This window comes from Prevotella fusca JCM 17724 (assembly GCF_001262015.1).
Lineage (GTDB): Bacteria > Bacteroidota > Bacteroidia > Bacteroidales > Bacteroidaceae > Prevotella > Prevotella fusca.
Window position 1 is genome coordinate 1503358 of sequence record NZ_CP012074.1, and the last position, 115343, is coordinate 1618700.

At 44.7% G+C, this 115343-nt stretch carries 83 protein-coding genes (1 of these 83 running past the window's edge); 38 read left to right on the forward strand and 45 right to left on the reverse strand.

Going from position 1 to position 115343, the window contains the following annotated elements:
- Positions 1-176 precede the first annotated feature (176 nt).
- From ADJ77_RS06195 to ADJ77_RS06210, 4 genes are all read right to left on the reverse strand, one after another.
- Positions 177-1706: an endonuclease I family protein gene (locus ADJ77_RS06195; protein ID WP_025077678.1), complete on the reverse strand. Its 1530-nt coding sequence runs from the start codon at positions 1704-1706 to the stop codon at positions 177-179.
- A 221-nt stretch (positions 1707-1927) separates the two neighbouring features.
- Positions 1928-3319 (reverse strand): class I SAM-dependent methyltransferase, encoded by a 1392-nt coding sequence (locus tag ADJ77_RS06200; RefSeq protein WP_025077677.1) that lies wholly within the window; start codon positions 3317-3319, stop codon positions 1928-1930.
- A gap of 127 nt (positions 3320-3446) precedes the next feature.
- A complete protein-coding gene (locus tag ADJ77_RS06205; RefSeq protein WP_025077676.1) occupies positions 3447-4178 on the reverse strand; it encodes a M15 family metallopeptidase in 732 nt (243 codons plus the stop codon).
- Between the two features lie 275 nt (positions 4179-4453).
- A complete protein-coding gene (locus tag ADJ77_RS06210) occupies positions 4454-5653 on the reverse strand; it encodes a serine/threonine-protein kinase (protein ID WP_025077675.1) in 1200 nt (399 codons plus the stop codon).
- 688 nt (positions 5654-6341) lie between these two features.
- Between ADJ77_RS06210 and ADJ77_RS06215 the strand changes: the two genes are divergently transcribed.
- Genes ADJ77_RS06215 through ADJ77_RS06220 form a run of 3 tightly spaced genes read left to right on the forward strand, consistent with a single transcriptional unit; the run spans position 6342 to position 8401 of the window.
- Positions 6342-7202 carry a GLPGLI family protein gene (locus ADJ77_RS06215; RefSeq protein ID WP_025077674.1) on the forward strand — a complete coding sequence of 287 codons (861 nt, stop codon included), beginning with the start codon at positions 6342-6344 and terminating at the stop codon, positions 7200-7202.
- A 4-nt stretch (positions 7203-7206) separates the two neighbouring features.
- Positions 7207-7527 (forward strand): hypothetical protein, encoded by a 321-nt coding sequence (locus tag ADJ77_RS13765; RefSeq protein ID WP_148301573.1) that lies wholly within the window; start codon positions 7207-7209, stop codon positions 7525-7527.
- 22 nt (positions 7528-7549) lie between these two features.
- On the forward strand, positions 7550-8401 hold the full coding sequence (locus ADJ77_RS06220; protein ID WP_244148538.1) for a hypothetical protein: 852 nt from the start codon (positions 7550-7552) through the stop codon (positions 8399-8401).
- Between the two features lie 1043 nt (positions 8402-9444).
- Here ADJ77_RS06220 and ADJ77_RS06230 read toward each other — a convergent pair.
- The 3 genes from ADJ77_RS06230 to ADJ77_RS06240 are packed head-to-tail and all read right to left on the reverse strand — an operon-like array spanning position 9445 to position 12915.
- Positions 9445-10203, reverse strand: coding sequence for a succinate dehydrogenase/fumarate reductase iron-sulfur subunit (locus ADJ77_RS06230; RefSeq protein ID WP_025077670.1), 759 nt, complete (start codon positions 10201-10203; stop codon positions 9445-9447).
- A gap of 5 nt (positions 10204-10208) precedes the next feature.
- On the reverse strand, positions 10209-12191 hold the full coding sequence (locus tag ADJ77_RS06235) for a fumarate reductase/succinate dehydrogenase flavoprotein subunit (RefSeq protein WP_050696148.1): 1983 nt from the start codon (positions 12189-12191) through the stop codon (positions 10209-10211).
- Positions 12192-12228: 37 nt separating this feature from the next.
- The gene (locus tag ADJ77_RS06240) at positions 12229-12915 is read right to left on the reverse strand and encodes a fumarate reductase (RefSeq protein WP_025077669.1); all 687 of its coding nucleotides are present in this window, start codon (positions 12913-12915) and stop codon (positions 12229-12231) included.
- 775 nt (positions 12916-13690) lie between these two features.
- Between ADJ77_RS06240 and ADJ77_RS06245 the strand changes: the two genes are divergently transcribed.
- Positions 13691-14236, forward strand: a complete 546-nt coding sequence (locus ADJ77_RS06245; RefSeq protein ID WP_234398040.1) for a hypothetical protein — start codon at positions 13691-13693, stop codon at positions 14234-14236.
- 158 nt (positions 14237-14394) lie between these two features.
- Here ADJ77_RS06245 and ADJ77_RS06250 read toward each other — a convergent pair whose 3' ends face one another.
- The 4 genes from ADJ77_RS06250 to ADJ77_RS06265 all read right to left on the reverse strand — a co-directional run bounded on the left by ADJ77_RS06250 (position 14395) and on the right by ADJ77_RS06265 (position 20401).
- On the reverse strand, positions 14395-16980 hold the full coding sequence (locus tag ADJ77_RS06250) for a beta-N-acetylglucosaminidase domain-containing protein (protein ID WP_050696227.1): 2586 nt from the start codon (positions 16978-16980) through the stop codon (positions 14395-14397).
- 414 nt (positions 16981-17394) lie between these two features.
- Positions 17395-18171, reverse strand: a complete 777-nt coding sequence (locus ADJ77_RS06255) for an ankyrin repeat domain-containing protein (protein WP_042740805.1) — start codon at positions 18169-18171, stop codon at positions 17395-17397.
- Between the two features lie 2 nt (positions 18172-18173).
- Entirely contained in the window at positions 18174-19622 is a 1449-nt protein-coding gene (locus ADJ77_RS06260; protein ID WP_025077666.1) for a DUF4280 domain-containing protein, read from the reverse strand.
- Positions 19619-20401 (reverse strand): hypothetical protein, encoded by a 783-nt coding sequence (locus tag ADJ77_RS06265; protein WP_025077665.1) that lies wholly within the window; start codon positions 20399-20401, stop codon positions 19619-19621. The genes ADJ77_RS06260 and ADJ77_RS06265 overlap by 4 nt, the downstream gene beginning before the upstream one ends.
- 574 nt (positions 20402-20975) lie before the next feature.
- Between ADJ77_RS06265 and ADJ77_RS06270 the strand changes: the two genes are divergently transcribed.
- The 10 genes from ADJ77_RS06270 (at position 20976) to deoC (ending at position 30373) form a co-directional block, all read left to right on the forward strand.
- Positions 20976-21311, forward strand: a complete 336-nt coding sequence (locus tag ADJ77_RS06270) for an MmcQ/YjbR family DNA-binding protein (RefSeq protein ID WP_050696150.1) — start codon at positions 20976-20978, stop codon at positions 21309-21311.
- The gene (locus ADJ77_RS06275; protein ID WP_025077664.1) at positions 21308-22018 is read left to right on the forward strand and encodes a DUF5131 family protein; all 711 of its coding nucleotides are present in this window, start codon (positions 21308-21310) and stop codon (positions 22016-22018) included. The genes ADJ77_RS06270 and ADJ77_RS06275 overlap by 4 nt, the downstream gene beginning before the upstream one ends.
- Positions 22015-22395, forward strand: a complete 381-nt coding sequence (locus ADJ77_RS06280) for an MmcQ/YjbR family DNA-binding protein (RefSeq protein ID WP_025077663.1) — start codon at positions 22015-22017, stop codon at positions 22393-22395. Before ADJ77_RS06275 ends, ADJ77_RS06280 begins: the two co-directional genes overlap by 4 nt.
- A gap of 323 nt (positions 22396-22718) precedes the next feature.
- Positions 22719-23459 (forward strand): transporter, encoded by a 741-nt coding sequence (locus ADJ77_RS06285; RefSeq protein WP_081784408.1) that lies wholly within the window; start codon positions 22719-22721, stop codon positions 23457-23459.
- 124 nt (positions 23460-23583) lie between these two features.
- The gene (gene mnmG, locus ADJ77_RS06290; RefSeq protein WP_050696151.1) at positions 23584-25455 is read left to right on the forward strand and encodes a tRNA uridine-5-carboxymethylaminomethyl(34) synthesis enzyme MnmG; all 1872 of its coding nucleotides are present in this window, start codon (positions 23584-23586) and stop codon (positions 25453-25455) included.
- A gap of 118 nt (positions 25456-25573) precedes the next feature.
- On the forward strand, positions 25574-26104 hold the full coding sequence (locus ADJ77_RS06295) for an adenine phosphoribosyltransferase (RefSeq protein WP_025077661.1): 531 nt from the start codon (positions 25574-25576) through the stop codon (positions 26102-26104).
- A 281-nt stretch (positions 26105-26385) separates the two neighbouring features.
- On the forward strand, positions 26386-28221 hold the full coding sequence (gene uvrC / locus ADJ77_RS06300) for an excinuclease ABC subunit UvrC (protein ID WP_025077660.1): 1836 nt from the start codon (positions 26386-26388) through the stop codon (positions 28219-28221).
- Between the two features lie 30 nt (positions 28222-28251).
- Positions 28252-28704, forward strand: a complete 453-nt coding sequence (gene dtd / locus ADJ77_RS06305; RefSeq protein WP_025077659.1) for a D-aminoacyl-tRNA deacylase — start codon at positions 28252-28254, stop codon at positions 28702-28704.
- Positions 28705-28900: 196 nt separating this feature from the next.
- The gene (locus ADJ77_RS06310; protein WP_025077658.1) at positions 28901-29224 is read left to right on the forward strand and encodes a nucleotide pyrophosphohydrolase; all 324 of its coding nucleotides are present in this window, start codon (positions 28901-28903) and stop codon (positions 29222-29224) included.
- A gap of 201 nt (positions 29225-29425) precedes the next feature.
- Positions 29426-30373: a deoxyribose-phosphate aldolase gene (gene deoC / locus ADJ77_RS06315; protein WP_025077657.1), complete on the forward strand. Its 948-nt coding sequence runs from the start codon at positions 29426-29428 to the stop codon at positions 30371-30373.
- A 961-nt stretch (positions 30374-31334) separates the two neighbouring features.
- Here deoC and ADJ77_RS06320 read toward each other — a convergent pair.
- A complete protein-coding gene (locus ADJ77_RS06320) occupies positions 31335-32315 on the reverse strand; it encodes a polyprenyl synthetase family protein (protein ID WP_025077656.1) in 981 nt (326 codons plus the stop codon).
- A 93-nt stretch (positions 32316-32408) separates the two neighbouring features.
- Between ADJ77_RS06320 and polA the strand changes: the two genes are divergently transcribed.
- From polA to ADJ77_RS06335, 3 genes are all read left to right on the forward strand, one after another.
- The gene (gene polA, locus ADJ77_RS06325) at positions 32409-35171 is read left to right on the forward strand and encodes a DNA polymerase I (RefSeq protein ID WP_025077655.1); all 2763 of its coding nucleotides are present in this window, start codon (positions 32409-32411) and stop codon (positions 35169-35171) included.
- Between the two features lie 571 nt (positions 35172-35742).
- Positions 35743-37254, forward strand: coding sequence for a GH3 auxin-responsive promoter family protein (locus ADJ77_RS06330; protein WP_025077654.1), 1512 nt, complete (start codon positions 35743-35745; stop codon positions 37252-37254).
- 75 nt (positions 37255-37329) lie between these two features.
- Positions 37330-39375, forward strand: coding sequence for an Ig-like domain-containing domain (locus tag ADJ77_RS06335; protein ID WP_050696152.1), 2046 nt, complete (start codon positions 37330-37332; stop codon positions 39373-39375).
- A 434-nt stretch (positions 39376-39809) separates the two neighbouring features.
- On the opposite strand, the gene ADJ77_RS06340 is transcribed toward ADJ77_RS06335, so the two are convergent.
- From ADJ77_RS06340 to ADJ77_RS06370, 7 genes are all read right to left on the reverse strand, one after another.
- Positions 39810-40817: an acyltransferase family protein gene (locus ADJ77_RS06340; protein ID WP_050696153.1), complete on the reverse strand. Its 1008-nt coding sequence runs from the start codon at positions 40815-40817 to the stop codon at positions 39810-39812.
- Positions 40814-42208, reverse strand: coding sequence for a hypothetical protein (locus ADJ77_RS06345; RefSeq protein ID WP_025077653.1), 1395 nt, complete (start codon positions 42206-42208; stop codon positions 40814-40816). The genes ADJ77_RS06340 and ADJ77_RS06345 overlap by 4 nt, the downstream gene beginning before the upstream one ends.
- An 8-nt stretch (positions 42209-42216) precedes the next feature.
- Entirely contained in the window at positions 42217-44241 is a 2025-nt protein-coding gene (gene porZ / locus ADJ77_RS06350; RefSeq protein ID WP_025077652.1) for a type IX secretion system anionic LPS delivery protein PorZ, read from the reverse strand.
- Positions 44238-45146 (reverse strand): glycosyltransferase family 2 protein, encoded by a 909-nt coding sequence (locus ADJ77_RS06355; protein ID WP_025077651.1) that lies wholly within the window; start codon positions 45144-45146, stop codon positions 44238-44240. Before ADJ77_RS06355 ends, porZ begins: the two co-directional genes overlap by 4 nt.
- Positions 45147-45462: 316 nt before the next feature.
- Positions 45463-46062, reverse strand: a complete 600-nt coding sequence (locus ADJ77_RS06360; RefSeq protein WP_050696228.1) for a non-canonical purine NTP diphosphatase — start codon at positions 46060-46062, stop codon at positions 45463-45465.
- Positions 46063-46230: 168 nt separating this feature from the next.
- Positions 46231-47217, reverse strand: a complete 987-nt coding sequence (locus tag ADJ77_RS06365; protein WP_025077650.1) for a YitT family protein — start codon at positions 47215-47217, stop codon at positions 46231-46233.
- A gap of 158 nt (positions 47218-47375) precedes the next feature.
- On the reverse strand, positions 47376-50279 hold the full coding sequence (locus tag ADJ77_RS06370) for a leucine--tRNA ligase (RefSeq protein WP_025077649.1): 2904 nt from the start codon (positions 50277-50279) through the stop codon (positions 47376-47378).
- A 591-nt stretch (positions 50280-50870) separates the two neighbouring features.
- On the opposite strand from ADJ77_RS06370, the gene ADJ77_RS06375 reads away from it, so the two are divergent.
- The 9 genes from ADJ77_RS06375 to ADJ77_RS06415 all read left to right on the forward strand — a co-directional run bounded on the left by ADJ77_RS06375 (position 50871) and on the right by ADJ77_RS06415 (position 62515).
- Positions 50871-53048, forward strand: coding sequence for an outer membrane beta-barrel family protein (locus ADJ77_RS06375; RefSeq protein WP_244148539.1), 2178 nt, complete (start codon positions 50871-50873; stop codon positions 53046-53048).
- A 547-nt stretch (positions 53049-53595) separates the two neighbouring features.
- The gene (locus ADJ77_RS06380; protein WP_050696155.1) at positions 53596-54243 is read left to right on the forward strand and encodes a hypothetical protein; all 648 of its coding nucleotides are present in this window, start codon (positions 53596-53598) and stop codon (positions 54241-54243) included.
- A gap of 45 nt (positions 54244-54288) precedes the next feature.
- Entirely contained in the window at positions 54289-55803 is a 1515-nt protein-coding gene (gene rpoN, locus ADJ77_RS06385; protein WP_025077648.1) for an RNA polymerase factor sigma-54, read from the forward strand.
- A 125-nt stretch (positions 55804-55928) separates the two neighbouring features.
- Positions 55929-56546 carry a membrane protein gene (locus ADJ77_RS06390; RefSeq protein ID WP_025077647.1) on the forward strand — a complete coding sequence of 206 codons (618 nt, stop codon included), beginning with the start codon at positions 55929-55931 and terminating at the stop codon, positions 56544-56546.
- Positions 56547-56673: 127 nt separating this feature from the next.
- The gene (gene purE, locus ADJ77_RS06395) at positions 56674-57180 is read left to right on the forward strand and encodes a 5-(carboxyamino)imidazole ribonucleotide mutase (RefSeq protein WP_025077646.1); all 507 of its coding nucleotides are present in this window, start codon (positions 56674-56676) and stop codon (positions 57178-57180) included.
- A 169-nt stretch (positions 57181-57349) separates the two neighbouring features.
- The gene (locus ADJ77_RS06400) at positions 57350-59278 is read left to right on the forward strand and encodes a 4-hydroxy-3-methylbut-2-en-1-yl diphosphate synthase (protein ID WP_050696156.1); all 1929 of its coding nucleotides are present in this window, start codon (positions 57350-57352) and stop codon (positions 59276-59278) included.
- 528 nt (positions 59279-59806) lie between these two features.
- Positions 59807-60874 carry a sensor histidine kinase gene (locus ADJ77_RS06405; RefSeq protein WP_025077645.1) on the forward strand — a complete coding sequence of 356 codons (1068 nt, stop codon included), beginning with the start codon at positions 59807-59809 and terminating at the stop codon, positions 60872-60874.
- A gap of 74 nt (positions 60875-60948) precedes the next feature.
- Positions 60949-61938 (forward strand): aminodeoxychorismate synthase component I, encoded by a 990-nt coding sequence (locus ADJ77_RS06410; RefSeq protein ID WP_025077644.1) that lies wholly within the window; start codon positions 60949-60951, stop codon positions 61936-61938.
- Positions 61922-62515 (forward strand): aminotransferase class IV, encoded by a 594-nt coding sequence (locus ADJ77_RS06415; RefSeq protein WP_025077643.1) that lies wholly within the window; start codon positions 61922-61924, stop codon positions 62513-62515. The genes ADJ77_RS06410 and ADJ77_RS06415 overlap by 17 nt, the downstream gene beginning before the upstream one ends.
- A gap of 162 nt (positions 62516-62677) precedes the next feature.
- On the opposite strand, the gene ADJ77_RS06420 is transcribed toward ADJ77_RS06415, so the two are convergent.
- A complete protein-coding gene (locus ADJ77_RS06420; RefSeq protein WP_050696157.1) occupies positions 62678-64003 on the reverse strand; it encodes a reverse transcriptase family protein in 1326 nt (441 codons plus the stop codon).
- A gap of 441 nt (positions 64004-64444) precedes the next feature.
- Between ADJ77_RS06420 and ADJ77_RS06425 the strand changes: the two genes are divergently transcribed.
- Positions 64445-64939 (forward strand): RNA polymerase sigma factor, encoded by a 495-nt coding sequence (locus tag ADJ77_RS06425; protein WP_025077642.1) that lies wholly within the window; start codon positions 64445-64447, stop codon positions 64937-64939.
- Between the two features lie 120 nt (positions 64940-65059).
- On the forward strand, positions 65060-65668 hold the full coding sequence (locus ADJ77_RS06430; protein WP_025077641.1) for a hypothetical protein: 609 nt from the start codon (positions 65060-65062) through the stop codon (positions 65666-65668).
- A gap of 191 nt (positions 65669-65859) precedes the next feature.
- Here ADJ77_RS06430 and mutS read toward each other — a convergent pair whose 3' ends face one another.
- The 7 genes from mutS to ADJ77_RS06465 form a co-directional block, all read right to left on the reverse strand.
- A complete protein-coding gene (gene mutS, locus ADJ77_RS06435) occupies positions 65860-68520 on the reverse strand; it encodes a DNA mismatch repair protein MutS (RefSeq protein WP_050696158.1) in 2661 nt (886 codons plus the stop codon).
- A gap of 196 nt (positions 68521-68716) precedes the next feature.
- On the reverse strand, positions 68717-69103 hold the full coding sequence (locus tag ADJ77_RS06440; RefSeq protein ID WP_025077640.1) for a hypothetical protein: 387 nt from the start codon (positions 69101-69103) through the stop codon (positions 68717-68719).
- Between the two features lie 410 nt (positions 69104-69513).
- Positions 69514-70356 (reverse strand): prolipoprotein diacylglyceryl transferase, encoded by an 843-nt coding sequence (gene lgt / locus ADJ77_RS06445; protein ID WP_025077639.1) that lies wholly within the window; start codon positions 70354-70356, stop codon positions 69514-69516.
- Positions 70357-70428: 72 nt separating this feature from the next.
- Entirely contained in the window at positions 70429-71532 is a 1104-nt protein-coding gene (gene ychF, locus ADJ77_RS06450; RefSeq protein WP_025077638.1) for a redox-regulated ATPase YchF, read from the reverse strand.
- 205 nt (positions 71533-71737) lie between these two features.
- Positions 71738-72805: a ribonuclease III gene (rnc, locus tag ADJ77_RS06455; RefSeq protein WP_025077637.1), complete on the reverse strand. Its 1068-nt coding sequence runs from the start codon at positions 72803-72805 to the stop codon at positions 71738-71740.
- Positions 72795-74057, reverse strand: coding sequence for a beta-ketoacyl-ACP synthase II (fabF, locus tag ADJ77_RS06460; RefSeq protein ID WP_050696159.1), 1263 nt, complete (start codon positions 74055-74057; stop codon positions 72795-72797). The genes rnc and fabF overlap by 11 nt, the downstream gene beginning before the upstream one ends.
- Before the next feature lie 88 nt (positions 74058-74145).
- Positions 74146-74382 carry an acyl carrier protein gene (locus ADJ77_RS06465; RefSeq protein WP_025077636.1) on the reverse strand — a complete coding sequence of 79 codons (237 nt, stop codon included), beginning with the start codon at positions 74380-74382 and terminating at the stop codon, positions 74146-74148.
- A gap of 708 nt (positions 74383-75090) precedes the next feature.
- Here ADJ77_RS06465 and ADJ77_RS06475 point away from each other — a divergent pair.
- From ADJ77_RS06475 to ADJ77_RS06485, 3 genes are all read left to right on the forward strand, one after another.
- Positions 75091-75696 carry a DUF4254 domain-containing protein gene (locus ADJ77_RS06475; RefSeq protein ID WP_025077634.1) on the forward strand — a complete coding sequence of 202 codons (606 nt, stop codon included), beginning with the start codon at positions 75091-75093 and terminating at the stop codon, positions 75694-75696.
- 177 nt (positions 75697-75873) lie between these two features.
- Positions 75874-76929 (forward strand): glycosyltransferase family 9 protein, encoded by a 1056-nt coding sequence (locus ADJ77_RS06480; RefSeq protein WP_050696160.1) that lies wholly within the window; start codon positions 75874-75876, stop codon positions 76927-76929.
- A gap of 43 nt (positions 76930-76972) precedes the next feature.
- Positions 76973-77593, forward strand: coding sequence for a hypothetical protein (locus ADJ77_RS06485; protein ID WP_025077633.1), 621 nt, complete (start codon positions 76973-76975; stop codon positions 77591-77593).
- A gap of 366 nt (positions 77594-77959) precedes the next feature.
- Here ADJ77_RS06485 and ADJ77_RS06490 read toward each other — a convergent pair whose 3' ends face one another.
- From ADJ77_RS06490 to ADJ77_RS06520, 7 genes are all read right to left on the reverse strand, one after another.
- Positions 77960-79093 (reverse strand): AAA family ATPase, encoded by a 1134-nt coding sequence (locus ADJ77_RS06490; protein ID WP_025077632.1) that lies wholly within the window; start codon positions 79091-79093, stop codon positions 77960-77962.
- 369 nt (positions 79094-79462) lie between these two features.
- Positions 79463-81940, reverse strand: a complete 2478-nt coding sequence (locus ADJ77_RS06495) for an outer membrane beta-barrel family protein (protein WP_050696161.1) — start codon at positions 81938-81940, stop codon at positions 79463-79465.
- A gap of 482 nt (positions 81941-82422) precedes the next feature.
- Complete coding sequence (locus tag ADJ77_RS06500) at positions 82423-83232, reverse strand: DUF3108 domain-containing protein (RefSeq protein WP_025077631.1); 810 nt, start codon at positions 83230-83232, stop codon at positions 82423-82425.
- 738 nt (positions 83233-83970) lie between these two features.
- A complete protein-coding gene (locus ADJ77_RS06505; protein WP_025077630.1) occupies positions 83971-85017 on the reverse strand; it encodes a ribonucleotide-diphosphate reductase subunit beta in 1047 nt (348 codons plus the stop codon).
- 90 nt (positions 85018-85107) lie between these two features.
- The gene (locus tag ADJ77_RS06510) at positions 85108-87630 is read right to left on the reverse strand and encodes a ribonucleoside-diphosphate reductase subunit alpha (RefSeq protein WP_025077629.1); all 2523 of its coding nucleotides are present in this window, start codon (positions 87628-87630) and stop codon (positions 85108-85110) included.
- Between the two features lie 417 nt (positions 87631-88047).
- Positions 88048-89019 carry a phosphatase PAP2 family protein gene (locus ADJ77_RS06515; RefSeq protein ID WP_025077628.1) on the reverse strand — a complete coding sequence of 324 codons (972 nt, stop codon included), beginning with the start codon at positions 89017-89019 and terminating at the stop codon, positions 88048-88050.
- A gap of 82 nt (positions 89020-89101) precedes the next feature.
- Positions 89102-90091 carry an NAD-dependent epimerase/dehydratase family protein gene (locus tag ADJ77_RS06520; protein WP_025077627.1) on the reverse strand — a complete coding sequence of 330 codons (990 nt, stop codon included), beginning with the start codon at positions 90089-90091 and terminating at the stop codon, positions 89102-89104.
- Between the two features lie 266 nt (positions 90092-90357).
- Between ADJ77_RS06520 and rnr the strand changes: the two genes are divergently transcribed.
- The 4 genes from rnr to ADJ77_RS06540 all read left to right on the forward strand — a co-directional run bounded on the left by rnr (position 90358) and on the right by ADJ77_RS06540 (position 95460).
- Positions 90358-92655 carry a ribonuclease R gene (gene rnr, locus ADJ77_RS06525; RefSeq protein WP_050696162.1) on the forward strand — a complete coding sequence of 766 codons (2298 nt, stop codon included), beginning with the start codon at positions 90358-90360 and terminating at the stop codon, positions 92653-92655.
- Between the two features lie 7 nt (positions 92656-92662).
- The gene (gene trhA, locus ADJ77_RS06530; RefSeq protein WP_025077626.1) at positions 92663-93319 is read left to right on the forward strand and encodes a PAQR family membrane homeostasis protein TrhA; all 657 of its coding nucleotides are present in this window, start codon (positions 92663-92665) and stop codon (positions 93317-93319) included.
- 137 nt (positions 93320-93456) lie between these two features.
- The gene (locus ADJ77_RS06535) at positions 93457-94272 is read left to right on the forward strand and encodes a hypothetical protein (RefSeq protein WP_025077625.1); all 816 of its coding nucleotides are present in this window, start codon (positions 93457-93459) and stop codon (positions 94270-94272) included.
- A 162-nt stretch (positions 94273-94434) separates the two neighbouring features.
- Complete coding sequence (locus ADJ77_RS06540; RefSeq protein ID WP_025077624.1) at positions 94435-95460, forward strand: C1 family peptidase; 1026 nt, start codon at positions 94435-94437, stop codon at positions 95458-95460.
- 358 nt (positions 95461-95818) lie between these two features.
- Here the strand turns inward: ADJ77_RS06540 and ADJ77_RS06545 are convergent, their stop codons facing one another.
- Positions 95819-97525 (reverse strand): Na/Pi cotransporter family protein, encoded by a 1707-nt coding sequence (locus tag ADJ77_RS06545; RefSeq protein WP_025077623.1) that lies wholly within the window; start codon positions 97523-97525, stop codon positions 95819-95821.
- Positions 97526-97855: 330 nt separating this feature from the next.
- Complete coding sequence (locus ADJ77_RS06550) at positions 97856-99565, reverse strand: Na/Pi cotransporter family protein (protein WP_025077622.1); 1710 nt, start codon at positions 99563-99565, stop codon at positions 97856-97858.
- A 120-nt stretch (positions 99566-99685) separates the two neighbouring features.
- Between ADJ77_RS06550 and ADJ77_RS06555 the strand changes: the two genes are divergently transcribed.
- From ADJ77_RS06555 to ADJ77_RS06565, 3 genes are all read left to right on the forward strand, one after another.
- On the forward strand, positions 99686-101347 hold the full coding sequence (locus tag ADJ77_RS06555; RefSeq protein ID WP_025077621.1) for a nucleoside kinase: 1662 nt from the start codon (positions 99686-99688) through the stop codon (positions 101345-101347).
- 554 nt (positions 101348-101901) lie between these two features.
- Positions 101902-104385, forward strand: coding sequence for a DUF4982 domain-containing protein (locus ADJ77_RS06560; RefSeq protein WP_025077620.1), 2484 nt, complete (start codon positions 101902-101904; stop codon positions 104383-104385).
- 52 nt (positions 104386-104437) lie between these two features.
- On the forward strand, positions 104438-106087 hold the full coding sequence (locus ADJ77_RS06565; RefSeq protein WP_050696163.1) for a hypothetical protein: 1650 nt from the start codon (positions 104438-104440) through the stop codon (positions 106085-106087).
- A 557-nt stretch (positions 106088-106644) separates the two neighbouring features.
- On the opposite strand, the gene cysS is transcribed toward ADJ77_RS06565, so the two are convergent.
- The 9 genes from cysS to ADJ77_RS06610 all read right to left on the reverse strand — a co-directional run.
- The gene (cysS, locus tag ADJ77_RS06570) at positions 106645-108132 is read right to left on the reverse strand and encodes a cysteine--tRNA ligase (protein WP_025077619.1); all 1488 of its coding nucleotides are present in this window, start codon (positions 108130-108132) and stop codon (positions 106645-106647) included.
- Positions 108133-108283: 151 nt separating this feature from the next.
- Complete coding sequence (locus ADJ77_RS06575; protein WP_025077618.1) at positions 108284-108493, reverse strand: DUF4250 domain-containing protein; 210 nt, start codon at positions 108491-108493, stop codon at positions 108284-108286.
- Between the two features lie 27 nt (positions 108494-108520).
- Entirely contained in the window at positions 108521-109000 is a 480-nt protein-coding gene (gene cdd, locus ADJ77_RS06580) for a cytidine deaminase (protein ID WP_025077617.1), read from the reverse strand.
- Positions 109001-109090: 90 nt separating this feature from the next.
- On the reverse strand, positions 109091-110557 hold the full coding sequence (locus ADJ77_RS06585; protein ID WP_025077616.1) for a hypothetical protein: 1467 nt from the start codon (positions 110555-110557) through the stop codon (positions 109091-109093).
- A gap of 61 nt (positions 110558-110618) precedes the next feature.
- A complete protein-coding gene (gene murI / locus ADJ77_RS06590; protein ID WP_025077615.1) occupies positions 110619-111458 on the reverse strand; it encodes a glutamate racemase in 840 nt (279 codons plus the stop codon).
- Between the two features lie 12 nt (positions 111459-111470).
- Entirely contained in the window at positions 111471-111989 is a 519-nt protein-coding gene (locus tag ADJ77_RS06595) for an OmpH family outer membrane protein (RefSeq protein WP_025077614.1), read from the reverse strand.
- Positions 111990-112357: 368 nt separating this feature from the next.
- On the reverse strand, positions 112358-112861 hold the full coding sequence (locus tag ADJ77_RS06600) for an OmpH family outer membrane protein (RefSeq protein ID WP_025077613.1): 504 nt from the start codon (positions 112859-112861) through the stop codon (positions 112358-112360).
- A 92-nt stretch (positions 112862-112953) separates the two neighbouring features.
- Positions 112954-113499 carry an OmpH family outer membrane protein gene (locus tag ADJ77_RS06605; protein WP_042740811.1) on the reverse strand — a complete coding sequence of 182 codons (546 nt, stop codon included), beginning with the start codon at positions 113497-113499 and terminating at the stop codon, positions 112954-112956.
- A 198-nt stretch (positions 113500-113697) separates the two neighbouring features.
- Positions 113698-115343, reverse strand: the 3' portion of a protein-coding gene (locus tag ADJ77_RS06610) for a BamA/OMP85 family outer membrane protein (RefSeq protein WP_025077611.1). It continues 970 nt past the right edge of the window; the window shows 1646 of its 2616 coding nt (coding positions 971-2616); its start codon lies beyond the right edge, outside the window; it ends in the stop codon at positions 113698-113700.

Consider the following 115343-nt stretch of genomic DNA (forward strand, 5'->3'; position numbering starts at 1 on the left):
AAAGGACAGACGCATGCGCCTGTCCTTTACTATAGGATGTTATCACGAGGATATACCAAGAGTATCTGTTGTTAAAACCGTAGAGATAAACGGCATCTACGTCCGCAAAAACTCTCAATGACAGACGCAAGAACCATGCACCCCTACACCAACATGACCTTCTGTAAACCTGCCGGTTATCTTACCACAAACTTCTTTCCGCCACGGACATAGATACCCGGAGCAAGCTGTGCATCAGCAGGCATGCGTACACCTTGCAGATTATAGACCGCATCGTCACTGCTTGTGACAGTCCAAACCTTGACGATTTCCGTTGTCTTATCCTCCACATAGAGCATTGGGTAAGGTTTATTGGCATCTTCCGTCTTGTAGGCTCCGAATGATTTATGAGACTTAGAATACTGGATGATGTTGTTCGTAGAAGTGGTAATCCTGAATGTTCCGTCGCCCTTCGGTGAAACCATCCACTCTACAGCCTTACTCTTGTCATCAAGGAACTGGACAGTCTGATAATTCCCGTCCTGTCCATAATACTTGTCATTGCCATCCTTAATGTAGAAGCCAGTTGTTCCCTGCTCGAAAGTAAGAATCATCTTTGCATCGGAGGCAACTATCCTACCGTCAGAATCCGTCATCTTCGTACCTGTAGGATAACCATACTTACGGTTCAGACTTGTACAAACATAGCACTGACCGTCAGCATCTGCCACCATAAGATAGCGCTTGCCCGACTCTGGCATTTCCGTTGTCTTCACGAAGGTAATCCCTTGTGGAGTATCCGGGGTGTCAGGATTATCCGGGGTGTCAGGGTCGTCAGGCACGATTACGCCTGTATAACGGTCATCGTCAGAAGCGGTTGTAATGGCAGTATAAGGATTAAACTCAACGTCCATACTGTCGCCCCAAACATATTCAGCAAGGTTAGGATAATCAATGAAAAGGTTGCGGTTGTGCTGAATCTTGTACACAGCTTCGTTGCGCTTGATTTCCTGTTCGTCAACACGGTCTTTCTTACTCCACTTTCGGAACAGGTCGGACGACCACTTCCGCAGCGTCGGATAATCACCCGTCTTCAGCTGATGCGCACCTTCCGAACCAAAGGTAAGATGCTGATAGGTTGTTGCCATATACATATAGCTGCGTGAGAACTCGCCCTTGAAACGGTCGCCCGGCTCCCACATATTCACAAGCCTGCCGTCAGCATAGCCCGTACCCACCTTGTCATAGCCTTCGCCAGCCTGTTCCTTTACATTGACAACGACGCCCATAACATAATTGCTCTTTGAGCTGTTAGCCTTTGCATCAGAGGGATAGAGATTATAAAGGTCGCACCAGGCATCGTTCTTCGTCTTTCCCCACCAGCTTTTCGGGAACGAGTGTTCGATGTTCATGCCGTCAATGGCATGACCGTTATTCGTGCTTTCAAAGTAGAATTTCTTGTCGCTGTAACGGTTGTAGCATTCACTGGTCTGCGGGTCACGGTCGGTATACCAGAAGCCATACCATGTATAACCAGGACCTCTGCCGCCATACTTCAGCACACTCTTCTTATCCATCAGTGTGTGCAAAGCATTCTTCAACTGTTCCTTCTTCAGTCCCTTCAGTGATGACGCATACTGCGCAAGAGCATTGCGATCAATCGCATTAGCAGACGTTGACACTCCAATCAACGCAGCAGCGATGACCATCTTTAAATACCTGTTCATAGTTTTAATAGCTTTTATCGGTAAATATTTATCATGTAATTCCGTTTTATAGGTCGGTGGATGTCTTGCCGAAGACTATCAGACATGCCCGACAAAGACGTATATTGTAATAACTGAAAGACAAATAGCAGTATAATTGCAAAGGTAAAAAAACATCTTGATACCGCCAAGTTTAAACAAAGGATTATCCGCCTTTCAGCCTGATAATCCCACTTGAAACGTCAAATCTTACGGCAAATCAGGAGTAAATGGTTTCCACCAGCATCGGTGGTGGCAAAAAGATAGACGTCACCTCCTTCTTTTATCTTCAGCCGTTTGCGAAGGTCGGCAACACTCATAGGGAAGTTGCGCACGGCAAGATTGGCTTTACTAATCCCCGACAAGCTGCGGCGCAGCTCCTTCTTATTGAACGATGAAACCGATGTTATCATGAACTTTCGCCCCGGGAAATCGTCGATTGACTCATCAGAGACAAAAAGATGAGAGTTCAGACTGAGTGCCGAGAGGGGATAACGGGCAGTGAGCAGGGCAAAGCAACCTGCTTTCATCAGCGAGGCATTAGGTTCATAGAGGCATTGACCGTCCACAGGGGCAGCTGGAAGAATACGCTGTGACATGGCGGAAGCCTCATCAAGGGTGTAGGAAATGACGCTATCATCGTTCACACAGAACACCTGCAAGACATTTCCCACAGCCGTTTTATTCTCAGTCTTGCTTTTAGCTTGCTGCAACACAAGCAGGAGTTCCTTGCATTCATTGCGTACAGAGACGATATGAACCTCACGGACAACGTCTCTCGAACGGTTGAGTTCGTCCACAGCACGGTGCCAGTCAAGCATCGGCGACAGCTTTACAACGACCGTATCAGCCTTCTCCAACAGTTCTTCTTCCAATGTCAGGACATCGGGTGTACAGTCACTTATAAGCACTGTTTTGCCTCCTTGCTCGTTGCGACGGGCTGGGTCGAGGAAGATAACAGACGCATGGTCGAGCTGATGGAGGTATGCTGTGCCGTCACCATGGACTACTTCGGCTTGTTTTAAGCCTAAAGCACGGAAGTTATGACGTGCCAGTTCGCACAGTTTCTCCTGCTGTTCTACATAAACGGCACGTTCGAAGCCACGTGACATAAAGGAAAAATCAACGCCAAAGCCGCCTGTCAGGTCGCAGAAAGAGCCTTTTAAGCCTTTCCGACCATGCACCAGTTGTGGCGTTGGTGTAGTTTCTTCCGCTACAGAAAGACTACTACAATCGTCATGGAGGGCAGAAGAAGCAGAAGCATTTACCCCTGTAAGGCGTGCAACAAGCCGTGCCTTATACTCTGCTGTCTGCTCACTTGAACACTGTTCCATCGACAGATGTGGTGGATAGATGACATCCTCATTCGCTGCCCAAGACGGCAGTTTCGTGTGCGCCGTCTGCCATCCTGCCAGCTGATTGAGCAGAAAAGGCATATCAATATCGGGATAGCGGTGGGATTGGAGGGCAAGAAGCCTCACCCCCAACCCCTCTCCGAGTGGAGAGGGGAGTGAAATGTTATACTTACTCAGAACGTCCCGTACATATCTTGGCAGTGGTAGTTCAGAATGACCTATATTGCTTTTTTGCTTCATCTTATCCTATTGTTATATTGCGATAACTACTCATCTACAATACTATTCTTTTCGTCTAATGCCACAGCAAAGTCGGTAATCACGCCCCTCTCCACTCGGAGAGGGGTTGGGGGTGAGGCTTTTTTTCTCACCTCACCACCCTCAAATTCTTCTTCGCCCAAGCCCTTGTACAAAGGTTGAAGTGCCACCACTCCGTGCGCAGAGGCATGAAACCGGCGGCACTCATCACCTCTCGAAGAAGGCGGCGGTTAGCTAATGCCTCACGGGATATAAGTCCACGGGACACGAGTTCATGCTCCTTGTCGATATGACTGGCTATTCCCATGTGGTCAACCTTCACACCCATTGGAATCGTATCAATAGAACAGTGTGTGGCACCATCACGCCATGTAGCATCGTTCCAGGACGACTTGCAGATACTGATGTCTACTGCCATTCCGTAGTTGTGCATACCACCTCCGTGGGCAGGATTGGACACATAGAAGTATTTTGGCGTATCTTTCACGGCGTCCCACATCGTTTGCTGCACGCTCATCGGTCGTGTTGCATCGAAGATACAGAGGCTCAAATCGGGACGACGACGCTTCAACTCTGCCTGCGCCCTACGCAAAGCCTCAGCACAAGCGGGTAACACGTAGGCATCACGCAAGTCATGATAAAGCACCCGATTACAGAAGTTATCCGTGCGGGCATACATCAATGCCACCTTGACAGACGGTACTACACGCTTGACATTCACCAGCCCTTGCTGTTCCATCGACCGGCAAGCAGCCTGCCGACGGTTCATCGTTGGTGTCTGTGCCTGCATACTACCAGCAAACAGTAAGGCTGCAAACAATAGATAAAAGATTTGTTTCATTCCTTTTGCTTATTATATTCTCTACAGCCATCCGTGAAAAACTGGCTCAGTAGTTATCAGTCATCAATTGCTCAGAATGTCCTGACATTCCATAGATACACCCCTTCTATGCTCTGACAAAAGCAGACAGGGGCAGACACTGTCTTCCTCTCACACCCTCCAAAGGTTCTGAAAGAAAGCACAGACTCTGCCCCAGCCTTCCATAAACACTACTTCCGAGTAGAGCAAATATCACGTCAACGTGACTTAGCTCTTACCTCTGCCGTGTCTGTATCTTATTGATTTAATGCAGCCTTCTTCTGCTTCACATAATCGCCGAATACACGGTCAAGCTCGGCACGCTGTTCATAGTCGAGCGTGTCGTTAGCCTGAATCAGTCCACGATAGTAAGCCTTGATAGCCTTGTTCAGCTTCGTCCTGTCGGCAGCATTCTGCTCGAAGATACCGTCAAGTTCCTTATAAAGGGCTGGTTTCATCGTATTCATAAAGGCAAGTTTGCCTGTTGCAGGAGCCTCAAAGCCCGCAGCAACGCTGTCTGTCTGCTCAACAGGAGAGACTTTTACAGTATCTTCCAGGGCTGTTTCTGCATCAGACTTGAATACGGATGACACATCTATCTTGCCCACCTGCTCAACCAATGCACTACCATAATTATATATCAATGCTCCGATAACAATAGCCACAACAGCTATCAAGCCCAACATTACCGTGCCTTTTCCTATCTTCGGCATCTTGAAAGACGAGCCTTCATGATTGAAATCGGCAAGGAACTCATCGATGTTGCTGTAACGGTCGCTGCGCTTGAAGGCACAGCAACGCTTGATAACTTCGCTGTAAGCAAGTGTCAGACCCATCACTTTCATGATGGTTCCGAGCGAATAGATGTCAGCAGTACCGTCTGCCGTCATCGTTTCATCCTTCAGCTCTGGTGCCATAAAGCGAGTTGCATCGGCCGTAGGCTTCATATCCTCGGGCGAAAGAACGCTGAAATCAATGATTTTCACATAGTCACCCTGCTTTGTTACAAGCACATTGGAGGGTTTCAGATTGCGATGGTTAACGCCCTGCTGATGGGCATAACGCAACGCATCCGCTATCTGATTGATAACGGCAACTTTCTCGTCATCGGTATGCTGCTCCTTGAGATAAGCCTGCAAGGTGCGTCCTTCCACATACTCTTCCTCGATACAAAGACCGTAGCCATCCACCTCTACCAGTCCTTGATAACGCACAATACCCGAATGATTGAGCCGCTGACACTGCTTGAACTCACGTTTCAGAGCATTACGAAGCAGCAGACGCTCACGATATTCGTCCTTCAGTGCCTTCAAGACAACTGTCTGGTCGCCCTTGCGACACTTCACAATCATACAATATCCCTGCGATGGGATGACTTTATATTCAGTATAACTTGCCTTTACAGGAGCATCCGCCGTCTGTGCCGGTTCGTTAGTGGAAAGGTTATTCTCACTCATTAATATCCGTAGGTTTAAATTAACTTGTATCTTTGCGCACAAAAGTAGTAAAAAAAAACGAGAAAGGACAGAAAAGAAGGGCTTAAAATGCCGTATTATAATTCTTATCATTTCAAGGCATAAAGAAACTCAACCGTAATTAATAAATTACTCCTGCTGGTAAACACCTACCATATACAGGTTATTCATTTGTGTCTTGCATGTTTCTTATAAATACTATCTGGATTCTCTTTTGCCTTCTTATGCCTATGTGCTGTTGCCCAGCACCTGTGGTGTTGACGGTAAACACCAATGGTGCTGAGGGCTAACACCAATGGTGTTGATGCCTAACATGGCTTGTAATAAACTACTGGTGTGCGAGCAATTTATTGTTTTTAGAGAGCGTATTACCAAAGTCTAACAATTCTTATTTGGTTGGAAGGCTTACTTTTACAAAGACAACACAATACTATCTATTGAAAAGAGATTCAGTATAAGGAATATGTTATTTAAGTTTTAGCAAACGGCAATATAAATCATTAAAGTATGAAAAAATAGAAATAGACTTGGCATTTGTCCGCTTATTTTATATATTTGCAGCGATAAGAATTAGAAGAAGAGACGCTTTGTAGACAAACAATAAAACAATCTTATAAAATAACAGGCTTTGAATCATTCTTGAAATGTTCAAACTTAAAAACCAATCAAAATGAAGAAAAACATAATCTTACTTATTCTCCTCGTCAGCACGACTTGTCTATCTGCCCAAACGCTGAACTTCTCTCAATTAGAAGGGCGATGGGATTCGACAAAGACTGTGCAATATGAACCTGCACAATACCAGATAGTCTATGAATACAAGTTTGCTAAAGACGCAAAGTATCCAAATGCTAAACGCACGGCAAACACAATTCTAAGGATAGGTAAGCTGTACAATATGTTCATCGACTATGGACAACTTACTTTCGACTCCATCTCCGCATCTATATCAAAAGGAGAATCCCAAGTAACTTCATCGGGTCCTAAACTTATCGGAGCATTGAAGAGCATAGGCTTTCGCGAACTCATCCTGCTGAATAGAGAGACTAAAAACGAGTTTATTCAATGCAAGGCAGGAGGACTCCAAAGATATCAATATGAGGAGAACGCTCCTCAACTGAAATGGGAATTACTGCAAGGAGACAGTACCATTGCTGGATATCAGTGTCAGAAGGCAAAGACAAGACTCTTCGGGCGTGATTACATAGCTTGGTATGCACCTGAGGTAGAACTTCCATACGGACCTTATAAGTTCTGTGGACTACCTGGACTCATCTTTAAAGTGCAGGATACAGAGGATAACTTTACTTTCACCCTGACTGGATTACAGCAAGTAAAGGGATATGTTCCCATTTATATGTACGATAAAAGTGCTGTAATAAAGAGCACCCGAAAAACCGTCAGACAAATGTATAAGAACTATTGTGCTGACCCCGTAAAAGCCTTGACGGGCGATGGAAGCATTACTGTATCGGCTGATGTTGCAGCAACAGTGAACGCAAAGCCTTACAATCCGATAGAATTAGAATAACATCTTGCGACGGATATTTCTTTTACTCTACCTCTTTACCACTTGCCTTACCCTCTTTGCACAGCAGGATGAAGCTCCGGTAAAACTGACGATTGAGGTTAGGGACTCTGCTAGCCTCCAACCGTTAGCTGATGTGATGTGCCGTATCGTAAACTCAAAGGGCAAGATGCTGAGTTATAAGATTGCTGACGGAAAGGGCTGCCTTAACCTCACAGCACACCAAGAGGATGTACTGACATTCACACTCATAGGTTACGGTAAACGGAAAATAGGCGTTGCTGACATTAGTCAACAGGCTGTCTGTGCGCAACTTCATTGCATTTAAGCCCTATCTGACAATACAGCAGATGCTGACAAGTACACTTACCCTGAACCTCTCATCATCATTCTCAGCAGACGAAAACTCTCTTGACTTCTATACCTTGAGCCCTTTAAGAGAGGGATATAGGAATATACAGGTAACAGGAAATGACATCTACAAGTCCACCCACCTGCACACATCCTTCCATATCCGCTATCGTAACCTCGCAACAATGCTCTTTGCAAACCTTTCGCTTGCCTACTCTGATACAAGAAGCGAGGCTTACAGCCACTATGAACACAACGACTCAATGACTATTATGTCGTGGGTAAGAGGCAATAACCACCGGCATAATACGACTATAAGTGCTATGATGGACAAGACTTTCATCCCCATAGGCTTGTCCTTAAAGGTTGATGCAACATATAACAGAGGTAGCTGTCTTGTTTCGCAATCGGGTGTTATGGTCAATAACCATTCTCACCACGCTTCAGGAACGCTCAGTACAAGTTTCCAGAAACTGTCATGGATGCGCCTGTCAGCAGCTTTTACAGCTCAATATTACTGGGAACAGAGTAGTCTTATGAAGTTGGATGTCCTTTCATCCTATACAACCAATCTCTCTATTTATCTCTTTCCGACAAAGAACATGGAACTGAAAATGAAGTTCTATAATCTTACAAACGAAATTACAGATGGACATTATCATACCTGTGGACTACTGGACGGTGACTTCAACTACAAGATAAATAATGTATGGGAGCTGAAGCTATCGGGGACAAACCTGCTAAACAGCAAATCCTACAGCGTTACGCAGAACGCTGGAATCAATACATTCAACACTTTCCTGCCCTTACGAGGGCGTGAAATACTCCTCTGCTTACAGCTAAGGTTATAATAACTCGTTAATATCCATTTCCCTCTTTCTATTCCATAGAGAGAATTAAAAACACACTTGTATAGTGTTCCGGACTATGCTTATTCTTTATGCTTTTATGCTTATATGCCTCGATTAGCAGCCTCAACCCTTGTCACTCTCCGCAACTTGTTCGTGTATTACTGTGTCTAAGGCTATTCTGTCATTTTCTAAACGCTATCCCGGCGCACTTAGATACTCCGTCTTTAAAGGCTGAAAAGCATATCAATTTCCATCCGTTCTCTATATCCTGCCTGCGACGAGACAAGTACTTTTGCGAATTATTTTCATGAAGAAAAATATTTATTTTCACGAGTGGAAATATTTATTTTCATGAAAAAAAATATTTTTCTTCATGAAAATAATTCGTAATAGGGCTATTCTACCAAGCTGACAAATGGATATATTCAAGTATTTCAGGTCATGAATCATGACCGTTCCGGAGCTATATTCTTATCGTTCTAATACGTTATATCCCATTGAAAAGCTAATCAATACAACGCCTACAATATCTCATTTTCACACTGTCAGAAGGTTCAGAACTACTCCCCTTCTTCATGTCTTCTAAGAATGCTTTTACGTCATTATAGTTCATTTTCTCGATCAACCGATTCCTCTCTGCCTCATTGATGGTTGTATCCAACTTCCAACCATAGCTCTTAAACAAATCTATAATTTGATTTATCTTATATGATGCATCAGAAGCAACGGCATTATGCTCAACAAACGAAGTATTTGAGCAAGCCACTATGCAAAGTAATAATACGATAGAAAATGCCCCTAATATTAAGTTCCGTCTCATAAGAATCCTTTCTTTCATCCTAATAGTTAAGATAACAATGCAAATATAGGCAATTTTTTCTTTTGAAGCAAACAGTAGGCGTGACAAACATTACCTATAACTCATACAAACTCAACCGAGCATATAAACAAAAAATCCCACAACTCATATACAGAGCCATGGGATTTTCTATTTAAGAATAAGTTTGGCAGCGGTCTTAATAACCACTGCCAGTTGCTTATGATTAATCAGCAAACTTTGCCTTGATGAACTCACGGTTCAGACGAGCGATGTTAGCAATCTTCTCGTTCTTAGGACAAACAGCCTCGCAAGCACGTGTGTTGGTACAGTTACCGAAGCCAACCTCATCCATCTTGGCAACCATTGCCTTGGCACGCTTAGCAGCCTCAGGACGACCCTGTGGCAAGAGAGCCAGCTGGCTAACCTTAGATGAAACGAAGAGCATAGCAGAACCATTCTTACATGCAGCTACACAAGCACCACAACCGATACATGTTGCGCAGTCCATCGCCTCATCAGCATTGTCCTTAGAGATAAGAATAGCATTCGCATCCTGTGCCTGACCGGTACGGATCGTTGTGTAACCACCAGCCTGGATAATCTTATCGAAGGCCGTACGGTCAATCATACAGTCCTTGATAACTGGGAAACCAGCTGAACGCCATGGCTCAACAGTGATAACATCACCATCGTTGAAACGGCGCATATAAAGCTGACAGGTTGTTGCACCACGCTCAGTCTTACCGTGTGGAGTACCGTTGATATAGAGTGAGCACATACCGCAGATACCCTCGCGGCAGTCGTGGTCGAAGACGAAAGGCTCATCACCAGCCTCGATAAGTTCCTCGTTGAGGATATCAAGCATCTCAAGGAATGAGGTGTCGTCTGGGATGTTCTTCATCTCATGTGTATCGAAATGACCCTGGTCCTGTGGACCGTTCTGCTTCCAATACTTAATTGTGAATGATATATTTCTTGCCATCTTAATTAGTTCTTATAGTTACGTGTTTGTACCTTGATTGCCTCATACTCGAGAGGTTCCTTGATAAGCTCTGGAGTCTTGGTGTCATCACCCTGATACTCCCAGCAGCCAACATAAAAGAAGTTCTCATCGTCACGCTTAGCCTCACCTTCCTCAGTCTGGTGCTCCTCACGGAAGTGACCACCGCAGCTTTCCTCACGATGCAAAGCATCACGAGCAACGAGCTCACCCATAAGGATGAAGTCACGGAGGTGGATAGCCTTGTCAAGCTCGACGTTCAAGCCTTCCTTCTTACCAGGAATGAAGAGGTTAGTGTTGAACTCCTCACGAAGAGCCTTCAACTGCTTGAGACCTTCCTCAAGACCTTCCTTAGTACGACCCATACCTACATACTCCCACATGATATGACCGAGCTCCTTGTGGAGTGAGTCAACAGAACGCTTACCCTGGATACCCATCAGGCGATCTGTCTCAGCCATAACAGCCTTCTCAGCCTCAACAAACTCAGGACGGTCAGTTGAAACCTTGCCCCAGAGTGCCTGATCAGCGAGATAGTTCTGGATAGTATATGGCAATACGAAGTAACCATCAGCAAGACCCTGCATCAAAGCAGAAGCACCAAGACGGTTAGCACCGTGGTCAGAGAAGTTACACTCACCGATTGAGAACAGACCAGGAACGGTTGTCATCAGCTCGTAGTCAACCCAGATACCACCCATTGTGTAGTGGATAGCAGGGAAAATCATCATTGGATTGTAGTACTTCACGCCGTTAATCTCATTAGCAAGCTCGCCTGGGTTAACGTCTGTAATCTCCTCATACATATCGAAGAGGTTACCATAACGCTGGAGAATTGTATCAATACCGAGGCGGTTGATTGACTCAGAGAAGTCGAGGAACACAGCAAGACCAGTGTTATTAACACCAAAGCCGTGGTCGCAACGCTCCTTAGCAGCACGTGAAGCAACGTCACGAGGTACGAGGTTACCGAATGCCGGGTAACGACGCTCCAAGTAGTAGTCACGGTCTTCCTCCGGAATATCGGATCCCTTCTTCGTACCAGCCTGCAATGCCTTTGCATCTTCCTCTTTCTTTGGAACCCAGATACGTCCGTCATTACGCAGAGACTCTGACATAAGGGTCAGCTTTGACTGCTTGTCGCCGTGTACAGGAATACAAGTTGGGTGAATCTGAACGTAAGATGGGTTAGCCATATAAGCACCCTTACGGTAACACTGGATAGCAGCTGTACAGTTACAACCCATAGCATTGGTTGAAAGGAAGTATGCGTTACCGTAACCACCAGTAGCGATAACAACAGCATTAGCTGTGAAACGCTCTAATTCACCAGTCACGAGGTTCTTTGCAATGATACCACGAGCGTGACCGTCAACGATAACTACGTCCTCCATCTCATAACGAGTATAGAGCTTCACCTTACCAGTCTCAACCTGTGCACTCAATGAAGAGTAAGCACCGAGCAACAGCTGCTGACCGGTCTGACCCTTTGCATAGAAAGTACGGCTTACCTGTGCACCACCGAAAGAACGGTTGGCAAGCATACCACCATACTCACGAGCGAATGGAACTCCCTGTGCAACGCACTGGTCGATGATGTCGTTTGACACCTCAGCCAGACGATATACGTTAGCCTCACGAGCACGGTAGTCACCACCCTTTACTGTATCGTAGAACAGACGGTAAACAGAGTCACCATCATTCTGATAGTTCTTTGCAGCATTGATACCACCCTGTGCAGCGATAGAGTGCGCACGACGTGGTGAATCCTGGATGCAGAAGTTATATACGTTGAAGCCCATCTCACCGAGAGAAGCGGCAGCACTGGCACCAGCCAGACCTGTACCGACAACGATAACATCCAGTTTCAGTTTATTCTTTGGGTTAACCAAACGCTGATGAGCCTTATAGTTGGTCCATTTCTCAGCTACTGGTCCTTCTGGTATTCTGGAATTTAATGTCTTAGTCATGATTGTTTTGAATTAAATTTTCAATTTAGATACTTAATTATGCAGCACAGCAAAGGCTTGGTGCACAATGGAAAGCAAATGCAAGCACTACAAGGAGATAACCGAGCATCAACAGTGTAACATAAACGTTACCGATGGTCTTCCAACGGTTGAACCATACCTTACCATTGATACCTACTGTCTGCATAGCACTCCAGAAACCGTGAGAGAGATGGAACCACAATGCTGCAAGCCAGATAACATAGAGAACTACATACACTGGTTTAGAGAAAGTGTACTGAATGTAAGCAAAACCATCAGCTGGTTCATACATAAATTTGACATGAGTAAGCTCTGCAAACATCATATTGTACCAGAAGTTGAAAAAGTGAAGTCCAAGACCGAGCAGCACGATGATACCGAGAACGAGCATGTTCTGGCTTGCCCACTCTACTGTTGCAGGCTTCTCTGTAACTGCATAACGGTTATCACCACGTGCACGGCGGTTCTGTGCTGTAAGAATGAACGCATAAACGATGTGACAAACTGTCAATGCGCCAAGGGCTGCAGTAGCTGCTACAGCATACCAGTTAGCACCCAACAGCGCACAAATCATGTTGTAACCCTTTTCAGAAAAGAGCGCAACAAGATTCATACAGCAGTGGAACGTCATGAATAGGATCAGGGACATACCCGTAACGGACATAATCACCTTTCTACCAATAGATGAATTAAATAACCACATAAATGTTTTGTTTTTAAATATTTAAACTGTTAGAATTATTATTCAAATAGGTCAATACGGCGGAAAAACAGCGGTCAGTCTCCCCATCGAAATCATGTTTTGTCAATCGCAATACCAAAAAGTCGGTATAACCACATACGTAATATGGTGCAAAAATACTATATTTTAATGATTTATCAAAGTATTTTAAACAAAATGTCCAGTATTTAGACTTAAAATAAAGGAGGCTTAGCCTATCCTAACAAATGAGGATATATTTAGAAGTTACATGGACCTCGAAAGTTAGACAAAAACTTTCAGACCTGTATAGTAATTTTTATTCATCTGTGAAGTAGAATAAAAAGATTAGTACTGTCTGGTAAACCCTTCCCATATCAGTTAGCTATTAGCGTATTACTATTTGTCATAAAGACCCTTTCTTCCCGTCTTGAGCCGATGTGTTTTTACCCAGCACATGCCGTGCGATTGGTAAGCACCAATGGTGCGGAGCGTTAACACCAATGGTGCGGAGGGCTAAATACCTTACAGAATGTTACCGAAGTGGAGGCAACTTGTTGTTAGAAAATACCGAAAACAAAGTCATCCTATTTTAAATCTATCCAACGCTTGTTTATTTAAAAACTATTATCTACATTTGCAGCGGTACCAAGTTTACTTAACATAAACTACAACAAAACAACTACAATTCATAAACAAAGATAACGAAAAACATACCTTGAATTCAAACATTCACAGAACTCAAACGAATTAATATATCAACATTAAAAAATAAGCAATGAAAAAGATTATTTTAAGTTTATTACTTACATTGTCCTGCATGGTTGCCAATGCTCAAGATAACAATCTGGACTACAAGAGCAGACCAGCTTTTTTGAAGTCAATATTCAACAACAGTAAAAGCGAGATAGAGCTATCTATGGATGCTTATGCTGACCTCCATATTGTTGTGGGCAAGACAATCGCCGTCAAGGGTAAAGCTCCAAAAGCATACTTCACTGTTATACCTGACGAAGATGACGTATGCGACAAATTCTTTAAGATTTATAACGCTCATTTTAACGGCGTAAGCGTACAATACAGTACCTATGCTTATGCAGACGTATTATGTCTGACTATCAATAAAGAAGATTATCATATAAACGATTATGATGGTGCGTGTGATATACATATCAAAAACTTGAAGCATCAATATAAGAAGACTAAGACTGGAGAAATCCTAACTTTGACTTGCACCAAGGACATTCCTATGTTTAGTGACAATTCCAATCGCACAGTTACCTTGAAGAAAGGTTCTGTATTAACCTTTAACGTAAAGAAATGAATTCAGTCTTAATCGTCTTATTTCTCAGTTTATCATTCACTCAACCATATCACAAACAATAGGGACAGACACCATCGTTTGTCCCTATTTCTATTTATTGTTGTCTTTTAACAAGCAACTTGTCTACTTGTAGACTCGTCAACTCGTCAACCAACAACTTACTTCTTCGGAATAATCTCAAACACTTCAGCCTTGCCGATCAGCGCAATACGTGTTACTTTCTTTGCGACATCAATGGTAAAGAAAGGCTCACTTGAAGTCATTTCAGCCTTCAGCTTGTTACGCTTGTCATACTGGCAGACACGGACTGAGCCGCCTTCTGGCAACGAAAGCAGGAAAATGTAAGAAGTCATACCGCTTGGTACTTCAAATGAAACCTCACCAGTATTTTTGAAAGATGTAACTGGCTGATGGTCGAATGCACGGAGAACATCATTTGCTTCAGCCTTAGAATTAGCAAACTCAAGCGATGCTACACCAGCAGGAGTCACTACAAACGAGCGGATAGCAGCCCAGTTCGTGCGCTCTGAGTCAAGACGACGCAAACGGATGTAACGTGCCTGCACCGGTTCGCCCTGCCAGAGGATGTCATACCGGTTCTTCATATCAGCCAGCATAGGCTGCCATGTCTTACCATCAACAGAGTATTCGAGTGTTGCATGGTCATAGAAGTCGCAGTCGTCCTTAGAGTTACGACCCTGAAGAACATGCACCTCACGAACAGACATTGGTTCAGGAAGGGCTACACCCATCCAGTCACCAGCCTTCTGAGCCACACCAGAGGTATAGTGTGTAGTGCTATCGCCATCAAGCATCAATCCTGCCTGTGTGGTCTTGAGGCTCTTGTAAGAACCAATACCACGCAGTGTGAATGCCTTTTCACCTGAAAGTTTCTCATAGAAAGCATCACCAAGGTCCTCCATAGCGAAATCGTAAAAAGGCTGCAGCTTCATAGTACCCGACTTGTGAGCCTCATAAGCATTCTTGTCTTCCAAGGACATACGGCTCTTGACATAGCTGCTCCAGAACTTCAGATTGTCACCACTACGATAGAGGTCCATCAGTTCGATAGCCTTCTTGCCACGCTCTCCGAGCTTGGCAAACTCCGTAAGCCACGGCCTCAGCTCTTTTATCAGCAGCTCGTCTGTGCAACCAGCCTCAATCTCAGCAGGTGCCTTTGCCACACGCTCGAACTCCTTATAGAGGTTGTCACGCTTTGCCAGTGTGTAATCAGTCAGACGGAAGGTCTCAGTCTCCCAAGACTCGTCACGGCGATAGCCTGTTTCCGTATCAGCAGAGTGGATGGCGAAGGTGCGGTAAGCATCCTTTGCACGAGGCATCATCACCTCCAAGCCACGCTCCCAGCTGTCAATCGGATTATAAACAGATGGATTCCATGTGTAATCAGCCACACTGTAAAGCGACAGCTTTGACGCTTCTCCGTGCTCCATCGGGTTACTGACAAGTCCGCACATATCGTTGTTCGTCAGCGAAGTTTCCAATCCATAGACAGGACCTTGCAGGATAAGATTGCGCACATAGTCGGTAACGGCGTAGTTCCACCAGAAGAATGCAGGACGCTTGATGCGGCTGTCCACCCAGTCGAGCGTGCTCTTTGTCACGTCACTGCAGACAACATCACCCGTCCAGAACACACGTACAGAAGGGTCGAGAGTCTTGCCATAGATGCTCAACGGACCGTCCTCGCCAGCCTTTGCCCACAGCTTGGAATAGTCAGTAGGACAGATAATGAGCGGAGCCACATCCCTCTTGGTCTTCACAAACTCCTTTGTCAAACGGTTCAACAGCTCAACCTGTCGGTTAGGGTTGGTTCCCTCGCCTGAAATATCATCGAAGAAGATGGCAAATGACTGCACACCATTCTGATACATAAGCTCGAGCTTATGCAGAAGGTTCTGGTAGTCCTCCTCATTCCACTTGATATCCTTGCCCGGATGGATAGCCCAGACAAAGTCAACACGGTTCTTCTTGCAGGCTGCAACAAGTTCCTTGATGTCCTTCATTTCATTCTCCGGATAAGGCAGACGCCAGTTAGGAGAACTGTGATATGGGTCGTCCTTCGGTCCGTAGATATAAGTATTCATCTTATACTTACCATAGAAGTCAATCAATGACAGGCGTACTGCGTGTGACCACGGTGTACCGTAGAAACCCTCAACAACGCCACGATAAGGGAATACCGGTGCATCATTGATTTCCAGACAAGGCAGTTTCTTTCCGCCTTCTACTGACGGATTCTCCATAATCTGTCGCAAAGTCTGGATACCATAGAATACTCCCAAGTCATCAAAAGCCTGAAGGGTGATGCCCTTCTTGGTGATTCTTAGCGTATAGCCACCATCTGCAGTCCCGCTGTTCTGGTCGCCCTTGTCCATAATCACTGGTATCTTTGCCAGCTGTATCTTCATCGGGAATCCCTTATCAGCACGGGAAAGGAAGTCAATATCCCTCCAATAGTCCCAAAAGAGCTTACGAGCTGGCATTGGCTGTTCAAGTTTAATACCGCCACTGATGTCTACCGTGCCCTCACCTGTCAGTTTCACGTAACGTGGTGTAGGATTAATAACGAGTCCCTGATGGTCAATCTTCTTGCCGGGAACAGGATTTACCAACTGTACTTCCGAACGCTGACTGCCTAAGTCGAACTCATTATCCTGCGCATGAGCAGCCGTAAGGGCACATAAGCCCAAAGCGAAAGTAACTAAAAGTTTCTTTTGTTTCATGTAGGTTCTTAATATTTTGCTTCCGACTGCCATATACTTCCGCACAAGGTCAAGTCGATTAAAAAATGGTAACACGATTGCTTCCCTTTCTAAAAACAAGGGATTCTACCTGCAAAGATAAGTAATTAAAATGAATTTCGCCCATCAACTGATGCCAAAAAACAATGAACAGGAATTTCTTTTCATGAAAAGAAATAATTATTTTCGTGAAAAGAAATATTTATTTTCATGAAGAAAAATATTTTTTTCACGAAAAGAATTTGATTCCAACGCTTTTCAGACACTTAAGAATGACCTTATCCTTGCTGTGTATCGTGTTTATAAGGGGGTATTATACCAAACTGCAGTATTCCACATGTCGTACTTTATTCTTGAACATACTGCAAGAACTTAGTGTGATCAAGCTCAAGTGTTTTATTTCTCAGCCTCAGTATCTTTCTTTTGCGCAGGCTGGTATGGAAATGTGACACCAATACTTTCAAGGCGTCTTTTAACACGTTCGCCCTCATTGGTCAGTCCAGTGCCATCTATGGCGACCTGTACCCAATATGCAACGTTGCTCTTTCCACCAGTATTCCGCCCAGTTCCTCCAGCTTTCATGGGGTCGGCACCTTTGTCCCATAACCACAAAACCATTTCCCATTTGTACACAACAGCCTGGTCGGTAATTACAGTTTCCTTATTGTGATTGAACTTATTGATATCTGCCCCGTGTTCCAAAAGATACTCAATCTTCTGCTTGTCATTGCTTGATGCCGCTTCACAAATAGGCAGGATTGCACGGTCATCATTGACATTGGCACCATGGTCAATAAGTAACTTAATAAACTTCGTATTGTACTTACCGTTGCAGACTGTCGAAAGAGGCAGATACGCTTCTCCATCATTCGGAGTCTCATCCCATATATTAGACAGGAAGTTAGGATCGGCACCGTTCTCTAAAAGGAACTCCGTCATCGGATAATTCTTTTCCCACACTGCATATAGCAGATATGACATACCGTACTTACCCGTAGAATTAACATTCCAACCTTGCTTCATCATTGTCTTCAAGGTTTCCTTATCCTTGTTGTGTATCGCTTCTATAACAGGAAACTCTGCATTACTGAAATACCCAGCGTATGGGGGATTGCTTTTGAACATACTACAAGAGCTTAATGTGATTAATAATATTGTCAGAATATTCTTCATTCTTACATTGCTTTATATTCTTTGGCGATAATTTCACGGCTTTGTTCTGCCTTTTTCTTCTCTATAGCCTGAAGCAATAACGGCAAATCATGACCATCGGAAAAATCAAACTCATCAGCGGTATGAAGTCGTATTCTTTCACCTGCTGAGTCTGGCATAAGTTCAAGCAGATTATTACCCATATTCAGGAAATCCTGATTAGAATAATAGGTGTGTACCTTTGATGTATCAGGATTCTTGATACCATACATCTCATAGGTATTAGGGTGTACACCTGCAGGGTTAAAAGCATAAGTCTCACTTCCTGTAGCAGCACCAGCAGCAGTAGCCAAGCCGCCACCCAGAGAATGACCCGTGATAATTAATTCTTTACCTTCCGGCTTATTCGCATTTATCTTTTGCGCTAAGCGTATGGCATCTTCATACTGCTCACTTCCCAGTCCTAAGCCTTGCGAGGCGTTGTCATCTATCCAATCCCAGCTCCAGTTAGGCATAAACGGCAGGTCTCGTTTTCCCATGTCACGTGGGTCGCTTGTTGTTCCTCGAAATGCAAGAATACAATTGCCTTCCGAATCCGTATAAACCTCTGCCTTGAATCCGTGGTTGCGATTTTGCAAATCACTCGTACTTATACCCAAGTAATCTAAATCTTTACCCTCGACCCTCTTGTATCCAGCAAGTTCCTTGTTTTTCAGTTTATTCGTCAGTTCTTCCTTATAATCATCATCAAACTTACTGACAGCCTCTTCAAAATCGTAACGTTCATAGGGTCTTATGGCTTCGTCTACCAATTTCTTTTCCTCTGCTGTCTTACGATCATAAGTAAAGTAACTTAGGCACAGCATATCAGACGCTTTGCTATAATTAGGCCTGATAACAGAGACAACCCCGCCAAGCGTACAACCGAGTTTTGCACCTTCCAACAAAGCACGATGCCCACCAATCCTTACCTTGGGATGTACTTTCGTCCAAAAGAAAGAACGGGTAAAGAAGGCACATATATTGACTACTTTCATTGCCATCTGTGCAAGTAACGCATCTTTTATACCTCCCCACACTCCATAACCCAAAAGTCCCAGCCGAGCTCCCCCAGCTGCTCCCTTGACAGCTCCCTTGATAGCTCCCCATACACTGCCACCACTCTTGTCATAGCCTCTATAGCCACCGACGACAGCACCTACTATGGCTCCTACAACTGCACCTGCAAAAGTTAAGCCACGACACATTAAACCGGAAATAGCTCCTACCACCGTTGCAGCAGTAGTCGCCTTAAGGCAAATGTGACATGGGTGCATACGGTCTTTCTCCGTTGCTATTAAATGTCCATTTTCACGCTTTACGTACATCTGGCTTTTCACCTCGATAAGTGACTGATGTGCACCACAGGTACAAACGGTGAAGTCGCCATGCTCAATATACAGCACATCATCAGCGCCTTTGTCTGAACTCATACCTTATCCTCCACAAGTTTAAATTCAATACGATTTGTATAAACATAGTCCTCGCTTGCCTGCTCCTTGGCAAACGTTACAGCCTTGTCAAAGAAAGGCTGATAATCCTCTGCACAGAAATACTCTGTATCGACAGAATATGAGTAACAGAATGGTGCGCCACTGGTCAAAGGAAGAATCTCTTTAGCAAATACTTGCTGGAAACCAGACACATCATCAAGTTCTCCTGTACCACTTTCCATGAGATGGATTGTCCCATCCTCCAACTTCTCTTTCTTCTTCCTCACAATCATAGCATCCAGATAATGGTTGGCATGAAGAATAGACAAGGGTGTTAAGTGGAAAAACTTTCCACCGCCAAACCATGACCAAAGCGTATAATAAACCAATGAACTGCGCATCTCTTGACCAAAATCATTCACAGATTTCCCGACAATATCAAGCAACTGCATGATAGACTGGTCACTGCCATAACGTTCTTTGAGTTTCTCACGACAGGCCAGATACCTTTCTGCTATCTCATGACTGTTATAAACCGTCAACTTATCCGACATATCAAAACCAAACTCGACCCTGTCAATTACCTTGTTTACCTCATCCAGCAGCCCATACAGCTCTGCCTCGGCATGCTGCTGAGGCTTCGGACGTTCCAACACATCTACAACAATGTGCCCATTCTCTGTGGTCGACACCTTCCATTGCTGTGAAGTCTCATTGCTCATCCCCACATGACCGTTCAAACTGAGTTGACTTATTTCCGTGATATTATATATTCTCATCTTACAACTATTTTACTCCTACACAAGCTATAAGTTATGAAAAACAAACAGCCAACATAAACATAATCTGTTATAAGCCAGATAAATATCCCACTAAAATGATATACACATCGTGAGCTATGAACTTTCTACGTCATTATCTGATGTAGTTTCTTCATCATTTCACAAATATAAGCATTAATCCTCATTAAACAAGCTGATTAAGTTTTTTTAAAGACCACGTTCAACTCATTTCATTATTACAAATCGGTCATTGAAATTCCACCTACTCCAAGATACTACGAAATCCTACAGATTAATTGGATACAAAACAGCCTTTTCGTAATGACAAAGTCAAGCAAAGAATGTTACAGATGATTAATAGCGTTGCAACTTGAAAACACAGAACTGCAAATTTTCTTCATGAAAAAAAACAATTATTTTCACGAAAAGAAATATTTTTCTTCATGAAAAGAAACATTTTTCTTCGTGAAAAGAATTTGTGATTTAACAACATTTCGCATCAAAAGAAACTGACTATCAAGCAGAAAATATGTATCTTTGTCATCATACATAACCAAGTAAAGAAAGCGGAATGGATATTGAGGAATTAAGGCGTTACTGCCTGTCACTATCAGAAGAGACCGAAGAGAAGTTCCCTTTTCAGCAGTTCAAGGCTGCAAAAGACGTGCTTGCTTTCTACATCGGCGGACATATCTTCTGCTACTTTGACATCAACGACCTGACGCACGTAACGGTGAAATGCCAGCCGGAAAAGGTGACAGAACTCATAGAACGGTATGACTTCATCGACCATCCCTATAACGGCAATGCCAAATACTGGATTGGCATAGACGTGATGCGGGCAGACAGCAACCTGATAAAGGAACTGATTAAGGACTCGTTCGACATCGTAAAGAAAAAGAAATGACGCTCTGGAATCTCATACACGGCTGTCACCGCAAGAGTGAAGGCTGCAAGCATTGCTACGTCTTCACTCGCGATGGGCAGTACGGCATAGACACGAATATCGTGCGCAAGACCACTACATTCAACCTTCCGATGAAAAAGAACAGGAAAGGAGAGTGGAAGATTCCTGCCGGAACGATGGTGATGACGTGCTTCTCGTCAGACTTCTTCATCGAAGAAATGGACGAATGGAGGGAGGAAGCATGGCTGATGATGCTGAAACGACAGGACTTGCAGTTCTTTATGGTGACGAAACGCCCTGAACGTATCACAGAATGCCTACCTGCGTATTGGGAAGAGCTGGAAGAGCGTGTCTATATCTGCTGTACGATGGAGAACCAGCGACGAACGGACGAACGGCTCCCCATCTTTCAAGCGGCTCCACTCATACATCGTGAAATCATTGTAGAACCGATGCTTGAAAGCATTGACTTCCGAGGTTCACTGAATGGTATTGAGCGCATCACCGTTGGAGGTGAATCGGGAACATACGCCCGTCCCTGTCATTATGAATGGATATTGGATGTGCGCAGACAATGCGAACAAGCGGGCATAGGCTTTCATTTTATGCAGACTGGTGCCAACTTCTATAAAGACGGTAAATATTATAAACTTACGCACAGGCTGCAAATGTCGCAGGCCGCACGTGCAAATATCAATATAGAATGAACATTGAGGAATTCCGCCAACACTGCCTTCCACTGAACGGTGTCACAGAAAAGATGCCGTTTGACAAGGCTAACAATGATTACGACCGCAACCTGCTGGTATTCTCCATCGGCGACAAGTGGTTCTGCTTTGTGAATATTGAGGTCTTCGACTTCTGCGACCTGAAGTCTGCCCCAGATGTCTCTGCCGACTTACAGGCTGAATACGAAGCTGTAAAGCCCGGCTATCACATGAACCACAAGCATTGGATATCCGTCTACTTCAATCAGGATATACCCGACAAGCGTATCTTTGAGCTTATTGATGATGCTTACCAACGAGTGCTGGGCTCACTGCCTAAGGGGGAACGGGAAAAGTACAAGGTGTCAAATATTTAATGGACAATACACGGCAAACTGATAACTTAAAATGCAGATAATACGGAGAAACAATCCAACATCAGGTCCTGTTTCTCCGTTCTCCATTTACTTTAACTATAAAAAAGCTGTTTTCATCCAATTAATACGTATCTTTGTCGCAGGAACAACACTATCCGCATGAAGATTAGTATAGAGGTATAGTATTATAAAACAGGGGGTGTAGTCTTTATCAAAACAAACAGAAACATTATCAACAGGAAAGAAAACAATGATGACCTATCAAAAAAGGGTTAAGGATAGCTTTGTGTCTGTCTCTCCTCACACTCGTTCCAGTGCGCTCAATGGCACAGGACAACGACGACTTCTCGCCAGACGCACCCGGTGCAACAACCGGCGTCAGCATAATGCCCCAAGGAAAGATTGACTGGGAAACTGGTTTCTCGCACGAATGGAACAGGAGAAACGGTGCGCATGAACGTACATGGACTGTCAACACATCAATGTTCCGTCTCGGAATGACTCCACAGGCTGAGTTGAGACTGCAGATAGACGAATGTCTTACCCACACATCGGAAGGAAACTACGGAGGCATCGCCAATGCTGCTATTGGAACGAAAATCAAGGTTTATGAGGGTGGAAAGAGCTTGCCGAAAGTTGCTTTTATGGGTACATTGCTCATTCCCGGAGGCAGTCATGCACGCTACCTGCCCGGTCATGTCGGCTTTCAGGCGCATCTGCTATTTGAGAACGAGCTGAGCAGTAAGTTCACACTGGGCTATGAAGTGGGGAGTGATTGGAGCGGCGACACGAACAATCCCGACCTTTTCTTCGGTATCAACCTAACCTATCAGCCTTCTGACAAGTGGAGCTTCTTCGTCGAAAGCTATAACCGCTACAACTCTCAGCGACAGGACGACTGGGCAAAAGCGAGACGCAGCAGCCATTTCAACTGTATGAGTGAGTTCGGACTGACTTATATGCTTACGCCACGACTGCAATTAAACGCATACAGTGACATCTGTTTTAACGAGTTTTCCCGATACAATAACATCGGCTTTGGCATTGCGTGGCTGCTGAATTAACCAAGGGAGCTTATTCATCAAGGAACTTTTCTACCTATAATCTATTCATAATTCGATTTTATTTCTTAATTTTGTGACGTTTTAAATTAGGGGTGTTGTGCCCCTATACTTTTGTAAAAAGACGATGAAATTCAAGTATGATGTACTTGTTATCGGCGGTGGACACGCAGGTTGCGAGGCTGCAACAGCAGCAGCCAACATGGGTGCAAACACCTGTTTGGTAACAATGGATATGAATAAAATCGGTCAGATGAGCTGTAATCCAGCTGTCGGAGGAATTGCTAAAGGACAGATAGTCAGAGAGATAGATGCTCTTGGGGGCTATATGGGACTGGTAACCGACGCAACAGCGATACAGTTCCGTATGCTGAACCGGTCGAAAGGACCTGCCGTATGGAGTCCACGAGCGCAGTGTGACCGTGGCAAGTTCATCTGGGAATGGCGGACAATACTCGACCATACTGACAACCTTGACATCTTTCAGGACCAAGCCGACGAATTACTGGTAGAGAATGATAAAGTGTTGGGAGTCAGAACAATATGGGGTATTGACATCTATGCACGTACGGTGGTTATCACTGCTGGCACATTCCTCAACGGACTGATGCACATCGGCAAGCGAAAGGTGGAAGGTGGACGATGCGCAGAGCCTGCTGTTCACAACTTTACAGAGAGTATCACGCGTCACGGTATTCGTGCCAAACGTATGAAAACCGGTACTCCCGTGCGTATTGACCGCCGTTCGGTTCACTTCGACGAGATGGAACCACAGCCGGGAGAGACGGATTATCACCAGTTCTCTTTCTATGGCCCGCACCGCCAGCTGCCACAGCTGCCCTGCTGGACCTGCAACACGAATGAGGAAGCGCACGAGGTGCTGCGCCGTGGAGTGGCTGACTCTCCCCTCTTCAACGGGCAGATTCAGAGTACAGGTCCACGCTATTGTCCTTCGATAGAGACGAAACTCGTCACCTTTCCCGACAAGAACAGCCATCCGCTCTTCCTTGAACCAGAGGGCGTGGATACGAACGAAATGTATCTGAACGGCTTTTCTTCAAGTATGCCTTGGGAGGTTCAGTTAGAGGCTATACACAAGATTCCCGCCCTGCGTGACGCAAAAATCTATCGCCCGGGCTATGCCATCGAATATGATTACTTTGACCCTACACAGCTGAAGCAGTCGTTGGAGTCGAAAGTCATCGAAGGATTGTTCTTTGCCGGACAGGTGAATGGTACCACTGGATACGAGGAAGCGGGCGGACAAGGCTTGGTGGCGGGTATCAATGCCGCCCTGTTCTGCGCTGGCAAGGAGCCTTTCGTTATGAACAGGGACGAGAGTTACATCGGTGTGCTGATTGATGACCTCACGACAAAGGGCGTTGACGAGCCTTACCGCATGTTTACTTCGCGTGCAGAATACCGTATTCTTCTACGTCAGGATGATGCTGATGCACGTCTGACGGAGCGGGCTTATAATATAGGTACAGCTAAGCAGGACCGCTACGACTGGTGGATGCAGAAGAAGGAGAATATCAACCGTATTCTTGACTTCTGTAACAACACTTCGGTCAAGCCGGATTTAGTAAACGGTTTCTTGGAACAATTGGGAACGTCTCCTATCAAGGGAGCAACTAAGATTACAGAACTTGTGGCACGACCACAGATCAACTTCGAGAATCTCTCAGCTGTTGTTCCGAGCCTGAAGGAGGCTATTGAGGCTTCGCCTAACCGCAAGGAAGAGATTGCCGAGGCTGCGGAAATCAAATTGAAGTACAAGGGCTATATTGACCGTGAACGTGTATTTGCTGAAAAGATGCACCGCCTTGAAGATATAAAAATCAAAGGACACTTCAGGTATAGTGAGCTGCATGACCTTTCAACAGAGTGCCGACAGAAGTTAGAGCAGATTCAACCGGAAACGCTCGCACAGGCAAGTCGCATCCCTGGAGTTAGTCCAAGTGACATCAATGTACTGCTTGTCCTGATGGGAAGATAAGTGTAATGGAACTGAAAAGGTCCAACACGTGAACGGAACAGCAGTCTGACAAGCTCGGAAAAGCATACTGTTTCACGTGAAACAAATGCATAAAACAAAACTATATAACAATCTGAAAATGAACAAAGAACTATTATTAGACAACCTGAGATGTATCCCGGATTGGCCTATTAAGGGTGTTAACTTCCGAGATGTTACCACCCTGTTCAAGTCACCTGAAGCTCTTCAGGAGATTACTGACGAAATGGTTGAACTCTACGAAGACAAGGGTGTAACTAAAATTGTGGGTATCGAGAGCCGTGGCTTCGTTATGTCGTCTGCCGTTGCAACCCGTTTAGGTGCAGGTATCGTGCTTTGCCGCAAGCCAGGAAAGCTCCCTTGTGAGACCGTACAGGAGAGTTATCAGAAGGAATACGGCATGGACACAATCGAAATTCACAAGGATGCTATCAACGAGAATGACATTGTTCTCCTCCACGACGACCTCCTTGCAACAGGCGGAACGATGAAGGCTGCCTGCGACCTCGTCAAGAAGTTCAAGCCAAAGAAAGTGTATTGTAACTTCATTATCGAACTTCACACGGAGTTTCCTAATAGCCGTGACCAGTTCGACAAGGACGTTGAAATTAGTTCTTTGCTCCAATTCTAATCAGCAAGACTGTGACAAGTATCTTTCCTCCCTACCCTTTTAAATAACAAAGAGGAAATGAAATGAAAATAAAAGAACGAGGAGCATCCCGCAGATCGGGCCGCTCCTCGTCTCTTTTAAAATACATCTCTGCTACTTGCCCACATACTCTTAGATTACAACATCCTTCCCCCTCCCTTCTCTTCGAAGCCCGTCGACACCAGCAAACACGTGAAACAGCCTTCACGTTCCACGTGAAACAAAACGTTTTAAAACACCTTTAAACAAAGGAGTTACGCAAAATGAATAAAGAAGAAAACTTGAAGCGAACAGCTTATCTAAAGAACATTGTGCTCAACATGCCCGAGAAACCGGGCACGTATCAGTTCTATGATAATGAGAAAACTATCATCTATGTCGGCAAAGCAAAGAATCTGAAGAGGCGTGTTTCATCATACTTTCATAAAGAGGTTGACCGCTTCAAGACAAAAGTACTGGTTTCTAAGATTCACGATATTTCCTACTCTGTGGTCAAGACAGAGGAAGATGCGCTTTTGATAGAGAATCAACTTATCAAGCAATACAAGCCAAAATACAATGTATTGCTCAAAGATGGAAAGACTTATCCCAGTATTTGCGTAACAAACGAATACTTCCCACGCATCTTCAAGACACGCACTATCAACAAACGCTACGGCACTTTCTACGGTCCTTACAGCCACATCGGAAGCATGTACGCCATTCTTGACATTATAAAGAAGGTATACAAGCCCCGCACCTGTCGCTTCCCTATTACGAAAGAAGGAATCGAGCAAGGTAAATACAAGCCTTGCTTAGAGTATCATCTACATAACTGTGGAGCTCCTTGTATCAACAAACAAAGTTATGAAGATTATCAGGAAGCTATAAAACAAGCACGGGAAGTATTGAAAGGAAACACCCGTGAAGTCCAGAAACTCCTGAAAAAACAAATGGAGAAATATGCAGAAGAGCTGCGGTTTGAGGAAGCTGAACTCTGTAAACAACGCTATCTCGCTCTCGATAACTTCGCTGCAAAGAGCGAAATCGTTAGTCATACGATTACAGATGTCGATGTATTCACAATTGTAAGCGACGATACAAGAAAGAATGCTTTTATCAATTATATTCACGTAACCAACGGTGCAATCAATCAAAGTTTCACTTATGAATACAAGCGTAAGCTCGATGAGTCCGATGAAGAACTGCTTAACGAGGCTATTCCAGAGATACGTGAACGGTTCAACAGCACAGCCAAGGAGATTATCGTCCCCTTTGAACTTGATTTCAAAGTGAAAGGTGCAGAGTTCTTTATCCCACAGCGGGGCGACAAACATCATCTTTTAGAGCTTTCAGAGATGAATGCCAAGCAATACAAGTTCGACCGCTTGAAACAAACAGAAAAGCTGAATCCAGAGCAAAAACAGACCCGTTTGATGCGAGAACTACAGGAAAAGCTGAAGTTAACGAAGCTACCTTATCACATAGAATGCTTTGATAACTCCAACATTTCCGGCACTGACGCTGTCGCTGGCTGTATAGTATATAAGGGAATGAAGCCCTCCAAGAAGGATTATCGCAAATACAACATCAAGACAGTAACTGGTCCTGACGACTACGCATCCATGCAAGAGGTTGTCAGACGACGTTACAGCCGGATGCAGGAAGAAGAAACTCCCCTGCCCGACCTCATCATCACGGATGGTGGAAAGGGGCAGATGGAAGTGGTCAGAGAGGTGGTCGAAGACGAACTCCATCTGAATATCCCCATTGCAGGACTCGCCAAAGACGACCGCCACCGCACCAACGAACTCCTTTTCGGATTCCCACAACAGACAATTGCCTTAGACATCAAGGGCGAACTCTTCAAGGTTCTCACCCAGATACAGGATGAAGTGCACCGCTACGCTATCTCCTTCCACCGCAAAAAACGCTCTAAAAATCAGTTACACAGCGAGTTAGATAATATCAAGGGCGTCGGACCAAAGACAAAAGACGCATTATTAAAGAAACTGAAGAGCGTAAAAAGGATTAAAGAAGCTGAAAATCAAGAACTTACAAGTATAATAGGCGCAAGTAAAGCGAGTATTGTTTACAATTATTTTCACTCTGACAGGTAAATTGTCAAATAAATATTGTATATTTGCGATATGAGAATTGTGATACAACGTGTTAGCCAGGCTTGTGTTACCATCAACAAGCAAGTAAAGTCTTCCATAGGAGCCGGTTACCTTGTCCTCCTCGGCATTGGTAAAGACGACACTGAAGAAGATGTCAACTGGTTAGTAAAGAAAGTGATAGCCTTGCGTGTTTTCGACGATGAAATGGGCGTAATGAACCGCAGCATCATGGATGTTGATGGCGAAATACTCGTTGTTTCCCAGTTCACCCTTATGGGAAGCCATAAGAAAGGAAACCGTCCAAGCTGGATTCATGCAGCCCCACACGAAATCTCCATCCCGCTCTATAATCGCTTCTGTGCCGCTCTGAGCGACGCCTTGAGTAAGCCTGTAGGTACTGGAGAGTTCGGCGCAGACATGAAGGTGGAATTACTGAATGATGGTCCTGTAACCATCTGCATGGATACAAAAAACAAGGAGTAAACTTCACCGGGCTACCTCAACAACGCTTGACAGAAGAAAGACAAACAGGATTTGAAGGTAAATAAACAAAGAGAAAAGCGATAGAATGGGGATTTTTCTCCATCTTTCTTACCAGAGTTCACCACACATATCCGCTTCAACCTGTACCTATTAATAGCTTGTCAACACACATCATCAAACAAAAATAACAGAAACAATGACGATAAAAGAAGCACAGCAAGCCGTTGACAAATGGATAAAGGAAAACGGTGTACGCTACTTCAGCGAGCTGACAAACATGGCATGCCTCACAGAAGAAGTAGGAGAACTGGCACGTGTGATGGCACGTACATACGGAGACCAGAGCTTCAAGGAGGGTGAAAAGCCTAACTTAGGCGAAGAAATGGCTGATATTCTATGGGTTCTGCTCTGCCTTGCCAATCAAACCAGCGTCAATCTCACCGAGGAATTACAAAAGAGTTTTGACAAGAAAACCAAACGTGACAAAGATAGGCATAAAAACAATCCAAAATTAAAATGAGACTATTTAATCCAATAAAATAACCTATAATATAAAAACGAAAGCTATTTTAGGGAAAAATAAAACTCTGACTGAATGTCAAAACTACGTTTCTCCAATATCAAAAAACGACAATGGAAAACGACAAAATGCAGAAACATGCTTTTATACATTCACTTCTCTACATAGAAACCATAACAACAAATATAATTAAAACTAATCATGGGTACAATTAAAGACACAGTATCAAAAGACATCCAGGCGCAAAAAAACGTTGGAATCGTCGAAAAAAGCGAGTATGATCAGGCTTTGGCACAGTACAACCTCAACATCACTGACGAGGAAGTAAAGGCTGCCGTAACAAAGATTATCGCTGAAAAAGTATCAGAGAACGACAACCTTGAGGTAAAGAAGTTCCTCTTGGGAAGCGTTGAGCTAACTACACTCAGCACAACAGACACTGAAGAAAAGGTGCTCGCCATGGTTGAGAAGGTAAACCGATTCGACAGCGAATATCCTGACCTCCCTCACGTTGCAGCTCTCTGCGCCTATCCTTGCTTCACAAAACTGATGGCAGACAGCCTTGAGGTTGATGGCGTTGACATTACAAATGTAACGGGTAACTTCCCATCTTCACAGACATTCCTGGAGGTAAAGACCATCGAAACAGCCCTCGCTATCAAGGACGGTGCAACCCACATCGACATTGTCCTTCCAGTAGGAAAGTTCCTTTCCGGCGATTACGAAGGCGTTTGTGACACCATCAGCGAGATGAAACAGGTATGCGGTGATGTGCCAATGAAGGTCATTCTTGAGACAGGTGACCTCCGTAACGCCAGCGACATCAAGACTGCTGCCCTCCTCTCTATGTATGCTGGTGCTGACTATATTAAGACAAGCACAGGCAAGGAGAAGGTCAGTGCAACCCCAGAGTCTGTGTATGTAATGTGCCAGGCTATCAAGGAGTACTATGACAAGACGGGCATTCAGATTGGTTTGAAGCCTGCCGGAGGCATCAATACGGTGATGGATGCAGTTATCTACTACACTATCGTCAAGGAGGTTCTCGGTGAGAAATGGCTCACTAACTACTGGTTCCGCATGGGTACCAGCCGTCTTACCAATCTCTTGCTCAGCGAAATCATTGGTACTGAAACTAATTTCTTCTAAGTTTCTCCTATCATCAGCACAAAATTAAAGTGCTGATGATTATATAAGATAAAACAAAAATAACTAATAAGGGGTACGCAATTTGTGTGCCCCTTTATTGTATCTACACATGAAAATCGTCGATATTTAAAATTACTTGCAAAAAAGCATTATCAAAAAATATTCAAAAAAAATAATCTATAATAGAATTATATATAGTCTATTTAATTGCAAAGAGCCAACAAATCAACTATAAAATACCATCCATTAAGCTGAAACAAGAACAAAATAAAAAGAATACATACAACCAAATCAAATATAAGAAGACAAACACCTTACTCTTCTAAACCATAAAATTAAGTATCCTAAATAAGCCGTACTTAATTAGAATATCATCCTTACAAATACTTACTTTTAGTCGAATAACTCCTTTCTAATGACAAATTACAAACTCCTTAACAACACCTTGCAAGATAAAAAGCCACCAACACCATTTCTGATGCATAATAACACGTCGGTAGAAAAAGGAAAGAGAGCTTTAAACTGTCATCATAATAATATATTGGAAGACACTAATGACTAACCTACATGACGCACACACAATAACGAAATTTATTTACATAACAGACTCCCATCATCTTCTTAAACACAAGGAAATAAGTCTGAAAGCACCCCTTTATATCTAACAGTATATCAATACCTTATAAGACCACACGAGAAAAGATGCCTAATTGGACTTCAATTAAGCCTTAGTTAGAGCTCAATTAAGCACCTATTGAACGCCAATTAGTGCTTAATCAAACTGCAAGTAAGCATCAACACATGAAAAGAAAAGATGAAATTATATGACAAACAAGGCGTAAAAAGAAAATCTCTTCATGGCAATTGAAAAACGTCACCATGAAGAGAAACCATAATCATCATAACAAGTAATAAGTACTGTCACAATGAAAAACACATATCAATAATTGCCATCGGGCAATTACTTTTTCCTTTTAATTACATAATCAAGGTAAGTCTGAAGCGCAGAACAGACACTTTCGTCCTTTACATAGTTATCAAGGAAAGTCTGCGCTGCAGCATGAAAATCCCACATACGGCGTTCCGCATACTCAATACCACCGTTTTCCTTGGCAAAATTGACCATTCTATCGATTTCCGCACGTGTCACGTCGTGTGCTTTTACCTTACGAGCCAATGCCAGCATTTCCTCATTTTTTGTCGAATTCAACGCATAAATGATAGGTAATGTGAGCTTTCCTTCAGCCAGATCATTGCCTGTAGGCTTACCTATCTCAGCATCAGAGTCGTAATAATCGAAGATATCATCGCGAATCTGGAACACTATTCCGAGGTTCTTACCAAAGAGCCTTGCAGCTTCTACCTCCTCTTCTGATGCGTCAGCCGACTCGGCTCCAATGGCTGCACACGCCTCAAAGAGGGCTGCAGTCTTGCGTTCAATAATCTTATAATATACCTCTTCTGTAATTTCCTTATTTTGGATATTCGACAGCTGTAGTATCTCCCCATCGCTCAATGTACGTCCCAACTCTGCCAGACGGCGCACGATAATCTCCGAATGAGTATAGCTGACATGCAGCAAAGCCGTTGAAAGCACGTAATCACCCACCAGAACGGCAACCTTATTATCATAGTCAGCATTGACACTCGCCTGCCCTCTCCGCTCATCAGACTCATCGACGACATCATCGTGAACAAGTGAAGCCGTATGCAAAAGCTCCAGTCCTACAGCAGCGTGCTGTGTTACTTCAGAAACCTTACCAAAGTTCTTTGCCATCAGGAGGATGAGAATGGGTCGCATGCGCTTCCCTGCCCGCTGCTTGATATGGTTCAACACCGTCTGCAACAAGCCGTCTTCGTGGTCGAGCGCATGATTGAAAAGGTCGATGAAATCGCCCAATTCTGCCTCAATCGGTTGTTTTATGAGTGAAAGGGTATCCATTATTGACTTTAAATTTGATACAAATTTACTCATTTTATCGGAGATTATGGAAGAAAATTAGTAATTTTACAGCTAAAAATAGAATAATTAGTTATGGCAAAACTCTTCCTTCTTGACGCTTATGCGCTCATCTATCGTTCGTACTACGCATTCATCAAAAGTCCGCGTATCAACTCCAAAGGACTGAATACATCAGCTGTGATGGGCTTTTGCAACACGCTGAATGAAGTGCTCACAAAGGAGAAGCCAACGCATATCGGCGTAGCTTTCGATCATGGAAAGACTTTCCGCCATGACGCTTTCCCGGAATATAAGGCACAGCGTGAGGAAACACCAGAGGATATAAAGCTGTCAGTACCTATCATCAAGCAGATTCTTGAGGCAATGCGCATCCCTATTTTACAGGTAGACGGCTTTGAGGCAGACGACATTATCGGTACTGTTGCAACTCGCTTTGGCACCGATGGAATCGATACTTTTATGCTTACGCCTGATAAAGACTATGGTCAGTTGATTGGTCCGAACGTCTTTATGTATCGTCCTCGCCACGGTGGCGGATACGAGATATTGGGAGAAAAAGAGGTAGGAGAAAAGTATGGCATCCCTACCCCAGCCCAGGTAATCGACCTTCTGGCGTTGATGGGCGACTCGGCAGACAACTTTCCGGGTTGTCCGGGTGTTGGAGAGAAAACTGCCGCTAAGCTGATTAATCAGTTCAGCTCTATTGATAACATGCTTCAACACACTGATGAGATAAAGGGAAAACTACGTGAGAAAGTCGAGAATGCTGTTGAAGATATTAAAATGTCAAAGTTCCTCGCAACCATTCGGACAGATGTTCCGATGCAACTTGAATTGGATGAGCTCAAAGTCGAGCAACCCGACGAAACAAAGTTGCGTACGATATTCGAGGAATTAGAATTCAAGACGCTTATCAACAAGTTTCTTAACAAAGGTGAAACAAAGCCAAAAACAGCCAATAATCAGCTTGATTTATTTGCAGAAAACACGACCAATGCGTCAGATGAGCCGAAAAATGCGAAATTTGAGACCATAAAAACAACCCAACATGAGTATAAACTCGTTGAGAATGAGGAAGAACTACAGCAGCTTTGTGACTTTTTTATGACAAAAGAGTTTGTCAGTATAGACACAGAAACCACCTCAACCGATGCAATCAGTGCTGAATTGGTGGGTTTGAGCTTCTCGGTTGAAGAATACAAGGCATTTTATGTTGCTGTACCAGCCAACCGTGAAGAAGCGTTAAAAGTCGTTCAGATATTCAAACCGCTGTACGAAAGCGACAAAATAATGAAAATCGGTCAGAACATCAAATATGATTATGAAGTGTTGAGCAGGTATGACGTAACACTACAAGGCAAGATGTTCGACACGATGATTGCCCACTACCTCATCCAGCCAGAGCTACACCATAACATGGACTATATGGCTGAGACGCTGCTCGGCTATCAAACCATCCACATTGAGGAGCTGCTTGGACCGAAAGGAAAGAAGCAGAAGAATATGCGTGACCTCTCCCCCACCGATATATATGAGTATGCTGCAGAGGATGCCGACATCACCCTGCGCCTGAAGAACGTGCTTGAGCCACGCTTGAAGGAGCTTGGCGTGGAAGAGCTCTTCTGGGATATCGAGATGCCTTTGGTGCGTGTACTGGCTGACATGGAGCTGAATGGCGTATGCTTAGACACTGAAGCACTGCAAGAGACGTCAAAAATATTCACTGAACGTATGATACAATACGAACAGGAAATATACAAGGAGGCAGGCGAAGAGTTCAACATCTCAAGTCCAAAACAGGTGGGTGACATCCTCTTCGGCAAGCTACAGGTTATGGACAAGCCTAAGAAAACGAAGACGGGACAGTATGTTACGAGTGAAGAGGTGCTGCAAAACCTTGAAGGAAAGAATCCTATAGTACGTAACATCCTCAATTACAGAGGTATGAAGAAGTTGCTAAGTACATATATTGATGCTCTTCCCAAGCTGATCAACCCACGCACAGGACATATCCATACGTCGTTCAATCAGGCTCTTACAGCCACAGGACGACTCTCATCGAGTGACCCTAACCTGCAGAACATCCCAGTACGCACGGATGACGGCAAAGAGATACGCAAGTGCTTCATACCAGAAGAAGGCTGCCTGTTCTTTTCAGCTGATTACAGTCAGATAGAGTTGCGCATTATGGCACACCTCTCTGAAGACGAGAACATGATGGAGGCGTTCCGTGAGGGGCACGACATCCACCGTGCAACGGCTGCAAAGATATGGCACGAGGATATAGACAAGGTAACCGATACACAGCGAAAGAAGGCTAAACAGGCCAATTTCGGCATCATTTACGGTATCACAACCTACGGACTTGCCCAGCGTATGGACATCTCGAACGGTGAGGCTAAAGAGCTGATACAGGACTATTTCCGCACTTTCCCAAAGGTTCAGGCGTATATGGAACAGGCTAAAGAAGTGGCAAGAGCCAAGGGATATGCCGAGACACTCTTCCATCGCCGCCGCTATCTGGCTGATATCAACAGCCGTAACGCCACTGTACGTGGTTTTGCAGAGCGTAACGCCATCAATGCACCGATACAGGGAACAGAGGCAGATATTATCAAGGTGGCAATGGTTCGTATCTGGGAACGCTTCAAGAAAGAAGGAATCCGCTCTAAGATGATTCTCCAGGTGCACGATGAACTTAACTTCTCGGTCTATCCTGAGGAGCGTGAACAGGTGGAACGAATCGTCATTGAGGAGATGCAGAACGCTTATCCGCTGAATGTTCCATTGACAGCTGATGCCGGATGGGGCAAGAACTGGCTGGAGGCACATTAATATCCTCACCCGGAAACCTCCCCCAGAAACCTCTCCCAGAAGCCTCCCCCGACCCCTCCGAAAGGAGGGGAGTGCAGAAAGAAGAGAGAATTAAAAGGGTTAAAAAAAGTTTGGTAATAGCTACGTTTATAATCTATAAAACGAACTATAATAGTCTATAATTAAAACATAAAGATAAAAAAGGTGGCAGATTTCGACTTTATAGAGTAGAAATATAGATGCTTATAAGGGCAAACAGAAATCGAAGAGATTGACTACAGACTTAGAGAGGAGCATGGTTTAAGAGCCTCCCTACCCTTCTCACCGAATTATTTTCATGAAGAAAAAGAATTATTTTCATGAAAAGAAATATTTTTCTTCACGACAAGAAATATTTTTTTTCATGAAAAGAATTTAGAAAAGGACTGAAAGTAGAGGTCAAAGGAGGATGGAAATTCCCATCATTTTTCATGCCGTAAATACAAAAAAGAGCCTTTTCAACGGCTTGGAAGCAGTGTTAAAATATAGAAAAAGGCTATCCGTTTAGCTTTTTTGGCGTAATTTTGCAATTTAATCAACCAGAGAAATTTGAATGAGTCTTACTAATATAGTAAACAAGTTGTACTTCCAACCGCGTCGCAAGGAGCTTGAACGCTACGTCACGGCTGGAGAGACTATCCAGCGGGAAGTCATGGAATACCTCGTTGAGCGGGCTAAGGACACCGAATACGGTCGTAAGCACCTGTTCTCAACGATTAAGTCGTATGAGGATTTTGTACAGAATATTCCAGTCAATACCTACGAAGAACTGAAGAGCGACATCAACCGTATGCGCCACGGAGAACGGGATGTGCTGTGGCCGGGAGTGGTAAGATGGTACGCAAAATCTTCTGGTACGACCAACGACAAGAGTAAGTTTATTCCTGTTTCTCACGAGGGATTGCAGACGATTCACTATCAAGGTGGAAAGGATGTTATCGCTTACTACCTTAGCAATCATCCTGAAAGCCGCCTCTTCAATGGCAAGGGTCTCATCTTAGGTGGTAGTCATTCTCCGAATTATAATCTGTATAACTCACTCGTCGGTGACCTGAGTGCCATCCTCATTGAGAACATCAATCCCCTCGTAAATCTTTGTCGTGTGCCCAAGAAAGAGACTGCCCTTCTGAGCGACTTTGAGGTGAAACGCGACCGAATTGCACAGGAAACACTGAAGCAGAACATCACCAACATATCGGGCGTTCCGTCGTGGATGCTCTCCGTACTAGTGCGTGTGATGGAACTAAGTGGCAAGCAGCACCTGGAGGAGGTATGGCCTAATCTGGAGGTATTCTTCCATGGTGGTATCCCTTTCACGCCTTATCGCAAGCAGTATGAACAGCTCATTACCAAGCAGGGCATGAACTATATGGAGACTTACAACGCTTCCGAGGGCTTCTTCGGCATACAGGATGACCCGACGGACAGCAGTATGTCACTTATGCTCGACTATGGTGTGTTCTATGAGTTCCTGCCAATGGACGAGTTTGAAAGCGAACGCCCGAATATCGTCCCACTGTCAGGTGTGGAGATAGGGCGCAACTATGCAATGCTCATCAGTACCGCCTGCGGACTCTGGAGATACGAGATCGGAGACACAGTGCAGTTCACTTCGACCAATCCTTACAAGTTCATTATCACCGGCAGAACCAAGTATTTCATCAATGCCTTTGGTGAGGAGCTCATTATGGACAATGCTGAGAAAGGACTTGAGGCAGCCTGCAAGGCTACTGGTGCACAGATTTCTGATTACACCGCAGCCCCAATGTATATGGATGCGAAGGCTAAGTGCCGCCATCAGTGGCTCATTGAGTTTGCGAAAGAACCATCTTTACTTGAAAAGTTTGCCACTGTCCTTGATGCGAAGCTGCAGGAAATCAACTCCGACTACGAGGCAAAACGCTTCCATGACATTACCCTCCAGCCGCTTGAGATTATCGTTGCCCGTAAGGAACTCTTCAACGACTGGCTCAAGACAAAGGGTAAACTCGGTGGACAGCATAAGATTCCACGCCTTTCAAACAGCCGTACCAACCTTGAAGAACTGCTGAGTATGAACCAGTAAAAGGTGAAAAAGTTAAACGGTAAAACAGTAAAAGAGAGTTTGAAAGGTATAAAGGTATAAAAGTAAAACAGCGATATGAAGAAGATAAAACAAAGATATTGCCCAGGAAACATGGATGGAAAGGATGACTTTTCAGCTAAGGTCAGCTATTGCCTTTCAGCATTTTACCAACCAAACGTTTTACCTTTTTACCTTCTTACCTTCTTACTTTTCCTCCTTTCCTCCTGTGCCAAGATGGGACAACCTGATGGAGGATGGTATGACGAGACCCCACCAAGGGTGCTGGCTGCCTCACCTGCCGAGCGGGCAACAGACGTAAACAGCAAGAAGGTAAACATATATTTCAATGAGTTTGTCAAGTTGGAGAACGCATCTGAGAAGGTTGTCGTCTCTCCACCACAGATTGAAGCTCCTGAAATAAAGGCTACTGGTAAGCGAATAACGGTGACTCTGCAGGACAAGTTGCAGCCCAACACCACCTACACTATCGACTTCTCTGATGCCATCTCCGATAACAACGAGGGCAATCCATTAGGAAATTACACCTACAGCTTCTCCACCGGCGACCATATCGACACCCTTGAGGTATCAGGCTATGTGCTGGAAGCAGAGAACCTGGAGCCTGTCAAGGGCATCCTCGTGGGTCTTTACAGCAATCAGAACGATACAGCTTTCGAGAAACAACCTATGCTGCGTGTCTCACGCACCGACAGTCGTGGACGTTTCATCATACGAGGTGTTGCCAAAGGTGACTACCGTATCTATGCGCTACAGGACATGGACGGCAACTATATGTACAATCAGAAGAGTGAAAAACTGGCTTTCACGCCCGAAATCATCATGCCGTCGTGGAAGCCGGATATACGACAGGACACGCTCTGGATTGACTCCCTGCGTATCAAGGACATCAAGCAGGTACCCTACACCCACTTCCTTCCTGATGATGTGGTGCTGAATTCCTTTACAGCTACACAGACAGACCGGTTCTTCCTGAAGTCTGAACGCAAGGAAGCAAATCATTTTACACTCTTCTTCAGCTATGGAGATGCTGACCTACCACAGATAAAAGGGCTCAACTTCAATGCCAAAGATGCGTTCATAACAGAACCAAGTATGAACCAGGACACCATCAACTACTGGCTTCGTGACACTGTCCTCGTCAATCAGGACACGCTGCGAATGCAGATGATATACAACATGACGGACAGTACTGGCAAGCTCATCCCTAAGACTGACACGCTGGAAATACTCCCAAAGACACCATACGCCAAGCGTTTGAAGCGTCAGCAGGAGGAATACGACAAATGGCATAAGAAGCAGGAGAAGGCGAAAGAACGTGGCAAAGCCTATGAAACAGAGATGCCAACTGTACCGTTAGAGGTAAAATATGATGTCCCTTCGCAGATGGATCCCGACCAGAACCCAAGGTTCCACTTACCTGCTCCAATTGCAAAGACAGACACCTCAAAGATACATCTCTATGAGAAGATTGACACCCTTTGGTATCGGGCAAAATATCAGTTCGGTGCAGAGATCGGCAAACCACGCGCTTTGAAACTTGTCAGCACATGGAATCCGGGACATGAATACAGTCTTGAGGTGGATTCCGCAGCCTTCACAGACATCTACGGCAATGTGTCCGGGAAGTACAAACAGGGCATCCGCATCCCATCAATGGACGAGTACAGTACGCTGGTCATGACCTTACAGAACATGGATGGCAAGAACTGTCTGCTGCAGTTGCTCAATGAAAGCGACAAACCAGTGAAAGAGGTGAACGCAAAAGACAATCTGGCAACATTCCACTACGTCAAGCCCGGCAACTATTACCTCCGACTTATCGTTGATGACAACGACAACGGAAAGTGGGACACGGGCGATTATGCCACCCAGCGACAGCCCGAAGCCGTATATTATTACCCGAAATCCATCGAATGTAAGGCAAAGCGTGATGTACAGGGAACATGGAATCCGCGTCAGATTCCACTCTACAGGCAGAAGCCTGCGGCAATAACAAAGCAGAAAGCCGACGTTCAGCACAAGATAAAGAGGCGTAACCTTGAACGTGCACGTAGTCTTGATATTCCGCTGCCAACCGACCTTCTCAATTCGGGTAAGTAGAAACAAAAGGTATCAAAATACAAACAACATAGCTTTAGTAAAAACATTCAATACTATAAACACCCTCGCCTGTCCACTCCCCTATCAAGGGTTAGGATTGACGAGGGTGTTTTCGTTATTTCAATTTCGTAATGACTATTACCGTAATGACCCTTACTTTATCACCATAAGACTGCATCTTTCTTTGATGACAACAAGGAAAACAAGCCTTAACAGTGGTTCTCCTGAAATTATTTTCATGAAAAAAAATATTTTTCTTCATGAAAATAAATATTTCTTTTCACGTAAATAAATTCTTTTTTTCGTGAAAATAATTCGCAACAGGTGATTAATTTAAGTCTATATTACCCTACCTTGCTATTTGAAAAGCAAAGTTTAGTCCCCCTTCAAAAGGCTTATTAAGATGCTGTACAGCTGTTACAAGCTACTAAAATCTAAGATACTGGAATACCAGAAATCATTGCCAAAAATCGACCGAAACGATTATTTCGGAAATTGAAAAGCAGTTTATAGATTAAGAAAGGTCCATAAACGCCTGTCAGAATAGCGAGGAAAATATAAAAAGCAGTATCGAAATGAGTGAATCGCATTAGTATCTGAATACTCAATGCTTGAAAGATTCCATGATAAAGATAGATGGTATAAGAAGCTGGGGAGAGGTGATTGAAGAAACAAAGTTTGTATTTTGCGTATAAGCGCGCCAAAGCAAGCGACATAAGAATACCATCCGAGGCGAGGAATAAGCCCGTTAGAGGGGATGTATTTACGTTTAGGCCGATGATTGACAGGGCAAACGTAAGAAGGAATAGTAATAATGCTGTTATCTCCTTATTGAGGAAACGCAGCAGACGGAAGTTGGACACGAAACAGCCTAAAGCAAAATAAAAGGCGTAATGGATAGCCCCAACAATATTGAAAACTGTATCGTGAGAGAAAGGTAGGCTGATACTTATTATTGCAAGTACAAGAAGTAAAAGGCAGAAAACAGCATGAGAGGCTCTGCGTTGTACTCGCCGTGAAAGAGAAAGGGCTATCACTGCAAAGAGAAATAGAAAGAATAAGGTGGGCAGGAACCAATAGGAGCCGTTGACATTATGGTAAGGATAGATGAGCATCAATACATATTCGCTCCAATTAGCTTGTATCGGACGCACCATAAACTGCGACAAAAGAACCTTTGGAACAAAGAGCAGGGTACTCAAAGCAAAGTAAGGGAGTAGCAGACGCACTGCTTTACGACGTAGGAAAACGTAAGGTTGTAACTTTCTTCCTTGTACTGAGACATTGAAAAGATAGCCCGATACGAAGAAGAAGAGGGGTACATGGAACTGATAAATCCAATCAACAATCAGACTCTCCGTCTGAAAGAAGGAGTGTCCGATGACTACCAAGAGGATAGCAAACACATGGAGAAAGGAGATTTCAGCTATCTTTTGTTTCATTTTATGCGCTTTACCTGTTCGTCTTCAGCATACCATACACCATCACAGCCTGCTATCTCAGCTTTTGGAAGCAAGGATTTCAACTGACGTTTATCTGTTATTTCTTCATTGAGAATGGTCTTTGGCCATTGATAACCTGTCTGCTGACGAACTGAATAACCCCATCCGAAAGCCTCAAAGGGAATCACCCAAAAGGAAGAATACTTCGTTTCGCCTTTGTCTAAGTGTATCAGCATTACTTTGTTGACGGGTCGGTTACATTGACTGACGATGCTCTTTGCCATCCGTTCGCCCATCTTGCCCGATAGCCAAGAGGCATAGCCGTGATGAAAAAGGGTGAAGGCTGCGGTCAGAAGATAGAGTAATGCTGAAAGTATTAGTGCCCGCTTGTTCTTTATCCGTTCGCAAAGTAGGGCAATCATTACCGCAACAAAGGGCAGAACAGCATAGCAGTGCATCAATGTGAAGACGGTCATAAGATTGACGAAAGCCCCGGCAAAGATGGATAAAAACAGTATTACAAGCGGCTTCTGCAATCTACAGGAACGCAGCAGAAGCCAGATAAAGGGCAAAGGAAGGAATCCTGTGACCACAACAACAGTAAGATGGCGGTGCTGCGGATGGATGAGACTGGCGTAATCAATGGGATAGAAGGTCATTCCTAATAATAAACCAAGGTTGCGTAGCAGTCGTATTATGGTGAAATCCATATAGACATTGTTCTCAAGATGGAAGCTATCGGTCAACAGGAAACGGCAAACAAGATAGAGAACAAACAACGAACATCCACAAAGAAGGTGCTTTAAAGCACGGTTAAAACGTTCTTTTCCCATGCTCCATACGATGAATGGCGGACATACAAACCAAATATAACCAGACTCTTTGGCAAAGACTGATAGCAAAGAGCACAGTAACCATAGTATAAGTTTTCGGTATCCTGACAGGCTGATGTAGCTATATAGGGCAAGAAGTCCCCATAGAAGCGAATAGACTTGATTGAGGGAATCGATGTTCAAGACCGTTCCCAAGGTGCCTGACGACAAATAAAAGAAAATGACAGACAGGTTACGAGACAACGTACTTACCCTGAACCATTGCAGAATCTTATAGACCAACAACGTGTTAAGGATGTGTCCTAATAGGATGAAAAGGTGGTTTAAGGTTGGAAACAGTCGGTAATCAAGTCCGAGAAAATGCCCAAAAAGCACATCAAAGGGACGCCAGTAATTGCCGTCAGGGAGCAGACTTTGAAGCGTAAGAGGTTCTGTCTGCGGTACGGTATAGTATGTCCAGTCATCAAAGGTAGGCTGAAGTTGACAAAGCAACAGCAATGCCAACGGAGCAGTCAGTACTATCCAAAAGATGGGATTACGCCCTGTCCGTGCCTTCATAGCCTCAACTAATTAACAACAGCAACCTTACAAACAGTGCCATTATCGCCGTTTTCATCGGCACTCTGCACCATATAAACTCCTGATGCGACACGTTTTCCATTCTTATCCTTGCCATCCCAGACGAAAGTACCACCATTACTTGTGCCTTCAGCAACGAGAACTCCATTCGTTGTAACAATCTTCACATCCGCATTCAACGACAAACCGACAATTGTGACAGGTCCTGTATAACCTGGTTTTACGGGATTTGGATAGGCGTATGTGCTGTTATCATCTGGCGAATCAACAGCCTTTGTGGCATCGCTCATATAAGAACAGAGCCCTTTGTCAGTAGCAAAGAACACCTCACCTGTAGCATGATTGATGGAAACAGACTGTATGTTATTGGACAACAGGTTGCTGTTAGTGGTGATAAAGTGCTGCAACTGCATCATATTATCCGCACTGATAAGATAGACACCATTACCCTTTGTACCGAACCACTTGCGTCCTCCGCCATCAACAGCTATAGCAGTAATCTCAAGACCTGCGAGAAGATAGTCCGCAAGATTAGTCCCGTCGTTGCGTGGAACCTTAACTTGTACGAAGCGATAGCTGTCCTGTTTGTTCATCTGAGAGCGTTGGAGCAGCAACGGACCGGCTGTTGTTCCAATCCATATATTGTTATCCAAGTCTTCTGCCCAGCAGTGTACAGCCGTAATATCCACGTTAGAACCATCGTCATTGATGAAACGTGTATAGGCATTAAGTTTGTCATTCTTGGGATCATAAGAGAACAGTCCCGGCTGAATCCAGTGGTCATTACAGAACCAAAGGAGGTTACGGCTGTCCAGACGCATCTGTGACAAGCCTGAAAGTCCTACACCATCCTTCATCAGTTCTGCCTTACTGAAGGATGTCATCTGCCCATCCTTCGACATCCGGATGAGGTTTTCTTTCTTCGTCTGGTTGTTGAGTACCCACAGATTACCCTCTCTGTCATACGCCAGTCCATTTACTAACACATAATCATTACCCAGTTCCCTACCGTCATCCATAGCACTCTGCAGGATGCTGTTGTCCTTATTATAGAAGGCTACCATCTTACCAGATAGGAACTCATAGAGCCCTGTCCTCGCCCCAACAAACACATGATTGCTGTTCCGAGGATCTACAGCTACCGCCTTTGTTCCTAAATATGCATAACCCGTACGAGCAGAGAAATCGTCCTCAAAGAAGTCCCAATCATCTCCCTGCAACACCTGTACTATGCCCGGATTTTCCCAGTTATCAGCGATGGGATCATAGTATCCACCAGTAGTGTACAGACGGTTATTCCGGAAATCAGTCCATATAAAGGTATTGCGCTTCGGACCACCGGGACTAAGCCGCTTTGCCTGTGCCAGCAGGTCAGCATCCATCGTATGTGAACGTGCCACATAGTTCCCTACCTGCGTCCAGTTGCTTCTGTCAAGAAGATTAGCAGTCAATAAAGCACGATACAGACCATTATTCTGGCTGGCAGCATAGATGTAATTGCCTTCTATATAGCTATAGTTGACAGGGAAAGCGAGGTTATAGCTGTCGGTTATCTCTGCCTTGGAGACATTCAGCTTGACGAGTCCGAAGCCCGTAGAGAGATAACAGTAAGCACCCGACATATCAATGCCATTGACGGTTTTATCCACTGCCAGCGTCTTCAGATAGTAGTCAGGTACGTTCGTAACATTCCCCTTGTCATCCATAAGGTCAATGTTGTAATCAGAATAGACAATCACTAACCGTCTGGCAGTCCGGTTCCAGCCGATGAACTTGATGTCCATACCACTCAATCCATTGATCTTATCGTAAGTCCGTATACTCTGGTCGTTCCTGTTATAGGAGTAAAGACTGTTGGAAGCAAGCACATACAGCTTGTTTCCTCCCTGCTCCACCCACTGTATATTACTGTAGGAAAGATAGTTCTTCCACGTTCCTATCCCTCCGGCAACGGCAGATGCAACAACTGAAACCAACAGAAAAAGCGACAGGAAATATCTTTTTATTGTCATATAGCGTTCTTTGCGTAATGTAAATAATACAAGAGTTTATACACATTAAACCAAAAAACATTCGGTTTATTGCCTAAGAGGCAATTCTTTATAGGAGAAGACAGTTGCTTATAGGCAATTATAAAGAACGGAGTCAGGTGTAAAGTCTCAATGCGTTCGGCTTTGTCAAGCAGGCGGGAATAGCCTTTCAGCTCCTTTCTGAAGGCAAAGAGCGTGCGTAATGCCTCTTCTGTCTTGGCGAGGTAACTGGCGTTATCCTCAAAATCACAGAAGAGTACAGGGTTATCTATATGCCTTACATGAACCTGTTGCTGCTGGAAACGTTTTCCCAAAAGCACATCTTCATAACCATAATGACTGATGTTCTCATCGTAAGGCTGTTCTCCTAAGACCGACCGTTGTACAAGAAGATTCGTTGCCAAATGCTGATAAGGATGGCTCTGGCGGCTCTCTACGGTATTGTTTGTCTCACATTTCCGTTCATAGCAGTATCTGAGATTACCTTTCCAACGGTCTGGACTACCCCCAATAGCGATTCCTCCCACCACTACATCTGCTTCTGTTTGCAGATAATTGCAAATAAAAGAAGGATTATCCAAGGATAAATCGCCATCAATAAAGAGTATCTTTTCCCCCTTCGACTGCGATACAAGGAAGTTGCGGATAGCCGAACGCCCCACGTTCTTCTCTCTGATAATATAACGAACACCCTTCAAATGCTCAATTACCTTGTTCTCATCTATAAGATGCTGACAAGCTGCATTCGTACCAATAGCACCCGATAACGAGCCATCATCTGCCACTATGATTTCAAAGTCTGCCTTGCATTCCACGCACTGCCGATGTAACTCTGTCACCAAAGCTACACAACTACAATTGTAAACAGGAAGAAGAATAGACAACATAGCAGATATTAAATGGTTTATAAACTTGTATCAAACGATTAATAGTACGCTAATTAGCTTTGAACTTATGCTTATCAAACTAATTAACACAGCCCTTTTCAACGTTTATATTAGCTTTCTGGCAGCATAGGAAACAACCTTCTTCAAATTATTTTCATGAAAATAAATTCTTTTTTTCGTGAAAAGAAATATTTTTCTTCATGAAAATAAATATTTATTTTCATGAAAATAATTCGGCAAAGGGTAATTCTCAAAGTCTAAAAGGGGCTTTTTAACGTTTTACTTTCTTACCCTTTTACCTTCCCAAAAGGGCGTTTTAGCGTTTTACTCCTTTACTTTTAACCTTTCCCAAGTATTCAGCCAGCTTCTTCACAGCCCTTGCACGATGGGAAATCTGGTTCTTAATTTCCTCTCCCAGTTCTGCAAAACTCTTGTCATATCCCTCTGGGATGAAGACAGGGTCATATCCGAAGCCCTCCGTACCGTGCTTTTCTGCAGCAATCCTGCCCTCTACCCTACCCTCAAACTGGTGTTCTACACCGTCGATGACAAGGGAGATAACCGTGCGGAAACGTGCCGTGCGGGCGGTTTTACCTTCCAATTTCGCCAGCAATTTACACATATTCGCCTCGCTGTCGTGATCAGTCCCCTCCGCATAACGTGCCGAACGGACACCGGGTTCACCACCGAGCGCATCCACTTCAAGCCCCGTATCGTCAGCAAAACAGTTCTGACCGTAATGTTCAACAACGTAAGCTGACTTCTGACGGGCATTCTCCTGCAGTGTTGCCCCTGTCTCGGGAATATCCTCGTTACAGCCTATTTCAGCCAGAGAAACGATTTCAAAGTCCTTTCCGAGAATATCCCTAATCTCCTCTAACTTATGCTTATTGTTTGTTGCAAATACTATTTTCATCTTCATAAAACGTTTTGTGAACGCAGAAAAACACATGTTTAACGCTTCTAAAGCTCCTTCCTACAAGAAAGACGCACGCCCCGTATGTCCTTAAAGGCTTATCGACATCAGACACACGAAGCGTGCGTCCCTGCAAATTAACAGATGGAACACAGCCCTTCAACGTTCTTATTTCTCTTCATTCGCAGGCTTCCCTTCAGCTTGTGCCAGCTTCTTTTCCTGCTTTCTCATTTCCTTTTTTGCCTTGATCTTTATCTGGTCAAAGCCCTCACCATAGACACCGATGACCGAACTCTGGCTCACAAAGGCTGTAGGGTCAACCATCTTGATAATTCGGAAGATGGTCTTACTCTCGTTGCGCTTTGCCAACAAGCAGATAACCTTCATCTCATTGCCCGTGTACCAGCCGTGTCCGTCGAGGATAGTCAGTGCATGATCGGTCTCATCCACAATGGCATTGGCAATCTCCTCATGCTTCCAGGAGAAGATCATGAACTGCACTGACTCTCGTCTCATGTTCATCACGTGGTCCAACATGAAACATTCAATGAACATCGTACAGTAACCAAAGACCATCTTATGCATACGTTCCATTATATCACCGAACTGAGGGAAGAACATACAGCTACCCACTATCAGAACATCAACACCCATCAGGACCTGTCCTAACGAAATATCGTGATACTTGTTGACGCAGGCTGCAATAATATCCGTACCGCCCGTGCTTCCATTGTTGAGGAAGACGATTGCCAGTCCTGTACCTGTAAGACTACAACCTATAATCAATGACATAAAGTCCTGACCCTCACCAAGCATCTTAACCAGATGCCCACTTGCATCCTTAGGCATCAAGTCCTGTGCAAATATCAACATGAAATAAAGGGCAAAGATGGCATAGATGGTCTTCATCAGGAACTTGAAGCCCAATATCTTCAGAGCAACTATCAACAACGACACGTTGATGATTATATAGGTATTCTGAATTTTAAAGCCCGTAGCATAGTAGATTACAGCCGACATACCCGTCACTCCACCCGTTACAATCTCGTAAGGCATGAGGAAAACGGTGAAGGCTGCTGCATAGAGAAGTAAGCCTACAGTCAGAAAGAAATAATCTTTGGCTTCAGAGCGGATGAGTTGCTGATCAATAGTCATAAGGTTCTTTGAATTTGGTTGATAATGAAGAGGATGTATCAAGACAGTGATAATCCGTACATACACACGGCTTGTGCATCCGCATAAGATTGCTGCGGAGGGACGCACGGAGCGTGCATCCCCGTCTTAACACAGCCTCCTCATTGATTATTTTATTGTTACTTGCAAACGATGTTGATGATCTTCTTCGGCACAACGATAATCTTCAGGATTGTCTTACCGTCGATATAGTGCTGGCTTCGTTCGTCTGCCAGTGCGCTCTTCTCGATGTCTTCCTTCGTTGCATCAGCCGGGAAGGTCATCTGGAAACGTGCCTTGCCATTGAAAGATACAGTCAGCTGAACCTCATTCTCAACGAGATAGGACTCGTCCCATACAGGCCACTGGGTATCGAAGACACTCTTTGTATCGCCACCCAACTGCTCCCACAGTTCTTCAGCCATGTGCGGTGCGAACGGTGCGATGAGCACAACCATCGTCTTCAACAGCTCACGGTTGGCGCACTTCTGCTGTCCAAGCTCGTTCACGCAAATCATAAACGCTGAAATAGCGGTGTTGTAAGAGAACTGCTCAATGTCGCCAGTCACCTTCTTGATGAGCTTGTGAACGCTCTTCAGTGAGTCCTTTGAAGGCTCATTGTCATTGAGTTCCTGCTGATAAAGTTTCCAGAACTTCTTCAGGAAACGGAAACAACCGTCAATACCGTTCGTATCCCAAGGCTTACTTGCCTCTACAGGACCCAAGAACATTTCGTAAAGACGGAGCGTGTCTGCACCATACTGCTCAACGATAACATCCGGATTGACAACGTTGAACATAGACTTTGACATCTTCTCTACTGCCCAGCCGCACTTGTAGGTGGCGGGTGCTGGGTGTTGGGTGTTGACGTCTTCTGCTGATGATGTGCCGTCCTCGAAGATGAATTCAGCATTGTTATACTCTGGACGCCATGCCTTGAAAGCCTCAATATCGAGTACATCAGCATGAACGATGTTGACATCAACATGGATAGGAGTAGTCTCATACTTGTCTTTCTGTCCCAAGCTGACAAAGACCGGTGCCTTTGAGTGGTCGTCAGAGTTGATACGATAAACGAAGTTAGAGCGTCCCTGGATCATTCCTTGGTTCACCAACTTCTCGTATGGTTCTTCTTTACAGCTGCAACCGCAGTCGAAGAGAAACTTATTCCAGAAACGGCTGTAAATCAAGTGACCTGTTGCATGCTCGGTACCACCGACGTAAAGGTCTACATTCTGCCAGTACTCGTCTGCCTTTTTGCCCACAAGTGCCTCGTCATTGTGCGGGTCCATATAGCGAAGATAGTATGCTGAGCTACCAGCAAAACCCGGCATTGTGTTCAACTCCAATGGGAATACAGTCTTATCATCAACCAATGACTTCTCAACTACCTTACGTTCAGCCTCGTTCCAAGCCCAAACCTTCGCACGACCCAATGGTGGTTCGCCGCTTTCTGTTGGTTCGTACTTGTCGATTTCAGGCAATTCAAGTGGCAAACACTCCTCCGGTATCATGTAAGGCATTCCCTGCTTGTAATAGACTGGGAATGGTTCTCCCCAATAACGCTGGCGTGAGAAGATCGCATCACGCAAACGATAGTTCACCTTCACACGTCCGATACCCTTCTCGGTAACAAACTGCTTTGTCTTCGCAATAGCCTCCTTGACCGTAAGACCATTGAGAGAGAAACCGTCCGTGCTCTCTTTACCTTCCGCAGGAGAGTTCGTTACGATTCCTTCCTTTGCATCAAAGCTCTCTTCTGAGACATCAGCACCCTCAATCAATGGGATGATTGGAAGGTTGAAAAACTTTGCAAAGGCATAGTCACGACTGTCATGAGCAGGCACAGCCATAATCGCTCCTGTTCCATATCCAGCTAAAACATACTCTGAAATATAAATAGGAATCTGCTCACCAGTGAATGGATTGATACCTTTTGAGCCTGAGAAGACACCTGTCACCTTACGGTCAGACATACGCTCTAACTCTGTGCGCTTCTGTACATACGCCAAATACTCCTCTACCTCAGCCTTCTGAGCCTCTGAAGTAAGTTCTGCAACGAGTTCTGACTCTGGTGCCAATACCATGAAGCTAACACCAAACATCGTATCAGCACGCGTGGTAAAGATCGTGAATTTACCCTCTTTCTCACCCTCACCAGTTGGTGTAAGGTATTTGAATTCAACCTCTGTTCCCTCAGAACGGCCAATCCAGTTCTTCTGTGTCTCCTTGATAGAGTCAGACCAGTTGACAGTCTCCAATCCATCAAGCAATCGCTGTGAATAAGCAGACACACGAAGACACCACTGCTTCATCAACTTCTGTACAACAGGATAGCCCCCACGCTCACTCACACCATTGACAACCTCGTCATTGGCAAGCACCGTTCCGAGTCCCGGACACCAGTTTACCATCGTCTCACCGAGGTAGGCAATACGGTAGTTCATCAGCTTCTCCTGCTGTTCCTGCTCGTCCATGCTCGCCCAGTCACGTGCCGAGAACATCAGTTCCTCGCTCTGTGCGACATTGAGGTTCAGTGTTCCCTCTTCCTCAAAATGGCGGACAAGCTCCTCGATAGGCATTGCCTTCTGCAGCGTGTAGTCATAATAAGACCCGAACATACGCTCAAAAGCCCACTGTGTCCAGTGGTAATAACGTGGGTCACAGGTACGCACCTCACGGTCCCAGTCGAAACTGAAACCGATCTTATCCAACTGCTCACGGTAACGGGCAATGTTCGTATCGGTAGTCAGCTGTGGGTGCTGACCCGTCTGAATGGCATACTGCTCAGCAGGAAGTCCGTAAGCATCATATCCCATAGGGTTCAACACGTTGAAACCCTTTAGTCGCTTATAGCGTGCATAGATGTCACTTGCAATGTAACCCAACGGGTGTCCGACGTGCAGTCCGGCTCCTGACGGATAAGGGAACATATTAAGCACATAGAACTTCTGCTTAGTCTCGTCTTCAACAACTTTGTAGGTCTTGTTCTCAACCCACTTCTGTTGCCATTTCTTTTCAATGTCTATGAAGTTGTATTCCATTCTTATTTTTAATTATAACTAATGTGCAAATTTACAAAAAGTTTCCGTAAAACGCCTCGTTTCGATGGGAATTATAGAACGAAATAGTATAATAAACTTTGTTTACTTAGGGTAGGATAACTCCTTTATAACAGTAAACTGCTCTTGTCTCAACTGCATATTGCATAACTTTTATTCCTCCGCACCACCCGTGCTAAGCCTCCGCACCATTGGTGCTAAGCCTCAACACCACTTGTGCTAAACCTTAATACGTCAGTAGTTAAGGGTAGGAAGAGCGGGATTTGCTGTTACACTAAACCATTGGTAAGGCTCTATTGGCAAACAGAAATAGAAAGAGTCTTATCAAACCACTATTAATCAACACATTAAAAGAGGGTTTATCCTATTCTACAATCTGCTCTCTAACCGAACACTGTGCGCATTTCTGCTTTGTAATTTACTTGAATTATGAATAGAGGAAAGACAATAAAAAGAGTTAAATTACGGAATACAAGAATAAGAAAGTAAAAATACTTTCAAAATTAATTGAAGTTTATAAGGAAAAAAGTATCTTTGCATCATATTGATAACTATAAACTTAACGCTTTAATTATGTGCAATAAATTGATACTATTACTCACTGCCTGCCTCTCGGCAACAGCCCTGTCAGCCCAGAACACAACCAAAACGGACTCCACCAAGACACAGAAGTTGGAGGAAGTCGTCGTAACACAAAGGCGACAGCTTATCAAGAATGATATTGACAAGCTGACTTATGACGTGCAGCATGACAAGACTGCACAGACGAAGACAACCTTGGAAATACTCAAGAAAATACCCCTTGTCACCGTTGACGGACAGGAAAATATCAAGGTTCAAGGCTCTACCAGTTTCAAGGTGTACAGGAACGGACATCCCGACCCAAGTTTTTCTGGGCAGAACCTTAAGGAGATTCTCAAGGCAATACCCGCTTCTGCCATCAAGAGAATCGAGGTTATCACCGACCCCGGTGCCAAGTATGATGCAGAAGGAACTACGGCTATCCTCAACATCGTCATGATGAGCAATACTAAACTACAAGGAGTGTCAGGTAATGTGAACTCGAATATTGACTCTCACGGCTCTGCAAGACTTGGTACTTATCTGACCACAAAGGTGGGAAAACTTACGACAACTGTCAATTATAACTATGCAAACCAGAACAAGAAACAGACAGAAAGCTATAGAGAGGAAGCCTACAACTACGTAAAGACTGGCGAACACACGCATGAATATGGTAAAAACAGCACGGGTGCAACAATACATTTCGGCAATATCAATGCCAGTTACGAGATTGACTCACTCAACCTGATGACCGCATCAACCAATTTCTTCGGCTATAAAGTCGATGCTAACACACAGAACACGAATGAACGGTGGGACAAGAATAACCAACTGATTTACAAATTCAATAATGATATGACCACACCGGGCTACTCATATGTTAATCTTGGAGGACGTTTTGACTATCAACACAAGACCCATTTAGATGGAGAAGTGCTTACACTCTCTTATATGCTGGCTGCCACACGACAGCACACTACATTCCGTCAGGCATATAGCAATATGGTAAACTTCCCTGTCAGCTATACAAGTTACGACCGGAACACCCGTGAACGCTTCACGGAACATACCTTCCAGATTGACTATGTACGACCCTTTGGAAAACACCATAAGATAGAAAGCGGAACAAAATATATTCTTCGCTACAACAACAGTACGTCATTAATGGACTATCAAGGGACTACACCTGACATGGAAAGCAAGTTCAAGCATAACGCACAAGTAGCAGCTGCATACCTGTCATATATCCTCACCGCTGGTAAATGGGCTGCCCGTGCAGGCTTAAGATATGAATTTACCCGCATGAAAGCATCCTATCCCGATGGTAGTAATGCTGATTTCCACACTAATCTCAATGACTGTGTACCATCAGCAAGCCTACAATACAAAATCCGTGATGGACAGACACTGAAATTAAGCTATAGCACCAGCATCAACAGACCCGGCATCAACTACCTTAATCCAGCCGTAATCAGCACGCCAACAACAGAATCCTTTGGTAATGCAAACTTAGGAAGCAGCCGTAACCAAAAGCTACAACTTTCATATATGCTGGTTGCACCAAAGTTCACATTGCAACTTAATCCCTATTATTCATTTACCAACAATGGTATCGCTCACATCATGTATGAGCAGAACCACAAAAATGTCTATACGTATCAGAACATACTGAAAAGCAAAGTTTTCGGTATTTCATCCTACACAGCATGGACTCCTTTCACCGGAACATCGTTTACACTCAATGCTTCCATGCGTTATGCCCGAATCACCTTACCCACACCTTATCTCAAGAACAGCGGATGCGGTGGTGGTATCTACTTTAATTGGGATCAGAAAATACCATGGAAATTAACGTTGTCAACCAGTCTTGGAGGTGAATATGGCAACAGAGTTTACAACCCGTATGCCATTGAAGGGCACTGGTTCTATTATGATTTTACATTGACTCGTCGCTTCCTTAAAGACAAGTTGACAGTATCTTTATCAGCAGAATCGCCTTTCATCAAAGAAAGATCAACTACCTATCGTATTGTTCAAGGCGATTATACTGGTTATGAACGTGCTGTTATGAAACCTCGCAGCTTCGGCATCCGTCTTTCATGGAACTTTGGTAAGCTGAAGGCAAGCGTCAAGAAGGCTGAACGAAGCATTCAGAATGATGACTTAGTGGGCGGAGGAAAGAAGTAAAAACAGGTCGTTAGGACTGCATAACATGCGTTATTTGGCTTGGAGAACGACGTAAATTTAAGTCCAAAGAATGGTTTTTAATCACCCATTTTAGCATAGAAAATCAATAGACAGTCCCTCTTTTGAAGATCAAGAGACTTATCAAAAGCGAATTATTTTCATGAAGAAAAATATTTATTTACGTGAAAAGAAATATTTTTTTACGTGAAGAAAAATATTTTTCTTCATGAAAATAATTTAGAAACAAGTAACTATAGGTAGGGTCACAAGGGGAAATTAGGAAATAAAACGGCAACTTAACACACCTGTTTTATGCCCAATTAAAAACGTATTCATACCTAAAAACAAATAGGCTTAGGATAACTTATTTGCCACAAACAACTTGTCAACTCGTTAACACGTTAACCCGCTAACTTTCTGTCACTTTCTTTTGCCATTATAATAAAAAGGAGTATCTTTGCGAAAGACAAACAGATATACTCCTACACCTAAGTTTTTCACTTTCAATCTTTGAAGAAAGAGGGGTAGGGGATGGGAATTTACGATTATGGCAACACATCCTTTATGGTCTGACGACTACTGGCTGCTACTCCTACAGCTTTACCTAAAAAAGCCAGAGGGAATGAAACCGATGTATTCACGTGCATTGGTAGACCTCAGTCTGGAGCTACACATACCACCAAAGAACCTCTATGAACAGCTTTTCAAGCTGCGCCACCGTGATACGCCCATCATCAAACTCATCTGGGAGACCTACGGGGAGAACACACGAAAACTGAACAAAGACGTAAAAAAACTGCGTTCGATGAAGGGATTTGGGCAACCGAGAGAGTTCTACGATGGTGTGAAGGTGCGCGAAACCTTTGAACATGACTTCCTGCCATTGGAAGGCTATCAAGAACTGAAGCCCTTTATGCTCATTATAGTTCTCGACCTCTATTTCCGCCTCACCCCGATTACGATGGTAACGGAGACACCAGAGGTGATAGACCTTGCTAAACTGATGAAGATAAAGCCACGGACAGTGGTTAAGGTGATGGATGTCTTCCAGTTCTGCGACCCCTATCTGAACCATGATGACCTCATGATATCACCCTTATTAATGCCTTGCCAGGAGGTGTGGAACCGCTATGGAAATGATAACCCAGAGAAACTTTCTGCCTTGGCAGCACAATTAAAGGAATATTTCACTTGATTATACTTGTTTTTTAGTACTTTTGCAGCACAATTCAGGTAAACAATGGCACAGGAACAAGTACAGATTCAAACCCAGAAACAACAACAGGTACAGCGGCTCTCACAACAGCAGATGCTGCAAGTGAAGTTGTTGGAGATGCCACTGACAGAATTAGAGGAAAGTGTCAATGCCGAACTCGACGATAATCCTGCATTAGAAGCAGGCGGAGAGGAGACCGATAACATTGACAGCAACGATACTGTAGAGCATTCAGAAGACGATGATTTCGACACGCTGCAGGAACGGGAAGAGCGACAGGATGCCCTCGACTCGGCACTGGAGCGTATGCGTTCGGATGATGATCTTCCTACATACGATTCAAGACAGCAACGGAACAACGCTGAATATGAGGAAATCGTCTACGGAGATACAACGTCATTCATCGACAAGCTCAATGAGCAGGTGGGCGAAAGAGAGCTTACCGAGCAGCAGAAGAGTATCTTGGAATATCTTATCGGTAGTCTTGATGATGACGGATTGCTACGGAAAGACCTCGATAGTATCAGCGATGAGCTAGCTATCTATCATGGGATTGACGCTACTACCAAGGAATTGGAAGAGGTGTTGAAGATTCTGCAGGACTTTGACCCAGCAGGTATCGGTGCACGGAGTCTGCAGGAATGCCTGTTGTTACAGGTAGACCGCAAGGTTGAGAACGGCGACTGGCAGCGTGACGGACAGTTGTACAAATACATCCGCACCATCCTTTCAAATCATTTCGATGCCTTCACAAAGAAACACTGGGACAAGATTCAAAGCGCACTCTCACTGTCTGACCTTCAGGTAGAGGCTCTTCAACGTGAGATACGAAAGCTGAATCCGAAGCCGGGCTCGTCAATGGGAGAGACACAGGGTCGTAACCTGCAACAGATAACACCTGACTTTATCATTGACACCGAGGATGATGGTACGGTGACTTTCAGCTTGAACCACGGCAATCTGCCCGAGCTGCACGTTTCACAGACCTTCAATGATATGCTGGAGACCTACCGCAACAACAAAGCCGGTATGAACCGACAGGAGAAGGAAGCGCTGCTCTATGCCAAGGAAAAGGTTGATAAGGCGCAAGGCTTCATTGAAGCGGTAAAGCAAAGACGGCATACGTTGCAGGTGACGATGAAGGCTATCATTGACATTCAGCGGAAGTTCTTCCAGGATGGAGATGAAGCGGACCTCAAACCAATGATTCTCAAGGATATTGCTGACCGCACAGAACTGGACATCTCGACCATATCACGTGTGAGCAACATCAAGTATGCACAGACACGTTGGGGTACCTTTCCGCTGCGTTTCTTCTTCACTGACAGCTATACGACGGAGGATGGTGAGGAAATGTCTACCCGGAAAATCAAGTTGGCACTCAAGGAAGTAATCGACAGTGAAGACAAGCGTAAACCGCTCAGCGATGATGCGCTTGCCAAGGTGATGAAAGAAAAAGGGTTTCCAATAGCACGTCGCACCGTAGCCAAGTATCGCGAACAGCTCGGACTGCCAGTTGCAAGACTAAGGAAGGAGTGATGGGGTGATGGGTGTTAGGTGTTGAATGTTAGGTGTTGGGTGTTGAGGGCTTCCAATTATTGGGTGTTAGGTGTTGAATGTTGGGTGTTGAGGACTTCCAATTATTAGGTGTTAGGTGTTAAAGCATGAACGAAAAGAATATTATATTAACAGCAAGGGTCGTGAGCATGGTGCTCACCCCATTCTATTTACCCGTCGTGGGCATACTGGCTATCTTCATATTCAGTTATCTCAGTATGTTCCCGTGGCAGGCAAAGCTGTCGTATGTATTCATGGTCTATGCGTTTACGGTGCTCATCCCTACCCTGCTCATCCATCTTTACCGTCAATACCACGGCTGGACACCCATCCAGTTAGGGCAACGGGAACGGAGAATGGTTCCTTACGTAATTTCCATTCTCTGCTACTTCACGTGCTTCTACATCATGAACCTGCTGCATCTGCCCCACATGCTGACGTCGATACTCATGGTGGCACTGGTGATTCAGATTCTCTGTGCTGTCATCAACGTGTGGTGGAAGATTTCTACTCATACGGCAGCAATCGGTGGTGTAACGGGTTCTCTGATAGCCTTTTCCCTGCTGTTCAACTTTAATCCGATGTGGTGGCTCTGTCTAACGCTCTTCGTTTCAGGCTTGGTGGGCAGTAGTAGGATGATTCTCAGGCAACATTCATTAGGACAGGTGACGTCAGGATTCTTATTGGGACTGGTCTGCTCGTTCCTTACTATCATCATTGTGTAGGACAAACTGGCGGGGATCGTCCCCCTATTGTCCGAAAGATGAATTACTTATCCGACAGGAGTGAGTGCCTTCCTACAAATTTACGTATACAACAAACAAAGAATATCTACCTAATACAATACAGAATATGAAGCCATTAGTAAGTATTATCATGGGCTCAACAAGCGACCTGCCCATCATGGAAAAAGCTTGTAAGTGGTTGGAAGAGCAAGAGATTCCCTTTGAGGTGAATGCGCTCTCAGCACATCGTACACCTGATGCGGTGGAGACTTTTGCCAAGGAAGCGAAAGGTCGTGGCGTGAAGGTAATCATTGCTGCGGCTGGTATGGCTGCTGCTCTGCCTGGCGTTATCGCAGCTTCAACGCCCCTTCCAGTCATCGGTGTGCCCATCAAGGGTATGCTTGACGGACTTGATGCCTTACTTTCTATCGTTCAGATGCCTCCCGGAATACCTGTTGCTACCGTTGGCGTCAATGGTGCACAGAATGCAGCTATCCTTGCTGCAGAGATGATTGCACTCGGTGATGAGGCTATTGCCCAGAAGATTGACAACTGGAAGGCATCATTAGGACAGAAGATAGAGAAGGCTAACAAGGAGTTGGCTGAACTGAAGGATTATAAGTTTAAGTGCTAAGACCTCTTCCAAGCCCTCCAAACAAGGAGAGTAACTATCGGAAATAATTAACATAAAGGTCGCTATCACTTATTATCTCTTACTATATCCCCTCTCATAGAGGGACTTGGGGTGGTCTTTTATCATACCAAAAGGGCTTTGGAAGACACCCCATTATATAAATAGAACAATGATTGATTTATTCAACTTTGAAAGAAGGAAAAGCTCTGTTACCCATGTTGGTGCACTCAACATCGGTGGAGAGAACCCTGTACGCGTACAGTCAATGACGACGACTTCCACGGATGATACCGAAGGAAGCATTGCACAAGCTAAGCGAATCATTGATGCAGGAGGAGAACTTGTACGCCTTACAACGCAAGGAAAGCGTGAGGCTGAGAACTTAAAGAATATCAATGCACAGCTTCGTGCGGATAATTATATGGCTCCGCTCTGTGCAGACGTTCACTTCAATGCGAACGTGGCAGACGTGGCTGCTCTCTATGCAGAGAAAGTTCGTATCAATCCGGGTAACTATGTCGACCCGGCTCGTACGTTCAAAAAACTGGAGTATACCGATGAGGAATATGCTCAGGAACTACAGAAGATTGAGGACAGACTCGTTCCTTTCATCAATATCTGTAAGGAAAACCACACTGCTGTACGTATCGGTGTGAACCATGGCAGCCTCTCTGACCGCATCCGCAACCGTTATGGCGATACGCCGGAAGGTATTGTAGAAAGCTGTATGGAGTTCCTCCGCATCTTCCGCAAGTACGACTTCCATGACATTGTCATCTCCATTAAGTCATCCAATACGGTTGTTATGGTTCGTTCCGTACGACTCCTTGCTGCTGAAATGGACAAGGAAGATATGCACTATCCGCTCCACCTTGGTGTTACCGAGGCTGGTGAAGGTGAAGACGGACGCATCAAGAGTGCCGTAGGTATCGGTGCTTTGCTCGCTGATGGGCTTGGTGATACGATCCGTGTGTCATTGAGTGAAGAGCCAGAGTGCGAGATTCCTGTGGCTAAACACCTGACATGGTATATCCGTCGACATGAGAAACACATCCTCATCCCCGGCGAACAGTATGCTGGCTTTGACTATCTCCACCCTAACCGACGTGAGACAGTAGCGGCTGGGAATATCGGCGGCGAGAATGTTCCTGTTGTCATTGCCACTCGAAAGGCTGACCAGACTACTGCGGAGGTGTCATCACCAGACTTACCGAAGCCCGACTATATCTATGTACAGGGTGAACTGCCAGAAAATCGGGGCAAGAAGCAGAAGTATATCCTTGATTACGATGCCTATATGCACCTTGCCAACAGTGGTAAACAGTCCTTGGAGAATGTCTATCCTATCTTCCCAGTGACGGGAATGCCTTTCATCAGTGCAATAAACACTGATGTTAAGTTCCTCGTCTTGAAGTTCGGCACACCTTCAGAAGAGTTCCTTGCCTGTCTGAAGACTCATCCAGAGGTAGTGGTAGTATGTATGACAAGCCATCAGAACCGCCTCGGTGACCAGCGTGCACTGGCGCATCAGCTGATGATAGCAGGGGTAAAGAACCCTATTATCTTCGCACAGATGTACCAGCATTCGACCACCGAAGAAAAGGAAGAAAGCAAGAATAGCCAACAGTCAGAGACAACTACTGCCAAAGAAAGATTCCAATTGGAAGCTGCAGCAGATATGGGTGCACTGATGATGGACGGACTCACCGATGGTATATGGCTGATGAACCATGGCAACCTCCCACAAGAGGATGTCGAGCAGACTGCCTTCGGTATTCTCCAAGCAGGTCGATTGCGTATGGTCAAGACCGAATACATCTCTTGCCCGGGCTGCGGTCGTACCCTCTACGACCTCCGCACGACTATTGCCCGCATCAAGGAGGCTACGAAGGGCATGACAGGACTGAAGGTAGGAATCATGGGCTGTATTGTAAACGGACCGGGTGAGATGGCTGATGCCGACTATGGATACGTGGGTGCAGGACCAAAGAAGGTGAGTCTTTACCGCAAACAAGTGTGCGTTGAGCACAATATACCAGAAGAAGAAGCGGTTGAGCGACTGCTTGCCTTGATCAAGGCAGATCAGAACAAGGCGTAAATCGGCGATTGGGACATAAATAGATGTAGTTCATCATCAGCATCTTTCGTTATCATATCAACGGCTGTAATGACTCTCTATCCTCATTTCCTATCGTCGTGTTAACACTCCGCACGAGTGGTGCTAAGCATCAACACCACTCGTGCTGACCGTGAACACCAATGGTGCGGAGACTTAACTCGCCTGCAAGAAATAGTTGACTTTATAATATAACATCCTATACGAATGCGTGGCAGTCGATAGGTTGGATATCAAAAGCCATACTAATTGATAAGAGGGGATAATAGATGCGAAGATCAATGATTAGGGGTAAATAACAGATAGAGCTTGGTCAATTAGGCATAAAAAGACGATTAATCTGACTAAAAGATTGTACCAACTGGGGCTATTTGCCTAACAAGCGAAACAATCCACCCTTATAAAGCACTGATTTACCGATTATTACCACTCCGTGTTAAAACAAGAAAAAGTAAAAACGTAGGATAACTTCCGCTTGCTTCTTTCCTTTTAAAAGACTATCTTTGCAACATGAAGATATTGGAGGAAATAAAGAAGTTATGCCTGAGCCGCTACAACCTGTCCGTTCTTGGCGCACAGGTAGGCATTTATGCGCTCCTTGTTTCCATCTGGTCACTGGTCATCATGCTGCTCGAGCACGATGTCAATGCAGCCAAAGAGTCAATGCGTGTCAATGCCTTCGTACTCTTCCTGCTACTGATTGTCTTCATGGCAAACTTCTATCTGCTTGTTCCTTACCTCTTTGAAGCAAAGAGCAAGCTCAAGCACTGGGCATTCTGGGTTATCAACCTGCTGTTCATCATCCTATGGAACCACCATATCTTCAGCATCTATAACGACGATTTGCCCAATGCTCCGATACGGATAGGCTTCTATCAGTTTGGTGTGATGTGGATGATTCTCAACTATGCAATGGTGGTTGCTGCTATCTTCGTACGCTACTATATCCGGCATAACACGCTCAGAAGACAGCTGAGGGAAGAGAAACAGAAGATGACGGAGGCCGAACTGGCGTGGCTGAAGAACCAGCTGAACCCACACTTCCTCTTCAATACGCTCAACAACATCTCATCGCTCACACAGACAAGCCCGAACAATGCCCAAAAGGCAATCGGTCAACTGTCTGAACTCCTGCGTTATGCACTCTATGAGACGCAGCCAAAGGAGGTGAGCCTGAATGGTGAGATTGCTTTCATCAAGAACTACATCAATCTGATGACATTACGGTCAGGCAGCAATGTAGAGATAAAGAGTCAATTCATCATCCACAACTCACAACTGCTCATTGCGCCATTGGTGTTCCTGACACCTGTCGAGAATGCCTTTAAGCATGGCATAAGTGCCAACAAGCCATCGTTTATCCACATATCCATCACGGAGGATAACGGTAAGATAGTCTTTCTCTGTGAGAACAGTAACTACCCCAAAAACGACACAGACAAGAGTGGAAAGGGTATCGGACTTGAGAACATGTACCGCCGTTTGGAGCTGATTTACCCCGGAAGGTATCAGATTGAACAGCGTATCAGCCAGCAGACTTACCACATCAAGATTACAATCAAGCCTTATAAGCGATGACCAAAGAGGGAAGAAAATAAGAAACTATCAATAATAACAAACACTTATAACGGTCTATCATCAGCACCCAACACATGAAACTCTATAATCGTGAACACGCCATCCAGCGCATGAACACACTGGCAAAGAACGGCAAAGACTTTATCTTTATCATCAATTATAAAGCCGATGGCGCATACGTAGAGGAGTCTACGGACATTGACCCACATGAATTGCTTTTTGCCTTCCCAATCCTTGACAATATTCCTGAGGCTGAAAGCTACAGAACCAATACTGTGGAATGGCATACAGAACCACTCACAAGAGAAGACTATGAACGTCGTATCAACCTTGTCAAGCAAAGAGAGCGTGAAGGCGACAGCTATTTAGCCAACCTCACGTGCAGGATTCCTGTCCGTACAAACCTCTCGCTACACGATGTCTTCATGCGTTCAAAGGCATTATACCGCTGTTGGATGAAAGAGAAGTTCGTCTGCTTCTCTCCAGAAATATTCGTTCGCATCAACGAAGAAGGTCTTATCAGTTCCTTTCCAATGAAGGGAACGATTGATGCAACACGTCCTGACGCTGAGAAGGAACTGATGGAGAATAAGAAGGAAGCGGCTGAACACGCTACCATCGTCGACCTTATCCGCAACGACTTGAGTATGATAGCAGAGCAGGTGCGGGTGAAACGCTATCGTTATGTCGACCATCTGACAACAAACAAGGGTGAAATCCTGCAGACAAGTTCAGAGATTACAGGACAGCTTCCTACGGATTATCGTGAGAACGTCGGCACACTGCTTTTCCGTTTGCTCCCTGCCGGCTCTATTACGGGTGCACCAAAGCCACGTACAATGGAGATAATTGATGAGGCTGAGGGCTACGAAAGAGGCTTTTATACGGGTGTGATGGGCTGTTATAGCAAAGGACAACTGGACAGTGCGGTGATGATTCGTTTCATTGATCAGGATGAAGACGGACAGTTCCATTATAAAGCTGGGGGAGGTATTACGGCACAGAGCAATAACAATGACGAATATAAAGAGGTGATTGAGAAGGTTTATGTGCCAATATATTGAAACAATAAGGGTAGTAGACGGCTGTATCTGCAACCTTGCATACCACGAAGAGCGATTGAACCGCACACGCAAGGAAATGTTAGGACTGACAGAGCCGCTGCATATAGCTGGCCTTCTGCAGTCTGTTAGCTTACCGATGGAATGCTCGAAGCTACGCTTTGTCTATGATAAAGAGGGCATCCACGACATCACTTGTACACCTTATATACGTAAGGAAATCAACTCCTTGCGCCTTGTCTACGACAATAACATCAGCTATCCCTATAAGAGCACAGACCGATCTCAACTTAACGAACTAAAAAAACAGCAAGGTGACTGTGACGAAATACTTATTGTTCGTGACAATCACCTTACAGATACTTCCTATACCAACATTGCACTCTATGATGGAGAACAATGGTTTACACCCTCTACGCCACTCCTTTGCGGAACGATGCGGCAACGACTGCTCAACTGTGGACTAATTCAAGAGCGTGATATCATGGTCTCTGACATTCCCGATTATCAGTATATAAGCCTCTTCAATGCCATGATTTCATTGGGAGAAGTTATACTACCAGTCGATAAGATCAAGTAAACAGCGAATTATTTTCATGAAAATAATTATTTTTTTTCACGTAAATAAATATTTTTCTTCATGAAAATAAACATTTCTTTTCATGAAAATAATTTGCGAAAGGTAGCCATCTACATGACGAAAGATGAGAATTACGCTGCTTATTAACTTACTTTTTACTGCTTACAGACGTGATTTTAAAAACAATTTGATGAGTATAATAGCAACCAATATAATCACCATCAATATAAAGTTAAGGATGCGTTTGTTCTTTTTTCTTGGATCATAAGGATTATTGCTTGTAGTTCCAAGCTGACGTGATGATGTGTTGTCATTTGACAAAACAGTAGTTCTTGTCACTCTATCTTTGACCGATTTAGAAAGATACTTACCCATATAAGCCTTATATTCCACCTCTTTTATTTCTCTCTTATTCGTTTGTTGCAAAGAAGTATAACGACTAACAAAACGCTGATAGAGTGGGTCATCGGCTCCACGCACCATCTTCATATAGTTCAGCTTACCACCCAGAACTTTATTAAGAGGTACGTGGTTCTGATGCCCCTTTGTCTTTCCGTGCTGCAACTTGTAGCTCTTCCACGCAGCCTGACAGGCATCTTCATAGCCGTAACGTTCCCAGATATACAACAGTGAACGGATTTCACACACATAACGGCGGCTAACATTCACTTTCTCCGTTACCATCAAGCCCGTTACCTCCTGCCGTCTTCCACGGCGTTGTAAGTGGGTTTTCGCCTCATTCAGTATGAAGCCGTAACGCTCAACGATAGTCTTTATCTGCTGTGCCAGTTCTCCCTGTGGACGAAGTATGTCTGCATCAGAACTGAAGGTGAGGTCATCAGCATAGCGGGTAAAGGTGACACCCTGTGCAGCAGCTACGCCCGCAATCTCCTTATCCATCTCCCGACAAATAAAGTTCGACAGTGTTGGCGATGTTGCAAATCCCTGTGCCAACACCTCTTCACCGTTATCCGTGCGCACAGTAGCCAGTCCTGAAACGAGTTCTGCAGCCAATGACGAGAAGCCGAAAGGCTCTGCCATCAAGCAGTCAGCCACCTGACGGCGTGTGATAGTGGGGAAGAAGTTTTTTAAATCAAGGTTCAAGATATAACGTTTGCCCACGTGTGGACGTGCATTATCTACCACAGAACGACCACAAACGAAGCCGTATGCCCAAGGGGTAGGCTCATCATAGGTCTGCAGGACGATGTTCAATATGTGAAGAACATCATGCAGTCTTCCTTTCGGAGCAGTAATCTCACGATAACCACCGTGCTTCTTGCGAAGTCGGAATGTCTTGCAGCGTCGCCGTATATTATTGGTATCAGCAAAGAAACTAAGCTGTTTCCCACGAAAGTCAGAATAGATGTAGGGTGCTTTCAGTTCATTCAGCAGCTTAGCAAGTTCCTGTGCATCATTTAAATAACGCAACCGATTCTCAAAATCAGCCTTTGTGTATTCTCTTCCGTTTACTGTTCTGGTAGCCATAGTGCGCTTGTTTTAAACAAAAAAATAGGAACGCTGTAAGGGAATTACTTTTATCGTGAACCTTCGTTAACGATAAAACGATACTTCGTATCAAACTCCAGCGAATACGCCGGAAACTACTTCTAATTCTTTCAGACGTTCCTATCTTTGGCAAAGATAGATATTATAATTTAAACAGCAAAACTTTTCAACTATTAAATCATAACTGTAAAATATTTGTTGAGACTTGGTAAAACGGTTATAAATCTTTAGGAATCAAGTAATCAAATATTTTGAATGCTGAAAACGAGTCTGTCTTGTCTACTAAATAAAGCCTCTAAGGACTTGTATTTATCCCCATAAAACAATACTTTTGCACACGATAAATATTTTTTTTATCCCTATTGTGTAGTTTTTCATTTACTACCTGCGTCTAATGGGCAAAATAAACCTTTAAACAAGATGGACAACCTACAGAATGAACAGGACTTCTCACGCATCGTGAGAGAACATAAAAGCACCATCTACACCGTGTGTTATATGTTCTCAAAGGATGAAGATGAGGTGAACGACCTCTTTCAGGAGGTGCTGATAAACCTTTGGAAGGGTCTGCAGAACTTCCGAGGAGAAAGTGATGTGCGCACGTGGCTCTATCGTATCAGTCTCAATACCTGCATCTCCTGCGACCGGAAGAAGCGGAAACGGAAAATGATTCCGCTCTCAATGAACATCAATCCCTTCACGGATAGCGATGAAGACAGCCGACAGGTACAACAACTTAATCGCCGTATCAGCCAGTTAGGACCTTTCGACCGTGCTATCATCCTGCTTTGGTTAGAGAATATGAGCTATGAGGAGATTGGTGAAATCGTCGGTATCAGTACGAAGAATGTCTCCGTGAGACTCTATAGAATCAAGGAGAAACTCAAGAAAACAAGTGAAACAACAGTGGAGTAGGGGAGTAACCATATAAGGAATGGGATTAGCCTTATTGGTCTTATTAGCCCTATTAGCCTAATTGGTCTAATTAGCCCATACCCTACAAGACTTAACAATCACATTAAAAAGAAAACTACAATGGAAACAAAGCATACAGAGTTTGAGGAAATGCGCCAGCAATTGGGCATCCTCAAGAATAAACTTGAAAACCAGACACTCATCAACGACAAACTTATCAGGCAGTCAATGCTCGATAAGATGTCGTCTATGAAGAAATATACATGGTTTTCATTCTTAGTGTTACTATTTATTTATTATGCCTATTATGAAGCTCGGGAGATATTTAACCTGTCTTGGTGGTTCTACGGATTCACTGTTATATTTATGACTTTCAGTGTCGGTTTCGATGCTTATATCAATCATGTCAATAAGGAAGAGTTCCTCAATGGTGATCTCATAGCAGCATCTCTACAAATGCAACGAATGAAAAAGCTCCGCAAAATATCCTTATTATGTGGTATCTCTATATTGACAATATGGGTTCCTTGGATTTGCTTAGAGGTATACAATGGTTTGGGTGTTGCGAATGGAGGAGAAAATGAATCCTTATTCTATAGTATGATGATTGGTGGTGGGGTCGGCTTAATCATCGGAGCAGTTATCGGTATAAGCATTTACTTCCGTATGCAACGCATTAATTCCGATATTATCCAACAGATTGATGAACTTAAAAAAGAGACAGAGTAAAGAAGAATAAAGACAGAGTAACATATAAACAAAGTGCAGGGTAACATAAGAACTTATTGCTTGTTCTTATGTTACCCTGTCTTCTTTTTCTTATATGAGTTCTGATGTCCCTTTGTTACTATGTATAATTTACTTTGTTACTATGTCTCCCTTACTCTTCTATTTCCCTACTATATCAATGATAATAGTGTCTATCCTTTCAGTATCTTCTTAATATCATTCAGCTTGTTGAGGGCTTCAACAGGTGTAAGATTATTGACATCAAGACCGAGGATTTCGTCACGAATCTGCGTAAGGACAGGATCATCGAGTTGGAAGAAGGAGAGTTGCATACCTTCTCTGCTCTGGTCAAGATGCTCAACAGCAGCCTTTCCGACACTACCCACTTGTGCATTGTCTGCTTCAAGTTCCTTAAGAATGACGTTGGCACGCTTGATAATGGAACGAGGCATACCCGCTATCTCCGCTACATGAATACCAAAGGAGTGCTCACTACCACCTTTCTCCAACTTACGAACGAAGATTATCTTTCCATCCACTTCCTTCACAGAGACGTTGAAGTTCTTGATACGTGGAAAATTCTTCTCCATTTCGTTCAATTCATGGTAGTGTGTAGCAAAGAGGGTACGAGCTTGTGCACGTGAATGTTCGTGCAGATACTCTACAATAGCCCATGCAATGCTGATACCATCATAGGTACTTGTACCACGCCCCAGCTCATCAAAGAGCACCAGAGAGCGTGAAGTGACATTATTTAGGATGTTTGAAGCCTCCGTCATCTCAACCATAAAGGTTGATTCTCCTAATGAAATGTTATCCGAAGCACCCACACGTGTGAAGATTTTATCCACCATTCCGATGCGTGCTCGTTCAGCAGGAACAAAACAACCTATCTGTGCCAAGAGTACGATGAGTGCCGTCTGGCGGAGTAGGGCAGACTTACCCGCCATATTCGGACCCGTGATCATCATTATCTGTTGGCGTTCCGTATCAAGCAATACATCATTAGGCACATACTGTTCGCCTATCGGCAGCTGTGTTTCAATTACCGGATGGCGACCCTGCTTAATGTCTAACACCTCCGAATCGTCCACCACTGGGCGCACATAACGCTGCAACTGTGACACCTTCATGAACGAAAGCAGACAGTCGAGATGAGCAATGAGGTTGGCATTAATCTGTATCTGCGGAATAAACTCCTGCATATCCTGTACCAGCTCCATATAAAGCTGATTTTCCAAAGCCAATATCTTCTCGTCAGCACCGAGTATCTTCTCCTCGTATTCCTTGAGTTCAGGTGTGATGTAACGTTCTGCCTGCGCCAGTGTCTGCTTACGAATCCAATCCTCTGGCACCTTGTCTTTGAACGTATTGCGCACCTCTAAGTAATAGCCGAATACGTTATTAAATCCTATCTTCAGTGAGCTGATACCCGTCTGCTCAATCTCTTTCTCCTGAATCTCCAACAGATACTGCTTTCCGTTGTCACGGATAGAACGCAAATCATCGAGCTCCTGGTTATAACCTAAGGCTATCACGTCGCCTTTATTGACCAACTGTGGAGGGTCAGGCTGTATCTCTTTCTCTATCCTATCACGTAGGGACTCACAGAGGTTCAGCTGTTCGCCAATCCTCTTCAGCGTATCGCTCTTTGCATAAAGGCAAGCCGTCTTGACGGGTTGGATAGCCATAAGGGCATTCTTCAGCTGCACTACCTCACGAGGTGACACACGACCGACTGCTACCTTTGAGATAATACGCTCCAAGTCGCCTATACGATGGAACTGTTCATTGATACATTCGCGGAAATCAGGCTCACGGAAGAAATAATCAACTACGTCCAAACGCTCATTGATAGGCTTTACTTCTTTCAGTGGGAAGACCATCCAACGGCGCAACATACGTCCACCCATTGGCGTAACGGTATTGTCGATAACGTTCAAAAGCGATGATCCACCCTCATTCATTGATGCAATCAGCTCCAAAGAACGGATGGTGAAGCGGTCCATTCGCACGTATTTATCTTCTTCAATACGTGCCAATGAAGTGATATGATTGATTTGTGTATGCTGTGTTATCTCCAGATACTGCAGGATAACACCTGCTGCAATAACACCGTTATTCAAATGATCAACACCGAAACCCTTTAGATTCTTCGTGCCGAAGTGCTTCAGTAGCTTCTGACGTGCCGTCTGATCAGTAAACACCCAATCGTCCATATCGAACGTACAAAGGCGTGTACCGAAGTAGCGTTCAAAGTCTTGCTTCTTCGCACGGTCAAAGAGCACCTCCTTTGGTTGGAAGTTACCTAACAGCTTTTCGACGTAATCAAAGGTGCCTTCACCGGTCAGAAACTCACCAGTAGATATGTCCAAGAAACTGACTCCACAAGCACCTTTACCGAAGTGTACCGCTGCAAGGAAGTTGTTTTCCTTATAGTTCAGTACGTTATCGCTCATGGCAACACCTGGTGTGACAAGTTCTGTGATACCACGCTTCACCATCTTGTCCATTGCTGACAGCCCTTTCTTGCCTTTGATGGCCTCACGCTTCTTCTTCGGGTCTTCTAACTGGTCGCAGATAGCCACACGCTTTCCGGCACGAATGAGCTTAGGCAAATAAGTATCAAGGGCATGGTGCGGGAAACCAGCCATCTCCATAGAGTCGCTGCTACCACCATTATTACGACGCGTAAGGGTAATACCGAGTATTCTTGCCGACTCCACAGCATCCTCACCATACGTCTCATAGAAGTCACCACACCTGAAGAGCATCAATGCTCCAGGATGTTGCGCCTTCATCGAGAAGAACTGTTTCATCATCGGGGTAAGTCCCTTATCGTCTTTTGCCATATCTTTTACTTCCTTATTAAGTCTGTTTCCTATTTTATCCTTAGACTTACAAAATTACAAAAATAAGGAGGAAAGCCCAAATATTCCCTTGCTTTTCATGTTGTTTTTAATATCTACCTAAAGAAATAGGGATGCAATGTCGTTGCATCCCTATATTATTTCGCAACAGCTTTCTATGCTGTTAAAAAAGAAAATCTTATCTCTTAGTAAATTCTGCTTTTACAAGTTTACCATTTTCTACCTCCTGTAAAATCATCTTGTCACCATTAACTTCACCCCAAATAGTATTTTCTTCTATTTTAAATGATATTTTATTACCCTTCAAAACATAGTTAGTCTCGAACTCATCATGATCTTCTTTAGTAGGATTCTTATCAAGATTAAAATCATTTATAAATTTAACTACCGTATTTGACTTGAATTCTAATACTACCATTTCTTTGATAACATCACCTTTTTTCTCGAAATAATGCCATGTAGTACCTACAAGAGCATTAGGTGTTTCTTCCTCTTTATCTGAGGAACATGCTGTGAATAACATCATTGGCAATAATGCCAATAAAATCAATAAATACTTTTTCATATTTTTTTAATTTGAGTTATAATTTTATACAAAGGTAGTCATTATGCTCTAAAAACACAAATGAAATACAGCATAAGACCAACTATATCAGTTTATTTAACTACTTTTATATAAACAAAATAATAGATTATAATCACTAAAAAAGCTACACACAAAGAAATTATTTTCACGAAGAAAAGAATTTATTTTCATGAAGAAAAATATTTATTTACGTGAAAAAAAATATTTATTTTCACGAAAATAATTCGATGAAAAGCGTTAACTGCTGATATATCAATACTTGGAATGATGCTAATTAATCGAATATAACGAATTAATTAACGGCATTTACTTCTTATAAAACGAATTGCACGAATACCCATTAAGTAGGAATATTCGTGCAATTAACGTAACTTGTAATCTGAACTTTCTTATGGAAGTTTACCTTCCTTGCCTCTTGAGCGTAGGATTGACCATACACCAAGAGCTATAAGAGGAATACTTAATATCTGACCCATATCGATAGGCAAACCTGCCTCAAAGGCTACCTGTATCTCCTTAGTGTATTCAATGAAGAAACGGAAGGTGAAAATGAGCGTTAGACAGAGTCCGAAATAGAGTCCTGTACCCACTTTCTTAGGATACTTTCTGTATATTAAATAAGTCAGAACAAAGATTATCAGATAAGCAATAGCCTCATATAACTGTCCCGGATGACGTGGTTTATCGTCTACATTATAGAAGATAAATGCCCAGGGAACGTCTGTTACCTTACCGATAATCTCTGAATTCATCAAGTTTCCAAGGCGGATAAAGCAGGCTGTGATACCTGACACGATACCGAAGAAATCAAGTACTACCCACGTATCCATCTTCATATTGCGGATATAAAGGAAGAGAGCGATAAGCAATCCAGCCACTCCACCATGCGATGCAAGTCCTTGATAGCCCACATACTTCCATGAACCGTCAGCCATTTCACGGATAGGAACGATGATGGACAGGATACCTTTCCACGAAGTGAGGAAGTCCTGCGGCTCATAGAAGAGACAATGACCCAGGCGGGCACCTGCCAGTACGCCAAAGAAGACATAAAGGAAGAGCGGGTCAAACTTCTCTGCAGGGTATTTATGACGCTTGTAAAGCCACTGCATCATGAAATAACCCAAGGCAAGACCTACCAGCCAGCACATTCCATACCAGCGGACAGGGACAGGACCGAGCTGGAAGATTACCTCATCGGGCTGCCATGCGATGTAAAGTAGATTATTCATAGTTATGATATAAAAAGAAAACCATACCACCAATGATTATCCCCTCTCTGTGCCGAGAAGGGTGGGGTAGGGCTATACATTAAATCTGAAGTGCATGATGTCACCGTCCTGTACAACGTATTCCTTACCTTCGATGCCGAGTTTACCAGCCTCACGAATAGCTGCCTCAGAACCATATTTAATGTAATCGTCGTACTTGATGACCTCAGCACGGATAAAACCCTTCTCAAAGTCGGTATGAATAACACCTGCACACTGCGGAGCTTTCCAGCCTTTATGGAAGGTCCATGCCTTTACCTCCATCTCACCTGCGGTGATGAAGGTCTGGAGGTTGAGCAGATGGTATGCCTTATTGATAAGTCGGCTCACACCGCTTTCTTCCAGTCCCAGCTCTTCAAGAAACATCTTCTTGTCTTCATAGCTGTCGAGTGATGCGATATCTTCCTCGGTCTTGGCAGCGATAATCATTGCTTCAGCACCTTCCTCAGCTGCAATCTTCTCAATCATCTGACTGTATTCGTTGCCTGACTTGGCACTTGTCTCGTCAACGTTGCAGACGTAAAGCACAGGCTTTGTTGTCAGAAGGAAGAGATCATGCGCTGCCTGCTGCTCCTCCTTGCTTTCAAACTCAACGCTGCGGGCATTCTTACCCTGCTCCAGCACTTCCTTATATGCTTCCAATACAGATACCATTATCTTAGCATCCTTATTTCCTGCAGCAGCAACTTTCTGCTGTTTAGCAAGCTGCGCCTCGATGGTTTCAAGGTCTTTGAGCTGCAATTCTGTATCGATAATCTCCTTATCTTCAATCGGATTGACAGCCATACCACCCTCACGTACCACGTTATCGTCCTCGAAACAGCGGATTACATGAATGATAGCGTCGCACTCACGGATATTACCAAGGAACTTATTACCCAGTCCTTCACCCTTTGAAGCGCCCTTGACGAGTCCTGCGATGTCGACAATCTCACAGGTAGCCGGTACGATCCGTCCCGGATGAACAATCTCAGCCAATTTATTCAGTCGCTCGTCTGGAACGGTAATCACGCCGAGGTTCGGCTCAATTGTGCAGAAAGGGAAGTTAGCTGCTTGTGCTTTGGCACTGCTCAAGCAGTTGAAAAGTGTGGACTTACCTACGTTCGGCAGTCCTACTATACCACATTTTAATGCCATGTCTTAAATAAACGTTTATTTCTTTTGTGCAAAAGTACATAATTAATTCGATATAACCGATAAGAAGTGGGAATAAGCTCGGAGAAGATAAGCGGTGATGATAAGCGATAATTAAAAAAAAGGCGATAATAAGCGGTTATGTGTTTCTTATCATTAACGCTTATTATCGCCTATAAAAACTCCTATACTTATCAGCTCCTGCCTGCTATCCTTTCTCAAACGCCTCTGCTTCAGCAGCTGCGATGATGGCTTCACGATCGAATGGCTTTGAATGTGAGATGTCAGAGAGGTCGAAGTCGTCAGTACTCTCCCTTGCTTCTGGCTCTACAGAAGATTCCATCTTACCAGTTTTCTCCTCATCAGCAACTGATGACTTCTCATCAAACACCTCCGTCAGGAATGGATTTTCATGCTTTTCAACCTTAGCTTCAGAATCTACCATGAAGTTCATGTCCTGCGATGTTTCAGGCACATTGAGCACCGGTTCTTCTTCCATCTTCGTACGATTAGCCTTGGCTGAGAACACTTCATCAATGAACTGAGGCTCACGACGCAAACGTTGCAGCGTCAGTTTGGAAGCCTCTTGCTGGCTTTCCTTCTTTGAATATCCGTGTCCCTCGCCACATGGAAGTCCCTCCATGATAACCTGGAAGTGGAAAGTAGGGCTGCCCTGCTTGTCTTTTTGGTTCTCAATCAGCTTGAACTCCATCTTAACCTTGTTCTTCTGGCTCCATTCGATGAGCTTCGACTTGAAGTTCACCTCCTTGTAAGCCACCTTGTCGATGTTGATCATTTCACCAAGAACCTGTTTCTTCATGAACTTCATGCAAGCATTATAGCCATGATCCAGATAGAGCGCACCAACCAATGCCTCAAAAGCATTACCACCAAGATAACTGTTATGCGAAGACGTGTGACCATTAGAAAGAATCAACTGATTGATTCCCATTTCCTTTGCCAGTCGGTTCAGCGTATCGCGTTGTACTATCTTCGAACGTGTATTGGTCAGGAAACCTTCACGTTTCCCTGGGAAATGCTCGTAAACAATGTCACCGACGATGGCATCAAGAATGGCATCGCCAAGGAATTCAAGTCGTTCATTGTTTACGGGCTTACCCTTTGCGTTACGACGCGCTACGCTCTTGTGCAAGAGTGCAGTCTTATAATAACTGATATCGTGGGGGATAATGCCGATAATTTGGTACAAAGACAAATAAAGCTCCTTCTCCTTACGGAAAGGGAGCTTTATTCTATCAATTATATTATTCAGCATATTTCTTGAATATGACACAAGCATTGTGACCACCGAAACCGAAGGTATTGCTGAGTGCAGCACGTACCTCACGCTTCTGAGCCTTGTTGAACGTAAAGTTCAGATTGTAGTCCAATTCAGGATCCTTGTCATCTTCCTCATGGTTGATGGTAGGAGGAATAATATCATTCTTTACAGACAATACACAAACCATTGCCTCTACAGCACCTGCTGCACCGAGAAGGTGACCAGTCATACTCTTTGTAGAAGAGATATTCAGCTTGTAAGCTGCCTCACCGAACAACTCCTTGATAGCCTTAGCCTCAGAGATGTCACCAACAGGAGTTGATGTACCGTGAACATTGATATAGTCAATGTCCTCAGGCTTCATACCTGCATCCTCAAGTGCTGCCTTCATAACGAGCTTGGCACCGAGACCCTCCGGGTGAGAAGCAGTAATATGGTGAGCATCAGCTGACTCGCCTTCACCTACCATCTCTGCATAAATCCTCGCACCACGAGCCTTTGCATGCTCCAGTTCCTCAAGGATAAGACAACCTGCACCTTCACCCATTATGAAGCCGTCACGGCTTGCTGAGAATGGACGTGAAGCATGCTCAGGATCATCATTACGTGTAGAAAGAGCGTGCATGGCATTGAAACCACCTACACCGCAGGCGCAGATAGCTGCCTCAGCACCACCACTGACGATTACATCAGCCTTACCCAGACGAATCTGGTTGAATGCTGCAGCCAGTGCATTGGTTGAAGATGCACATGCAGATGTCGTCGTATAGTTAGGACCGTGGAATCCGAATTGGATACTGATCTGACCAGAAGCGATGTCAGCAATCATCTTCGGAATGAAGAAAGGATTGAACTTAGGACCGTTCTCTGGATGCTGAGCGTAATAAGTCACCTCATCCTCGAATGTCTTGATACCGCCAATACCTACACCATAGATAACACCAACGCGGTTCTTGTCAATCTTCTCCAAGTCAAAACCAGCATCCTTGACACCCTGAATGGCACTGATCATTGCCAACTGGGTGTAACGGTCGAGCTTGCGCGCCTCCTTACGGTCAATGTAATCATTGACGTTCAGGTCCTTGATTTCGCAGGCAAACTGCGTCTTGAACTGGGTTGTATCGAAATGTGTAATAGGAGCAGCACCGCTCTTACCTGCCAGCATGTTCTGCCAGGTCTCCTCTGGAGTGTTACCCAATGGAGTAACGGCGCCAAGACCTGTTACAACTACTCTTTTTAATTCCATGCGTTGAAATATAAATTAAAAAAGTAAAGTAAAAAAAAAGCCAAGCAAAGGCATACGCTTTGCTTGGTACTTTTATCTTGAGTAAACCTTACTTAGCGTTTTCCTCAATGTAAGAGATAGCGTCGCCAACAGTAGCGATCTTCTCAGCCTTATCATCTGGAATAGAAATACCGAACTCCTTCTCGAACTCCATGATGAGCTCTACTGTATCCAAAGAGTCAGCACCGAGGTCGTTTGTGAAACTTGCCTCTGCCTTTACCTCTGCCTCGTCAACACCGAGTTTGTCTACGATAATAGCCTTTACTTTTGATTCAATTTCTGACATAATTGTAAATTTTAAAATGTTTAATATTGATTTCCAAATTCAAAATGCGGTTGCAAAGGAACTGTTTTTTTTCGATGTGTGCAAGTTTTTTGGTTAAAAAAGCACATACTCTTGCACAAACCATATATCTTTGTGCAGCTTTTTGACTGTTTTATCACTTTATCATGCGATAAATCAAATGATTATATTACTTCATTCAAACCTTACTTGTAATATTTCACAATCAAGAAGGGATTATTTTTAGTCGGAAACTACAGAATCTGCCGCAGATCATAGACAATGATAAGATTAGAAAACAGTCGAATCATGGTTCTATTTATGGCTTTCACCTTAATTAATATTGAATACTGATAATACTTCAGACAATACATTGCACCGTATCAGAATAAGCAAAAAAAGTATTGATGAACGAGGAAACAGGAATTTACCTTGCCGGGAAAACCACTCCGCTTTCTTCTTTAAAGAGCATAACAGACTATATCACAGGAAGAGAGGCAAAAACCATAATAAAGACAAAAAGACACAAACAACTGACCATACTCATAAAAACGAACCGTTCAGCATGGATTTTACAGAACCTGCCTTGAGTATTTCTTACATTCAGACAGACAATCTTTAATTAATAATCTATGAAAAACAACGGTTTTTATTTTGTGCTTTAAGGATTTTACTATATATTTGCAAAATAAACAGAAAAATAAAAACCGAATGTCATTTACAAAACATTGTAACGAGATTTTCAATCAGGCTATCCGTGACTACCATATTACGGATAATGTAGATACGCCGATTAGCAACCCCTACGACAGAGATTCCATCGAAAACCGTCTCTATCTGAAGTGCTGGATTGACACTGTTCAGTGGCATTTCGAGGATCTTATCCGCGACCCACACATCAATCCTGAAGAAGGAATGAGTCTCAAACATCGCATTGACCGCTCAAACCAGGACCGTACAGACCTTGTTGAGCAGATTGATTCTTACTTCCGTCAGCTCTACTCGGATGTGACACCGCTTCCTGAAGCTACCATCAACACCGAGAGCCCGGCATGGGCAGTTGACCGCCTGTCTATCCTTGCCTTGAAGATTTACCACATGAAGGAGCAGACCGAGCGCACGGATGCTTCAGCTGAACACGTTGAGAAGTGTAAGTCAAAACTGAATATCCTCCTCGAACAGCAGAAGGATCTCAGCCTTGCCATCGACCAGTTGCTCGATGACATTCAGCATGGCCGCAAGTACATGAAGGTTTATCGACAGATGAAGATGTACAACGACCCTGCAACGAATCCGATACTCTACAATAAGAAATAAATAAAAAGAAATCCCTCCGCCGTCCCCTCCCAGTGTGGGAGGGGACGTAATTGCTATTGAGGGTAAACTCTGCTAAGCGTTATCAGCTATGAATAAGCGCACATTATCGTTTATTCCTGCCCGATAACAGCCTGTCACATCTCATTTCTTATCCAAGCCTATTATCCCTGTCATCCTATGAAGACCCCACACATCCTTATTATCCGATTCTCTGCCATGGGAGATATTGCCATGACAGTACCCGTTGTCTACTCGCTTGCAAAGCAGTATCCCGATGTGAGAATCAGCGTCCTTTCCCGTCCTTTTGCGCGTCCTTTCTTTCAGAATCTTGCGCCGAACATATGCTTTATGTCTGCTGACCTGAAAGGTGAATACAAAGGATTTACAGGGCTCAACAAACTTTACAGGCGACTGGTAGCGAAGCATCCCACTACCATAGCCGATTTCCATAACGTTCTCCGCACACGTTTCCTGCGGCTGCGATTCCTCCTTGGCGGATATTCCGTGGCACATATCAACAAACACAAACAAGGGAAGAAGCTCTTGTGTCAAGCTGAAAACAAGGTGTTAACACAGCAGCCTACCTCCTTCCAGAACTATGCTGATGTGCTTGAAGCACTGGGCTATCCTATTAAAATTGAATTTACGAGCATCTTTCCGCCTGAAGGTGGCGACCTGAAGAGCCTTCCCAATATAATAGGTGTAAAACAGAAGGAAGAACGTTGGATAGGTATTGCACCCTTTGCAGCCCATGCAGGTAAGATGTATCCACAGGAAAGAATGGAACAAGTTGTGCGCAAACTGACCGAGAAACATCCTTCCTGGCGCATCTTCCTCTTCGGTGGAGGCAGACAGGAGATTGAAGTGCTGAACCGCTGGGCAGCACAGTTTCCGCAGTGTCTATGCGTTGCCAATGCCCTTAAAGGACTGGAACAGGAACTCATCCTCATGAGTCATCTCGACACAATGCTGTCAATGGACAGTGCCAATATGCATCTTGCTTCCCTCACCGGCACACGGGTTGTGAGCGTATGGGGCGCAACCCATCCTTATTGTGGCTTCATGGGCTGGCAACAGAAGGAAGATGATGCCGTGCAAATCAATACGCTTTCTTGCCGTCCTTGCTCTGTCTTTGGCAATAAACCCTGCCATCGTGGCGATTTTGCCTGTATGAATAATATTCTTCCTGAAGAGATTATTCAGCACATTGAAGCTGGATTACTGTCGGAATAGAACACCAGAATATAATAAAGATAAGCTACTAAACATCCCTTATATGAAACAAATATTTATCTTTTTCGTCTTTCTTCTTTCGCTCCTGTCCTCCTGCTGCAACAAGACTTGTCAAAAGCCAGCAGACAGTAGTCCATTAGACAGCTTAGTCCTTGTTGACACCACACAGATGAAGTCAGCCTTTCTAAATTGTGTTCATCGGTTTATCATGCAATATCCTAAGGATAAAGCGTTCATTCTTAAATGTGGATACGGATACGAAGACCATGGTATCACGACAAATGGGGTCTATATCAACAGTGACGTCTTTATGATTCAACCAGCTTATTACGATATATTTATGGGTGGAGAATGGTCTGTTGATGATATGTATCCTTCACATTATTTCAAGATAGACAACCGCATCGTATTCCTCTGCTCACGTTCAGATTCCTTTATGAAGCAGGAGAAATACCGGAAAGCCTACCATCAGATAGTGTCTGATAAACTACGTGTACACTATGAGGATTTAGCTTTTATCCTTGTTGAACACAAAGACAACAAGGCTACATTGCTGTCAAGTGATGAAATAAGAAAACGAAAGATTAGTCCTATCAGTGCTTTTAGAGAAGTTGTCAAATTTACAGCTCCAAAGGTTACTGATGAGGAATTAGAAAACGAATAACTTTATCAAACATTATGATAAGGTGATTTTATGATACGGAAACAGTAACTATAAACGCAATAAAAGACAACCTTCCCACCTTTATTTCCCATCCTTTTTCACCCATTCATCGCTCTTTACGGAATTATTTTCATGAAAATAAATATTTTTCTTCACGTAAATAAATATTTTTCTTCATGAAAATAAATTCTTCTTTTCATGAAAATAATTCGCAGAAAGTGGCTGGAAATGCAGAAAGAACGGTTGACAAAGATTTAAAAACAGGGAATTAAAGGAGTCAAGCCAATAGTTTTTCGTAGAGAAGAAGAGTATCATACGATAAAAACCATTGGCTTGACTCCTTTAACTTTTTTACTTCTGTTCTCCCTAAAACATCATCTTCCTTTGGAACCACTTGGCAAAAACAGGGTCAGTGATTGCCAATTCTTTCCCACGATTCTCAATCAAGTCACGTTCAAGGAGGGCTTTCTTCAATCGGTTGATATTCGAGTAACTACCCAAATGGTATTTCTCCCGCACCTTTGCCAGTCCGAAGTCCTTCGTAACACCAGAGGAAATGGCACGCAGGAAGTTAAGCTGATACTCTGAAAGAGGCTCAACCATCTGCATAAAGAGTACCTCATTCGTAGCTAAAAGGTCGTCTGTTGCCTGTTTTACATCGGTTTCATCCACAGTTTCTCCTTCTTCTTTCTGCGTATAAACAAGCCAGGATAACTGCTGGACATAAGCAGAATAATTGTCTGTGAACCTGCAGATCTCCTCTGCAAGGGTTGGACTGATTGTCCTTTTGCCATCTGCAAAATGGCTGACAATATACTCCACCCATTCAGCTGTTGAAATCTTGTCAAGTACTATCAAGTCACCAAACTGATAGAAAGGCATACTGCGGTGCAGGAAGATGCTGCTCATCAAGTGATGCTTACTACCGAAAAGGCAATAAGACACATGCTTCTGATGCTGCCATACGGTTCTCAGCCGTGCCTGCACCTGCTTGCTGTCAGCCATCTCACCTACCTGCTGGAATTCATCTATGCAGACGACAATGCGCTTTCCTTTCTTTACAGCGATCTTTTCAGCCATCTCAAGCACCTCCTCCGGTGTATGTGTCTTCGGTGTTATTCCCAGAGAAAGCGTAAAATCAGAGTTCGGTTCAGGACTGAATGATATTTTCGGCGTAAGTCTGTACAGGAATTCCTTTGCATCCTCAAGCCACATACTCTGCCTTGATGCCGTCTGTTTCAGCACTTCCGATGCCAAACGGTTGTAAAAGTCATACTCACTCTTACAGCCAAAGATATCCAGATAAACCGTAATAATATCTTCTGACTTCAGCTTATCACATACACGCATCACCAAGGAAGTTTTTCCCAAACGGCGGGGAGACATCAGAATGACATTGATGCCACCTCTGAAATTATCCATAAGTCGCTTTGTTTCCACTTCTCTTCCTATGAAGTTATAGTCAGAAACCGCTACTCCATAAACGAATTTCTTGCACATAATCATTACGGTTTTAATTTATCTTACGTTTGCAAATATAGTAATAAAACACCAATCACACAAGTTTGTGTGACACAAGTTTGTATGATACAAACTTGTATCACTATTAAAATGCTTATCTACAAATGCTTATGAAGTCTGAAAATAAGAAATAGTCTGTATCAAAACAGCTTGATACAGACTATTTTTTATGTCTTTTTGACGTAGAAATAACGAATAAAAAGATAAGATTCTACGCACACTTTTCATACTGAAAAACTACTCGATGCGAATTATTTTCACGCAAAGAAAGAATTATTTTCATGAAGAAAAACATTTTTTTTCACGTAAATAAATATTTTTCTTCATGAAAATAATTCAGAGAAGTGGCTACATACCACCGCCGGCACCCATTCCAACACCATTCATCTGCTGGTCGTTCTTCTTCTCTTGGAAGTCATTTGAGATATTACTCTTATGTGTCTGGAACTGCTTCTTGGTGTTTCCAAAATTCCAAGTGATGGTTAATGCCACCTGTTGTACTGGTATCGTGATGTTCATGTGGTTCTCGAAGTTAGCACCACGGCTGTATTGCTTGATGTGCATCTTTCCCGTCAAAGGTACGAAATACATCAGACTGAGGTTGAGTTTGTCCTTGATAAAACTCTTTGAGAGGGTTGATGTGAACATATTAAAGCCACCATTATGACCCTGCAATAAGTATTTCTTGGTCAGTCCACCAAAAAATACGCTCCAATTCAGCTTCCAAGGGAAGGTCTGCTGCAGTCCCAAGAATGCGCTTGCCTGCCATCCATGATTATATTCGCCCAACTGCTGGGAACGGATATCTCCATAGTCAAAGCCACCGTTGAGCATGATACGTGTCTTAGGGGTGACGGCATAGTTCATAAAGGTAGTGAAGTTGGTCCAGCGGCTACGCACGATGTTGCCGTAAGTAGTGTTCAGTACACCGCTGTTCATAAATGAATACTGCTCAATCTGGTTGTTGGCAAAGGCCTCACCAAGTGTCATATTAATCATGAACTTCGGTGTAAAGTAATTGAATACCAGACTTACTTTGTGGCTCTTCTCAACCGATAGGTTCGGATTACCATAACTCAAGAACGTTGGATTGGAACGATCGATATATGGGTTGAGGTAACTAACGCCCGGACGGCTGATACGCATGTTATAGTTTAAGCCTAAATTGACACCGCCTGAGATGTTATAGGTGAAGCTGGCAGAGGGTACAAGACTTCCATAGTTCTTCTTGAAGTCGGCACCGGAACCAACGATAAAATTCACCTTCTCCCACGTATGCTCATAACGCAGACCTGCCTTTGCACCAAACTTACCCATCGTTGCACTGTACTCAGCATATTCTGCCAAGATACTCTGTGTGTTCTTGTAGTCCACACTGTTGGCTGCATTATAAACCTCCTTGCCTCCAGTGATGTCATAGAACTTAGAGTCAGATGAATTGCGATGAGAGATAAACTTCAAACCAGTACTCAATGTCTGTCCTTTTCCTAATGGAGTCGTGAAGTCAATCTGCACAGTATGTTCCGTTCCACGTGTCTTAGAGGCTGAATAAAGGTCTTTTAAAGGAATCGTCACACCTGCCGGCAGTGCATCATAGATGCGTCGGTTATTGTTCTCCGCAGGGGAAGTTGTGAAGAGATAACTCAGCGTCAGGCTGCTTGTGCGTGCCTTATTAAAGAAGCGTTGATAGTCTACACTTCCATTAAATGACGTATTCTTATTCTCCATCGTCATCTCATTGCCGTACGTAAAGCCAGTTCCATAGACTCCACCTGAGAAGGTTGTCATAGGGTGTCCATCATTCTTCATCTTGTAACCGGTCAAACCAAAGGTAGCACCGATATTACTCATAGAGTCGAGTTCATAGCCTAAGCTGATGTTAGCCATCGAAAAATTGATTTTTGTATTGCCCTTTTGCCAATAGGACATAGCAGACCCATCAGATGAAGTACGGCGCATTTCGGTTTCTGTTCCGTTTGACTTGATTTTCGTTCCCATGACATTGGCACTGTAGGTGAGCTTTCCCTGCTGTCCACTAAAGAAGGTTGTGGTACGGTAGCCCTTGTTGCTTAGGGTGAAAGCTACATTACCGTTATATCCATTCATCTTTGCCTTGCTCTTTCCATCACCGCTGTTCATAATGATATTCAGCACACCACCGACTCCTTCTGCATCATATTTTGCACCGGGATTGGTGACCACTTCGATGGATTTCACAGCCGAAGCAGGCATTGCCTTGAATATCTGTGAAGGATTGGAAGAGAACATTACGTTAGGTTTTCCGTCCACATAAACCTTGAAGGAACCTTGTCCATTGACGGTGATATTGTCCTGTCCGTCCACAGTTACCATCGGAACCTTACGTAACATATCAAGTACTGTGTTTGTCTTGGCATCATTGTCGCTTTGAACATCATAGGTCATCTTGTCGGTTTCCATCTTCACCAGCGGCTTCTGTGCCACTACTTCCACGCCCTGCAGCTGTTTCGTGTCATCCTGTACAAGGAGTTTTCCGAGGTTGATTATGCCACCCGTTGCCGTCAGTTGTACCTTCCGCAGAATTTCCTTGCGTCCCATTGAAGTGAAAGAGACGAGATAACTGCCCTGTCCTGTCACCTTCTGAGAGAACTTTCCATCCTGTCCTGTCACCGACATAGCCACTGGAGTCTCGCTTTTCTTACCTTTGTAGACTCTGATTGTAGCGTAAGGCTCACCCTCATGTGTCAGTGAGTCGAGCAGTTCGCCTGATATGGTTGATGTCTGACCGTGTGCGGTCATGGCAATAACCACCATACCTAAAGTAAAGATTAACCTGTTAACTTTCATGTTCTTATCGTTTTACAGCTGTAAAGATAATATCATAATACGATAAAGTAAATCCTGGAAAAGATAAACAACTTTAAAGATATGCACTATAAATCACCTTAATGCAGCGCATTACACATAATCATCTGTATCGAATTGATTGCAAAAATAATAATTACATTCTTATCATACAAGTTTTAGAAGAGGTAATTAATAGTCAATGGATTATTTTTTTCAAACCGATGGTATGAATTACATTGTAATGAAATCAGCTGAAAGTCTGTGAGAAAAAGCGATTGAAAAGAACATTGCATCGTATTACCTATTATATGACCAACGGCTGGTAATCGTACAACAAACTGTTGGCAACGCTCTTATAGCTGCCTATATAAAAAAGAAGGGACACACGGTTCGTGCATCCCTAATGGTAGGAAACAGCTTTTAAACAGCCTGTCTCCTACATTCTCTCTCTGAAAAATAATATTAATAATGTGTCGTCTTGTTTATTTCACCTGTGAAGTAATCGGACTGTTGATACCCTTCATTGATACAAGGAAGGCTTTGGCAGAACCGAACTTCAGTCGCATATCAAGGCGTACAGGGATGTGGTTGCTGTCATCAGTAACATAGAAATTGGCTATCTCGCGCCACTTCTCATCCTCATACTCAAAATAGCTAAGACGCAGACAACGGTACTTATGACCATTATCAGCTTTGATATTCTCCTTACCACCATAGACGATGCGGGCAGGATGACGGCTGTTTCCGTCGACGATGGGGAACTTCACCACTTCACCTTTCTTCCAGCTCTCAGGGTTGAAGCTACGTGCACGCAGGAAGATACTCATCATATCGAAGGAACAGTCATCGTATGTATTCTCCATCCACTGGTGTTTTCCTTCGTTATTGATTCTGTGCTGGCGCAGTTTACTCTTACCATTATGATAAGAGTAGAATACCTCATCCACCGTGTATCGCTTTCCTTCCCTTGCTCCCTTACGGAAGTAGAGCGGTTCCATCTGCTTTGAATTATACGCAAGCAACGTGTCACGCAGTACGAAGTAATCATCCAGTTTGCCGTTGCCACGTGTCGTCAGCGAAGCACGATAAGCCGGAGTACCCTTATAGGTAGAGGAAACAGTGTACCAAGAAGCCGTACCTGCCTTCACCCATATAAACTTCCAGTTATAGTAAAGGTTATATGTAAGGTATTCTCCACTGCTGAAAGCCGTGTTACGGAACGTACACTGTGCGGATGCACTGACGGCTATCATTGCAAAAAGACATACTATATAAATCTTCAGCTGTTTCATATTCTCCGTTTTATCCGTTCAACTTGTATATTATTCTTTATTTCTCTTTTAAAAGAAAAAAGAATGTTTTAGTATGATGGGCTGTGGATTAGTGCAGAACTTTTCAGTCATTTTCTTGCCAGAATGGTTATCAAACTTTGGTGTCAGTTTATTAACAAGTTATGCTTTCTTTTTCTGTTTGATATTCAGGCATTATACTTAGTTATCCACATTATCCACAATCGGTGCAAAGATAATAAGTTTATATCTTTTTTGATATGAAAGTTGTGTAAAACTTCTCTAAAACTGCATTAATAACCTTGTGGATATCCACATAGAGCGGTCTTCTTCTGTGGCTGTGTGGATATCCACAGGGTTATAAAAGAGTTATCAACCGAGTTTTCCACAGAGTTATCAACAGTTTTGTAATAAGTATATGTGTGTTTATAAACTCCAACATCCTATTATTCATTTGTGTTGTATGTAAACACGGGGCGTGTTAGTGGTAAACACATAGTGTGTTAGTGCTCAGCACAAGTGGTGCGGAGTATTATATAAGGTTTAATGAGATGATGAATGATTCAGTTGAAAGGTAAGAATTCATCGGAAGTAGACTGATGTAAGCAAGCATAAAATAATAAGCCAAATGTATTGTTGATAGTTTGTAACCTACAATACATTTGGCTTTATTTATCTTTATGCAGATATGATGAGTTAAAGCTAATAACTTTGTTTTATTCTTGGAATGAACCTCTTTGCTTACAAGTCATCAATCAATGCCGTACTCTTGGCGTATGCCGTACTCTTAGCTTCAAAGAAGTCGGTCTTTACCATATTGGCATTAGAGTACTGCCCTACCCACTTCATGTTCTCAGGTTCCTTCTGGTTGTCATCATAGAGGAAACCAAAACCGAGACCCGACCAGCGGAGATTGCCCAGATAACGGATATAATCAGATACCATCTGAGCGTTAAGTCCCTGCACATCATTGCCGATAACGTATTGTCCCCATGCTATTTCCTGGCGCACACCCTCACGTATCATATCCTCATAAACCTTTATCTTCTCAGGAGTGAACATATCAGGCTCTTCTTTCTTCAGCTCAAGAATAATGCTGCGGAAGAGCCACAGGTGTGTATTCTCATCCCGGTTGATATAGCGTATCTCCTGTGCAGACCCCGACATCTTGCCATTTCGGCTGAGATTATAGAAGAACATAAATCCACTGTAGAAGTAGATACCTTCAAGGATGAAGTTAGCAATGAGCGTCTTCATCAGGCTGAACTTATCACGTTTCTCATGGAACTCATTGTAACAGTCGCCGATGAACTTGTTACGGTTCAATAGGTGCTCATCAGTCTTCCACTGATAGAGAATGTCGTTACGCTCTTCAGGACTGCAGATAGTATCGAGCATGTAGCTGTAACTCTGACTATGGATACACTCCTGGAACGCCTGGATATGCAGACAGAGGTTTACCTCGTTCGCAGTAATATATTCACTGATAGTCGGGAGGTTGTTGCTCTGCAGCGAATCAAGGAAAACAAGGAAGCTGAGAATCTTGTCGTAGGCTGTACGTTCAGCCTTTTCAAGACGCGGATAATCCTTGAAGTCCTGTGAAAGATTGATTTCCTCCGGAATCCAAAAGTTATTCATTGCCTGTCTGTACCAGTCACTCACCCATGAATACTTCATGTTATTAAAGTCATTCAGATTAGTAGTATTACCGCCAATCATTCGTCTCAAGCGCAGGTCAATGTCGCCTGAAGGGTTGAATAAGGTATTACGTTTCAGTTTATTGTCCATTATTTTTACGTTCTCTTTATCGTTTTGTTGTTTTAAATCCTATAACTTCCTTGATTCCTTTAGCTGTTGCCAAGTTCTTTATTACTATAATCAAGATGCGCAGCTTTCGCACTCTTCCACCTCTAATGACTTGCTTCGGACATAGTAGATGGTCTTGACACCATCCTTCCAAGCCAGCAGGTAAAGGTCGAGTATCTGGCGCATTGTGAAGTCATTGGTGATATATAGGTTCATACTCTGTGCCTGGTCGATATGCCGCTGGCGTACACCAGAAGCACGGACACTCCACTTCTGGTTGATAAGATAAGCACTCTTATACATCCAGTAAGTCTCATCTGAAAGCTCAGGAGCAACACGTGGAAGCATACTTCCCTTCTTCTCTTCCAGGAAGAAACGCTTCATAATAGGGTCTAAGCCGGCTGTTGTGCCTGCAATGATACTTGTACTGCTGGTTGGAGCGACAGCGAGAAGATAAGCATTGCGCATACCCTGCAGTGCAACTGTCTTACGGACATCCTGCCATTCAGCACTATCATAACCACGCTTATCAAAGTAAGCACCCGTCTGCCAGTCACTTCCCTCAAAGAACTGATAGCTTCCCTTCTCCTTGGCAAGGTCTGAACTGGCAAGAATAGCCGCACGGTTGATGGTTTCAAACACCTTATCCATAAACTGCAGGTGCTCTTCACTCTCCCACTTGATGCGACGCTTGGCAAGAGCATGGTGATAACCGCTCACGCCCAAGCCGATTGAACGATAACGCTGGTTGGTAAGCTGTGCATAAGGTACAGGATAGAAGTTGAGGTTGATGACGTTATCAAGTGCACGAACAACCGTTGCAACCTTCTCTTTCATCTTCTCCTCGTCCTCCAATGGGAGTCTGCCAAGTGACAGACTTGCCAAGTTACATACCACAAACTCACCCGGACGAGTAGTCGTAACGACAACGGTATCACCATCCTTTGTTTCTACTTCCTTGGAAACAGTCTCTATCGGAGCCATGTTCTGAGCAATCTCTGTACAGAGGTTAGAACAGTAGATCATACCCTTATGACCGTTAGGATTAGCCCTGTTCACCGTGTCACGGTTGAATGTAAATGGTGTTCCTGTCTCAACGGCAGAACGAAGAACAAGACGAACAATATCCTTGATGCTGATAACACGACGTGAAAGACGCTGGTCGTTGACACAGTCAAGATACTTACGTTCCCACTCCTCGCCATAGCAATCCTCGAGGCAATACCCCTTGATACGCATAATTTCGTTCGGACAGAAGAGCGACCAGTTCTGATTCAGGTCTTCCTCTGCCATCTTCCAGAAAAGGTCAGGATAGCAGATAGCCGGGAATATATCATGTGCCTTCATACGGTCATCACCGTTGTTGGTACGAAGCTGCAGGAACTCGGGCAGGTCTTTGTGCCATACATCCAGGTAAACGGCTACAGCACCTTGGCGCATTCCTAACTGGTCAACAGCAACGGCAGTGTCATTAACGAGTCGCATCCAGCGGATTACACCACCTGCTACACCCTTGAATCCACGGATATTACCACCCGTAGCACGTACCTTACCGAAGTACATTCCCATACCACCTCCGAACTTGCTCACCTGTGAGAAATTATCCAAGCTGCGATAGATACCATCCAGACTGTCAGGTACGGTATCAATGAAGCAGCTGGAAAGCTGATGACTTGGCTTGCGTGCATTGGAGAGGGTCGGTGTAGCCATGGTTACTTCCAGCTGACTAAGCAGGTCGTAGATACGACGTACCCACATAAGTCGGCTATCCTTCTGCTCTGGCATAGCAAGATGCAGCGCAATACCAAGGAACATTTCCTGTACACGTTCAATCACCTTACCAGAATAATTCTTGATAACATAACGCTTTAGCAACAGGTCAAGACCAGAGTAGTTGAGGAGCTTGTTGCGTTCAGAATCAATGAAAGTAGCTGCCTCATTGATTTCTTCTTCGCTATAATTCTGAAGAATATAATCGCCGTAAAGTCCCTCTTCAGTCATATATTTAACCTTACGATAGAAGGTCTTGAGCCCCATCTCTTCCTCCAGTCGGGTAATCTTCTGTTCGGAATGATAGGAGAGAATACGTGCTGAAATCATCTCCCAAGCCGGAGCCTCAGGGGTTGTCAGTTCCACAGCTGCCTTGATAAGTGCTTCAATAGCATCCTTCTGCGACATTCCGGGCTTGCAGAAGCTGGCAAACTTCTCCTGAAGCGTCACCATACTATAGGAACGCTCGCGGTATTCGCGTGCCACACTGTGCAGCACATCAGCCAGCTGACGGTCGTCAGCCGCCCACGCAATGTAGTTGATAGCCTGTCGCTGCTCATTACGCTGATAGCGGAAGAGGATGTAATTCTTCGCTTCATCGTAATGACCATGTGCCATAAGGCACTTCTCCACACGGTTCTGGATATCCTCGACGGTGCGCAGTTCGGGATTGTCAGTGATGAACTGTTCTACTTCACTGACCATTCCGGCTATCTCGCTGTCTGAAACATCCTTCCCGGTGCTGATAAAACTCTTTTTAATGGCTATCGAAATCTTTTCATTATTATAGACTTCTATTTCCCCATTGCGTTTTGTTATATTCATTACTTGTTATATATAGTTTTCTTTTTTATGCTACTTTCATTGCTTTCCTGTATCTACTTACTTATTTATAAGTATCACATTATTAACTATTTACGTCATTTAGTATTTTTATTATCGACAAAGTTAACAAAAAAATATGATATGAAAGTTATCCATTATAGAATATTTTAAGAACTTTCTAACTTTTAATTCTTATCCAAAAAAGACAAGAAAAAAGTACCTGTCATGAGTATTTATAAAAAGTATTTTTGCCCTTTAATGTCTATGAAAATCGAGTATATAAACCTTTCAAAACAGCAAAAGGAAATCACATTTCAGCCACTTATCAAATAAAAAAACGCCATTGTGAATTAGTAAAATCCCTGTATTTATTTCTTATTTCTTATCAGCTTATCTCTTATTTCTTATCAGCTGTTTTTATCCTTTCGTCACCATCTTGCGTGATATGCGCAGGAGGATGGCAAAGAGGATGCAGGCAGTGATGAATCCGATGATGGCATCAATGAGGTAATGTGCCTGAATATAGACTGTGGCACAGCAAAGCAGGAGATAGAATGGTGCCAGAACAGCCAGAAGTTTATAGTTACGGTCGTGCCAAAGGAGCAACATACAGACGGTGCTGACACCTACGTGCGAGCTTGGGAAAGCTGCAGTAGGACGTTCGCCGGCTGCCTTGGCATCTTCAACGAGGTGATAGAATATTCCGTCAGTATATCCCGGACTTGGGAGGCAGTCCTGATGATGGTTGAAGTAATCGTGCACATTAGGGAAGATGCCTGCTGTCACGTTCTGCAGACCTATTGCCTTGTAATAGAAGGTAGGACCAGTGACGGGCACGAAGATGAATACAACGTAATAGATAAAGAAGGAAGCCAGGATGATGAAGGCTGCCCTGTTGAACTCCTTATAGTACCATCCGAAGTAATAGACGGCTATTGCGGCTATCATCGGGTAATAGGCTGCATATCCCATGTCGAACAATTCGCTGAAGAGATGTCCCGGTAAAGCCTTTGAGAAGAGCAATGCCGGCTGGCAACCAAAGAGGTCCTGTTCCCATTGTGCAAAGAGATGGTCGAGGTTGGGCAGGTGTCTATTGATTTCAAAGGTGTCAGGATACCACCATGCAAGCAGTCCTAACTGTACGCCGACACGTGCAAAACGGGTTAATCTACACGGAGCTATGCGATAGACCAGCCACATTGCAGCTGTCAGTGCAACGATGCGCAGACGACCGAAAATCATTGCCTGTGGGTCGTTTATGGTGGTGTACATAAAGAAGATGACGATGAGTGTCAGCAACAGATAAGCCATTACCACCCATTCGTATGCCATAAGTCCCTTTACGGGTTTCTTTTCTAATTTGAATAAGTCTATGATGAATTGTTTCATTGTTCTGTTTTTATTGGGCTAATTGGGCCTATTAGCCTAATAGGGCTTATAAGCCTTATAAGGCTAATAATGATAGGCTTCTCTATAGCCAGCCTTCTTTTTTATACCATTCTATCGTCTCTTTCACGCCTTGTTTGAGGTCGTACTCAGGTTTATAGCCTAATTCTTCAATCGCAGGACGGATGTTACAACGCCAGTTACGCTGCTTCAGAATCTGGTATTTATCGTTGTTCAAAGCTGAAATCTTACCAGTCATTTGTCCGATAAGGTCGCCGAAGAAGGTGACGACACGCAGAACCCATATCGGAGCGGTGATGCGAATCCACCAAGGACGACCTAACTCCTCGTGTATAAGGTCGCTGAAGGTAGTGCTCTGGTAGACGTTGCCGTCGCTTAGGAAGTAGGCATTGCCCGTCTTTCCGTGGTCTAAAGCGAGAAAGGTAGCCTGTACGACGTCCTTTACATATACGAAGGTGATATCCTGCTGCTTGTAACCTACGGCGAAGTCGCTGTGTCCCTTTATGCTTTTCGCCATCAGGAAGTAATCCTTCTCACGTGGTCCATAAACGCCAGTTGGGCGCAAAATGATATATGGTAAGGAAGAAGGAAGCAACTGTTCAGCCTGCAACTTACTCTTACCGTATGCCGTGTTAGGCTGTGGAGTATCTGTTGGCTCAATCTCCTTATAGGGCTGTTGCTCTCTGATAGCACCGAAGATGCTAAGACTTGAGAGGAAAACGAATCGCTCCAAAGGCTGATTAAGCTCTTGAAGTGCCTGCACGAAGTTGCGAGTACCATCACGGTTGACACGGAAGAAGTCCTCCTTGTTCAGGCACTTCGTCACGCCAGCGGCATGAACAACATAGTCAAACTGATGTCCAGAGAGCTGTTCCTTCAGCTTATCGACGGATGAGAAGTCAAGTTCTATGAAGTGAATACGCTCATCCTGCAGGTATTCCCGTGAGGAAGTACGGCGTACTACCGCCCAAGTCTCCATGCCTTTTCGCAGTGCTTCCTCCACAATAAAGGAGCCGATGAAGCCCGATGCGCCTGTTATAAGTATCTTTTTCATTAAAAATTTCGTTGCAAACGTTTGCAAAGATACAAACTTTTTCGTTACTTTGTGGAAAATAACAAAACTCAAGTTTCGGTTTTTAGTTGTTTTGTATGTATTGAAGTGCATTGCAGCTAAGTATCAAACCGTTTTGTTCCGGTTTGCCGGACACATGCTACGGCTATTTCGGACGACTTGTCCGAAGCCTTCGGACAAAACCGTTCGATAGTCTTTTGGATTACTTAGGATAACCATTACTTGAGCATCAAACTACTAATTCCACTATGAGGAAAGAAAAGAAAGGCAGCAAACGATTGACCAAGAAACAGCTTGCAGAGAGACTCACCAGTTTCTTCCAGACACAACCTGACGAGACATTCAGCTTCAAACAGATATTCCATGCACTCAAACTTACCACGCATCCAGCCAAAATGCTGGCGATAGATGTGATGGAGGAGATGGCGTGGGACGACTTCCTGTCAAAGGTTGGAGACAGTGCTTACACGCTGAATACCAAGGGACAGGTACAGGAGGGTACTTTCATACGCAAGGCGAATGGTAAAAATACGTTTCTGCCAGACGATGGTGGTACGCCAGTCTTCGTCTCTGAGCGCAATTCTATGGCAGCTTTGAACGGCGACCAGGTAAGGGTTCAGTTCATGGCTCGCCGTCAGAATCATATAAAAGAGGCAATGGTCATCGCGATACTGCAACGGAAGAAAGACACCTTCGTAGGAAGGTTGCGGGTCGAGAAGGACATTGCCTTCCTTGTAACACAGGAGAATCTCTTTATTCATGATATCCTTATCCCCAAGAAGAAGCTCAAGGGTGGAGCGACAGATGACCGTGCTTTGGTGAAGATTACCAAGTGGCCGGATGCTGACCATAAGAATCTTGTGGGCGAAGTGGTGGACGTCTTGGGTGAAGCTGGTGATAATGACGTGGAGATGAATACCATTCTTGCACAGTATGGATTGCCTTACAGGTATCCGAAACGTGTGGAGGATGCAGCCGAGAAGATTAATGCTGAGATTACAGCGCAGGACTATGCGGAGCGTGAAGACTTCCGTGACGTATGGACTTGTACGATAGATCCGAAGGATGCAAAGGACTTTGACGATGCGCTCTCTATCCGAAAGCTGAAAGACGGACTATGGGAAGTGGGCGTTCATATTGCGGATGTATCGCATTATGTCAAGGAGGGCGATATTATTGACCGTGAGGCAGAGCAGAGGGCTACGTCGGTTTATCTCGTTGACCGCACTGTTCCGATGCTTCCCGAGCGTCTTTGCAACTTTATCTGCTCACTCCGTCCAGATGAGGAAAAGCTCGCTTTCAGTTGTATCTTCAATCTTGACGATGAAGCAAATGTAAAGACCTACCGCATTGTGCACACGGTTATCAAGTCGAACCGGCGTTATGCCTACGAAGAGGCACAGCAGATATTGGAAGCCAATGGCGTTGTTGACGGTACAGGCGAGCCTGCTCCAGACCCTGGAAAGGCTGGATATCAGGGAGAGAATGCTGAAGAAGTGGTCACACTCGACCGTCTTGCAAAGCTGATTCGTGCATGTCGAATAAAGGGAGGAAGTGTCAAGTTCGATTCTGAAGAGCTCCACTTCGACATTGACGAGAAAGGTAAGCCCACCCGTTGTTACTTTAAACGGTCAAAGGATGCCAACAAACTCATCGAAGAGTTTATGCTTCTGGCTAACAGAACAGTAGCTGAAAGCATCGGTATAGCAAAGAAAGGCAAGAAAGCCAAGACCCTTCCTTACCGTGTTCACGATAATCCTGACCCGCAGAAGTTCGAGAACCTGCGTGAGTTCACGGCTAAGTTCGGCTATAAGCTAAAGTCGTCCAGCACCAAGGGTGCCACTGCCCGTGCGCTGAACAAGCTCATGGACGAGGTGCAGGGCAAGCGTGAGGAGAAGGTGATACAGGCTATTGCACTCCGTTCGATGATGAAGGCGAAATATACCACACACAACATCGGTCACTTCGGACTTGCCTTCGACTATTATACACACTTCACCTCGCCCATCCGTCGTTACCCCGACATGATGGTTCACCGCCTGATAACCCGTTATCAGAACGGCGGTCGCTCTGCCAATAAGGAACATTACGAGGAGCTTTGTGAGCACTGTTCAGACATGGAACTCGTTGCACAGAATGCTGAACGCGACTCCATCAAGTATAAGATGGTTGAGTTTATGGGCGATCATATCGGTGAATGTTACGATGCACATATCTCCGGCATCCAGAGTTTCGGCATCTATGCAGAGATAGATGAGAACCACTGTGAGGGTATGATACCAATGCGCGACCTCGATGATGACTATTACGACTTCGATGAGAAGAACTATTGTCTTGTCGGTCGTCGTCGTCACCATGTCTATCAGCTTGGTGATCCTATCCGTATTCAGGTAGCGAAGGCTGACTTGGAGCGTCGGCAGCTCGACTTTGCACTTGATGACGGACGTCCGTTGAAGGCAAAACAGGCTGCAGCAGAGTATGTTGTTAACAGGAAGAACGACAGGAAGAGCAGCAAACGTGGCGGCAGAAGCCACAGAAGAAAGTAGTGTAAAGGTGAGACGCAAGATATTCTTTTCACACAAAGAAGAGCTATGGAACTCATGGAGTCATGGCGGTGGAATCGTACTGGGCGTGGTGTTCGGTACGATTTTCCTTGTCTGGTGTTTCCGTGAGAAGGCTGGCTGGGCAACAGCCGGTGTGATATTGTATCTTGTCGGAATGCTTTTCAGCTACATTTCCTCCACCGTCTATCATGCCCTCTCTGCTCATTCTGTATGGAAAGAACGGTTGCGGAAATGGGACCATGCTGCCATCTATTGGCATATAGCAGGTTCTTATTCACCCATAACACTGATAGCCTTGCGCAATCAGGGTGCCTGGGGATGGGGACTGTTTGCCTTTGTATGGCTTTGTGCCATACTTGGTACCATATCTTCCCTCCGTAAACTGCATGACCATAGTAACTTGGAAACGCTGACATTCATCGGTATGGGGCTCTCTGCATTGGTTGCTTTCAAGCCGTTAATAGATACTTTAGCGACCTCATCACTCATCTGGATTTTTGCTGAAGGAGTAATGTATATCACTGGTGCAGTATTTTATTCGCTCAATAAAAAGAAATATATGCACACAGTTTTCCACTTCTTTGTCCTTGCAGGCAGTATCTGTCACATCATAGCCGTGTGGGGAATCCTGATGGAATATCTTTGATTCCAATTGAACGGATGACCCGTTTCAAGCCAGCCAACCGTTATTTAAGTTCCTTTAAGCCCTTGGAATAAAGCATTTATATTAATCCCTTTCCACCTCTTAACTTCTTTCATTCTCGTAAGAAATCCCTAAAAGAAATGTTCAATCGCAACGTCTTTCTTTCCATAATTCTTATGTTCATTGTCCTGTCCTTGCATGCACAGGAACGGAGGTACACCCGTCTGAAAGGTTATTACCGTGCCTATCAGGCAACGAACTCTATGCTCAGCTACTTCGTGGATGGGATGATGGAGTTCTATATTCCGCTGTCTGACTCCACAGTTGAGGCTTCAGAAGGGAAGAAAGGCTCTCTTTTTGTGGAACGGAAGTTCCTTGGTGAGCGGCGGCGTAAGGCTCCGAAAGCAAATGGTGATGACACCTTTGTGCGCATATCACTGCCTAATCTGGAACGGCAGACACTCCTTGAGAGTATCAACGGTGAGGAATATTCCACACGTAACAACGGTGATGTGTACCGATGGGCAGACAAGTGCGGGCGGATAACCAAGGATAGACAGAAGATAAACGGAAAGGCTGAAACGGTGACGACCATTGAAATGGATGAACTCATCGGACAGCCCAAACATGAAATCGACATGAGCCAGCTGCGTATGTACGGCATCGTGGCTCGTATGACGCAGTTTGATGAGAGTGAGAGTTACCTCTCGGATAATACGCTCTTTGCCTCCCAGAAACACCAGACTTTCTTTGCTCACTACCGTGGTGAGGATGATGATGACCGTATTGACGTGTGGAGTGAGTTCTATGTGTCGGACCGTATGACTATCAGTGAGAGCGAACTCAAGCGTATCAGAAAAGAGAAGAACCACGTATGGACTTTCTCTATTCCTGCCATTGTGCCGCCATTGGATAAGGCTGTGGCTGAGGCTTGGACGAAGATGGTGGAGTATTGAGAGGGAGGAGATGTTCAGGAGTTCAGGAGTGAAAGGGAATGAGAGGAGTTAAGGCAAATGTCATACAGGTTATTTAGTGTTTGTGTTTGGTGTATGTTAGCTGACAATACACAATTATCAACAACTGAGTGCAAGATTGAAACAATAATATTGAGTTGAAGAATGAAGAAAACAGTCTTTTTATTCTTATCCTTTTTAGTGCTTATAAGCTGTGGAAAACAGCATAAAAAGGCGAGTGTTCCGGAAAAGAAGTTCACCGTTGATCTCAGACTTCCCACTACTCCTGTGAAGGATCAGGGTACAAGTTCGCTCTGCTGGGTCTATGGAATGCTCGCAACCATTGAGACCGAGCATATCATGAGGGGTGATTCCGTGAACCTGAGTCCCGATTATGTAGCCCGTATGTACCTCAGTGAGCAGGCTGAACGACATCGCCTGCTCCCTAAGAAAATGGTTCGGAACATGCCGTCCGTCACTACCCGGGGAATGAGTACGATGACACTTGACCTCATTCAGACTTACGGGTTGCAGCATTATGATGCCTATCATCGTAGGAAGGACTTGGATTATAATGTTCTGTGTAGTAAGCTGAACAGTGGCGTTGATTCTGAAAAACTCTTGGATGAGCATATCGGAACGCTTCCCCGACAGGTATTCATGCTGGGTGCGCTGTACACACCATTGGAGTTTACTCACAGCGTATGTACGGATGATGAATATACTGCGCTGACCAGCTTCACGCATCATCCTTACGGACAGCGTTTCCCCTTGGAAGTGCCTGATAACTATTTCCATGATACTTTCCTCAATGTGCCGCTCGACACGATGATGAATTGTATCGTAAAGAGTCTGCGTGCAGGGCATCCTGTGTGCTGGGAAGGCGACATAACAGAGTCTGGTTTCATGTTTTCCCATGGTTTTGCTGTATTGCAGAACGAAGACAAGCCAGTGACGGCTGAGCGTCGGCAGGCTTCCTTTGAAGCACATCGCACGACGGATGACCACGTGATGGAAATCGTAGGACTGGCACACGACCAGCACGGGCGGCGTTTCTTCCTCTGCAAGAACAGCTGGGGAACAGCCAACCGTTATCATGGTTTTATGTTCTTGAGTGAGAACTATGTACGGATGAAGACCATTGCCGTGGTGCTTCGGGATATCTATTCCTCTCCTAAATGCTTGTTTTGACGTTGATAAGCAGCTTTAACTCGTTACGAACGAATGCTCTTTTAATTTCCAGAGGATAAAGAAGTAAAGTGTGAAATAGTGGTCTTTTTCTTTCAAATGACCACTATCTCCAAATTATTTTCATGAAAATAAATATTTTTTTTCACGTAAATAAATATTTTTCTTCATGAAAATAAATTCTTCTTCTCGTGAAAATAATTCCCGATAGTGTAGCTTTAAAGAGATGGCAGAGGGACTAATACCAACTAAAAAAAGCAGGGATACACACTTAGTATGTCCCTGCTTTTATCTTATTTGACTATATGCCTTCAGCTCACAGTTATCATCTGCCGAGCATGAAGCGTCAAAGAGCAATCATTTACTTTCTGATACACATACGTGCCTCAACGACATTGACGATGAAGTCGCCCAACTTTTCACACTCCTGGATAATATCCATGTACAGTGTGCCGACCGTATAGGTGTACTTATGTTCATTCACATCGTTGATATTCCGTGTACGCAACTGAGCACGATAGTTGTTGATTTCATTCTCGATAGTGAAGGTACGGGTCACATCAACATCACACTTATGTTTTACAAGCACAGTATTCATCTGTGTCAGAGCATCATCCGTAAGCTCAAACATCTGATTGATACTGTCATACTGCGCCTCCGTAAATTCCTCCTTGATGGTACGCTTGCGCTTTATCGTTCTTGCAATGTTGAAGCAGGAGTCACCGATACTCTCTATTTCAGTAATCTCACGCAGCATGTCACGCACCTTCTCCTTCGTGTCATCACTGAGATGTGCATCGCTCACCTGGTCAAGATACTTTGCAATCTCAACCTCCATGTTATCCGATATACCCTCATACTTCTCTATACGCTCATAGAGTTTATCGAAAGCAGCATCTTCTTTCGTTGTCAGAAGGTCGCGAACCATGCCGAACATACGATGTGTACGTTCAGCATAAGAATGTATCTCCTTTGAAGCCTCAAGCACTGAAAGCTCCGGCGTCTTCATGATACCCGAATGGATAAAGCGCAGACGGAAATCTTCCTCCTCCTTGTTTGCCTTAACCTTTATCGCCCAGCATGCCACACGTTCCATCTGTGGGATAAACCAGATGAGCACTGTTGTGTTGCAGACGTTGAAGCAGGTGTGGAACATTGCCAGTACTATAGGCAGCAAGGCAGCCTTCTGTGCAGCAGGCAACGTATCGTTTACAGGGTCATAACCCACAAGTCGGCAAACGAAATTGACGAAAGGATAGAAGAGACACATTACCCAGATGACACCAAAGACATTGAAGAGCAGGTGCGCAAAGGCTGCACGGCGTGCCTGCGTGTTGGCTCCGAGGGCTGCAAGATTGGCTGTGGCAGTCGTTCCGATGTTCTCACCCATCACCAAGGCAATACCGAGGTAAATCGGCAATACACCTGTTGAGCAGAGCAGGATGGTAATGGCCATCACCGCAGCAGAGCTTTGCACGATACAGGTAATGAGCGTTCCTATCAGAAGGAAGATGAGAATCGTCAGATGACTGTTCCTGTCAAAGGACGAGAAGAACTGTATTGCGTCAGGGTTATGCTCCAGATCGAGCGATTTCCCGGCACTGCTCAACAGCACAAGGGCGAAGAAAAGGAAGGCAATACCAAAGAGGAAGTCACCGATGTAACGCCGTTTCTTACTGTAAATGAGGATAATTCCGATGAAGAAAGCAGGGAAGACGACCAAGGTAAGGTCGACATTAAATCCCAGGGACATAATCCATGCCGTGAGCGTAGTACCGATATTGGCACCCATAATGACCGAGATAGCCTGTGCAAGGGTAAGGAGTCCCGCATTTACGAAGCTCACCGTCATCACAGTCGTAGCCGATGACGACTGCACGGCACAGGTAATAAAGGTACCCGTAAGCATTCCTGTGAAACGGTTGGTGGTCATTGCACCCAGAATATGGCGCAACTGCGAGCCTGCCATCTTCTGCAGAGCCTCGCTCATAACTTTCATTCCGTAAATCAAGAGGGCAAGAGAGCCCATAATCTTCATGAAGATAATCGAATAGTCGCTTGTACTCATATATACAAATTAGAGATTTTTTTCGTCTGAAACGGGGAATAATTGAATTATAAAATATGAATTATCTGAATAATAAAAAACAACTTCAAGAAATGTATCTATACTCCTCAGGCTCTGCACGGATACTTCGGACAGCTTGTCACAGGGCTCCGAACAATGTGTCCGGGAGTTTCGGACTGGAATGTCCGTGGGCTTCCCAGACAGGTGTGATACATCAGTACATTATCCATTTCGCCTGCAAATATACGAAAAGACCTCCCTATCCTAATGGAAAGAGAGGTCTTTTATTTTGCTTTATGCGTTTTTTAACTAAAAAAACAGACAGCTTTTTCAGGCATCCTGCTGGCGTACACCCATGCGTGCCTCAACAACATTGACAACATAGTCGCCCAACTTCTCACACTCCTGGATGATATCCATGTACATTGTTCCTATGGCATAGGTGTACTTGTGGTCGTTCACATCGTTGATATTCTGGGAACGCAGCTGGTTACGATAGTTATTGATTTCGTTCTCGATGTTGAACGAACGGTTTACATCATTGTCCTGACGGTGTCCCACGAGGATTCGGTTCATCTGCGTCAGGGCATCATCCGTAAGCTCAAACATCTGGTGCATGTGGTCATACTGCTCGTCAGTGAAGTCTTCCTTACCATGGAAGCGTCGGTTCTCAGTGCGTGCAATATTGAAACAAGCATCGCCGATACTCTCCAACTCAGAGATTTCACGAAGCATGGAACGCACCTTCTCCTTCGTTTCATCACTCAGATGGGCATTTGAAACCTGGTCAAGATACTTGGCAATCTCAATCTCCATGTTGTCAGAAATACCTTCATACTTCTCGATGCGGCTGTAGAGTTTGGTAAATTTATCAGTATCCTTCTCGCCAAGCAGCTCACGCACCATGCCGAACATACGCTGGATACGCTCGGCAAACGACTTTATCTCCTTTGAAGCCTCAAGCACTGAAAGCTCCGGAGTCTTCATGATACCAGCCTGAATGAAGTGCAGACGGAACTCATCCTCATCCTTCTTGGACTTAGGCTTGATGATCTTGCAGACCAGTTTTTCCAGATACTTGATTGGTCCGACAAGGATAAGCGTATTCGTAATATTGAACGCTGTGTGGAAAGCAGCAAGCACAAAGCTCAGCTTGGCAGCATTGGCAGCAAAGCCGGCAGCACCCTTTGGCATGTCAACATCATATCCAACCCAGCTACATACCATGTTGATAAAAGGATGGAAGATGCACAATACCCAGATAACTCCGAAGACATTGAACACCATGTGTGCCATTGCCGCACGCCGTGCCTGCGTGTTTGCGGTCAAGGCGGCGAGATTTGAGGTTACGGTCGTTCCGATATTCTCACCCATCACCAGCGCAATACCCTGATAAATGGGCAGCACGCCCGTTGAACAGAGGATCATCGTGATAGCCATGATGGCAGCAGAACTCTGCACACACATGGTCAGCACGCTACCAATGAGCAGGAAAACGATTGTCGTAAAGAAGCTCTTGGGGTCGAACTGGCTGAAGAAATCGAGCACAGCCTGATTGTGTGCGAGGTCCATGTCGATACCTGTCTGACGCAAAGTACCCAGTCCAAGGAACATAAACGAGATTCCGAAGAGGAAGTCTCCGATGAGTTTACGCTTCTTGGAGTAAATCAGAACGATACCGATAAAGAATGCCGGCCACACGAAGTCGGTGATATTGAACGAGAAACCAGCCGACATAATCCATGCCGTAAGCGTCGTTCCGATGTTCGCACCCATGATGACCGAGATTGCCTGAACCAGTGTCAGCAGCCCGGCATTCACGAAGCTGACCGTCATCACCGTCGTTGCCGTTGACGACTGGACAGCACCTGTGATGAATGTACCCGTAAGAATACCTGTAAAACGATTAGTAGTCATTGCGCCAAGGACGTGGCGCAGCTGTGGACCTGCCATTTTCTGCAGGCTCTCGCTCATTGCCTTCATACCGAACATCAGCAATGCCAATGCACCAATGAGCTTAAAAAAAATCCAAATCGACATATAATTACTTAATTTGTGATGCCTGTTTCTTGGATATATGCAAAACTTTCTCTAATTTTACCATCCGTTTCAGCGACAGTCAATCTTCTTCGCTGACCTATTCTTTAACCATAAACGATTATGAGACAAGTACTGCAAATCCGTTGCAAAAATAATAAAAAAACTCAAGAAGTCCCAATGGGAAGTACACTTTCTGACATTTATAGGGAAATTAATCTGCAAATGACCTATGGACCAGTAAGTGCGAAAGTAAATAATAAGGTGGAAGGACTCCACTTCCGTGTCTATCGTAACAAGGACATAGAGTTCCTCGACCTGCACACACCATCGGGTATCCGGACCTATACCCGTTCGCTCTTCCTCGTTCTCTGCAAGGCTGTACACGACCTTTATACGGGCAGTGAAGTGGTGATTGACATCCCTGTTTCAAACGGTTACTACTGTAATCTGAAGCTCGGGCATGCCATCACTGCAGAGGATGTTGACCGTATCCGTACACGGATGAAGGAGATTATCGATGCACGGATGCCCATACAACGCTACGAAACCACCACGGAAGAAGCCGTAAGGATGTTTGAAGAACTGGGCGATACACAGAAGGCAAAGCTGCTACGCAGCAGCGGTTCGCTCTATACGGTCCATTATGTGCTGGATGACTATAAGGATTATTACTACGGCTCGATGCTTACAAACACCGCACAGCTCCACCTCTTCGGACTTGAGCCTTACTTTGATGGCGTCCTGCTCCGCATCCCTTCCATACAGGACCCGTCCAAACTGGGCGAAATGGTACGGCAGGACAAAATGTTCGAGGTGTTCAAGGAACATCACCGCTGGCAGAGTATTCTGGGAATAAAGACCGTCGGCGACTTCAACGAAGCACTCAAGAACGGCTTTTCAACCGACCTTATCAACGTCAGCGAGGCACTGCAGGAAAAGAAAATATCACAGATTGCCGATACCATTGCCGGACGGAAGCAGACTAAAGTAGTGCTCATTGCCGGACCCTCATCAAGCGGTAAGACCACATTCTGCAAGCGACTCTCGGTACAGCTCCTTGCAAGTGGCGTGAAACCCGTGCAGATTTCGCTTGACGACTACTTCGTGAACAGGGAAGAAACACCGAAGGATGAAAATGGAGAACTTGACTATGAGAGCATCTATGCACTGAACATTCCGCTCATCAATGAGCAGTTCAACGCCCTTTTCCGTGGAGAGGAAGTGGAATTGCCTAAGTATAATTTCCAGACTGGAACGAGTGAGAAGAGCGGCAAGAAACTGCATCTCGGCGAGAACAACGTGCTGCTTGTGGAGGGAATACACGCCCTTAACCCCGTACTGACCGATCAGATAGCAGATGAAAAGAAGTTCAAAATCTACGCATCTGCCCTCACAACCATCCTGCTGGACGACCACAACTACATCCCGACGACTGACAACCGACTGCTCCGGCGCATTGTACGCGACCACAAATACCGTGGCTGTTCGGCACAGGACACCATCCACCGCTGGCCAAGTGTGCGTGCCGGCGAGAACAAGTGGATTTTCCCTTATCAGGAACAGGCGGATGTAATGTTCAATACTGCCATGCTCTTCGAGCTTGCCGTCATCAAACCGCAGGCTGAAGAAGTGCTGGAACAGGTGCCCGAGAACTGTGAGGAATATGCTGAAGCCTATCGCCTGCGAAAGTTCCTGAAGTATTTTGCACCGCTTCCTTTCCGCAATCTTCCCCCGACATCCCTGCTGCGAGAGTTCCTCGGAGGCAGTTCGTTCAAGTATTAAAAGGCACTCCTGCTGCCGTTTGTACCATAGGCTGTATATCACCCAATGGCATACATTCGCACGTTTCAGCCTTTCCCATGTCATTACCTGTACTGGGTAATACTATTAACCCCCAACCGGTTATTAGCCCCTAATGACCTATTGGGGTTTAAAGATGTGAAAAATGTCCTCAACAACTCCGCATTTTATTTTCCACAATTGATTTGATTCTTACAAAACAGATGTTTCAACAGCAGGAAACAACGAGTTCGTTGATATGCTGTTTACCCCCGACTGCTTCCTTGGCATGAAAGAAACATCGCTTTATACATAGCACTATTCCCATGTCTCATTCACCTCCATAACCCTTGGAAAAGAACGGTTCTTCCTGTAAAAATAAAAAGATACACCTTAATAAGTGGGAAAAAATATATACCTTTGTAATCAATCTAAGAAACAAAATAATATATGCCCATATATTACCAGACGTGGGTAATCATCAAAGACACAACCGACAACATTCCAAGAGAGTACGGAACTTGATTGGATTATGCTAAACAAACACACTTTTGACAATGAAAACAAGAATATTCATCACCCTGCTGTTAATTTGTCATACCACACTCAACTGGGCACAGAACCGAGTGACAGAGCTTCGGACATGGAAGTTTTCACACGACAGCCTACACTGGCAGACCGTGAACATTCCCCATGACTGGGCTATCAGCGGTCCCTTCGACAAGAAATGGGACTTACAATGCGTGGCAATAGAACAGAACGGCGAGAAACAGGCTACTGAAAAGAGCGGACGTAGCGGGGCGTTACCGTGGATAGGAGAAGGATGGTACAGCCATCAGCTGACCATCAAGAACCGTAAAGACTTTTCCCACGCTTATCTTTGCTTTGATGGTGCGATGTCAGAACCCATTGTCTACATCAACGGAAAGGAAGCTGGACGGTGGGCATACGGCTACAATGCCTTCCGAATTGATGCTACAAAATACCTGAAGAAAGGCGAAAATACGATTATCGTACATCTCAATAACCGTGAGGAAAGCTCACGCTGGTATCCCGGAGCAGGACTTTATCGCCCTGTAAGACTGGTCCTTACGCCCGAAATGCGTATTGACCCGTGGAATGTCTATATACGTACAACCCGCCTCGATGACGATGGTGCTACACTTTCCATTGACGCAAAGGTTGACGGATGGGACGGTAAAAAGAAGCTGATAGCAATTGCCTACGGTAGTGCAGACGGGCAGCCGGAACAGACAGAACTGACCCTTGACCCACTCACAGGCATTGCACACGCCGAACTGAAATGGAAGAAAGGTAAATATAGCGTATGGACCCCAGAACAGCCCGTCCTCATTCCCCTTGGCATCTACACCCGAAACAAAGGCACGCTGCTACCTCTTTACACCACGAAGACGGCTGTCCGCACCGTTTCAGTCTCTAAGGAAAAGGGCTTTCAGCTGAATGGTGTCAGCAGGAAGATACAAGGTGTATGCCTGCATCACGACCTCGGACCACTCGGAGCAGCGGAAAACAAGGCGGCACTGATACGTCAGATAAAACAGATGAAGGACATGGGAGCAGACGCCATACGCACTGCCCACAATATGCCCTCAGAACTCTTCGCACAGCTTTGTGACTCCCTGGGAATGATGGTAATGGCTGAAAGTTTCGATATGTGGGTCTACCCCAAGTGCAAGAACGGCTATGCACGGTTCTTCAACGACTGGGCTGACAAGGATATAGAGAATCTCGTAAGGCATCATCGCAACCATCCCAGCATCGTGATGTGGAGCATCGGCAACGAAATTCCCGAACAGTGGAGCGAAGAAGGTCGGCAGATTGCCGGAAGGCTACAGGAAATCTGTCATCGGCTCGACCCCTCACGCCCCGTAACACAGGGTATGGACCGGGCTGAAGAAGCCTTGAAAGCAGGCTTTGCACAGGTAATGGACGTGCCGGGATTCAACTACCGTGTCTATAAATACAACCGCAACATAGCACAACTGCCCAAGGGTTTTCTCTTAGGGTCAGAGACTGCCTCGACAGTCTCAAGCCGTGGGGTCTACAAGTTTCCTGTCCGCTGGGGCGTGGCAGAGGCTGAAAAGGACGGACAGGTGTCAAGCTACGACACGCAATGGTGCTCGTGGAGCAATCTGCCAGAGGAGGACTTTATCGCTATGGAGGACCTTCCCTATACCATCGGACAGTTTATTTGGACAGGAACGGACTACCTTGGCGAACCAACTCCTTACGATGAATACTGGCCCAGTCGTAGCAGTTACTTCGGAGCGTGCGACCTTGCAGGGCTGCCTAAGGACCGTTACTATCTCTATCGGGCGGTATGGAACAGGAACAAGCCAACACTTCACCTCCTTCCCCATTGGACATGGAACGGACGTGAGGGACAGGTGACGCCCGTCTTCTGCTATTCAAGCTACCCGGAGGCGGAACTCTTCGTCAATGGGAAGTCGCAGGGACGACGCAGGAAGGCTGGAAAAGAAGTGCAGGGCGAGGCTGCTACAGGAAAAGCAGCTACTCCCGAAGAAGCCCGACAGCGTGCCGAACGCTATCGGATGATATGGGACAACGTCGTCTATGAGCCCGGAGAGCTGAAGGTTGTGGCATACGATGAGCAGGGAAAGGCAGCTGATTCCGTTTCAGTCTACACTGCCGGAAAACCTCATAAGCTACTACTTGAGCCCGACAAGTCCACCTGCGGCATCCCCAGTGCCAACCTTGTCTACATCACAGTGACAATGCTTGACGAGCAGGGCAATCCCGTTCCGGATGCTGACAACGAACTCTTCTTCACCGTGTCAGGTGCCGGACGGTTCAAAGCGGTCTGCAATGGCGACCCGACCTCATTGGAGTCATTCACCGAACCACAGATGAAACTCTTTCATGGTAAACTTGTCATTACGCTGGAAGGAAACAACAAGAAAGGCAACATCACACTGACTGTACACGACAAGGGGCAGGAAATCAGTGAGAGAATAATCATCCACAATACTGGCAACGAACTGCAGGCACCCGACTTGTGACACAATGGCTGCCAACAACTGTAGAAATACATCCTAAACAAAATATAAGACGATGAAACGTATAACCTCTTTGCTCATTACACTCTGCTGCCTTTCGACAGAAATACAGGCACAGCAGACACTTTCCTTTCCCGATGTAGATGCCATTGGATATAGTGCAAATTCCGCTTCCATAGAACTGTACACAGCTATCGGACATAACCAGTACCGCACGAGAAGCCTGCGTACTGACAAGAAGTATGTAGATTTGGAAGGAGACTCAGATATGAAACTCGTCTATTGGGACTGTACAGAGGAGGATGACCATGTAACGAAGGAGCAGATTCTCTCTGATAAAAAAACTTTCCTCAATGTCAACGACCTGCCATCTACCTCATTGAATGATTATATCGGAAAGATATTCTACATCAATGAGAAGGGAACATGGAGACGTGAGCATGAGAAAACATCGCTTATCCTGAAGTTCCTCAACCAAGGAACAGCCTCTGTACAGGAAGTGTATTATGGTATTGAAGATGATTCCTATAATCGCAGTGCTGCCTCAACCACCCTTCCTGAATCCATGAAGACATGGCGTGTAAGCAGAGCAGACTTTTACACCCCACTGACACTGAAGTTTAAAGACAATAAAGAGATAGTTGTCCTCATTTCCATATGGGGTCAAGACTTTGATTATCTACTTATTCCAAGCAGCGACAAAGATATTCTTATTAGGAATTCATCAGACCGTCCCATTGTCAATATTACAGAGGCTACAGAGAAATATGTCGACACAAAGTCACATGATTTCACCCAATACTTTATCAAATTCTACTATGGTCTAAGGAAAACTGAAAACAACAAAGTTCAGTTAATAAACCGATTAGGCGAGAACGTACTGGGAGAAGACTATGACCATATTAGCTATGCTGACCGTTTTATCATCGCCCAGACGAAAGACAAGATAGATGTCTTCAATCTATATTTGAACAAACTAAATCTTGGTAAGGTAAAAGTAGTAAGAGAGGTACCAAAGAGTGTCTACGGACGTATCGAGGTGCTGAACGATGAAGGTGCTGCCTACTATGACGAATTTCAACAAAAGGCATCCAGCCCCGTCCGTAGGATTATAGGTGTATGCGGTACTGTAGATCACTGGTCATATGACATAGTCAATGAAAAGGGCGTATATATGATGCAAAAAACCAGCACCGGACCGGGTTGGGGATACCAAGAAGAGGTTAAGTTTATCTTAACTGACTGCCAGCCTGGCGACTCTGTTTCAATTATTGACGGAAGTAAGAACTTCAGCTATAATGCAAACTATGGCATCAATGGTGAGATTGAGATTAATCCTTCCTTAATCAAGGTTGGAAGAAATGGGAAATTCGGTATCCTGCGATACGATTATGACTTTGACAAGAACATACAACCAAAGATTGTGGCAAACAAACCAGACGATTATCCTTTGGAGTTCCATTACTATCCAACACAGAAAGTCAAAGGAGAAATCCTACTGCCCATCGAGAATGATTCAATAGTCATGCAGCAAGACGGTATGATACTATTCTATAAAGATGGGAAAATAGGCATCTTCGGACGGGATAAAATTCCTGTATTTGAAGAACTGACACAGCAGACTAAGTCGTTCTATTACTTCAGAAAGGACGGTAAAGAAGGCTGGCTTGACAGGGAAACTGACACCGAGTACTTCAAGGAATAATAACGAAAACAGCATATAAGCTCTTTAAAATAAAGTAAACATTCCTGCTTAAAAGCCAATCTTGAAGGGTGAAAAAGTAAAAGAATAAAAAGATAAAAACAAGGTTCTGAACCTTAAGAATTGCCATTTGCCGAATTATTTTCACGAAAAGAAGAATTTATTTTCATGAAAATAAATATTTTTCTTCATGAAAAGAAATATTTTTTTTCGTGAAAATAATTCGCAAGAGAGGGCTTATCATAGACTAAAAGGCTACCAGAATATCTGTAAACAAACTTCGTATAATGCTTTAAAGTGTGTCAAAACAAAGGGCAAATCAGGCTTTTAATTTTCGAGAAAGAGTGGAGTTCTTTGGCAAGGGCATATCAACTTGACAAGAAAGAAATAACAAAAGGACATCTATTCCGTGTATAGTGAATCGCATCACTGGTACAACACTGGAATAACTGTCCTTTGTTTTGTTGATATTTACAGGCAGATAGAAGTATCCACCACTCACACCATGCTAATTTCAGCGGGTTGCCTGTAACAGAGTTGGGACTGGAAGAGCCTGCACCTTATCGGTCAAGTTTCCACGTAACACCGTCCTTGGTGTCCTTAACCTGGAAGCCGGCATCAGCGAGGGCATCACGAATCTGGTCGCTGACTGCCCAGTTCTTCTCAGCTTTCGCCTTTGCACGGAGGTCGAGAACCATATCAACAACCTTGCCGTAAGCCTCCTCACGGGCATCGTTGTTAGCTCCACGCTCATTCTGAAGACCAAGGATATCGAAGGCAAAGATGTGCATTACCTCAGTAAGTTCCTTGAGGTCATCGGCTGAAATCTGCGCCTTGTGGTCGATGAGGATGTTCACCAAGTGGCATGCCTCAAAGAGAGTTGAGATGGCAGCAGGCGTCATCAGGTCGTCATTCATCGCATCATAGCACTTCTGGCGGAAGACAGCAACAAACTTCTTTGTATTCTCATCAGATGCGGCAGCAGTCTGTATGCGTACCAAGTCCTCAATACCATTCATCAGACGCTCGTATCCCTTCTCAGCAGCCTGCAGTGCCTCGTTGGAGAAGTCGACTGTTCCACGATAGTGGGCAGAGAGGATGAAGAAGCGAATCGTCATCGGAGAGTAAGCCTGTGTGAGCGTATCATGCTCGCCGGTAAAGAACTGTTCGAGCGTAATGAAGTTGCCAAGCGACTTGCCCATCTTCTGTCCGTTGATGGTAATCATATTGTTGTGCATCCAATACTTCACCATCTCATCACCCTGTGAAGCCACAGCTTGAGCAATCTCACACTCATGATGCGGGAAGATAAGGTCCATACCACCACCGTGAATATCGAAGTGGTCGCCCAGATACTTGCGTCCCATCGCCGTACACTCACAGTGCCAGCCCGGGAAGCCATCGCTCCAAGGTGACGGCCAACGCATGATATGCTCTGGCATGGCACGCTTCCAGAGTGCAAAGTCTACCTGATTACGCTTCTCGCCAACGCCTGCCAGCTCCCGTGAATTATTGACCATGTCGGTGAGATTACGCCCAGAAAGCACACCATAGCGGTGGTCCTTGTCGTATTTCGCCACATCAAAGTAAATGCTTCCATTGCTTTCATAGGCATAGCCGTTGGCAAGAATCTGCTTTACAAGCTCTTCCTGCTCAATGATATGACCTGTTGCATGTGGTTCAATGCTCGGTGGCAATACGTTCAGCGAACGCATCGCATCGTGATAGCGGTTCGTGTAATACTGTGCTATCTCCATCGGCTCAAGCTGCTCAAGACGTGCCTTCTTCTCAATCTTGTCGTCACCTTCGTCAGCATCATGTTCCAAATGACCTACATCCGTGATGTTACGAACATAGCGAACCTTGTACCCGATGTGCTTCAGATAGCGGAAAAGAATATCAAAGGTAATAGCAGGACGCGCATGTCCGAGGTGCGGGTCGCCATAAACTGTCGGTCCACAGACATACATTCCCACGTTAGGTGCTGCAATCGGTTGGAAGAGTTCCTTCTTGCGATGCAGTGTATTGTAAATAACTAAGTCTTGCATAATCAGTTGTTTATTTCTTGATGATGCAAAAGTACAAAATAATTATCATCTGCACCACTGTTGTGCAGACTTTTTATAAGCTATACTAATTACGATGCCTAATTGGGGTAATTAGCCTAATTAAGCACGCTAAGCTAAGAAAGTGAATTGGCTAAGCACTCCTTTCATCAAAACCTATCGGGCGGAACTGACGCTGTTCTACGCTGTAGACATAGCCTGCATCATACAGATAGGCTTTAATCTTATCAGCATCTTCATCGAAGTTATAACAAAGCGACTCCAGAGTGTCAAACTCTTCATCACGCAGCAGCATATTTACACTGCTTACCAATATCGCAGGGTCTTTGGGTAAATAATCCATATCTTCTATCAACAGGAAGCAAAAGGGCTACTTCATTGACTCGCTGACGAACTGGAGCGGCAGAAGGTCCTTTACACTATTGATGACATACACGCCTGCTGTACCGTAAAGAAGGATGCGGACAGGCTGCTTGTAACGGTCCTCTATCTCCAGAATGACCTGCCGGCAGGCACCACAAGGAACTATCGGGTCACGCATCAGCCCATACTCATTAGCCGCAGCAATGGCAAGTGTGGTGACAGCTTGGTCGGGATAATTGGACTGGGCAGCAAAGATAGCCGAACGCTCAGCACACAAACCTGACGGAAAGGCTGCGTTCTCCTGGTTTGCTCCCATGACTTCTGTCCCGTCAGCAAGCAGCAAGGCTGCCCCGACACGGAAGCGGCTGTAGGGAGAATAGCTGTTGCCGGTTGCTTCTATAGCCTTCTGGATAAGGTGCTGGTCTGCTGTTGAGAGCTCTTCAGTCTGGCAGAATCCGATTTTGATGCTTATGTCTATTGTTTTCATATTTGATATTTATTATAGGTGATGAGGCGTATTGGGCTAATAAGCCTAATTAGACTAATAAGGCAAATTGGGCAAATAAGCCCGATAACCTTAATCGGCAATCAGCTCATAACAGCCGATGTCCGGCTTACCGTCACGCTGCCTGCTATCATGGTCATTTGCAAAACGGGAATCAGTGAGCACTGCGCCAGTGTCTATTGACGGGAACTTCTCGCCTTTCTCTGGCTTCTTCAAGTGGAAATCATACTTCTGCTTGTCGCCATCCACCAGCATAAACTGCTTGTAACCGCCATCAGGATAATCTTTACTGTTCTCCCAGATTACATCTGTAAAACGTGCAAGAAGTGTTGCATCATCCGGCTTCGGTGTGCGAAGGATGCAATGATCGAACAGATAGTTGGCAGTCACACCCTCCTTATTGCCACCCATGAGGACATCATCCGCATAACCTGTCACAAGCGAGTTGACAACATTGAATGTCAGCAAAGGATAATCCTTGCCGTCAATATGATTGCCAAAGCTCAATGATGCACCACGATTACTGTCGAATGGATAGAACTGTGCGAACGTGCAATGCGTCAGCATCACCTCTCCACCGACAAAGGAAGCGCAGTCCTTCAGCGTATTGGTGAACTGCGTGTTATAAGCCTCCACCTTGCTGTTTATCGCCTGCAGACCATAGCCCTGACAGTTATGAACAGTAGAGTTGGCAAGGGTCAGCTTCGTCTGTGTTGTTGTTGCCGTATCGCAGAGAATACCGTTATAGGCAGAATGGATGTCCGTATGCGTGAGCACATTACCATAACTGTCCTTACGGAAGCGCACTCCCTGCCACTGACCGCTGACACGGTCGTAGGGAAGATACTTGAACATCTTGTCCAGACGGTCACCACGAAGAATCACAGGATTGGCAGCTGTGCCCTCACAACGCAACGTACCATGAACGTCAAGGGCAGCCTTCTGAGAGAAATAAACCGTCGTTCCGGCAGGAATCGTCAGTGTTGCACCCGCTTCCACCTTCAATGTATCTTGGAAAACTATCGGCTTCGTACTGGTCAAAGTGGTATTCGTTGTAATCTTACGTCCCTTTATCAATTCCGCATCCCAGCTGTAGACACGCAGGTTTACCTTCTGCTGTACACCACTCTCGAGCGTAAACACGAGATTGTCTGTCAGTTCCAGCGGCGTTGCCGCATTGTTAAGCGGCGACGTCATCTCAACGAACACCTGGATACTATCCCTGTTTCGCACCTCAAGTTCATTGACCTGATAGCCATTGGCAGCCGAAAGTTCAACGCCGTCTACATTCACACGGAAGCCCGTCTGATTACCTTGTGAGAGGCGGACATTGGTCAACCGCAGTCCGTCTCCCGAATGGTTATACACCCAGAAGGTCTTGGTAGGCGTAGGAACATTGGAGAATGTGGTATCAAGTCGTAGTGTGTCAGTCGAGAAAGAGAGCAGATTACTCCGTGATGTCGTAAACGTATCATCATCAGAGCAGGCTGCCATCAGCATCACGGCTGACAGGAAAACCAATATAGATAACTTCTTCATTCTTTTCTTCTTATGTTCTTATCTAACGCCTCTACTGCCTGTTTTATTGCCTTCCGACGGCTTACTCCAGGTCTACATGCTCCACATTCACCTCTTCATGCAGGAAGATTCGTGCCGTCTCCTTGAATTTCTCGGGATTTTCCGTGGTGAAATACTTCACCGTAGCATGCTTTGTGCACCGCGCATCCATGTCGGGATGACGGCGGAAATAGTCCTGCAGACTCTCGGCAACATACTCACCCTGTGGCACAATCTGCACCCCTCGCGGTACATGCTTCAGTATCTTCGGCATAAGGATGGGATAATGCGTACAGCCAAGGATGAGCGTATCAATCTCAGGGTCAATCCGCATGATATGGTCGATACGCTTCTTCACGAAGTAATCAGCACCGGGACTGTCGGCTTCATTGTTCTCAATGATGGGCACCCAGAGCGGACAAGAAACGCCCGTCACCTTTATATCCTTCCAGAGTTTCTGTATCTCAAGGTTATAACTGTTGCTCTTGACCGTTCCCTCAGTAGCCAGCACACCCACATGACGTGAGTGGGTAATCTTGCCGATGACCTCTGCCGTAGGGCGGATTACGCCCAGTACCCGCCTGTCAGGGTCCAGACTCGGCAGGTTGTTCTGCTGGATTGTGCGGAGAGCCTTGGCTGATGCCGTGTTACAACCCAGTATAACCAACTGACAGCCTTGGTCAAAGAGTTTCATCACAGCCTGGCGTGTGAACTGATAGACCACATCGAAGGAGCGTGAACCATAGGGTGCACGTGCATTATCGCCCAGGTAAAGATAGTCATACTCTGGTAGAAGCTGACGAATACCATGCAGAATGGTCAGTCCTCCATACCCGGAATCGAAGATACCGATGGGTCCCGGCTGTTGGGAATACTTTGTCATTTATCCTTGTTGTTATTGTTTCAGTACCGCAATCAGTGCATCGGTAATATCCTCCCCCATCGCAGTATTGGCATAGGGAAGTCCGTTATTGTCCGCATTGAGGACGAAAGCATATCCCCTTTCCTTTCCCATCTCACGGACAGCATTGTTCAGTTTCTTGCGGACTGGTGCATAGATATCCTCCTCCGCCTTCTTCAGCAGTCGTTCAGACTCCTTTCGGAAAGCGATGTTGCGGTCCATCAGTTCCTCCAGTTCAGCCTGACGCTTACGCAGAATAGACGGTTCCAGCTTGCGCTGTACATCGAGGAAGTCTTCATATCGGTTATTGAAATCGTCCACAGAACGCTTTGTCTCGGCATCATACTTTGCCTTCAGCTCATCCAGACTACGGGTTGCGGCGGCATAGTCGGCCATGGCATGCAACACCTTTTCATAACTGAAGTAAGCAAACTTGAAGGCGGGAACGCTCTGCTGTGCAGCTGCCAGAAGCGGCAAGAGCATGAAAACGAAGGAAAAGATTAGCTTTTTCATCATGTCTGTTATTATCTCTTCTATATGTAAGTACGAAAATGAGGTCATCGCAAGAACGTAAATCCGTGCGGTGACCTCACCCTTTTCTCCTCTGAAACAGCATCAGCCCGTTGGTAGGCGAGGGTCATTTCCGACCTCGCAGACTGTTCTCCCGGAATTCTTTTCACGAAGAAAAATATTTATTTTCATGAAAATAAATATTTCTTTTCACGTAAATAATTTCTTCTTTTCACGAAAATAAACTCTTATCACCGTGATGATGAATATCCCAAAGGCGGGACATACCGGGACGACTTGCCTGTCACAGGGGCTTGTCAAGCCGCTAAAGCAAGGAGAATTAACCACGGGGCAAAGGCTCCCGTACTGTTTTACTTCATCTTAGCCAACTGAGCCTTTACCTCTGCGGTAACGTCCTTGCTGAGTGCCTCGTTGATGTACAATGGCTGACCAGCAGCCTTCTCCATGATGTAAATGTAGTTACCAGTCTTGGCAACAGCTGCAATAGCATTGCGAACCTTCTCAAGAACAGGACCGAGCTGCTTCTGCTGCTCCTCGTTGAAAGCCTTTTGGTTGTCCTGTGCAGTCTGCTGGATCTTGTTGTACATATCCTGCAGGTTCTTCTCAGTCTCAGCCTGCTTTGTAGCGTTCATCGTGCTCTTTGACTTGTCATAAGCCTCTGCCTGACGCTGCAGTTCAGCCTGCATGTCCTCGAGCTGCTTCTGATACTCCTTGCCCTTTGCTTCCAGCTTGCTCTGAACGGCTGTGGCCTCAGGAAGTGACTGGAGGAGAGCCTGTGAGTCAAGGTGACCGAACTTCTGTGCGAACAATGTCATTGGTGCACAAAGCATCAACATCAAAAATAACTTTTTCATTTCTTTCTTATTGTTTAGTTGTTTATTATTTTTTCTTAATTAGCTCTATACTATCCAGAACTTTGGGGATAATCTGTACTGTATAGAACTTATTACTGATAAGAATATCCTAACTTCTGCAGCACCTCATTGCTGATATCCACCTTCGGAGAGCCATAGATAATCCCTGTGGCATTGCTCGAACGGTCGATAACCAGACTGTAGCCACGCTGGTCGGATATGTCCTTGACAGCATTGTAAATCTCATCCTGTATAGGAGTAATCAGACTGGTACGCTTCTTGAAGAGCTCGCCTTCCGGTCCGAAATACTTACGCTTGAGGTCAGAAGCCTGCTTTTCCTTTGCAAGGATAGCCTCCTGTTTCTTCTTCTTCTGTTCCTGTGAAAGGAAGACCACCTCGTTCTGATAGTTCTTATACATCGTGGAAGCCTCGGTATTGAGTGCCTCAACCTCAGCCTGCCACTTCTTGCTTACCTGGTTCAACTGCTCATTTGCACGCTCATAAGCCGGCACATTCTTGAGGATATACTCCATATCAATCAGTGCAAACTTCTGTGCAGAAGCTGTTAAAGGTAACAGAGTAAAAAGGTAAAGAGGTAAAACGTATCGCAATACACTCTTAAAAATATTCTTCTTCATCTCTACTAATTCATAATTATGATTACCGATATTCACTTAGTTTATTGCTACAAGCAACTCGTAAACTTCTTCACTTGTCAACTCACCTACGTCGCAAGTAACTCGTCAACTTGTTCACCCGTCAACCTGTTCACCTGTCAATCTGCCTACGTTGCAAGTAACGTGTCAACTTGTTCACCCGTCAACTCGTCAACCAAGCTAAAACTCCTGTCCAAGGATAAAGTGGAACTGGCTTCCACCCTTTGTACCGAATACCTTATCGAAACCGTAAGCCCAGTCAATACCCATCAGACCCACCATCGGCAGGAAGATACGAACACCGAGACCGGCAGAACGCTTCATATCAAACGGATTGAACTTACTTGTCTCTGTCCAGGCATTACCAGCCTCAACGAATCCAAGACCGTAGATGGTTGTATTACCAAGCAGGAACGGATAACGGAGCTCGAGTGAGAGACGGTCGTAAGCATAGCCCTCAGCACCATACGGAGTGAGCGAACCATTCTCATAACCACGAAGACCGATCGTTTCCTCTGCATAGCCGGTAGAGTATCCACTCATACCGTCGCCACCCATATAGTATGTTTCAAACGGACTCTTCTTGTTTTTATTGTAACTGCCCAGCAAACCGAACTCAAGACGGGTCATAAGGACAAAACACTTCTGACCACTTGTAAGGGCTGTGAAAGTACGTGCCTTGAACTTCCACTTGTGATACTCTACCCAACGATACTTCTCCTGCTGCTCCTTTGAGAAAGTAGGAGAGTTACGGTCGTTTGCCAAATGTGCATAATCCTTGCCATCCCACTTAGACCAAGGCGGAGTAATGGTCAAAGATACTGAGAAGTCAGAACCACGACGTGGGAAGAGCTGGTTATCTGTTGATGTACGGTTAAGCGCAATATTGAGGTTCAAGTTGTTTGCTGCACCGTTCGACATGATGAAGTAACGCCAATTACGCAACATGTAGCGCTGGTACTGCAGCTGGAGTGACAAGGTGAAGTAGTCATCAGGCCAGCTAAGACGCTTACCCCAACCAGCATAGACACTCAAGAGTTTCACGTACTTGTCAGGGTCATAATAGTTCTCATATCTGTTGTAATTGTAGTTGCCATAACCATAACGATAGTTGTTATAGTTATTCATGTAAGCACTATTATAATAGTTGCTTGACACGTCCGTCTGCTTTGAGAAAGACACACCCACATTGAACTGGATAGGACGCTTGCCTCCCAGCCAGTTGGTTGAGTACTGTACATTGTATGACTGATAGTAAGTACCGTTCGTCTGTGCACCCAATGACAGCGTCTCACCATCACCGATAGGCATGATACCACGATGCTCACGGTTCTTACGGAAGAGGTTTGCCATTGAGAAGTTGTTTAACTTCAGACCTACACGACCGACAACACCCGTCTGCGCCCAACCCAGTGAGAGCTCAACCTGGTCGTTTGATTTCTGCTTGAGGTTGTAGTTGATGTCTACTGTACCGTCCTCATAGTTTGGTTCCGGCACAGGATTGATTGCCTCCGGGTCGAAGTGTCCCATGGAAGCCAACTCACGTGCAGAACGCTGGAGAGCCTCCTTTGAGAAGAGGTCACCCGGCTTTGTACGCAGCTCACGACGAACGACATTCTCGTAAAGACGGTCGTTACCGTTAATCTTCACACGATTGATGTGTGCCTGCTGACCTTCATAGATACGCATCTCAAGGTCAATGGAGTCGCCGACAATATTCACCTCCGTCGGCTGGAGATTATAGAAGAGGTAACCGTTGTTCCAGTAAGCATTGCCCACAGCGTCCTCATCCTGTGAAAGACGCTTGTTCATATAGGTCTGGTTAT

Excerpts from the sequence above, each read along its gene's own strand:
- ADJ77_RS06220 (WP_244148538.1), top strand. The coding sequence starts at position 7,550 with ATGCTGACAAGTACACTTACCCTGAACCTCTCATCATCATTCTCAGCA.
- ADJ77_RS06535 (WP_025077625.1), top strand. The coding sequence starts at position 93,457 with ATGTTCAATCGCAACGTCTTTCTTTCCATAATTCTTATGTTCATTGTC.
- ADJ77_RS06250 (WP_050696227.1), bottom strand. The coding sequence starts at position 16,980 with ATGAAACAAAAGAAACTTTTAGTTACTTTCGCTTTGGGCTTATGTGCC.
- ADJ77_RS06425 (WP_025077642.1), top strand. The coding sequence starts at position 64,445 with ATGGACAACCTACAGAATGAACAGGACTTCTCACGCATCGTGAGAGAA.
- ADJ77_RS06285 (WP_081784408.1), top strand. The coding sequence starts at position 22,719 with ATGGCACAGGACAACGACGACTTCTCGCCAGACGCACCCGGTGCAACA.
- polA (WP_025077655.1), top strand. The coding sequence starts at position 32,409 with ATGGCAAAACTCTTCCTTCTTGACGCTTATGCGCTCATCTATCGTTCG.
- ADJ77_RS06415 (WP_025077643.1), top strand. The coding sequence starts at position 61,922 with ATGTGCCAATATATTGAAACAATAAGGGTAGTAGACGGCTGTATCTGC.
- ADJ77_RS06560 (WP_025077620.1), top strand. The coding sequence starts at position 101,902 with ATGAAAACAAGAATATTCATCACCCTGCTGTTAATTTGTCATACCACA.
- ADJ77_RS06520 (WP_025077627.1), bottom strand. The coding sequence starts at position 90,091 with ATGAAAAAGATACTTATAACAGGCGCATCGGGCTTCATCGGCTCCTTT.
- ADJ77_RS06340 (WP_050696153.1), bottom strand. The coding sequence starts at position 40,817 with ATGAAACAAAAGATAGCTGAAATCTCCTTTCTCCATGTGTTTGCTATC.
- porZ (WP_025077652.1), bottom strand. The coding sequence starts at position 44,241 with ATGACAATAAAAAGATATTTCCTGTCGCTTTTTCTGTTGGTTTCAGTT.
- ADJ77_RS06410 (WP_025077644.1), top strand. The coding sequence starts at position 60,949 with ATGAAACTCTATAATCGTGAACACGCCATCCAGCGCATGAACACACTG.
- ADJ77_RS06245 (WP_234398040.1), top strand. The coding sequence starts at position 13,691 with ATGAAAAAGATTATTTTAAGTTTATTACTTACATTGTCCTGCATGGTT.
- purE (WP_025077646.1), top strand. The coding sequence starts at position 56,674 with ATGAAGCCATTAGTAAGTATTATCATGGGCTCAACAAGCGACCTGCCC.
- ADJ77_RS06505 (WP_025077630.1), bottom strand. The coding sequence starts at position 85,017 with ATGGACAATAAACTGAAACGTAATACCTTATTCAACCCTTCAGGCGAC.
- ADJ77_RS06370 (WP_025077649.1), bottom strand. The coding sequence starts at position 50,279 with ATGGAATACAACTTCATAGACATTGAAAAGAAATGGCAACAGAAGTGG.
- ADJ77_RS06345 (WP_025077653.1), bottom strand. The coding sequence starts at position 42,208 with ATGAAGGCACGGACAGGGCGTAATCCCATCTTTTGGATAGTACTGACT.
- ADJ77_RS06490 (WP_025077632.1), bottom strand. The coding sequence starts at position 79,093 with ATGTGCAAGAAATTCGTTTATGGAGTAGCGGTTTCTGACTATAACTTC.
- ADJ77_RS06555 (WP_025077621.1), top strand. The coding sequence starts at position 99,686 with ATGAGACAAGTACTGCAAATCCGTTGCAAAAATAATAAAAAAACTCAA.
- ADJ77_RS06335 (WP_050696152.1), top strand. The coding sequence starts at position 37,330 with ATGAAGAAGATAAAACAAAGATATTGCCCAGGAAACATGGATGGAAAG.
- ADJ77_RS06545 (WP_025077623.1), bottom strand. The coding sequence starts at position 97,525 with ATGAGTACAAGCGACTATTCGATTATCTTCATGAAGATTATGGGCTCT.
- ADJ77_RS06280 (WP_025077663.1), top strand. The coding sequence starts at position 22,015 with ATGAACATTGAGGAATTCCGCCAACACTGCCTTCCACTGAACGGTGTC.
- ADJ77_RS06275 (WP_025077664.1), top strand. The coding sequence starts at position 21,308 with ATGACGCTCTGGAATCTCATACACGGCTGTCACCGCAAGAGTGAAGGC.
- ADJ77_RS06295 (WP_025077661.1), top strand. The coding sequence starts at position 25,574 with ATGAACAAAGAACTATTATTAGACAACCTGAGATGTATCCCGGATTGG.
- ADJ77_RS06265 (WP_025077665.1), bottom strand. The coding sequence starts at position 20,401 with ATGAGAATATATAATATCACGGAAATAAGTCAACTCAGTTTGAACGGT.
- ADJ77_RS06375 (WP_244148539.1), top strand. The coding sequence starts at position 50,871 with ATGTGCAATAAATTGATACTATTACTCACTGCCTGCCTCTCGGCAACA.
- ADJ77_RS06270 (WP_050696150.1), top strand. The coding sequence starts at position 20,976 with ATGGATATTGAGGAATTAAGGCGTTACTGCCTGTCACTATCAGAAGAG.
- ADJ77_RS06480 (WP_050696160.1), top strand. The coding sequence starts at position 75,874 with ATGAAGACCCCACACATCCTTATTATCCGATTCTCTGCCATGGGAGAT.
- ADJ77_RS06360 (WP_050696228.1), bottom strand. The coding sequence starts at position 46,062 with ATGAAAATAGTATTTGCAACAAACAATAAGCATAAGTTAGAGGAGATT.
- ADJ77_RS06365 (WP_025077650.1), bottom strand. The coding sequence starts at position 47,217 with ATGACTATTGATCAGCAACTCATCCGCTCTGAAGCCAAAGATTATTTC.
- rpoN (WP_025077648.1), top strand. The coding sequence starts at position 54,289 with ATGGCACAGGAACAAGTACAGATTCAAACCCAGAAACAACAACAGGTA.
- ADJ77_RS06475 (WP_025077634.1), top strand. The coding sequence starts at position 75,091 with ATGTCATTTACAAAACATTGTAACGAGATTTTCAATCAGGCTATCCGT.
- ADJ77_RS06255 (WP_042740805.1), bottom strand. The coding sequence starts at position 18,171 with ATGAAGAATATTCTGACAATATTATTAATCACATTAAGCTCTTGTAGT.
- ADJ77_RS06210 (WP_025077675.1), bottom strand. The coding sequence starts at position 5,653 with ATGAGTGAGAATAACCTTTCCACTAACGAACCGGCACAGACGGCGGAT.
- ADJ77_RS06380 (WP_050696155.1), top strand. The coding sequence starts at position 53,596 with ATGGCAACACATCCTTTATGGTCTGACGACTACTGGCTGCTACTCCTA.
- ADJ77_RS06400 (WP_050696156.1), top strand. The coding sequence starts at position 57,350 with ATGATTGATTTATTCAACTTTGAAAGAAGGAAAAGCTCTGTTACCCAT.
- ADJ77_RS06330 (WP_025077654.1), top strand. The coding sequence starts at position 35,743 with ATGAGTCTTACTAATATAGTAAACAAGTTGTACTTCCAACCGCGTCGC.
- ADJ77_RS06405 (WP_025077645.1), top strand. The coding sequence starts at position 59,807 with ATGAAGATATTGGAGGAAATAAAGAAGTTATGCCTGAGCCGCTACAAC.
- ADJ77_RS06510 (WP_025077629.1), bottom strand. The coding sequence starts at position 87,630 with ATGAATATAACAAAACGCAATGGGGAAATAGAAGTCTATAATAATGAA.
- ADJ77_RS06495 (WP_050696161.1), bottom strand. The coding sequence starts at position 81,940 with ATGAAAGTTAACAGGTTAATCTTTACTTTAGGTATGGTGGTTATTGCC.
- cdd (WP_025077617.1), bottom strand. The coding sequence starts at position 109,000 with ATGAAAACAATAGACATAAGCATCAAAATCGGATTCTGCCAGACTGAA.
- mutS (WP_050696158.1), bottom strand. The coding sequence starts at position 68,520 with ATGGCAAAAGACGATAAGGGACTTACCCCGATGATGAAACAGTTCTTC.
- ADJ77_RS06310 (WP_025077658.1), top strand. The coding sequence starts at position 28,901 with ATGACGATAAAAGAAGCACAGCAAGCCGTTGACAAATGGATAAAGGAA.
- cysS (WP_025077619.1), bottom strand. The coding sequence starts at position 108,132 with ATGCAAGACTTAGTTATTTACAATACACTGCATCGCAAGAAGGAACTC.
- ADJ77_RS06600 (WP_025077613.1), bottom strand. The coding sequence starts at position 112,861 with ATGAAAAAGTTATTTTTGATGTTGATGCTTTGTGCACCAATGACATTG.
- lgt (WP_025077639.1), bottom strand. The coding sequence starts at position 70,356 with ATGAATAATCTACTTTACATCGCATGGCAGCCCGATGAGGTAATCTTC.
- ADJ77_RS06240 (WP_025077669.1), bottom strand. The coding sequence starts at position 12,915 with ATGTGGTTATTTAATTCATCTATTGGTAGAAAGGTGATTATGTCCGTT.
- ADJ77_RS06585 (WP_025077616.1), bottom strand. The coding sequence starts at position 110,557 with ATGAAGAAGTTATCTATATTGGTTTTCCTGTCAGCCGTGATGCTGATG.
- ADJ77_RS06540 (WP_025077624.1), top strand. The coding sequence starts at position 94,435 with ATGAAGAAAACAGTCTTTTTATTCTTATCCTTTTTAGTGCTTATAAGC.
- ADJ77_RS06420 (WP_050696157.1), bottom strand. The coding sequence starts at position 64,003 with ATGGCTACCAGAACAGTAAACGGAAGAGAATACACAAAGGCTGATTTT.
- ADJ77_RS06260 (WP_025077666.1), bottom strand. The coding sequence starts at position 19,622 with ATGAGTTCAGACAAAGGCGCTGATGATGTGCTGTATATTGAGCATGGC.
- fabF (WP_050696159.1), bottom strand. The coding sequence starts at position 74,057 with ATGGAATTAAAAAGAGTAGTTGTAACAGGTCTTGGCGCCGTTACTCCA.
- ADJ77_RS06215 (WP_025077674.1), top strand. The coding sequence starts at position 6,342 with ATGAAGAAAAACATAATCTTACTTATTCTCCTCGTCAGCACGACTTGT.
- rnc (WP_025077637.1), bottom strand. The coding sequence starts at position 72,805 with ATGCTGAATAATATAATTGATAGAATAAAGCTCCCTTTCCGTAAGGAG.
- ADJ77_RS06550 (WP_025077622.1), bottom strand. The coding sequence starts at position 99,565 with ATGTCGATTTGGATTTTTTTTAAGCTCATTGGTGCATTGGCATTGCTG.
- ADJ77_RS06485 (WP_025077633.1), top strand. The coding sequence starts at position 76,973 with ATGAAACAAATATTTATCTTTTTCGTCTTTCTTCTTTCGCTCCTGTCC.
- ADJ77_RS06230 (WP_025077670.1), bottom strand. The coding sequence starts at position 10,203 with ATGGCAAGAAATATATCATTCACAATTAAGTATTGGAAGCAGAACGGT.
- ADJ77_RS06595 (WP_025077614.1), bottom strand. The coding sequence starts at position 111,989 with ATGAAAAAGCTAATCTTTTCCTTCGTTTTCATGCTCTTGCCGCTTCTG.
- ADJ77_RS06195 (WP_025077678.1), bottom strand. The coding sequence starts at position 1,706 with ATGAACAGGTATTTAAAGATGGTCATCGCTGCTGCGTTGATTGGAGTG.
- ADJ77_RS06575 (WP_025077618.1), bottom strand. The coding sequence starts at position 108,493 with ATGGATTATTTACCCAAAGACCCTGCGATATTGGTAAGCAGTGTAAAT.
- ADJ77_RS06500 (WP_025077631.1), bottom strand. The coding sequence starts at position 83,232 with ATGAAACAGCTGAAGATTTATATAGTATGTCTTTTTGCAATGATAGCC.
- uvrC (WP_025077660.1), top strand. The coding sequence starts at position 26,386 with ATGAATAAAGAAGAAAACTTGAAGCGAACAGCTTATCTAAAGAACATT.
- ADJ77_RS06465 (WP_025077636.1), bottom strand. The coding sequence starts at position 74,382 with ATGTCAGAAATTGAATCAAAAGTAAAGGCTATTATCGTAGACAAACTC.
- rnr (WP_050696162.1), top strand. The coding sequence starts at position 90,358 with ATGAGGAAAGAAAAGAAAGGCAGCAAACGATTGACCAAGAAACAGCTT.
- mnmG (WP_050696151.1), top strand. The coding sequence starts at position 23,584 with ATGAAATTCAAGTATGATGTACTTGTTATCGGCGGTGGACACGCAGGT.
- ADJ77_RS06200 (WP_025077677.1), bottom strand. The coding sequence starts at position 3,319 with ATGAAGCAAAAAAGCAATATAGGTCATTCTGAACTACCACTGCCAAGA.
- ychF (WP_025077638.1), bottom strand. The coding sequence starts at position 71,532 with ATGGCATTAAAATGTGGTATAGTAGGACTGCCGAACGTAGGTAAGTCC.
- ADJ77_RS06430 (WP_025077641.1), top strand. The coding sequence starts at position 65,060 with ATGGAAACAAAGCATACAGAGTTTGAGGAAATGCGCCAGCAATTGGGC.
- ADJ77_RS06605 (WP_042740811.1), bottom strand. The coding sequence starts at position 113,499 with ATGAAGAAGAATATTTTTAAGAGTGTATTGCGATACGTTTTACCTCTT.
- ADJ77_RS06355 (WP_025077651.1), bottom strand. The coding sequence starts at position 45,146 with ATGTTGTCTATTCTTCTTCCTGTTTACAATTGTAGTTGTGTAGCTTTG.
- ADJ77_RS06515 (WP_025077628.1), bottom strand. The coding sequence starts at position 89,019 with ATGAAACAATTCATCATAGACTTATTCAAATTAGAAAAGAAACCCGTA.
- dtd (WP_025077659.1), top strand. The coding sequence starts at position 28,252 with ATGAGAATTGTGATACAACGTGTTAGCCAGGCTTGTGTTACCATCAAC.
- murI (WP_025077615.1), bottom strand. The coding sequence starts at position 111,458 with ATGACAAAGTATTCCCAACAGCCGGGACCCATCGGTATCTTCGATTCC.
- ADJ77_RS06565 (WP_050696163.1), top strand. The coding sequence starts at position 104,438 with ATGAAACGTATAACCTCTTTGCTCATTACACTCTGCTGCCTTTCGACA.
- ADJ77_RS06320 (WP_025077656.1), bottom strand. The coding sequence starts at position 32,315 with ATGGATACCCTTTCACTCATAAAACAACCGATTGAGGCAGAATTGGGC.
- deoC (WP_025077657.1), top strand. The coding sequence starts at position 29,426 with ATGGGTACAATTAAAGACACAGTATCAAAAGACATCCAGGCGCAAAAA.
- ADJ77_RS06390 (WP_025077647.1), top strand. The coding sequence starts at position 55,929 with ATGAACGAAAAGAATATTATATTAACAGCAAGGGTCGTGAGCATGGTG.
- ADJ77_RS06235 (WP_050696148.1), bottom strand. The coding sequence starts at position 12,191 with ATGACTAAGACATTAAATTCCAGAATACCAGAAGGACCAGTAGCTGAG.
- ADJ77_RS06440 (WP_025077640.1), bottom strand. The coding sequence starts at position 69,103 with ATGAAAAAGTATTTATTGATTTTATTGGCATTATTGCCAATGATGTTA.
- ADJ77_RS06205 (WP_025077676.1), bottom strand. The coding sequence starts at position 4,178 with ATGAAACAAATCTTTTATCTATTGTTTGCAGCCTTACTGTTTGCTGGT.